The sequence below is a fragment of the Melghirimyces thermohalophilus genome, assembly GCF_900102685.1.
In the GTDB taxonomy this organism is placed as follows: Bacteria; Bacillota; Bacilli; order Thermoactinomycetales; family DSM-45169; genus Melghirimyces; species Melghirimyces thermohalophilus.
In genome coordinates this window covers 1-115,343 of record NZ_FMZA01000008.1, presented here as the reverse complement: position 1 = coordinate 115,343, position 115,343 = coordinate 1, and the positions used below count along the sequence as shown (strand labels likewise).

123 protein-coding genes, 3 tRNA genes, 1 pseudogene and 2 riboswitches (1 of these 129 running past the window's edge) are annotated in these 115,343 nt (G+C 52.8%); of the genes and pseudogenes, 12 read left to right on the top strand and 115 right to left on the bottom strand.

Translation table 11 applies throughout. The annotated features are described in order from the left end of the window. From BLP91_RS07815 to BLP91_RS07765, 11 genes are all read right to left on the bottom strand, one after another. Positions 1 to 1,162: the 5' portion of a tetratricopeptide repeat protein gene (locus BLP91_RS07815; RefSeq protein WP_091569238.1), read on the bottom strand. It extends 233 nt beyond the left edge of the window; only the first 1,162 of its 1,395 coding nucleotides appear in the window; it begins with the start codon at positions 1,160 to 1,162; its stop codon lies beyond the left edge, outside the window. 147 nt (positions 1,163 to 1,309) lie between these two features. Beyond that, entirely contained in the window at positions 1,310 to 1,693 is a 384-nt protein-coding gene (gene panD / locus BLP91_RS07810) for an aspartate 1-decarboxylase (protein ID WP_091569235.1), read from the bottom strand. Between the two features lie 2 nt (positions 1,694 to 1,695). Next, entirely contained in the window at positions 1,696 to 2,559 is an 864-nt protein-coding gene (gene panC, locus BLP91_RS07805; RefSeq protein ID WP_091569232.1) for a pantoate--beta-alanine ligase, read from the bottom strand. Further along, positions 2,556 to 3,416 (bottom strand): 3-methyl-2-oxobutanoate hydroxymethyltransferase, encoded by an 861-nt coding sequence (panB, locus tag BLP91_RS07800; protein WP_091569230.1) that lies wholly within the window; start codon positions 3,414 to 3,416, stop codon positions 2,556 to 2,558. The genes panC and panB overlap by 4 nt, the downstream gene beginning before the upstream one ends. A 261-nt stretch (positions 3,417 to 3,677) precedes the next feature. Next, positions 3,678 to 4,649 carry a biotin--[acetyl-CoA-carboxylase] ligase gene (locus BLP91_RS07795; RefSeq protein WP_091569227.1) on the bottom strand — a complete coding sequence of 324 codons (972 nt, stop codon included), beginning with the start codon at positions 4,647 to 4,649 and terminating at the stop codon, positions 3,678 to 3,680. Continuing rightward, a complete protein-coding gene (locus BLP91_RS07790; protein ID WP_091569225.1) occupies positions 4,630 to 5,865 on the bottom strand; it encodes a CCA tRNA nucleotidyltransferase in 1,236 nt (411 codons plus the stop codon). Before BLP91_RS07790 ends, BLP91_RS07795 begins: the two co-directional genes overlap by 20 nt. Next, a complete protein-coding gene (gene bshA, locus BLP91_RS07785; protein ID WP_091569222.1) occupies positions 5,862 to 6,995 on the bottom strand; it encodes an N-acetyl-alpha-D-glucosaminyl L-malate synthase BshA in 1,134 nt (377 codons plus the stop codon). Before bshA ends, BLP91_RS07790 begins: the two co-directional genes overlap by 4 nt. Positions 6,996 to 7,001: 6 nt before the next feature. Beyond that, a complete protein-coding gene (gene bshB1, locus BLP91_RS07780; protein WP_091569219.1) occupies positions 7,002 to 7,712 on the bottom strand; it encodes a bacillithiol biosynthesis deacetylase BshB1 in 711 nt (236 codons plus the stop codon). Then, positions 7,712 to 8,125 (bottom strand): methylglyoxal synthase, encoded by a 414-nt coding sequence (gene mgsA / locus BLP91_RS07775; protein WP_091569217.1) that lies wholly within the window; start codon positions 8,123 to 8,125, stop codon positions 7,712 to 7,714. Before mgsA ends, bshB1 begins: the two co-directional genes overlap by 1 nt. A 334-nt stretch (positions 8,126 to 8,459) precedes the next feature. Next, positions 8,460 to 9,263: a 4-hydroxy-tetrahydrodipicolinate reductase gene (dapB, locus tag BLP91_RS07770; protein WP_091569214.1), complete on the bottom strand. Its 804-nt coding sequence runs from the start codon at positions 9,261 to 9,263 to the stop codon at positions 8,460 to 8,462. 46 nt (positions 9,264 to 9,309) lie between these two features. Then, entirely contained in the window at positions 9,310 to 9,696 is a 387-nt protein-coding gene (locus tag BLP91_RS07765) for a nucleotide pyrophosphohydrolase (RefSeq protein ID WP_091569211.1), read from the bottom strand. Positions 9,697 to 9,867: 171 nt separating this feature from the next. Here BLP91_RS07765 and BLP91_RS07760 point away from each other — a divergent pair, with 171 nt between their 5' ends. After that, a complete protein-coding gene (locus BLP91_RS07760) occupies positions 9,868 to 10,713 on the top strand; it encodes a YitT family protein (RefSeq protein WP_091569208.1) in 846 nt (281 codons plus the stop codon). Here the strand turns inward: BLP91_RS07760 and BLP91_RS07755 are convergent. The 33 genes from BLP91_RS07755 to BLP91_RS07595 all read right to left on the bottom strand — a co-directional run bounded on the left by BLP91_RS07755 (position 10,694) and on the right by BLP91_RS07595 (position 38,710). Beyond that, positions 10,694 to 11,509, bottom strand: a complete 816-nt coding sequence (locus BLP91_RS07755) for a sporulation protein YpjB (RefSeq protein ID WP_091569205.1) — start codon at positions 11,507 to 11,509, stop codon at positions 10,694 to 10,696. The genes BLP91_RS07760 and BLP91_RS07755 overlap by 20 nt on opposite strands. Before the next feature lie 147 nt (positions 11,510 to 11,656). After that, positions 11,657 to 12,307 carry a DUF1405 domain-containing protein gene (locus tag BLP91_RS07750; protein ID WP_091569202.1) on the bottom strand — a complete coding sequence of 217 codons (651 nt, stop codon included), beginning with the start codon at positions 12,305 to 12,307 and terminating at the stop codon, positions 11,657 to 11,659. A gap of 68 nt (positions 12,308 to 12,375) precedes the next feature. Then, the gene (locus tag BLP91_RS07745) at positions 12,376 to 13,182 is read right to left on the bottom strand and encodes a menaquinol-cytochrome c reductase cytochrome b/c subunit (protein ID WP_091569199.1); all 807 of its coding nucleotides are present in this window, start codon (positions 13,180 to 13,182) and stop codon (positions 12,376 to 12,378) included. Between the two features lie 24 nt (positions 13,183 to 13,206). Then, on the bottom strand, positions 13,207 to 13,878 hold the full coding sequence (qcrB, locus tag BLP91_RS07740; RefSeq protein WP_091569196.1) for a menaquinol-cytochrome c reductase cytochrome b subunit: 672 nt from the start codon (positions 13,876 to 13,878) through the stop codon (positions 13,207 to 13,209). Positions 13,879 to 13,881: 3 nt separating this feature from the next. Next, positions 13,882 to 14,406: a Rieske (2Fe-2S) protein gene (locus BLP91_RS07735; RefSeq protein ID WP_091569194.1), complete on the bottom strand. Its 525-nt coding sequence runs from the start codon at positions 14,404 to 14,406 to the stop codon at positions 13,882 to 13,884. A gap of 171 nt (positions 14,407 to 14,577) precedes the next feature. Further along, positions 14,578 to 15,027 carry a DUF2487 family protein gene (locus BLP91_RS07730; RefSeq protein ID WP_091568550.1) on the bottom strand — a complete coding sequence of 150 codons (450 nt, stop codon included), beginning with the start codon at positions 15,025 to 15,027 and terminating at the stop codon, positions 14,578 to 14,580. A gap of 63 nt (positions 15,028 to 15,090) precedes the next feature. After that, positions 15,091 to 15,642, bottom strand: coding sequence for a ReoY family proteolytic degradation factor (locus tag BLP91_RS07725; RefSeq protein ID WP_091569383.1), 552 nt, complete (start codon positions 15,640 to 15,642; stop codon positions 15,091 to 15,093). 150 nt (positions 15,643 to 15,792) lie between these two features. Then, on the bottom strand, positions 15,793 to 16,920 hold the full coding sequence (locus tag BLP91_RS07720; protein ID WP_091568547.1) for a hypothetical protein: 1,128 nt from the start codon (positions 16,918 to 16,920) through the stop codon (positions 15,793 to 15,795). A 188-nt stretch (positions 16,921 to 17,108) separates the two neighbouring features. Beyond that, positions 17,109 to 17,627 carry a hypothetical protein gene (locus BLP91_RS07715; RefSeq protein ID WP_091568545.1) on the bottom strand — a complete coding sequence of 173 codons (519 nt, stop codon included), beginning with the start codon at positions 17,625 to 17,627 and terminating at the stop codon, positions 17,109 to 17,111. 190 nt (positions 17,628 to 17,817) lie between these two features. Further along, positions 17,818 to 19,095 (bottom strand): 3-phosphoshikimate 1-carboxyvinyltransferase, encoded by a 1,278-nt coding sequence (aroA, locus tag BLP91_RS07710; protein ID WP_091569381.1) that lies wholly within the window; start codon positions 19,093 to 19,095, stop codon positions 17,818 to 17,820. 25 nt (positions 19,096 to 19,120) lie between these two features. Further along, the gene (locus tag BLP91_RS07705) at positions 19,121 to 20,224 is read right to left on the bottom strand and encodes a prephenate dehydrogenase (protein WP_091568542.1); all 1,104 of its coding nucleotides are present in this window, start codon (positions 20,222 to 20,224) and stop codon (positions 19,121 to 19,123) included. A gap of 3 nt (positions 20,225 to 20,227) precedes the next feature. Beyond that, positions 20,228 to 21,334, bottom strand: a complete 1,107-nt coding sequence (hisC, locus tag BLP91_RS07700; protein WP_091568539.1) for a histidinol-phosphate transaminase — start codon at positions 21,332 to 21,334, stop codon at positions 20,228 to 20,230. Between the two features lie 111 nt (positions 21,335 to 21,445). Next, complete coding sequence (gene trpA, locus BLP91_RS07695; RefSeq protein WP_091568537.1) at positions 21,446 to 22,267, bottom strand: tryptophan synthase subunit alpha; 822 nt, start codon at positions 22,265 to 22,267, stop codon at positions 21,446 to 21,448. Next, a complete protein-coding gene (gene trpB, locus BLP91_RS07690) occupies positions 22,257 to 23,462 on the bottom strand; it encodes a tryptophan synthase subunit beta (RefSeq protein WP_091568534.1) in 1,206 nt (401 codons plus the stop codon). Before trpB ends, trpA begins: the two co-directional genes overlap by 11 nt. Continuing rightward, complete coding sequence (locus BLP91_RS07685; RefSeq protein WP_091568532.1) at positions 23,443 to 24,102, bottom strand: phosphoribosylanthranilate isomerase; 660 nt, start codon at positions 24,100 to 24,102, stop codon at positions 23,443 to 23,445. Before BLP91_RS07685 ends, trpB begins: the two co-directional genes overlap by 20 nt. Beyond that, a complete protein-coding gene (gene trpC, locus BLP91_RS07680; protein WP_091568529.1) occupies positions 24,099 to 24,884 on the bottom strand; it encodes an indole-3-glycerol phosphate synthase TrpC in 786 nt (261 codons plus the stop codon). The genes BLP91_RS07685 and trpC overlap by 4 nt, the downstream gene beginning before the upstream one ends. Continuing rightward, on the bottom strand, positions 24,874 to 25,899 hold the full coding sequence (gene trpD / locus BLP91_RS07675) for an anthranilate phosphoribosyltransferase (RefSeq protein ID WP_091568526.1): 1,026 nt from the start codon (positions 25,897 to 25,899) through the stop codon (positions 24,874 to 24,876). Before trpD ends, trpC begins: the two co-directional genes overlap by 11 nt. Positions 25,900 to 25,920: 21 nt before the next feature. Further along, complete coding sequence (gene trpE / locus BLP91_RS07670) at positions 25,921 to 27,435, bottom strand: anthranilate synthase component I (protein ID WP_091568523.1); 1,515 nt, start codon at positions 27,433 to 27,435, stop codon at positions 25,921 to 25,923. A 206-nt stretch (positions 27,436 to 27,641) separates the two neighbouring features. Then, on the bottom strand, positions 27,642 to 28,019 hold the full coding sequence (gene aroH, locus BLP91_RS07665; protein ID WP_091568520.1) for a chorismate mutase: 378 nt from the start codon (positions 28,017 to 28,019) through the stop codon (positions 27,642 to 27,644). Further along, the gene (aroB, locus tag BLP91_RS07660; protein ID WP_091569378.1) at positions 28,016 to 29,113 is read right to left on the bottom strand and encodes a 3-dehydroquinate synthase; all 1,098 of its coding nucleotides are present in this window, start codon (positions 29,111 to 29,113) and stop codon (positions 28,016 to 28,018) included. Before aroB ends, aroH begins: the two co-directional genes overlap by 4 nt. A 10-nt stretch (positions 29,114 to 29,123) precedes the next feature. Beyond that, positions 29,124 to 30,287: a chorismate synthase gene (aroC, locus tag BLP91_RS07655; protein ID WP_091568518.1), complete on the bottom strand. Its 1,164-nt coding sequence runs from the start codon at positions 30,285 to 30,287 to the stop codon at positions 29,124 to 29,126. Between the two features lie 178 nt (positions 30,288 to 30,465). Continuing rightward, positions 30,466 to 30,912, bottom strand: a complete 447-nt coding sequence (gene ndk, locus BLP91_RS07650) for a nucleoside-diphosphate kinase (RefSeq protein ID WP_091568515.1) — start codon at positions 30,910 to 30,912, stop codon at positions 30,466 to 30,468. Positions 30,913 to 31,014: 102 nt separating this feature from the next. Beyond that, the gene (locus BLP91_RS07645) at positions 31,015 to 32,007 is read right to left on the bottom strand and encodes a polyprenyl synthetase family protein (RefSeq protein WP_342670278.1); all 993 of its coding nucleotides are present in this window, start codon (positions 32,005 to 32,007) and stop codon (positions 31,015 to 31,017) included. A gap of 43 nt (positions 32,008 to 32,050) precedes the next feature. Further along, entirely contained in the window at positions 32,051 to 32,767 is a 717-nt protein-coding gene (locus tag BLP91_RS07640) for a demethylmenaquinone methyltransferase (protein ID WP_091568512.1), read from the bottom strand. Between the two features lie 3 nt (positions 32,768 to 32,770). Continuing rightward, positions 32,771 to 33,526, bottom strand: a complete 756-nt coding sequence (locus tag BLP91_RS07635; RefSeq protein WP_091568509.1) for a heptaprenyl diphosphate synthase component 1 — start codon at positions 33,524 to 33,526, stop codon at positions 32,771 to 32,773. A gap of 78 nt (positions 33,527 to 33,604) precedes the next feature. Then, positions 33,605 to 34,105 carry a hypothetical protein gene (locus BLP91_RS07630; RefSeq protein WP_091568507.1) on the bottom strand — a complete coding sequence of 167 codons (501 nt, stop codon included), beginning with the start codon at positions 34,103 to 34,105 and terminating at the stop codon, positions 33,605 to 33,607. 67 nt (positions 34,106 to 34,172) lie between these two features. Continuing rightward, positions 34,173 to 34,397 carry a trp RNA-binding attenuation protein MtrB gene (gene mtrB, locus BLP91_RS07625; RefSeq protein ID WP_091568502.1) on the bottom strand — a complete coding sequence of 75 codons (225 nt, stop codon included), beginning with the start codon at positions 34,395 to 34,397 and terminating at the stop codon, positions 34,173 to 34,175. 62 nt (positions 34,398 to 34,459) lie between these two features. After that, positions 34,460 to 34,536 (bottom strand) — tRNA-Pro (locus BLP91_RS07620). A 115-nt stretch (positions 34,537 to 34,651) separates the two neighbouring features. Continuing rightward, positions 34,652 to 35,221 carry a GTP cyclohydrolase I FolE gene (gene folE, locus BLP91_RS07615; protein ID WP_091569373.1) on the bottom strand — a complete coding sequence of 190 codons (570 nt, stop codon included), beginning with the start codon at positions 35,219 to 35,221 and terminating at the stop codon, positions 34,652 to 34,654. A gap of 180 nt (positions 35,222 to 35,401) precedes the next feature. Further along, positions 35,402 to 35,677 carry an HU family DNA-binding protein gene (locus BLP91_RS07610; protein ID WP_091568500.1) on the bottom strand — a complete coding sequence of 92 codons (276 nt, stop codon included), beginning with the start codon at positions 35,675 to 35,677 and terminating at the stop codon, positions 35,402 to 35,404. Positions 35,678 to 35,888: 211 nt separating this feature from the next. Continuing rightward, on the bottom strand, positions 35,889 to 37,367 hold the full coding sequence (gene spoIVA / locus BLP91_RS07605; RefSeq protein WP_091568497.1) for a stage IV sporulation protein A: 1,479 nt from the start codon (positions 37,365 to 37,367) through the stop codon (positions 35,889 to 35,891). A gap of 396 nt (positions 37,368 to 37,763) precedes the next feature. Then, positions 37,764 to 38,474, bottom strand: a complete 711-nt coding sequence (locus BLP91_RS07600; RefSeq protein WP_091568494.1) for a hypothetical protein — start codon at positions 38,472 to 38,474, stop codon at positions 37,764 to 37,766. Positions 38,475 to 38,506: 32 nt separating this feature from the next. Next, complete coding sequence (locus BLP91_RS07595) at positions 38,507 to 38,710, bottom strand: hypothetical protein (protein WP_143003498.1); 204 nt, start codon at positions 38,708 to 38,710, stop codon at positions 38,507 to 38,509. A 103-nt stretch (positions 38,711 to 38,813) separates the two neighbouring features. Between BLP91_RS07595 and BLP91_RS07590 the strand changes: the two genes are divergently transcribed. Beyond that, positions 38,814 to 39,320, top strand: coding sequence for a hypothetical protein (locus tag BLP91_RS07590; RefSeq protein ID WP_091568488.1), 507 nt, complete (start codon positions 38,814 to 38,816; stop codon positions 39,318 to 39,320). A 161-nt stretch (positions 39,321 to 39,481) separates the two neighbouring features. On the opposite strand, the gene BLP91_RS07585 is transcribed toward BLP91_RS07590, so the two are convergent. The 10 genes and pseudogenes from BLP91_RS07585 to BLP91_RS07540 form a co-directional block, all read right to left on the bottom strand. After that, positions 39,482 to 40,510, bottom strand: coding sequence for an NAD(P)H-dependent glycerol-3-phosphate dehydrogenase (locus BLP91_RS07585; RefSeq protein WP_091568485.1), 1,029 nt, complete (start codon positions 40,508 to 40,510; stop codon positions 39,482 to 39,484). 21 nt (positions 40,511 to 40,531) lie between these two features. Then, positions 40,532 to 41,131 carry a glycerol-3-phosphate 1-O-acyltransferase PlsY gene (gene plsY, locus BLP91_RS07580; protein WP_091568482.1) on the bottom strand — a complete coding sequence of 200 codons (600 nt, stop codon included), beginning with the start codon at positions 41,129 to 41,131 and terminating at the stop codon, positions 40,532 to 40,534. Positions 41,132 to 41,156: 25 nt separating this feature from the next. After that, the gene (gene der / locus BLP91_RS07575; protein WP_091568480.1) at positions 41,157 to 42,476 is read right to left on the bottom strand and encodes a ribosome biogenesis GTPase Der; all 1,320 of its coding nucleotides are present in this window, start codon (positions 42,474 to 42,476) and stop codon (positions 41,157 to 41,159) included. A 117-nt stretch (positions 42,477 to 42,593) separates the two neighbouring features. Beyond that, entirely contained in the window at positions 42,594 to 43,199 is a 606-nt protein-coding gene (locus tag BLP91_RS07570) for a YphA family membrane protein (RefSeq protein WP_091568477.1), read from the bottom strand. 107 nt (positions 43,200 to 43,306) lie between these two features. Continuing rightward, the gene (gene rpsA / locus BLP91_RS07565) at positions 43,307 to 44,455 is read right to left on the bottom strand and encodes a 30S ribosomal protein S1 (RefSeq protein WP_091568474.1); all 1,149 of its coding nucleotides are present in this window, start codon (positions 44,453 to 44,455) and stop codon (positions 43,307 to 43,309) included. Between the two features lie 80 nt (positions 44,456 to 44,535). After that, entirely contained in the window at positions 44,536 to 44,796 is a 261-nt protein-coding gene (locus BLP91_RS07560; protein WP_091568471.1) for a hypothetical protein, read from the bottom strand. After that, positions 44,793 to 45,386, bottom strand: a complete 594-nt coding sequence (locus BLP91_RS07555) for a lysophospholipid acyltransferase family protein (RefSeq protein WP_091568469.1) — start codon at positions 45,384 to 45,386, stop codon at positions 44,793 to 44,795. Before BLP91_RS07555 ends, BLP91_RS07560 begins: the two co-directional genes overlap by 4 nt. 3 nt (positions 45,387 to 45,389) lie before the next feature. After that, entirely contained in the window at positions 45,390 to 46,073 is a 684-nt protein-coding gene (gene cmk / locus BLP91_RS07550) for a (d)CMP kinase (RefSeq protein ID WP_091568466.1), read from the bottom strand. 287 nt (positions 46,074 to 46,360) lie between these two features. After that, positions 46,361 to 47,707, bottom strand: coding sequence for a germination protein YpeB (gene ypeB / locus BLP91_RS07545; protein WP_176757893.1), 1,347 nt, complete (start codon positions 47,705 to 47,707; stop codon positions 46,361 to 46,363). A gap of 14 nt (positions 47,708 to 47,721) precedes the next feature. Next, a pseudogene (locus tag BLP91_RS07540) lies at positions 47,722 to 48,078 on the bottom strand (cell wall hydrolase); the annotation flags it as partial. Positions 48,079 to 48,593: 515 nt separating this feature from the next. Between BLP91_RS07540 and BLP91_RS07535 the strand changes: the two are divergent. Next, positions 48,594 to 49,583: an asparaginase gene (locus BLP91_RS07535; protein WP_091568458.1), complete on the top strand. Its 990-nt coding sequence runs from the start codon at positions 48,594 to 48,596 to the stop codon at positions 49,581 to 49,583. Here the strand turns inward: BLP91_RS07535 and BLP91_RS07530 are convergent, their stop codons facing one another. Both BLP91_RS07530 and BLP91_RS07525 read right to left on the bottom strand, forming a co-directional pair. Beyond that, positions 49,584 to 50,561 carry a YpdA family putative bacillithiol disulfide reductase gene (locus BLP91_RS07530; protein ID WP_091568456.1) on the bottom strand — a complete coding sequence of 326 codons (978 nt, stop codon included), beginning with the start codon at positions 50,559 to 50,561 and terminating at the stop codon, positions 49,584 to 49,586. 79 nt (positions 50,562 to 50,640) lie between these two features. After that, complete coding sequence (locus BLP91_RS07525; protein WP_143003497.1) at positions 50,641 to 51,921, bottom strand: Glu/Leu/Phe/Val family dehydrogenase; 1,281 nt, start codon at positions 51,919 to 51,921, stop codon at positions 50,641 to 50,643. A 174-nt stretch (positions 51,922 to 52,095) separates the two neighbouring features. Between BLP91_RS07525 and BLP91_RS07520 the strand changes: the two genes are divergently transcribed. Continuing rightward, positions 52,096 to 52,782 (top strand): PIG-L deacetylase family protein, encoded by a 687-nt coding sequence (locus BLP91_RS07520; protein ID WP_091568453.1) that lies wholly within the window; start codon positions 52,096 to 52,098, stop codon positions 52,780 to 52,782. Between the two features lie 45 nt (positions 52,783 to 52,827). Here BLP91_RS07520 and BLP91_RS07515 read toward each other — a convergent pair whose 3' ends face one another. The 6 genes from BLP91_RS07515 to BLP91_RS07490 all read right to left on the bottom strand — a co-directional run bounded on the left by BLP91_RS07515 (position 52,828) and on the right by BLP91_RS07490 (position 55,362). Continuing rightward, positions 52,828 to 53,421, bottom strand: coding sequence for a genetic competence negative regulator (locus BLP91_RS07515; RefSeq protein WP_091568449.1), 594 nt, complete (start codon positions 53,419 to 53,421; stop codon positions 52,828 to 52,830). 265 nt (positions 53,422 to 53,686) lie between these two features. After that, a tRNA-Met gene (locus BLP91_RS07510) sits at positions 53,687 to 53,763 on the bottom strand. Positions 53,764 to 53,770: 7 nt separating this feature from the next. Then, positions 53,771 to 53,862, bottom strand: a tRNA-Ser gene (locus tag BLP91_RS07505). A gap of 43 nt (positions 53,863 to 53,905) precedes the next feature. Next, entirely contained in the window at positions 53,906 to 54,304 is a 399-nt protein-coding gene (locus BLP91_RS07500; RefSeq protein WP_091568447.1) for a hypothetical protein, read from the bottom strand. A 53-nt stretch (positions 54,305 to 54,357) separates the two neighbouring features. After that, positions 54,358 to 54,921 carry a CPBP family intramembrane glutamic endopeptidase gene (locus BLP91_RS07495; protein ID WP_091568444.1) on the bottom strand — a complete coding sequence of 188 codons (564 nt, stop codon included), beginning with the start codon at positions 54,919 to 54,921 and terminating at the stop codon, positions 54,358 to 54,360. A gap of 93 nt (positions 54,922 to 55,014) precedes the next feature. Further along, the gene (locus BLP91_RS07490) at positions 55,015 to 55,362 is read right to left on the bottom strand and encodes a rhodanese-like domain-containing protein (RefSeq protein WP_091568441.1); all 348 of its coding nucleotides are present in this window, start codon (positions 55,360 to 55,362) and stop codon (positions 55,015 to 55,017) included. Between the two features lie 163 nt (positions 55,363 to 55,525). Between BLP91_RS07490 and BLP91_RS07485 the strand changes: the two genes are divergently transcribed. Next, positions 55,526 to 56,017, top strand: a complete 492-nt coding sequence (locus BLP91_RS07485; protein WP_091568439.1) for an inorganic diphosphatase — start codon at positions 55,526 to 55,528, stop codon at positions 56,015 to 56,017. 41 nt (positions 56,018 to 56,058) lie between these two features. Here the strand turns inward: BLP91_RS07485 and BLP91_RS07480 are convergent, their stop codons facing one another. Continuing rightward, positions 56,059 to 58,170 (bottom strand): ATP-dependent helicase, encoded by a 2,112-nt coding sequence (locus BLP91_RS07480; RefSeq protein ID WP_091568436.1) that lies wholly within the window; start codon positions 58,168 to 58,170, stop codon positions 56,059 to 56,061. A gap of 452 nt (positions 58,171 to 58,622) precedes the next feature. On the opposite strand from BLP91_RS07480, the gene BLP91_RS07475 reads away from it, so the two are divergent. The 3 genes from BLP91_RS07475 to BLP91_RS07465 all read left to right on the top strand — a co-directional run bounded on the left by BLP91_RS07475 (position 58,623) and on the right by BLP91_RS07465 (position 62,150). Beyond that, positions 58,623 to 59,786, top strand: a complete 1,164-nt coding sequence (locus BLP91_RS07475; RefSeq protein WP_091568433.1) for a pyridoxal-phosphate-dependent aminotransferase family protein — start codon at positions 58,623 to 58,625, stop codon at positions 59,784 to 59,786. Next, positions 59,764 to 61,344, top strand: a complete 1,581-nt coding sequence (serA, locus tag BLP91_RS07470) for a phosphoglycerate dehydrogenase (RefSeq protein WP_091568431.1) — start codon at positions 59,764 to 59,766, stop codon at positions 61,342 to 61,344. Before BLP91_RS07475 ends, serA begins: the two co-directional genes overlap by 23 nt. A 104-nt stretch (positions 61,345 to 61,448) precedes the next feature. Further along, a complete protein-coding gene (locus BLP91_RS07465; RefSeq protein ID WP_091568429.1) occupies positions 61,449 to 62,150 on the top strand; it encodes an SDR family oxidoreductase in 702 nt (233 codons plus the stop codon). A 740-nt stretch (positions 62,151 to 62,890) separates the two neighbouring features. Here the strand turns inward: BLP91_RS07465 and BLP91_RS07460 are convergent. The 45 genes from BLP91_RS07460 to BLP91_RS07230 form a co-directional block, all read right to left on the bottom strand. Beyond that, on the bottom strand, positions 62,891 to 64,690 hold the full coding sequence (locus tag BLP91_RS07460; RefSeq protein WP_091568426.1) for an ATP-binding protein: 1,800 nt from the start codon (positions 64,688 to 64,690) through the stop codon (positions 62,891 to 62,893). Then, the gene (locus BLP91_RS07455; protein ID WP_245662195.1) at positions 64,687 to 65,403 is read right to left on the bottom strand and encodes a response regulator transcription factor; all 717 of its coding nucleotides are present in this window, start codon (positions 65,401 to 65,403) and stop codon (positions 64,687 to 64,689) included. Before BLP91_RS07455 ends, BLP91_RS07460 begins: the two co-directional genes overlap by 4 nt. Positions 65,404 to 65,479: 76 nt before the next feature. After that, complete coding sequence (gene ccsB, locus BLP91_RS07450; RefSeq protein WP_091568421.1) at positions 65,480 to 66,682, bottom strand: c-type cytochrome biogenesis protein CcsB; 1,203 nt, start codon at positions 66,680 to 66,682, stop codon at positions 65,480 to 65,482. An 11-nt stretch (positions 66,683 to 66,693) separates the two neighbouring features. Further along, the gene (resB, locus tag BLP91_RS07445) at positions 66,694 to 68,265 is read right to left on the bottom strand and encodes a cytochrome c biogenesis protein ResB (RefSeq protein WP_176757892.1); all 1,572 of its coding nucleotides are present in this window, start codon (positions 68,263 to 68,265) and stop codon (positions 66,694 to 66,696) included. A gap of 130 nt (positions 68,266 to 68,395) precedes the next feature. Further along, entirely contained in the window at positions 68,396 to 69,118 is a 723-nt protein-coding gene (locus tag BLP91_RS07440; protein ID WP_091568416.1) for a pseudouridine synthase, read from the bottom strand. A gap of 117 nt (positions 69,119 to 69,235) precedes the next feature. Next, entirely contained in the window at positions 69,236 to 69,772 is a 537-nt protein-coding gene (locus tag BLP91_RS07435; protein WP_245662194.1) for a spore maturation protein, read from the bottom strand. 39 nt (positions 69,773 to 69,811) lie between these two features. Continuing rightward, positions 69,812 to 70,399 carry a nucleoside recognition domain-containing protein gene (locus tag BLP91_RS07430; RefSeq protein WP_091568411.1) on the bottom strand — a complete coding sequence of 196 codons (588 nt, stop codon included), beginning with the start codon at positions 70,397 to 70,399 and terminating at the stop codon, positions 69,812 to 69,814. Between the two features lie 2 nt (positions 70,400 to 70,401). Further along, complete coding sequence (locus tag BLP91_RS07425) at positions 70,402 to 71,544, bottom strand: D-alanyl-D-alanine carboxypeptidase family protein (protein WP_091568408.1); 1,143 nt, start codon at positions 71,542 to 71,544, stop codon at positions 70,402 to 70,404. A gap of 109 nt (positions 71,545 to 71,653) precedes the next feature. Then, a complete protein-coding gene (gene ytfJ / locus BLP91_RS07420; protein WP_091568405.1) occupies positions 71,654 to 72,106 on the bottom strand; it encodes a GerW family sporulation protein in 453 nt (150 codons plus the stop codon). Continuing rightward, positions 72,079 to 72,774, bottom strand: a complete 696-nt coding sequence (locus BLP91_RS07415) for a DUF2953 domain-containing protein (protein ID WP_091568403.1) — start codon at positions 72,772 to 72,774, stop codon at positions 72,079 to 72,081. Before BLP91_RS07415 ends, ytfJ begins: the two co-directional genes overlap by 28 nt. 92 nt (positions 72,775 to 72,866) lie before the next feature. Beyond that, positions 72,867 to 73,463: an SMC-Scp complex subunit ScpB gene (gene scpB / locus BLP91_RS07410; RefSeq protein WP_245662193.1), complete on the bottom strand. Its 597-nt coding sequence runs from the start codon at positions 73,461 to 73,463 to the stop codon at positions 72,867 to 72,869. Continuing rightward, entirely contained in the window at positions 73,456 to 74,244 is a 789-nt protein-coding gene (locus BLP91_RS07405; RefSeq protein ID WP_091568400.1) for a segregation and condensation protein A, read from the bottom strand. Before BLP91_RS07405 ends, scpB begins: the two co-directional genes overlap by 8 nt. A 23-nt stretch (positions 74,245 to 74,267) precedes the next feature. Further along, positions 74,268 to 74,750, bottom strand: a complete 483-nt coding sequence (ribH, locus tag BLP91_RS07400) for a 6,7-dimethyl-8-ribityllumazine synthase (RefSeq protein WP_091568398.1) — start codon at positions 74,748 to 74,750, stop codon at positions 74,268 to 74,270. Between the two features lie 23 nt (positions 74,751 to 74,773). Further along, on the bottom strand, positions 74,774 to 75,973 hold the full coding sequence (locus tag BLP91_RS07395; RefSeq protein WP_091568395.1) for a bifunctional 3,4-dihydroxy-2-butanone-4-phosphate synthase/GTP cyclohydrolase II: 1,200 nt from the start codon (positions 75,971 to 75,973) through the stop codon (positions 74,774 to 74,776). Next, on the bottom strand, positions 75,960 to 76,586 hold the full coding sequence (gene ribE / locus BLP91_RS07390; protein WP_091568393.1) for a riboflavin synthase: 627 nt from the start codon (positions 76,584 to 76,586) through the stop codon (positions 75,960 to 75,962). The genes BLP91_RS07395 and ribE overlap by 14 nt, the downstream gene beginning before the upstream one ends. 4 nt (positions 76,587 to 76,590) lie before the next feature. Next, positions 76,591 to 77,709 carry a bifunctional diaminohydroxyphosphoribosylaminopyrimidine deaminase/5-amino-6-(5-phosphoribosylamino)uracil reductase RibD gene (gene ribD / locus BLP91_RS07385; RefSeq protein WP_281220475.1) on the bottom strand — a complete coding sequence of 373 codons (1,119 nt, stop codon included), beginning with the start codon at positions 77,707 to 77,709 and terminating at the stop codon, positions 76,591 to 76,593. A gap of 192 nt (positions 77,710 to 77,901) precedes the next feature. Then, a riboswitch (FMN riboswitch) is annotated at positions 77,902 to 78,038 on the bottom strand. A gap of 105 nt (positions 78,039 to 78,143) precedes the next feature. Beyond that, a complete protein-coding gene (locus tag BLP91_RS07380) occupies positions 78,144 to 79,097 on the bottom strand; it encodes a COX15/CtaA family protein (RefSeq protein WP_091568390.1) in 954 nt (317 codons plus the stop codon). Positions 79,098 to 79,240: 143 nt separating this feature from the next. Then, entirely contained in the window at positions 79,241 to 80,317 is a 1,077-nt protein-coding gene (locus tag BLP91_RS07375) for a murein hydrolase activator EnvC family protein (protein ID WP_143003496.1), read from the bottom strand. 258 nt (positions 80,318 to 80,575) lie between these two features. Next, on the bottom strand, positions 80,576 to 81,901 hold the full coding sequence (lysA, locus tag BLP91_RS07370; RefSeq protein ID WP_091568387.1) for a diaminopimelate decarboxylase: 1,326 nt from the start codon (positions 81,899 to 81,901) through the stop codon (positions 80,576 to 80,578). Between the two features lie 71 nt (positions 81,902 to 81,972). Then, positions 81,973 to 82,146: riboswitch (Lysine riboswitch) on the bottom strand. Between the two features lie 89 nt (positions 82,147 to 82,235). Next, entirely contained in the window at positions 82,236 to 82,811 is a 576-nt protein-coding gene (gene spoVAEA / locus BLP91_RS07360; protein WP_091568382.1) for a stage V sporulation protein SpoVABEA, read from the bottom strand. Positions 82,812 to 82,814: 3 nt separating this feature from the next. Then, positions 82,815 to 83,168: a stage V sporulation protein AE gene (spoVAE, locus tag BLP91_RS07355; RefSeq protein WP_091568379.1), complete on the bottom strand. Its 354-nt coding sequence runs from the start codon at positions 83,166 to 83,168 to the stop codon at positions 82,815 to 82,817. Positions 83,169 to 83,193: 25 nt separating this feature from the next. Further along, positions 83,194 to 83,610 carry a stage V sporulation protein AB gene (locus BLP91_RS07350; protein ID WP_091568374.1) on the bottom strand — a complete coding sequence of 139 codons (417 nt, stop codon included), beginning with the start codon at positions 83,608 to 83,610 and terminating at the stop codon, positions 83,194 to 83,196. After that, positions 83,594 to 84,217, bottom strand: coding sequence for a stage V sporulation protein AA (locus BLP91_RS07345; protein WP_091568371.1), 624 nt, complete (start codon positions 84,215 to 84,217; stop codon positions 83,594 to 83,596). The genes BLP91_RS07350 and BLP91_RS07345 overlap by 17 nt, the downstream gene beginning before the upstream one ends. Positions 84,218 to 84,298: 81 nt before the next feature. Further along, positions 84,299 to 85,066 carry an RNA polymerase sporulation sigma factor SigF gene (gene sigF / locus BLP91_RS07340; protein WP_091568368.1) on the bottom strand — a complete coding sequence of 256 codons (768 nt, stop codon included), beginning with the start codon at positions 85,064 to 85,066 and terminating at the stop codon, positions 84,299 to 84,301. A 9-nt stretch (positions 85,067 to 85,075) separates the two neighbouring features. Beyond that, positions 85,076 to 85,531: an anti-sigma F factor gene (spoIIAB, locus tag BLP91_RS07335; protein WP_091568365.1), complete on the bottom strand. Its 456-nt coding sequence runs from the start codon at positions 85,529 to 85,531 to the stop codon at positions 85,076 to 85,078. After that, complete coding sequence (gene spoIIAA, locus BLP91_RS07330; protein WP_091568363.1) at positions 85,528 to 85,881, bottom strand: anti-sigma F factor antagonist; 354 nt, start codon at positions 85,879 to 85,881, stop codon at positions 85,528 to 85,530. Before spoIIAA ends, spoIIAB begins: the two co-directional genes overlap by 4 nt. Before the next feature lie 149 nt (positions 85,882 to 86,030). Then, positions 86,031 to 86,744 carry an MOSC domain-containing protein gene (locus tag BLP91_RS07325; RefSeq protein ID WP_245662192.1) on the bottom strand — a complete coding sequence of 238 codons (714 nt, stop codon included), beginning with the start codon at positions 86,742 to 86,744 and terminating at the stop codon, positions 86,031 to 86,033. Positions 86,745 to 86,968: 224 nt separating this feature from the next. Continuing rightward, on the bottom strand, positions 86,969 to 88,153 hold the full coding sequence (locus BLP91_RS07320; protein WP_091568360.1) for a D-alanyl-D-alanine carboxypeptidase family protein: 1,185 nt from the start codon (positions 88,151 to 88,153) through the stop codon (positions 86,969 to 86,971). Positions 88,154 to 88,265: 112 nt separating this feature from the next. After that, complete coding sequence (locus BLP91_RS07315) at positions 88,266 to 89,591, bottom strand: pyrimidine-nucleoside phosphorylase (RefSeq protein ID WP_091568358.1); 1,326 nt, start codon at positions 89,589 to 89,591, stop codon at positions 88,266 to 88,268. Then, positions 89,591 to 90,418: a purine-nucleoside phosphorylase gene (locus BLP91_RS07310; RefSeq protein WP_091568355.1), complete on the bottom strand. Its 828-nt coding sequence runs from the start codon at positions 90,416 to 90,418 to the stop codon at positions 89,591 to 89,593. The genes BLP91_RS07315 and BLP91_RS07310 overlap by 1 nt, the downstream gene beginning before the upstream one ends. Positions 90,419 to 90,460: 42 nt before the next feature. Next, positions 90,461 to 91,291, bottom strand: coding sequence for a purine-nucleoside phosphorylase (locus BLP91_RS07305; protein ID WP_091568352.1), 831 nt, complete (start codon positions 91,289 to 91,291; stop codon positions 90,461 to 90,463). An 11-nt stretch (positions 91,292 to 91,302) separates the two neighbouring features. Next, on the bottom strand, positions 91,303 to 92,487 hold the full coding sequence (gene deoB / locus BLP91_RS07300; protein WP_091568349.1) for a phosphopentomutase: 1,185 nt from the start codon (positions 92,485 to 92,487) through the stop codon (positions 91,303 to 91,305). A 64-nt stretch (positions 92,488 to 92,551) separates the two neighbouring features. Next, the gene (locus BLP91_RS07295) at positions 92,552 to 92,794 is read right to left on the bottom strand and encodes a DUF4227 family protein (RefSeq protein ID WP_091568346.1); all 243 of its coding nucleotides are present in this window, start codon (positions 92,792 to 92,794) and stop codon (positions 92,552 to 92,554) included. Between the two features lie 83 nt (positions 92,795 to 92,877). Then, a complete protein-coding gene (gene ald / locus BLP91_RS07290) occupies positions 92,878 to 93,993 on the bottom strand; it encodes an alanine dehydrogenase (RefSeq protein WP_091568344.1) in 1,116 nt (371 codons plus the stop codon). Between the two features lie 95 nt (positions 93,994 to 94,088). After that, entirely contained in the window at positions 94,089 to 94,568 is a 480-nt protein-coding gene (fur, locus tag BLP91_RS07285; RefSeq protein ID WP_091568341.1) for a ferric iron uptake transcriptional regulator, read from the bottom strand. Positions 94,569 to 94,697: 129 nt separating this feature from the next. After that, the gene (gene spoIIM, locus BLP91_RS07280) at positions 94,698 to 95,333 is read right to left on the bottom strand and encodes a stage II sporulation protein M (RefSeq protein ID WP_091568338.1); all 636 of its coding nucleotides are present in this window, start codon (positions 95,331 to 95,333) and stop codon (positions 94,698 to 94,700) included. A 281-nt stretch (positions 95,334 to 95,614) separates the two neighbouring features. Then, a complete protein-coding gene (locus tag BLP91_RS07275; RefSeq protein ID WP_091568336.1) occupies positions 95,615 to 96,793 on the bottom strand; it encodes an endonuclease Q family protein in 1,179 nt (392 codons plus the stop codon). Continuing rightward, positions 96,790 to 97,350 (bottom strand): NUDIX hydrolase, encoded by a 561-nt coding sequence (locus tag BLP91_RS07270; RefSeq protein ID WP_091568333.1) that lies wholly within the window; start codon positions 97,348 to 97,350, stop codon positions 96,790 to 96,792. The genes BLP91_RS07275 and BLP91_RS07270 overlap by 4 nt, the downstream gene beginning before the upstream one ends. A gap of 50 nt (positions 97,351 to 97,400) precedes the next feature. Further along, positions 97,401 to 98,549, bottom strand: coding sequence for a DUF3866 family protein (locus BLP91_RS07265; RefSeq protein WP_091569357.1), 1,149 nt, complete (start codon positions 98,547 to 98,549; stop codon positions 97,401 to 97,403). A gap of 70 nt (positions 98,550 to 98,619) precedes the next feature. Next, positions 98,620 to 99,153, bottom strand: a complete 534-nt coding sequence (locus BLP91_RS07260; protein ID WP_245662199.1) for a GNAT family N-acetyltransferase — start codon at positions 99,151 to 99,153, stop codon at positions 98,620 to 98,622. Between the two features lie 75 nt (positions 99,154 to 99,228). After that, complete coding sequence (locus BLP91_RS07255) at positions 99,229 to 100,347, bottom strand: M20/M25/M40 family metallo-hydrolase (protein ID WP_091568328.1); 1,119 nt, start codon at positions 100,345 to 100,347, stop codon at positions 99,229 to 99,231. 322 nt (positions 100,348 to 100,669) lie between these two features. After that, on the bottom strand, positions 100,670 to 102,199 hold the full coding sequence (locus tag BLP91_RS07245) for an acyl-CoA carboxylase subunit beta (protein ID WP_091568323.1): 1,530 nt from the start codon (positions 102,197 to 102,199) through the stop codon (positions 100,670 to 100,672). Between the two features lie 34 nt (positions 102,200 to 102,233). Beyond that, complete coding sequence (gene mce, locus BLP91_RS07240) at positions 102,234 to 102,659, bottom strand: methylmalonyl-CoA epimerase (RefSeq protein ID WP_425412193.1); 426 nt, start codon at positions 102,657 to 102,659, stop codon at positions 102,234 to 102,236. After that, complete coding sequence (locus tag BLP91_RS07235; RefSeq protein WP_091568320.1) at positions 102,656 to 103,066, bottom strand: cobalamin B12-binding domain-containing protein; 411 nt, start codon at positions 103,064 to 103,066, stop codon at positions 102,656 to 102,658. Before BLP91_RS07235 ends, mce begins: the two co-directional genes overlap by 4 nt. A gap of 12 nt (positions 103,067 to 103,078) precedes the next feature. Continuing rightward, a complete protein-coding gene (locus BLP91_RS07230; RefSeq protein ID WP_091568318.1) occupies positions 103,079 to 104,728 on the bottom strand; it encodes an acyl-CoA mutase large subunit family protein in 1,650 nt (549 codons plus the stop codon). Positions 104,729 to 104,886: 158 nt separating this feature from the next. Between BLP91_RS07230 and prli42 the strand changes: the two genes are divergently transcribed. Both prli42 and BLP91_RS16730 read left to right on the top strand, forming a co-directional pair. After that, positions 104,887 to 104,982, top strand: coding sequence for a stressosome-associated protein Prli42 (prli42, locus tag BLP91_RS16735; protein WP_176757890.1), 96 nt, complete (start codon positions 104,887 to 104,889; stop codon positions 104,980 to 104,982). Between the two features lie 160 nt (positions 104,983 to 105,142). Then, positions 105,143 to 105,313, top strand: a complete 171-nt coding sequence (locus BLP91_RS16730) for a hypothetical protein (protein ID WP_176757889.1) — start codon at positions 105,143 to 105,145, stop codon at positions 105,311 to 105,313. A gap of 270 nt (positions 105,314 to 105,583) precedes the next feature. Here BLP91_RS16730 and BLP91_RS07225 read toward each other — a convergent pair whose 3' ends face one another. From BLP91_RS07225 to BLP91_RS07195, 7 genes are all read right to left on the bottom strand, one after another. After that, positions 105,584 to 106,057 (bottom strand): CarD family transcriptional regulator, encoded by a 474-nt coding sequence (locus tag BLP91_RS07225; protein ID WP_245662198.1) that lies wholly within the window; start codon positions 106,055 to 106,057, stop codon positions 105,584 to 105,586. A 174-nt stretch (positions 106,058 to 106,231) separates the two neighbouring features. Then, positions 106,232 to 107,491 (bottom strand): dihydrolipoamide acetyltransferase family protein, encoded by a 1,260-nt coding sequence (locus BLP91_RS07220; protein ID WP_091568311.1) that lies wholly within the window; start codon positions 107,489 to 107,491, stop codon positions 106,232 to 106,234. A 36-nt stretch (positions 107,492 to 107,527) separates the two neighbouring features. Next, positions 107,528 to 108,511, bottom strand: a complete 984-nt coding sequence (locus tag BLP91_RS07215) for an alpha-ketoacid dehydrogenase subunit beta (protein ID WP_091568308.1) — start codon at positions 108,509 to 108,511, stop codon at positions 107,528 to 107,530. 11 nt (positions 108,512 to 108,522) lie between these two features. Further along, a complete protein-coding gene (locus BLP91_RS07210; RefSeq protein WP_091568305.1) occupies positions 108,523 to 109,515 on the bottom strand; it encodes a thiamine pyrophosphate-dependent dehydrogenase E1 component subunit alpha in 993 nt (330 codons plus the stop codon). 58 nt (positions 109,516 to 109,573) lie between these two features. Next, the gene (gene lpdA, locus BLP91_RS07205; protein WP_091568303.1) at positions 109,574 to 110,998 is read right to left on the bottom strand and encodes a dihydrolipoyl dehydrogenase; all 1,425 of its coding nucleotides are present in this window, start codon (positions 110,996 to 110,998) and stop codon (positions 109,574 to 109,576) included. Between the two features lie 173 nt (positions 110,999 to 111,171). Continuing rightward, on the bottom strand, positions 111,172 to 112,272 hold the full coding sequence (locus BLP91_RS07200; RefSeq protein WP_091568300.1) for a Leu/Phe/Val dehydrogenase: 1,101 nt from the start codon (positions 112,270 to 112,272) through the stop codon (positions 111,172 to 111,174). Positions 112,273 to 112,515: 243 nt separating this feature from the next. Further along, positions 112,516 to 114,573, bottom strand: a complete 2,058-nt coding sequence (locus tag BLP91_RS07195; RefSeq protein ID WP_091568298.1) for a sigma-54 interaction domain-containing protein — start codon at positions 114,571 to 114,573, stop codon at positions 112,516 to 112,518. Positions 114,574 to 114,683: 110 nt separating this feature from the next. Between BLP91_RS07195 and BLP91_RS07190 the strand changes: the two genes are divergently transcribed. After that, positions 114,684 to 114,965, top strand: a complete 282-nt coding sequence (locus tag BLP91_RS07190) for a DUF2627 family protein (RefSeq protein ID WP_091568296.1) — start codon at positions 114,684 to 114,686, stop codon at positions 114,963 to 114,965. 139 nt (positions 114,966 to 115,104) lie between these two features. Next, positions 115,105 to 115,343: transposase (locus BLP91_RS07185; protein WP_143003494.1), on the top strand; the 239-nt coding region annotated here is incomplete at its 3' end.

The following is a 115,343-nucleotide window of genomic DNA, read 5'->3' as shown; positions in this document are numbered from 1 at the left end:
AATCGATCACCTGCCGCGCCACGGCTTCCGCGTGATCGTAATCCTCTAGGTTGAGGGAGAGGCGGGATTGTAATACGAGCCATAACGGGTGTTCCGCCAAATGCTGCGGTAATCGGATCAGAGCTTTTTGCACCTGTTTTTCATCCCCGGATTGCAATAAATACCAGACATAGGTGAACAAAAGATCCTCATGTTTCGGTTCCAGCGTCAGCCCTTTTTGCAGCACGGCATATGCCTCTTCCTTTCTCCCTTGCAGCCATAAGTTCCAACTGAGCCCGTGGTAACCCTTGGCTTTCTTCGGTTCGGCTGTCACCAATTTTCCGTACCAGAGAATCGCTTGGCCCGTATCGCCCATTTGCTCAAAATGGCGGGCAATAGCTTCCATCACGGCCGGGTGACGGGCTTTTTGGTATGCGGCCATTCTCCAGTAGAGGACGCTTTCCCGATGTCCCGCCTGTTCATAGCAAACCGAGAGATAATACATCGACTCCCAGTCTTCCTCGTCGTGGCGAAGTGCGTGGAAAAAGAGGGGAATCGCCTCGTGGTAACGTTCCAGACGGAAATAACAGGCGCCTAAGTTAAACCAGGTATCTCCGTCTCCACTTTCCTCATCTGTAGACAGACACCGTTCAAACTGTTTAATGGCCAGTTCGTCTTGGTTGCGCTGTACATGGATGCAACCCAACATATGATGGGCGAAAGCGCTGAAACGAGGGGAGTCGGAGGTGACGGCCACCAACTGAAATTGCCGGTAGGCCTCCATCCACTTCCCCTGTTGAAAATCGCTTAAAGCCAAGTACAGCCGTCCCAGTAGAAACTCCGGTTCTTTTTCAACCACATCGCGAAAATAAGGACGGGCTTCTGTAAACATCTGCAGTTGATAATACCCCTGACCCTGCCGGAAGGAACGAACCGCTTGTCTATCTAGGTAGAACTCCTCTCCCAGCTCCTCCTCTTCCTCTGCCAGATCCGGATGGATTTTCAAGATGGAGGCAACATGTTCCTCCAAAAGGATCCATCCCTCCAACAGATCGTGAACCTCTTGGTGGAGCTGGTGAAATTCCTCTCGCAACCGACAACGGTCATTGGGAGTGGCCTGTTCGTAATCGGCTTCGATATCGGATAACCGCTGCTTGATCTGCTGCAGCCACTGCTGGATCATTCTCCACCCTCCTTTTTACAGGGACTCTTTCAGAGTATCTCCCACGGGGGTGAATCCATGCGCAAGCAAAAACAAAAGGAACCCAAAGGGTTCCCGTGAAAAGATGGATAAAAGTTATTAGGGATTTGTGATACAAACTGGTCTTTATTACACCACCGTTCTGTGAGCTTCTCCCCTCCGCAATTCGAGAAGTCGATTCCGGTCATCCATGATGGCGATCCGGGGGCGGTGGCTTTGGGCTTCTTCCTCAGTCATCGTTGCGTAAGACATCACGATCACTTGGTCCCCAGGTTGAACCAGACGGGCTGCGGCACCATTTAAACAAAGGATACCGCTCCCTCTCTCCCCGGCAATCACATAGGTTTCCAAGCGAGCACCGTTTTGGTTGTTGACCACTTGTACTTTTTCATGGGGCAGAATATCCACCGCCTCCAACAAATCCGCATCGATGGTGATACTGCCTACATAGTTTAGGTTGGCCTCGGTTACCGTAGCCCGATGGATTTTAGCCTTCATCATGGTGCGAAACACGGTCACCGCCTCCCCTCTTTTGACCAGATCCGATTATCGATTAGACGCGTATGGCCCAACCGGACTGCCACCGCGGCAATCACTGATCGGTTTTCAATGGATGGAACGGGCTCCAGCTCGGGGTAACTTAATACATCCACATACTCGATCACCAGCTCCGGGATGGTTTCCATATGATCGCGAATCCGCTTGATAGCCTCTTGCGGGGTTTTTAGTCTGCCGGCTTCTCTTTCCCGGGTTGCGTCATCGAGGGCTTGAGGAATCACAGCAGCCAGCTTGCGTTCCTTCGGGGAAAGATACAGATTGCGGGAGCTCATCGCCAGCCCATCTTCCTCCCGGACGGTCGGGCAGGGGATCACCTGGACGGGAAAATTGAGATCGTCCACCATTTGGCGAATCACCGCTACCTGCTGGGCATCTTTCAGACCAAAATAAGCCTTATCTGGTTGGATGATATGGAACAATTTAGAGACCACAGTGGCGACTCCATCAAAATGACCCGGCCGATGGGCTCCGCACAGTCGTTCTGTCAGGCGAGAGACCTGGACGGTAGTGCGGATACCCGAGGGATACATTTCCTCCACCCTTGGTGCAAACACCCAGTCGGCCCCTGCCTCTTCCGCCAGGCGAACGTCCCGCTCCAAATCCCGAGGGTAGCGGTCCAAGTCTTCCCCGGGCCCAAATTGAAGCGGGTTGACGAAAACCGATACCACCACTCGGTCACACTCCTGTGCCGCCTGTTCGATCAGACTGAGGTGACCCTCGTGCAGAGAACCCATGGTAGGAACCAACCCCAAGCTCTTCTGTCTCCCTTCTTTTTGCAAGATCCTCCGCATCGTCGCGATCTGGTTCACGGTGGTGGTCATCGTTCTTCTCCCTCCTTGCTAAATAAACGTTCCTTCACCGCGGAGGGCAGCGAATAGATGTGATCTGTGCCGGGAAAGGTCCCTTGCCGTACCTCTTGTACATATTGGCGAATCCCCTGCTCCACTTCATCTCCGATCTTAGCGTAGGTTTTGACAAAGGAGGGACGGATTTCGCTGGCGTATTGCAACAGATCGTGGTAGACAAGGACTTGTCCGTCGCAGTGACGGCCCGCTCCAATGCCGATCACCGGAATCGGCAACCGTTGTTGGATTTGTGCGGCCACCTCTTCCGGAACGCATTCCAGAACCAGAGCAAACACCCCTGCGTCAGTCAATCGCTCCGCTTCTTCAACCAGTTTCTGTGCGGATGCCAGGTCTTTCCCCTGAACACGATAGCCCAGCTGGTGTACCGCTTGGGGCGTCAACCCGATATGTCCCATCACCGGGATCCCCGCTCCAACACAAGCGCGGATTCCTGCCAACACTTCTTCACAACCCTCTACCTTGATTGCACCCGCTCCTCCTTCCTGTATAATCCGCCCCGCCGCTTTCAGGACTTCATCCCGACTGAGGTGGGCGGTGAGGAAGGGAAGATCGGTGACCACTAGCGGACGATCGGCCCCTCGAACCACTGCCTGGGTATGGTGCAGCATATCCGACAGTGTCACCGGCACCGTCGACTCATAGCCGAGGACCACCATTCCCAGGGAATCCCCGACTAAAAGCAGGTCGGCACCGCCGGCATCCGCCAATTTGGCCGATGGGTAATCATAGGCGGTCACCATCGCGATTTTGGTTCCTTCTTTTTTCATCCGATCCAGTGTCCGAAGCGTCACGCGGGTTTTCTGGAGTGACACGACTCATAACCTCCTTGTGTGATGCGCTCCGGAGGCAGAGGGAGAAAAACAAAAACACCTTTCGGCCCATCAAAAGGAAGCCAGAAGGTGTCGGTTTTCCAACTTACCCCTGTCTCCGTCCCCGAGGGCTCAGAGCAGATTTTGTTTATACTTGGCCGAAAACTGAGAATAAACAGGTTGCAGCGTGCGGCTCTATATGATGCCGCCGCTTCCCTTTTCAGGTTAAACCATCTTCTCCCCTCTGACAACCCATTCCCCATGCTAATCGATATCGGCGGAATAGACGGGCTGAAGGTGGTCTTGATGACGGATCAATAATGCTCCCGAAGGGTCCAATCCGACGGCCATCCCAGCAATCGTTCCCTGGGACGTTTCGGTCCTTACCTCTCGTCCGATCGTCTCCGCATACTCCTCCCACAAAATCCGCACGGGCTCAAAGCCTTGTTTTAAATAAGCATCGTAAAATTCCTCCAGGGATTGAAGGATTGATGCGATCAGCGTCACCCGATGGTACGTTCGCCCTCCTTCGATCGCCAGCGAGGTCGCAACCTTCATCAGCTCATCGGGCAAGAAGTCCTCCAGGGTGTTCACATTGATGCCCATTCCCAGCACAACATACTGGACTTGATCCTGTTCACCCCGGGTTTCCGTCAGGATGCCGCAAAACTTGCGACCATTGATCAACAGATCATTGGGCCACTTAATTCGGATGTCCAATCCCGTTTCCCGCCGGAGTGCCCGGGTGAGGGCCACTGCCGCCATCAGGGTCAATTGGGGGGCCTGGGCTAGGGTAATCGTCGGTCGAAGAATCAGGCTCATCCAGATCCCTGAATGTGGCGGTGAGTGCCAAGCCCGATCCATGCGCCCCTTTCCTTTCGTCTGCTCCTCAGTCAGTACCAACGACCCTTCGTTCGCCCCTTTCCGAGCCCAGTCATGGGCTATAAGCTGAGTGGAGAGTACCTGGGAATGGTACTGGATGGACCATCCAAACCGTTGGGATCGCAAATGGGGTTTCAGTTCTTCCGGAGCCACCCGATCCGGACGGTGCACTAACCGATATCCTTTCTTGGGACGAGCTTCTACTTGATACCCTTCCTTCCGCAACTCTTCAATTTGTTTCCAGATCGCTGTCCGGCTGCATTGCAGGCGGCGGCTGATCTCTTCTCCCGATGTAAATGCATCTCCCTGCTCCAAGAGCAGGGATAACAACTGTTCACGAATCCGACTGGACAAGGCGACATCCCTCCTGTATCAGTGCATCCTGTCGATTTGGGATCTCTCCGAGAGCGACAGCTTCCGTCAGGCTTCGCAACACCCGTCCCGTCCATGGTCCAGGCGTGCGGCCGACAGCTTTGGACAGTTGCCGGCCATTGACGGCCAGTTCCCTCGAACTATGCACCGGCATTTCCTGGTACCACTTGCACAGCTCAGCAAGGCTTGTTTCCTCTTCCCGCCGACTCCACCCTCCGATCTTGGATGCCGTTGTCAGTGCGGCTTGGACCGGTTCCAACCCCATCCTCAACAGCTTCTTTTTTCCGGCTGTGGAATCCGTCCAAGGAAACCGCTCCGCCAACGCCAACTGATAAATCAAAGCGATTTTCCGTACCTCTTTCGATGGCAGGCGAAAGCCCGCTAGATAAGATTTCGCTTCCTCGGAGGGAACACGACATAAATACAGTAGCAGGCTCCAACGGACCCGACGATCACGGACCTGGTCCACTCGCTGCAGGGGAATCGAGGGCGGCGGAATCGGCTGTGGCCAGTTTAAAAATGGGGGCAGATGAGCAAATAGATCCAATTCCCACAACCATTGCAGCCCTCGGGAAGGTTCCTCAGCTTTCCACCATTTCTCCCATTCCTGGGTGATCCGTTCCACCGGCAGATATTGAAGCAAAGTTTTCTGTTGACAGAGGGCGGTGAGGGTCGACTCCGCTAACCGAAACTTCAACTGGGCGGAAAACCGAAGCGCTCGCACCATTCGCAAGGCATCTTCCGCGAATCGATCCGTTGCTGGCCCCACTGTGCGGATCACTTTTTCCGTAAGATCCTTCCTTCCGCCAAATGGATCGAAGATATTCCCCCTTCGATCCATTGCTATCGCATTAATAGTGAAATCACGACGGGCCAAATCCTGATTCAGATGGGAAACAAAGATGACCTGGTCCGGTCGCCGGTGGTCACTGTACCCCGTCTCCTTCCGAAACGTAGTCACCTCAACCGCCACCCGATCCTGCAAGACAGTCACTGTTCCGTGAGCGATACCGGTAGCAACCGTTTTGGGAAACAGAGATTGGATTTGCTCCGGACGGGCATCGGTGGTGACATCATAATCTTCCGGTTCCTTACCCAATAAGCGGTCCCGAACGCACCCGCCCACCTGGTAGGCTTGATATCCCGCCGCCTCCAACCGGGCCATCACCTGGTCGCAAGCGCGGGCCGAATGGTTCATTGATCAATCACCTGCCGATACAGCTCTTCATACTGATCAGCGATTTTCTCTGCGGAAAACTGAACCCGGGCCCGCTGAATACCTTGCTCAGAAAACCGGCGGTACAGCTCCGGGTTCGACAGCAAGCGGACCGCATAGTCCGCCATCGCTTCCACATCTCCGATCTCCGACAGATATCCCGTCTCCCCGTGCTCCACCACCTCCGGCAAACCGCCGGCATTGGAGCCGACTGTAGGCACACCACAAGCCATTGCTTCCAACGCCACCAGGCCGAAGCTCTCTTTAGCAGAGGGTAACAGCAACAAATCCGCCAGGGAGATCAAGCGGGCCACCTCATCCTGTTTTCCCAGAAAAGTGATCCGCTCTTCAAGGCCCAATTCCTTGGCCAACTCCAGGGAATGGGACCATTCTGGCCCCTCCCCGACCAGGAGCAAACGAGAAGGAAGCTGAGACGTCACTGTTGCGAAGATCCGGATTACATCGTCTGTCCGTTTGACAGCCCGGAAATTGGAAATATGTAATAAGAGCTTCTCGTCCGGGCCTGCGTACTGGGAACGGATATCCGAGACATCGATCGGTTGGTACACCCGTGGATCCACAAAATTATAGATTCGGTTCAACTTACGATCCACACAAAACAACTCTTGAGTCTGCCGAATCAGATCATCGGAGACGGCAGTTACCGCATCACTTTTATTGATTCCAAAACAGATGATATCCTTCAGGGACGGGTCCTCACCAAGTACTGTAATATCCGTCCCATGTAACGTGGTCACCACCTTCAATGAATCTCCTACCATCTGCTTGGCCAGATACGCGCACACTGCGTGAGGAACAGCATAATGAACATGGAGAACGTCCAGGTCATGCATTTTTGCCACCTGGGCCATCCGATTAGCCAACGCCAAATCGTAAGGGGGAAAACGGAACACCGCATAGCGGTTGGCTTCCACCTCGTGGTAATGGACATTATGGTAAAAACGACCCAGCCGAAATGGCATATCGTAGGAAATGAAGTGAACCTGGTGGCCCCGTTCCGCCATCAATTTCCCCAATTCCGTGGCTACCACCCCGGATCCACCGTGGCTAGGATAACAAGTGATTCCGATACGCATGAATTCTCCTCCCATCCCTACTTAAACTAATGAACTCATGGAAATCGGTTGGGCGCTAACCAATCCTTCCCCGTAGGTGACTCCGATCTGATGTCCCCAGATCTGATCTCGCCCTTCCACCATTGGGATGTAAGTCGGACGATTCAGCGGCGTATCCCGACGGTCCGGGCCCGGTACAAATTGGCTTTCAAAAGCCAGAATCGCCTCTTGTTTGTGTTTATAGACATCGCTGACATCCACAATCACATCGGCTTGTCCGGTATTGTTGATAAAATAGAAAAAAAGCTGCTCTACCCGGTGGGGAGCCTCTCCTTGCGCGGCTGCTTTTTTTCGGATCGCTGCATCAAACACCGCCTCTCGCACCATGCGACTGCAAGCAGTATGATCCGGATGCCGATCCTCCCAGTGCGGGGCCAGCACCACTCTCGGTTGCAGTCGCCGAATCAAACGAACCATCCATTCCAGCTGCTCGTCGGATCCCTTCAAGCCCCTGTCCGGAAAACCCGCACGATAGCGTCCGGACAAACCTAAAATCTCCGCGGCCCGGTCTGCTTCTTTCCTACGAGTGGCCACATCCCCGTTCGTAGATAGCTCCCCGTCGGTCAAATCACAGATGGCCGTTGAGATACCCATCGCCCCATGGCAAGCTAAAATGCCAGCGGCTCCGATCTCCACATCATCGGGATGGGCCCCGAAGGCGAGTAGCTCCACTTTAGCTGCCGAGCCTTCCATTATTCATCTCCCCTTTCCCCTCGGATCACATGTCTCCAATCTAAGTCCCCTTGCTTCATGGACCGTATAAAGATCTCAGCTGAAGCAAGATTGGTAGCCACCGGAATCTCATGGACATCAGCCAGGCGCAAAAGTGCTAAAATGTCTGGTTCATGAGGCTGTGCAGTCAATGGATCTCGTAAAAAAATGATACAGTCCAACCGGTTTTCGGCCAGTAAAGCTCCGATCTGTTGATCCCCTCCCAAGGGGCCGGACAAAAATCGATGAACGGATAGCCCTGTAGCTTCCGCTATACGGGACCCTGTCGTTCCCGTGGCGTACAATACATGGTCCGTTAATAGCTCCTGATAAGCGATTGCAAATCGAACCATCTCTTCCTTTTTCTCATCATGGGCGATCAGCGCGATCCTCATACCGTTCCTCCTCTGCCCTTTCTCGATCCATACTCTGTAAAAATAAATGGTCACGTACCATCGACCGATCACACGCACTGCAAACAATGCGCTAAAAAACCCACCCGGTACACCCTACCGCGCGGGAAGCGACCTGTGTCAAAGGTTGTCTTTTTGAATTGACTTCATTATATTCCATTTTAAAAACCGAAATCAAGAAACCCAAGGTGGAATCAGGCTTGTTGAGAAGCTTGATGCCCAACGATTTATAGGTCTGTGAAACAAACTTGTTTACATTTCAGTTTTTTTACTGACAAAAAACCCACCGTCGCGGTGCGACGGTGGGTTTTTTGTGTTAGAGATCCATCACATTTTCCAAACCGTAGATCAGGCCGGTTCGATTCATCACTTCCTCCACCGCCAGCTTGACTCCCGGCATAAACGATTCCCGGTTCATTGAATCATGCCGGAGGGTCAACAGCTGCCCTGGCCCTCCGAAGAGAACCTCCTGGTGGGCTACCAGGCCGGGAAGGCGGACACTGTGGATACGAAATCCATCCCGGTAACCCCCGCGGGCTCCTTCTAGAGTTTCCTTCTCCTCCGGGTGCCCTTGTTTTTTCTCTTCTCTCTCGCGGGAAATCAGCTCTGCTGTTTTCATCGCGGTACCGGAGGGGGCATCCAGTTTTTGATCATGGTGCATCTCGATCACCTCTACATCCGGCAAATATTTGGCCGCTTTGGAGGCAAACACCATCATCAGGACTGCACCCAGGGCAAAATTAGGAGCGATGATACCGCCAATCCCTTGTTCCCGGCAACGCTCGTCCAGTTGTTTGATCTCTTCTTCAGTCAAACCGGAAGTTCCCACAACAGGCCGTACACCGGCGTCAATCGCCAGCTCCACGTTTCGTTTGACTTGTTCGGGAGTAGTAAAGTCGATCCATACATCGGGTTGACCCTGTTCCAGGGCATCCTCTACTGAATCAGTCAAGGAAATGCCCCATTCACCGATCCGGTTCACTATCCCTACATCCTTCCCTGCTTGGGTACGGCTTAGGGCGGCTGTCAAGATCAATCCTTCCTCCCGGGCGATCATCTTTACTGTTTCACTGCCCATTCGACCGGTTGCGCCGGCCACAACTACACGAATCGGATTCATAGCATCGCATCGCCCGGTATCCGGGACCGGGCGTGCTCCCCTCCTTTTAATCTAGGTCCTCTTTCGTTTTATCTTCTGGCTCGATTCGAGTCCAACGATTCGCATCCCGGGTGTTATACTTGTCCATCACCAACTGAAACGCTTCATCTAAATCAATATGTAGTGAGTTGGCAAAGCAGATGATGATAAACAAGAGGTCACCCAATTCCATCTCCATGCTGCGGTCGGCTTCATCTGTTTTCTTGGGTTTTTCACCATAGCGATGATTCACTTCCCGGGCCAGCTCCCCCACTTCTTCCGTCATGCGGGCGAGCATGGACAGGGGGTGAAAATAACCCTCTTTAAATTGAGAAATGTATCGGTCCACTTCCTGCTGCATATCGCTCATTTTCTTGCTGTCCAACTTTCTCCCCCCTCTCCATCCCACTTTCATCGTAACGGATCCGCAGAATGAAGACAAACCTGTCTTTTCCCGGAGTGGAACGGAACCCGTTGACGGATAATAAGGAATCCGGGTGGAGTATTATCTCACCTCATTGCCGTCCCCCCTGAAGGTCATTATAATAAGGCATGCTGAACATCCTTTCATGGAGGAGGCAAAGCGATGAAAGCCTTGTTGAAACACGTGCGACCCATCTTGATGATACTCTTAGGGTCCCTGATTTTCGCCCTAGGTGTCAATTATTTCGCCATTCCCAATAAACTCTCCGAAGGCGGCTTCACTGGGATCTCCCTGATTTTTTTCTATTTGTACGGCTTTTCACCTGGCATGGTCATCCTGGTGCTTAATATTCCCCTTTTTATTTTGGGCTACAAGGTATTTGGCAAGCGCACCCTCATCTACACCATCATCGGTACCACCTTCGTCTCTGTAGCCCTCTGGTTGACCGAAGGTAACTACGAAACGGTAAATGACCCCCTGCTCGCTGCCTTGTACACCGGGGTGATGGTCGGCAGCGGCCTCGGGCTGATCTTCCGTACCGGGGGAACAACCGGCGGCGCAGACATCATCGCCCGCTTAGGCAATAAATATCTCGGTTGGAGCATCGGGCGAACGATGTTTCTGTTTGATTTGTTGGTGATCGTCGCTTCTGCCTTCTTCATCGGTCGCGAAAAAGCGATGTATACCGTAGTCGCTGTTTTTATCGGAGCGCGGGTGATCGATTTTGTAGTGGAGGGATTGGACACCGCCAAAGCCGCCACGATCATCTCCAGCTCCGCTGTCGACATTTCCGAACAAATCAATCGTCAAATGGGGCGAGGCGTCACCTTGCTCAAAGGTCGAGGAGGCTACACCGGAACGAACAAAGAGGTTCTCTATGTGGTAATCAGCCGCAACGAGCTGCCCCGGATGAAAAACCTGGTCCACTCCATCGACCCTTATGCCTTTGTCGTGGTCCATGATGTTCGGGATGTGCTAGGTGAAGGATTCACCTATGACCGGACATAACCCCCTCAGGAGTGTGGCGGTATTTTTGCCAACCGACATATAACAACGCACTGGCGATAATACCGCCCAGAATTACGGCTGACATCGGCCAGGCAGGACGGCCTGTGTGAGCTACCGCCAACACATTCTGATCCTTTCCCTTGATCAGGGGAGGGATCATTTGTTCCCATTGATCGAGAGGAGTGCGCAGGCGGCTCATTTGCATCGGCTCCCGCTTCACCGTTTGCTCCATGGAGTGAAGGATAGAACCCACGGCTCCCACCACCTCAGGTTTTCGGGAAACGAACAATGCCGGTTCCAACTGCTCATAGTGGCGAACCATGATCCGGATGCGGGAACGTACCGTCTCCGGTTGATTTTTTTTCATCGCCTGTCTCACCCTCGCGATGTCTTCCAACAGCTGCGGCTCATATTGGTGCCACAAGGGTTGATGAGGATGGGCCAAAGCATCAAAGGCCAGCCGCATCCGCTCCGAGGCAAATTGCAATCGATCGGGACGTGGCATCACCCTGACTAGCTCCCGATCCAACTCCACCAATGTATCTGAAAGCGACTCGATTCCCTCCACTTGCAAATCCTCCTGGGAAAAGTCCCCCTTGGAAAAGTTGTCGGCCAATCGGTTCAGTTCACCCTTCGCTTGTTCCCACTTCCCTTCATCCACCAACCGATCAATATTTTCCGCCTGACGGGACCAACTTCCCGGACCGTTCCCTTCTTCAGCCATCACTATCATCGGACCCACTAACACATGGAAGATCAGCCCGATCAGCATCCAACCCCATAACACCCGTGGCACAACATCCTCCTCCTCCGGACAAGACGATTTTCTATCATCTTATGCATGACCGACCCGGACATGAGGAGGGCATGAAACTTTCAATAAGCGGACCTTGTCAGGTTCGTTCCCAATATAATATTTGGTTTGCTGTACAAACTGGTTTTTTTAATGGAAATTCAACCAGAGGGTATATTCCCATTTCCGGTCTTCTTTTTCCGGCCAAGTCAGAATAGCAAAGAGCGTAAGGCTGATCAGACTGAGACCGATTGTAAAAATAGCCACCGCAGAATCCAACCCGATCATGGACAGGGGAAGCCAGGGATGAAGATCCAGGCCGTAATCGACCCCATCGTTTAATAGGGTCCAAACCCCGACAAGAATAAGCTCCTTTCTGCCGAAGGTGAAAAACCGGCTGTAGAGGACACCTTCCAAGGCCATACCCAGATGAGAACCCATCAACATCCAATCGGTCCAGGTGAGTGCTTGCAGAAAGGGACCCTCCGCCAGGGCCGCTCCCACCAGAATCATGGCCACCGCCCAGATCCCGTATTTAAACAGGGTTACACCGGCAAAGGCTTCCCAGAATGGACTCCGCCTGCGACAGAGATACAACAGCAAAACCCAGGAGAACGCCAGGCTGGCTGTCGGACTGTCAGGGACAAACAAGTTGAGCCAGTTTCCTGTGGCGATTAACTGGTTTTTATACCAGTAAAATCCGTATATCGAACCGACCAGATTGATCAGAAACAGCACCTGCAAAAACCACCGACGATCCAGCTCCGTTTTCCATCGATCCCACCACCACCGTAACTGCAATGAACATCCCTCATTTCCAATAGAAAACCCGGCCCGTAACGGGGCCGGGTGGTGCGGGGAAATCCCCGTCACTGCTGTTCTTTTTCTTCTTTCGGCGGATCTTGTTTAGCCAGCCACTCTGCGAGCTGACGCTTTTCTTCCTCAGTTCCCTGGAACATACCGGCAGGCATCTGACCTTTCCCTTCGTCCATGATCGTAATGATCTCTTCCGGGGTATACGCGTCACCGATGCCTCTCAGCGCGGGGCCCTGCAAGCCTTCCAGCTTCTGACCGTGACAGTTGACGCAAGCATTGTTCTTATAGATCTCATAAGCGGGATCTTCGGGATGAACAATTTTCGCATCTTCACTGGTACCCTTCGGTTGGGATGCCAATTGTTTTTCATGTTCGTCCCACGCAACCCAAGTCAATGTAACGATCGCCACCAGGGTCAGGAGTGCGATGCCGGTGGTGACCGGCCGCTTGAATGGACGGCGATCCTTGCCACGATCCAGCCACGGCGCCAAGAACAGCCCGCCAAACAGGAGGCCCGGAACCACGACGGTTCCCAGAACGACAAAGGGACCGGAGGCCCATTTAAATTTCAGTAGTTCATACAGGAACAAAAAGTACCAGTCCGGTACCGGAAGGAAGCTGGTGTTTGTCGGGTCGGCTTGTTGGCCCAAGGGCGGTTTTTCAGACAAGACCAAAGCCATGAAACCGACGAGTACCACAACACCAACCATCCATTCCTTCAGCAGGAAGTTCGGAAAAAACGCTTCCGTCTTACCGGGAAACTCAGAATAATCCTTAGGAACGGGTCGGTTTTTATTGACCTGAACCCTCGAGTCACCCACAAAGTGGACTTCTTGATCCTTACCCTCATTGTGTGCCATATGTTTTCCCCCCTAACCTTCGGCTTATAACGGCCCCGAGATCCCTTGCTTCCGAATCAGGAAGAAGTGAGCTCCCATCAGGCCAAGCAATGCGGCCGGGAGGAAGAAGACGTGCAAGGCAAAGAATCGCGCCAGCGTCTGCGCCCCGACAATCTCTCCCCCCTGCAGGAATGTGGCGATGAAGCTACCAACCACCGGAACGCTGGCCGCAATTTCAATCCCCACTTTGGTGGCAAAGTAAGCTTTATTGTCCCAGGGCAGAAGATACCCGGTAAAGCCGAGGCCGAGCATGGTGAAGAATAGCAACATTCCAATCACCCAGTTGAACTCACGGGGATGTTTGTAGGAACCCGTGAAGAAAACTCTCAGGGTGTGCAAAAACAGCATAACAATCGAAACGCTGGCTCCCCAGTGGTGCATTCCCCGTACAATATGTCCGAATGCGATTTCATTCTGGAGATAATCGACGCTCTTCCAGGCATTTTCAATATCCGGAACATAGTACATGGTCAGAAACATTCCCGACAGGATTTGAATGACCACGATAAAAAAAGTTAACCCACCGAAGCAGTAGATAAATGCCGAGAAATGGTGAGCGGGATTGACGTGTTCCGGTACTTCATGGTCGGCGATATCCCTCCACATCGGAGTGATATCCAGCCGCCGGTCTAACCACTCGTAAGCTGTTTTCAGCATAATTTAGGCACCTCCCCCGCGTGTTTCTAGAGGGCCCAGAAGGAGCCTCCCGCCTTCTACTTTGTAGGCGTAAGTATCGAGTGGGGCATTGGGCGGTGTTCCGGGGACATTCACCCCATCCTTTGTGTAAAGACCCCCGTGACAGGGACAGTAAAACTGATCCTGGAAACCGCCGCCCTCCCATTTCACCGTGCACCCTAAGTGCTTGCAGATCGGGGAAAGCGCCAAAATTTTGGAACCTTCCTTCAGTACCCAGGCAGTCGCTTTCTCACCGCCTTCTTTCTGGTACCAACCGTCTTTACGATGAATGCGGAATTCGACTTTTTTGGGTGATTCGCCGAATTCATCCACCGGCCCGACGTCCACAAACTTCGTATCCGTTCCCTTTTGTAAGAGCGGATCGACAGCGAATCGAATCATCGGGAACAACACACCAGACGCAAGAAAACCGCCGGTACTCGCTATCGTGTAGGTTAAAAACCGGCGGCGTGACATTCCCGGCTTCCGCTGATTTTCCTTTTCGCTCACGACTCTTCCGACCTCCCTCTATACGACAATAACGTCCAACCGGACCGGAACCATGAGGATTACTAGGACATACTCATGATAGCCAACGGGCCGAAGCAATGTCAAGAACGGGGACGAAGGCATCCGGCTGATTTCGGGAATCAGCTATACTTTGTCCCGAAACCCTTTTCATCATTCACCAAAGTTTTGGGTTTCCCAGGTGGCGACCACCTGTTGACAAATCGCCTCCACCTCATCCTCCAGTCGGCTTTCACTCTCTTCCCCTGAAACGGTCAACAGCTTCCAAGCATCCCCCGCATTTTCCGTGAGCAGCCCTTCATGAGAGCGGGGGGCGAGTAAGAACATATGGTGAAAACCGCTCTTCTTAAAGCCGCAAACGGTATGTTCTACATACTGTCGCAACAGGCTATCATCAGCTGAACCGTAGGGTATTCCCGGCAGCAAGAGAAGCCTGCCCGACAACTCCCGCTCCACACCGTCCGCTACTTCCCGCACTCTTTGCGCTTCGCCAAGATCCGGTTCTTTTCCAGGAATGCGCACCTCATAGACAGGGATCAGCAGAGTATCCACATAGGGAGCCCATTTGTGCCAATCCGAATCAAACAGACTGGAAAGCCTCAAAAGTCATCCCTCCCAGGCCACCAAATTAGAAAAGTCCGGCATATGCCGGACATTATATCGGAATTATCGCCTGTTTTGAATCAGTCCCAGCCATTGTTCGGTCAATTGTAAGAATTGCTGTTCGTCACCATTTTTGAGCGCCTCATCGATCCGTCGGTACAAATTCTTTTCCCGGAAATCACGCACCGCTTCATCGAGGATCATCTCCGCCAGCAGGTTGAATAAAGTATCCTGTACAACATCTTGTCTTTCCATGGGATTAACCTCCAATACAGCGGCATATTCGGGACAAGTGGACTTATCCTTGAAACAAAGACTGATATAAAGGTCCTCTTCCTTGTTGGAACGTATATCGTAAAAAGCTGTTTCTACGTCGGCGCTCACCCGCTTGTTCTTGGCGAACTTAAAGGGTGTCATGCGGACACACCGGGTTGATATCAGGATTGTTTTCGGCAGGTGGCGCAAACTATCCACAAAATGGGTGCGTCTGAGCAGTTGATCGTCGGAACACAAGTAATTGAGGAGCCAGGCTGCCTCCCTTTTTTGCAGCTCATAGCGGTTCAAAAACCATTGGATAAACTCCTTCTTTTCCGAGACCGTCACACATTCGCCCATCTTCATCCCCCCATCCTGGATAGATAGAGAATATTTAGACATTTACTAGCGACATCAGGTACTGCTCCAGATAGTGTATCTAATAACTATGACTGTTGCTTTTATGTTTATTCCACAGGATCAGGGGCTTTTCCTGCTTGATGGACAAAATTATTTCCTCGAAGAAATTTCCACGTAACGCTTCTCCAATCCCTTTTCCGTAAAACCCGAAATACCGGATACCCGGGCATGCCCCATCGGTGTCATTCTGATCAACCTTTCTCCCGCATCCGACTCACCGATACGCAAAAGACCCAGGTGCATCATCATCCGTAAAATACGTCGAAACAAATCTTGCTCCGACTCGTAGTAATATGGACGAAGCCAATCTCGGACCACATTCTCCCATCTATGTGTCGGTTGCCAGCGGTCCTGACAGAGAAGGTCGATCCACTTCACGACAATCGCTAATTGGGGGATTGGACGGCGGTAGAGGCGAAGCCAAAAACGGTACAGCTCCTCTCCCTCCCCTCGCTCCCGATCACGGAGACGCCTCACTCCCGCTTCACTCAAGTACAATCGTCCCTCCCATTCATCCTCTAGGATGTATCCCCGAAAATAGGCATAGTCATACAAAAGAGAAAAGCGCTCCGGATACTGGTGGTAGCGACGCCCAAATCCAAACCGCCATCCTTTCCCCGATACCGGCTTCTCCCCCACATGGAAACGGTTCATCAATTTCCGCTGCTGTTGTCTGTAGATGGCTCCATCGGTGGTTAATTGCAGCTCCTCCTGAGAAAGAAAATGGAGAAAAGCAAACAAGTCTTCTTCCAGCAACCCTTCCTCATCCCGATAAGCCGAAGGAAAGCATCGGCCTTCTTCTACCTGCATCGATTCCTTAAACAATCGGAGATAACGGCGCCGCAAATCTTCCGGAACTTCAAACAAGGCTCGTTTTTTCCCAGTGACACCAGGAAAAAGCCACCCCTTCCTCAACCCTAAGATCACCAGATCTCTAGGTGTGTTGCCTTTGTCACCGGCACAGACGCTTCCTTTCGCCAACAATTCTTCCATGCTGAATACACTTCGCGAATCAAAACAGAGCTGTTGCAAAAAGCGCGACTCCTCCGGGGACAACGCCTCAAGCTCTCCCTTCAGTTGACTCTGACCGCCTAAGTGAAACAAAATTTTTGAAATCAGCCCATTTTTGGAGTGATCCTCTTCCCCACATCCATAATGGAGTGCCATCCGTTTTAAATGATCAATATCCGCGTATGTGAGCAAGTCCGCAAATTTCATTCCAAAAGCCCCTTCACTCTTCGATTACATTCTCTCTATTTATCATGGCTTCTTCATAAGCCTTACATTCATAGGAGTTGGAGTTTGTTTCGCAAACTTGTTTACATAGATGAGATCCCATAAAAAAAGCCCGCAGGCTCTTTGTGTTCCTGATCGAGCTCGTCCCATGATTCCCGAGGAGAAGACGCTTAGGTATCCCCTTGACCTCGTGACATCCGAAAGTGTTTTGCCTCTTCTCTATTCTCTTCATCCACCACCCGAACCCATCGACCGAGCAAAAATAATCCACCGGCTAACAGAAAGATGGTGTAGGGATGGAACATCCACCGAGCCGGAACAAACAGTTCCACTCCCTCACCGATCAAGCCCCACCAGGAAACGGAGAGCTTCTGCCACCACAGCGCCGCAGACGGATTCCCCCCTGTTGGAGCAACCAACAACAAGGGAAGATGAATCGCTAGATAGACTCCCAAAGAAGAGACCGTTGTTAATCCGTAACTGTTTTTGGCCGAGGAGCCCAATGCGATATATATAAAGAGGGTCATCACTCCGACCACGATGAAAACCCACTCCAACATCTGTGAAGCGGTGTCCGCAGAGGGAAACCACTGCCAGATAAAGAAGGGGAAAACCCATTCTTTTAAACACCCCACCGCCGACAGCACAAATAGCATTTCCGTAGCTAAGCCGCCGATTCTGCCCCTCATCATCCTCCCCCCTGTTTTTACCTTTATGAGAAGTTGGACAAAAAAAGAACCGCCCGAAGGGCGGCTGCACGATTTGTGCCATTTATATGGATAGGAGTGGAGAGAAACCATACTATGCCTTTATTATAATCAGAAACTTCCACTTCGTCAACAGCATATTTCAAATTTTCTGATTGATGCTTCTTTTTCCTTATAACTCAGAGAGAAGAGCTTCAAATCCAGGGAAGGAGACATCGATGGCATCGGCCTGATCCACCGTAACTCCGCCTTCGGCCACCAGACCGGCTACAGCCGCAGCCATGCCAATTCGGTGGTCTCCGTGGCTGTTACAACGGTTTCCAGTAAGTTGAACGGGCCCTTCGATCACCATCCCGTCATCCGTCTCTTCCACTCGGGCACCCAGCTTGCGCAGCTCTTGTGCGGTTATATGAATCCGGTCCGTCTCTTTCACCTTCAATTCAGCCGCATCCCGGATTACCGTTTGACCTTCCGCTTGTGTGGCAGCGACGGCCAACACGGGAATCTCGTCGATCAAGCGGGGAATCATCTTCCCACCGATCTCCACCCCCTTGAGCCGGCTGTAGGTAACCGTGAGATCTCCCACCGGTTCTCCACACCACTCGCCTTTTGGCGTGACTTGGATGTCGCCACCCATTTCCCGCAACACGTCGACAATCCCGTCCCTCGTCGGGTTAAGCCCTACATTTCGGATGGTAATCTGACTTTCCGGCGTAATCAGTGCGGCCACCATTAAAAAGGCGGCGGAGGAGATATCTCCTGGTACGCGGACATCCCGCGCCTGTAGAGTTTGTCCTCCTTCCACCGACACCCCGTCCAGATCTCGATTCACACGTACACCAAAGGCGGTCAACATTCGCTCTGTATGATCTCGGGAAAGAGAGGGTTCCTCCACCCGTGTGCGTCCTTCCGCCTGCAGTCCTGCCAACAGCAGGCAGGATTTAACCTGAGCACTGGCCACGGGGCTTGGATAGGTTATCCCCTTTAATCCCCCGCCGCGGATCGACAGGGGTGTATAGGACCCCTCTGCACGCCCCTCTACCCGGGCTCCCATCCGGCGGAGGGGTTTGGCCACCCGATCCATGGGGCGACGGGCGATCGAATCATCACCCGTCACGATGGTGTGGAAGGGACGGCCGGCCAATATGCCGAGCATCAACCGGATGGTCGTCCCGGAATTGCCAACATCCAGTACCGCCTCCGGTTCCTTCATTCCCTCCCACCCGTTTCCTTCCACTTCGATCGATGTGGGGCCGTGTTGCCGAATCGGGACCCCCATTTTACGGAAACAATCGATTGTGCTTAAACAATCCGCCCCGGGAAGAAAGCCTTCCACCCGGGTGGTCCCCTGAGCGATGGCTCCAAACATCACCGCCCGGTGGGAAATCGATTTATCCCCCGGTACGCTGACATCTCCGGAAAGCCCCCGCCGTTCCTCTATTCGCAAGATTGCCATCCTCTGGCCCCCTTCCATTTTAAGATTCCATATCAAACACCTGATAGCCCGATTCTGTTAAATAGCGCTTCGCCTTCTCCAATTCGGCACCGGTATTAAAGACCAGCCGCAATACCCCGGCGCGGTCTTCCCGATTTTCCATCACGCCGATGTTGCGAAGATTGACCCCTTTATCACCCAATAGGCAGGCCACACGGCCAATCACTCCAGGGATATCGGGAACATCGACGTACAATTCGTAAGCGGGCAGAATCACCCCTTTGCGCCGTTCCGGCAAGCCTTCCCTCGCCTCTTTCGCCCGTCTGAAAAAGGATTCGATTTGGTCATGATCTCCGGCGGCGACTGCTTTTCGGATTTCGTCCATCTCATCTGACCAATCCTGCAACAGCCCCAATACCGCTTTCCGATTGCTCAGCAGGATATCCCGCCACATCAGCGGATGGCTGGCTGCCACCCGTGTGAGATCCCGAAATCCCCCAGCAGCCAACCGGTGAAACCACTCATTGGATGCATTGTACCCCGCTACCTGGTTAACGAGGGCAGCGGCGACAATATGGGGGAGATGGCTGATCGCCCCTACCACCCGATCATGGTGTTCCGGCGCCATAATCACCAGCCGGGCGCGAGTGGCCCGTTCCAGCAGACCACTCAGCCTCTGAACCTCGGCCAACGGTGTTTCCGGCAAGGGAGTCAGCACATAATACGCATTTTCAAAAAGGAGGGATTGAGCCGCCTGCACCCCTGAACGATGGGAGCCCGCCATCGGATGTCCGCCAATAAACGTTCCCCCGAGCTGGGAAAAGCCTTCGGCGTAGTTTACGATCTCCTCTTTGGTACTGCCCACATCACTGATGATGCAGCCAGTCTGAAGAGGGAGTTCCGCTAGCCGGTCCAATAGACGGGGGGCGGTCCCCACCGGAACCGCCAGAAAAATGTACTCTGCCCCCTGTACCGCCGACTCCAGCGACTGGTGACCGCGGTGGATCACTCCCGCCGCTTCGGCGAGGCGAATGGACTCTTCAGAGGTATCAAAACCGTGAACTTCCAGGCTTGTCCGTTCCTTCAGACAGAGAGCCAGGGAACCGCCGATCAGTCCGATTCCTAAAACCGCCGCTTTTGCCATCCTTCATCCCCGCTGTTCCTTTAAAGGCTTATCCAGGCAAACAGCCAGCGCTTCCAGGAAGCGGCGATTCTGTTTTTCATCACCGACAGTCACCCGCAGGTGGGTCGGATAACCCAGAGCTTCTCCGGAGCGGACGATCACACCTTTTTGCAGCAGGCATTGGAAAACTTCATCCGCAGGGCGGCCGGTATCTACCAAAACGAAATTCGCCTGGGAGGGATAAGAGGAGAGCCCCCATTCCTCCAATTGTTTTTGAATCTGCTCCCTGCCGGCCTGATTGGCCTTACGACAGTGATCGACAAACTCCTGGTCCTCCAGTGCGGCTCGTGCTGCTCGTTGGGCGATCCGGTTAGCGTTAAAGGGCTCTCGAACCTTGTTCAACTCCGTGATAATGCTCTCCGAAGCGACGCAATAGCCGATCCGGAAAGCGGCCAGGCCATAGATTTTGGAGAAGGTGCGCAATACCACCAATCGCGGATCCTGCTCCAAAAGGGACAGCGTGTCCGGGTAGGCGGGATCATCCACATATTCAAAATAAGCCTCATCCATCACCACCATCACATGCTCCGGCAACTTGGCTAAAAAGGCTTCCAATTGCTCTTGGGTGATGATGGTTCCGCTCGGATTATTGGGGTTGCAGATCCAGACGATCCGAGTTCGGTCTGTGACGGCTTGGGCCATCGCGTCCAGATCATGAACACCCTCTTTCAGGGGAACCTCGACGGGCTCTCCCCCTTCGATCACGATTTGGGTTTGGTAACGGGGAAAGGTGCGATCTGCCAACACCGCTTCCACACCCGGTTCCATAAACGCCCGGGCGATCATCTGAATCACTTCGTCCGCCCCGTTTCCAAACAAAATCTTCTCGGGATCCACCCCCAGGTGGGAGGAGAGCTTCTCCCGCAATTCAGGAGCCGACCCTTCCGGATACAATGCGGTTTGGGCTGCTTCCTCCTGCAGCGACTCCCAAATCCGCGGTGAGCAACCGAATGGATTTTCGTTGGATGCCAGCTTAATCACTTCAGAAAGTCCCAGCTCCCGTTTCACTTCCTCCAGGGGTTTTCCTGGCTGATAAACGGGAAGCCCGTTTAAGACGCTTTTGGGTTTCATTGGTTCGGTTCCTCCCCCTCAACTTTTCCCTCTATCTTACCACACACCGTCAAACCCCGATGATACGAAAAAATCCGCCCGAAAGGACGGACTTTAACCACTGTCATAGGATTACGTCCGATAGACTGAAACCGACCGCTCATCAGCCAACTCACGGACAAACTGACGGATCTCTTCCAGCGCATCCTCACGCCGGTCCGCATCGGTGAGGGCATCTTTCCGCTGTTCAGCCATTCGGATCAGGGCACTGCCCACTACAGCAGCGTCCGCATGTTCCAAGAAGCGATCCACATGTTTCCGGCGGGAGATACCGAACCCGACGGCTATCGGCACCGGACTCGCCTCTCGAACGGTGTCGAGAAAGGCATCCACCTTCTGGTCAAAGTCGCTCCGTACCCCGGTCGTTCCCAGGGAGGAGACACAGTAGACAAAGCCTTTCGCATCGGAGACGATTCGCTGGATCCGTTCACGGGAGGTGGGGGCCACCAAGGGGATCAAATCCACCCGCTGCTCGGCGGCCTGGCGGGATAGCTCCCTTCCCTCTTCCCATGGGAGATCCGGGATGATCATGCCGTCAATTCCCACTTGCGCAGCCCGAGTCATCAGGACTTCAGAGCCGTATCGCAGGATCGGGTTATAATAGGAAAACAGCACCAGCGGGGTTGTCACCCCGCGGTTGCGGGCCGCTTCGGCCAACTCCAACACCCGGGGCAGGTTCATTCCCTGTTCCAGAGCGCGGGCTGATGCCGCTTGGATCACTGGGCCATCCGCCAAGGGGTCAGAATAAGGAACCCCCAGCTCAATCGCCGTCACCCTTTCTTCATCCAACAAACCCACCAACTCCAGGGTGGTTTCAAAATCTGGGTCCCCCGCCGTAATAAAGGGGATCAGCCGGCGTCGAGCCTCTTCTTGAAATGCCTTTTTAATCCGCATCCTGCATCCCCTCCAATCCTTGGCGAATCGACTCTACATCCTTGTCGCCCCGGCCGGACAGACAGATAACCACGATGTCATCGTGACTTTTTTCTCCGGCAATTTTAACGGCTTCCGCCACCGCATGAGCCGATTCCAGGGCCGGCAGGATGCCTTCTGTACGACAAAGCAACCGAATCGCCTCCAAAGCCTCCCCATCTTCGGCGGTGGTGTAGCGGACACGGCCTCTCTCCTTCAAATGAGCGTGCTCCGGCCCCACCCCGGGATAATCGAGCCCCGCCGAAATGGAATGGGCCGGTGTCACCTGACCGAATTCATCCTGCAACAGGTAGGTGAGGGAACCGTGGATCACCCCGTGGCTTCCTTTGGTCAGTGTAGCGGCGTGTTTCCTCGTTTCCAGACCTTCTCCCGCCGCTTCCACACCATGCAACCGGACCGATTCATCTTCCAAAAAGGCGGTAAACATACCGATGGCGTTGGAACCTCCACCGACACAAGCCACCACATCATCGGGTAAACGTCCTTCTTTTTCCAGAAGCTGCGCTCGCGTCTCATCCCCGATCACCCGCTGAAAATTGCGTACCATCTCAGGGTAGGGATGGGGTCCCACCACCGATCCGATCAAGTAAAACGTATCCTCCACATGGGAAACCCAATGGCGTATCGCTTCATTGGTAGCATCTTTGAGGGTACGGCTGCCTGAGGTAACGGGAATCACCTCGGCTCCCAAAAGTTCCATCCGAAATACGTTTAATTTCTGCCGGCGGACATCCTCTTCCCCCATAAAAACTTTGCACTCCATACCCAAAAGCGCAGCCACGGTGGCAGAGGCCACTCCGTGTTGACCAGCCCCGGTTTCGGCGATTAACTTCTGTTTGCCCATCCGCTTGGCGAGCAACCCCTGTCCCAGGGTGTTATTGATTTTATGAGCCCCTGTATGGTTCAGATCTTCCCGTTTCAAATAGATACGAGCTCCGCCCGCCTCTTTCGTCAAACCTTCCGCCAGTGTTAAAGGCGTGGGCCGACCCGAATATTCTTGGAGCAGCTTGCGCAACTGAGCCTGGAATAAATCATCTGCTAACGCCTCGCGATAAGCCTCTTCCAATTCAGTCAGTGCCGCCATCAACGTTTCAGGGACAAACCGCCCGCCAAAGTGGCCAAAACGTCCCAACTCGTCAGCGGTGTTGACGGTCATACTTCCTCACCCTCTCCACAAATCGTCTCATCTTGCTGCGATCCTTGACCCCCTCGGATTCAACGCCGCTAGAGGTGTCAACCCCGTCAGGAGCATGTTCGGTCAAAAGCCCTTCCACATTATCTGCGGTAAGACCGCCGGCCACCCAGACAGGAAGCCCCAAGGCGCGCCAATGGGCCTGTTCCGTGCGCAGAAGATCCCAAGAAAAGACCTGCCCAGTGCCGCCTTTTTGCTTCCCTAATACGGAATCGACTAAGACCGCATCCACATGATCGGCGTAGGCTTCCGCCGGCGCCGGAGGCGCCTGACCGGCGTGAACCACCTTGATCACCGCTGTTCCCAGCTCCTCCTTCACCCATCGACAGAGTCGAGGTGATTCGGTGCCGTGCAACTGCACCCAGTCCAGTGGGATCCGGTTCGTCGCCTCCCGCAGGTCCTCCTCAGCAGGATCCATAAACACGCCTACCTTTTCAATGCCACGGGGAAGTTGCGCCGCAATCGCCGCCGCCTGTTTTCCTTTCACCGTCCGTCTCCGCCCGGGAACAAAGATCATACCAGCGGCGTCGGCATCGACTCCATTCAGCTTTTCCGCATCCTCCGGAGTTTGTAAGCCACACAGCTTCACAAAGGTGCGACTCATGCTCGAACACCTGTCGTCAAGCTTTCCGCCGCCTTCCGGGGGGAAGATTGCCGCATCAGATATTCCCCGACAAGAATTCCATCCACCTTGGCGCGGGTCAGTCGCTTATAATCTTTCCGGGACAAAACCCCGCTTTCACCGATAACGGGAATTCCAGCAGGAACACGAGGGCGAAGGCGTTCCGTGACAGCTAGATCCGTGACAAAGGTATGGAGGTTGCGGTTGTTGATCCCCAAGACGTCGGGTTTTGCGGCCAACGCCCGAGGCAGTTCCGATTCTTCATGCACCTCCAATAAAACCTCCAAGCCCAGCCAGTGGGCCTCCTCCACCAGGGAATGAAGCTTCTTCTCATTCAGCAGAGCGGCGATCAACAAGACAACATCTGCCCCGGCCAGCCGACTTTCCACCAGCTGCACCGGTTCTAAGATAAAATCTTTTCTCAAGACAGGAATGCCGACTCGCTCCTGAACCTGTTTTAAATTGGCCAGTTTCCCTTTAAACAACGTCCGTTCCGTCAATACCGAAACCGCCGAAGCTCCTCCCGCCTCATATTCCCTGGCTGTTTCCGCCGGGTTGACATCGGGACGGATATCTCCTTTGGAGGGAGAAGCCGGCTTCACTTCTGCAATCAATCCCGGTCGACTGGGGTCACTTGTCAGGGCAGAGACGAGGGACTTGACGGGAGGAAGACGGAGTGCCCGCTCCCGGTCCCCGTCCCCATAATCACGTTTCAGACCTTGAATCTCTTCTCGTTTCGCTTCCACCAATCGATCAAGATACATGGGAAATTTCCTCTCCAATCCGACTCATCTCTTCTAACTTAGCCTGAGCCAAACCGTTGTCAATCACATCCGATGCCATATGGATGCCTTCTTGGATGCAGGTGGAGGTTCCGGCGATGGTCAAAACGGCACCAGCGTTGGCCAAGACTACATCACGTCTAGGCCCTGTCTCTCCCTGGAAGATGGAACGAATGATGCGAGCATTCTCCTCCGCATCTCCACCGCTTAACTCTTCTATGGGAGCCCTTTGTAATCCCAATTCCTCTGGAGTGATCCGATAGGTATGAACTTGACCGTCCCTCACTTCGCCGATTTCTGTCTCGTCACTCAAAGTGATCTCGTCAATCCCGTCCCGACCGGCAACCACCATAGCCCGCTCCGCTCCAAGAGAGAGCAGGACTTGAGCCACCCGCTCCGTCAATCCGGGATCAAATACACCAACCAGTTGACGGGTCACCCCGGCTGGATTGGCCAAAGGTCCCAGCAGGTTGAAGCAGGTGCGAAAACCGAGTTCCTTCCGGGTCGGTGCTACATGCTTCATCGCTTGGTGAAACAGGGGGGCAAACAGAAAACAGAGATTGGTTTTCAATAGCGCTCGTTCCGCTTCATCAGTGGTCATCTGGGTAGGCACTCCGAGAGATTCCAATACATCAGCACTTCCGCTTTTTCCCGATACAGCCCGATTCCCATGTTTGGCGACAGGCACACCAGCCGCCGCAGCCACGATCGCAGCCGCCGTGGAAATATTAAATGTTTTACCGCCGTCACCACCCGTCCCGCAAGTGTCCACCGCGTGGGTCATCGGCCGGGGAAACCGGCGAGCTTTGGCTCGCATGGAAGCAGCCAGACCGGTCAGCTCCTCCACCGTCTCCCCCTTGATGCGAAAGGCCGTCAATGCGGCTGCGGTCTGCGCAACGGACATCTTTCCCTCCATCATCGCTCCCATCAAGGCTTCAGACTCCGTTTGGCTCAAGTCTTTCTGCTCAATCAACTTCGCTAAGCTCTGCTGAACCATGCTCCGCTCTCCTTTCTCATCTCAGCGATTCACCGAAGTAAACATCCGTTCGGCCAGGGTGAGCGCTCGCAACAAGCCCCGCGCTTTATTGCAGGACTCTTCGTATTCTCCTTCGGGTACCGAGTCGGCCACCACCCCGCCGCCGGCCTGAATATGAGCCGTTCCGTCTTTAAAATGAATCGTCCGGATCGTGATACAACTGTCCAGGTTTCCGGTAAAACCAAAATAACCGATCGCTCCAGCGTAAATTCCCCGGCTGTCCGGCTCCCATTGGGACAAAAGTTGCATCGCCCGCACCTTCGGGGCACCGGACACCGTTCCAGCGGGAAAGCAGGAGGCAAATCCCTTCAAGGGGGAGATTTCTTCCATCAGTTCACCCTTGACGTGGGAAACCATATGCATCACATGGGAATAACGCTCTACATTCATCTCTTCCGTCACCTGAACTGTGCCATATCGGCAGACGCGACCTAGATCGTTTCGTCCCAAGTCCAGTAACATCACATGTTCCGCCCGTTCCTTTTCGTCAGCCTTCAGCTCAGCGGCCAACGCTTCGTCCTCCGCCACTGTGCGCCCCCGGGGACGGGTACCGGCTATGGGACGGGTCTCAATCTCTTGGTCCGTTACGCGAACCAACAATTCCGGTGAAGCGCCCACCACCTCTTCGTCGCCTAAGGAGAGGTGGTACATGTAGGGCGAAGGATTTAACACCCGCAACACCCGGTACACATCCAGGGAAGGTGGAGGGCCTTCCCAAGCCCATCGCTGGGAGGGAACGATCTGAAACACATCCCCTTTTGCGATATGCTCCTTGGCGATTTCTACTTGCTCACAATAAGCCTCTTTGCTCATATTGGGAATCGCGCGACTGAAGTCGATCTCTCTTTCATCAGGCAGGACCGGAGGGAAGGTGGAGGGGAATGGATCTTCTGCGAGCAGCTCATCTGTCCAACGATCCAGCTCCCGAAGAACCTCCCGGTAGGCTAAGGTGACTGCTTTCTCCTCCATATCGAAAGGGACATGGAGGTTAGCCACCAACGTCCATTCCTGTTTCAGGTGATCCACGACGATCAGCCGATCGCAAAACATTAGATGCAGATCCTCGGATCGTGGGGGGCCGCCGCGGAGAACGGTGGGCTCCAGATGAGTAATGGCGTCAAAGCCCACATACCCGACGGCTCCGCCGAGAAAAGGGGGATAACCGGGATAACAAGGTGAATGGTAGCGAGCAAGAAGTTCATCTAAAACTGCAAAGGGATCATCTGTCTCCAGCTTGTGGCTGTCTCCCTTTTCTGTGATCTCCACTTGAGATCCCGTGGAACGGAAGATCAGAAAGGGATCCGTTCCGATAAAGGAATAACGTCCCCAACGCTCCCGACCTTCCGCACTTTCCAGGAGAAAAGAATAAGATTTCTTCCCCAACCGTTGATAAAGGCGGATCGGGGTTTCCGTATCGGCAAAAATCGTCTTCAAAACGGGGATGGTGGAATAGGTACGGGCGAGTTGCTGTACTTCTTCCAGCGGGGGATAATACATGAATCGTCTCCCTCCTCAAGAATTCCCTTGGGAGAAGAGAGAGAGGGACTAGAGGGGAAAACAAAAAAGACCAAAGCGCAAAGTGGCTTTGGTCGGGTCTCCGTTCGTTTCCGACTCCGCTCTCCTCTGCTCATCTGTCTCCACTCATCTCTTGTCTCTACTCAGCTCTCAATTTACGTATACTCTACTGAATAACCCTTTTCTTGTCAACCACCTGAATCCTCTGCCAAGTCCGGTCGCAACCTTCGGGCCTCACCCAGATAAACATGCTGAATCGCGGTGGACTCTCGATCCGTATTTACCAACACCATCAAGCGAATACAGCGGGCGAGTGACCCCGGCACATCCACCTCCGTGGAGCACATCAGCGGGACCGCCGCCCAACCCGGCAGCGTCCGGATCGCCTTGGCCGGAAAAGTCGCATTCAAATCGGGACTCATCGTGACGAAAACACTGGCCACATCCTCAGGCAAAATACTGTTTTGGGTCACCATCGTTTCTAACAGCTCCCGGGTCGCCCTGAGGATCGGGGCTTCCTCATTGACCGTGACGGTTATCGCGCCTCGGATCCCCCGTACACTCATCCGCTGTCCCCTCGCAATCGGTCCAAGGTTCGCTGAAGGGGTCCTTCTGGCACGCCGGTAACCCGTTCTACGCGTCCCACTTCCCGCGGAAGTGCAAAGGTGAAGGCACCCTGCTGTGCTTTTTTGTCTCGTCGCATCAACTCCAAAAGTTCCGCATCCCTCACATCCGCTCTCAAGCGGGTGGGCAGACCGAAAGCTTGTAAGAGGGCCTCCATCCGGTCGGCAAGAGGGGCACAGAGGCCCAGTTCCTCCCCGAGCATGGTCTCACCCACCATTCCTACGGCAACGGCCTCCCCGTGGGTATAAGTTCCATATCCGGCCGCCGCCTCCAGAGCGTGACCGATGGTATGCCCGTAGTTTAAAATGGCGCGCAGCCCCGCCTCTTCCTCATCCTGGGATACCACCTTGGCTTTGACAGCACACCCTCGCAAAATCGCCTCGGTCGTTAGATCCGGATCCAGATTGGTCAGTCCGTCCCTGTTTTCCTCCAACCAGCTTACAAAATCGGCATCCCCGATCCAGGCATGTTTCACCACCTCCGCATAACCGGAGGAAACTTGCCGGGCGGGCAGTGTATTTAATGTCTCTACGTCAAAAACCACCATGGACGGCTGATGGAAGGCGCCGATCATATTTTTCCCCAAGGGATGGTTCACCCCCACCTTCCCCCCGACACTGCTGTCATGAGCCAACAGTGTTGTCGGTAGCTGGATAAAGGAAATCCCCCGCATGTAGCTGGCGGCCAAAAAACCTGCTAAGTCCCCGACGACGCCACCGCCTAGGGCCAGGATACCCCCACTGCGGTCCATCCCCGCCTGAATACAGGCCGTGGTCAGCTCCTCCAGCTGGGACAGGGTTTTGGATTGCTCCGTGGCCGGTACGGAAACGGAGCCCACCCGGTAACCGTGATCGGTCAACACTCGTTGCACTTGATCCGCATACAGAGGGCCGACTCGATCATCGGTTACCAGCATGAGCGGACGCCCGCTGTCCCAACCTGCTTCCTCCAGCAAATCCGGCAACCGTTTAAACAGCCCAGCACCGACATAGATCGGATAAGAACGTGCACGGGTGTCTACCGTTAATGTTCTCATATTAGACATATTAGAAATGACGGGCCTCCTCCCGTCGCCGGTTCACCTCTCGCAGCAAATCCTCCGCCGTATCGGCTGTGAAGGTATCCAATAGAGCTTGGGCTACCTCCCAGGCGATCACATTTTCCGCCACGACGCTGGCGGCAGGAACCGCACAGCTGTCCGAACGCTCGATGCTGGCCTCAAAGGGTTCTTTCGTATCGATATCCACACTGCGAAGCGGTTTGTACAGCGTGGGAATCGGCTTCATCACACCCCGGACCACGATCGGCTCCCCGTTGGTCATACCTCCTTCAAAACCACCGAGGCGGTTGCTGGCCCGGTGAAATCCTTTTTCCTCCGCCCATAGGATCTCATCGTGGACCTGGGAACCCTTTCGTTCGCCTGCTTCAAAACCGATACCGATCTCCACACCTTTAAAGGCATTGATGCTGACCATAGCCTGGGCCAAGCGGGCATCCAACTTGCGGTCCCAGTGGACATGACTACCCAGTCCGATGGGAACGTTTTCGACCACCACTTCCACGACGCCACCCAGGCTGTCCCCTTCTTCTTTCGCCTGATCGATCAGTTGCATCATCGCTTTCTCCGCCTCCGGATCGAGGCAGCGAACTGGAGATTGTTCTGACTGCTCAGCGATCGCTTCCGCCGTCCACCCTTCCAGGCGACGGGTACCCACCGATCCGATCCGGACCACGTGTCCCGCCACGCGAATTCCGCAAAACTCCAACACTTGTCGAGCCACTGCGCCGACAGCGGTCCGAGCGGCTGTCTCCCGGGCGCTGGAACGTTCCAATACATCCCGCATATCCCGGTGGCCATACTTGATCGCTCCGTTCAGATCCGCATGACCCGGGCGAGGGCGAGAGACCCGCCGCTTGGTGGCCTTTTCCTCATCCGGATGAATGCTCATGATCTCCGTCCATTTTTTCCAATCCTTATTTTCAATGATCATGGACAAAGGAGCCCCCGTCGTTTGGCCAAAACGAACACCGGATACGATTTGAACTTGATCCGATTCGATCTGCATCCTGCGGCCGCGGCCGTGGCCTTTCTGCCGTCGTGCCAGCTGTTTATCCACTTCTTCTTTGGAAAAAGGCAACCGGCTGGGCAGCCCTTCTACAATCATCGTCAATTGGGGGCCATGGGACTCTCCGGCCGTCAAATAGCGCATGCGTTAATCCCGTCCTCTCCCTCATTGGGTGGTATGTCTACAGTTGCCTACTGTATTAGGGTAAAGTTAGCAGTATGATAACACAGGACCCGCACAGGAGAAAGAGTGATTTCTTTGTGCGATCCATTTATAATCCCTTTGAAAAAACCCCCTTCTCCTGTGAAAGGGGGTTTTTTGATCAATAAATCCAGGAATCGATGGTTTTTTCGTAAGAAGAAAGCTCCTCTTCGTTAAACCAGAGTTGGATTTCCCGCTCAGCGCTTTCCGGAGAGTCAGAGCCGTGAACGATGTTTTTGCCCACGGTGAGACCATAGTCGCCACGGATCGTACCGGGAGCGGCTTCCGAGGGGTTGGTTTTACCCATCATCTGACGGGCGGTGGCAATCACATCTTCACCGGCCCACACCATGGCGAACACCGGTCCGGAAGTGATAAAGTTGACCAACTCGCCGAAGAAGGGTTTCTCTTTATGTTCGGCATAATGTTTTTCCGCCAATTCGGTGGAAACCGTCATCAACTTGCCACTTTCCATCCGAAATCCTTTCCGTTCAAAACGGGAGATGATTTCCCCGATAAGACCCCGTTGGACACCATCGGGTTTAACCATGATAAAAGTTTTTTCCATGTCGGTTGCCTCCATCCCTGTTTCTTATGTAATCGATCCGGTTGCTACAACCGGAGAAATCAATCGAATTTTAACAGAACAATAGCGGCAAATCAAACGCTTTCAGTAGGAACGATGGGCCACGAAATGGGCGATGGAGCGGAGGGATTCCTTCGCCTCCCCCTGCGGCAAGTCCTCCAACACTGTCAACGCTTTATTTAGATAGCGGTCAGCCAGCTCTTGTGCACAGGGGATCCCCCTGGAGCGGCGAACTCGCTCGATAATGTCAGAAAGGGAGCCATCCTGTCCGCGGGAATGAAGATAGCGGATAATCCTCTCCCGATCCTCCTCAGGGCCTCGCTTTAATACTTCGATCACAGGCAAGGTCACATTTCCCTGGCGCAGATCGCTTCCCGCCGGTTTTCCCAGATTGGTCTGATCCCCGGTCAAATCCAACAAATCATCGGTAATCTGAAAAGCCATCCCCACGTAATAACCGTACAAGCGCAACTTCCGGACCACTGAGGGATCTGCATCGCTGACCAGTGCCCCCAACTCACAGCTGACGGACATCAACAGAGCTGTTTTCCGTTTGATCCGATGAAGATATCGGAGAACAGACTGGTCGGGATCATAAAAATCCCGAATCTGCTCGATCTCCCCCTTGCACATCTGGTAGATGGCGTTGGAAAGAACCCGGTGCGCCTCGGGGGATTGGATCTGCGTCACGATATCGAGAGAACGGGCCAGGATAAAATCCCCCGTGTACATCGCCACCCGGTTATCCCATTTCGCCTTTACCGTAGCCCGTCCCCGGCGGGTCGCTGCATCATCGATCACATCATCGTGAACCAGTGTCGCCATATGAATCAGTTCCAAGGGAGCCGCCACACGCTTCAGCCGCTCCACATCGTAACGGCCAAATTGCCCCGCCAGCAACACGAACACTGGCCGCATCCGTTTACCTCCGGCTTCCAACAAATGAGCGGCGGACCGGCTCAGATCCTGATGGTCCGCCTGAACGGATTCTTCCAGCTCCCGTTCGATTTCCCGCAAGTCTTTCCTCAGGTTTTTGTATATCTGCGCTAACTTCATGCCATTCACCCTGATTTGCAAAACTCATCCTCCATCCATACCGGAACGCCGTGATCCGAGGGATTTAATCGCCGACGGTCCCGATATGAAGCGCAGCGATCCCACCTGTCAGAGGATACACGCGAACGTGATCGAAACAGCCCTCGTCCTCCATGATGCGGGCCAGCTTTTGATAATCGGGAAATTCCACAAGGGATTCGGGAAGCCATCGGTACTGCTCATAACGGTCAGCAAACAGTTTTCCCAAAAAAGGGAGGATCCTTTGGAAATACAGGTAGTACACAGAACGGAACGGTGGCCAAGTGGGCTTGGACAATTCTAGGGAAACCACTTGGCCTCCGGGTTTGACCACCCTCGCCATCTCCCGGAGAACGTGCCGGTAATCCGGTACGTTTCTCAAGGCAAAACCGATGGTGGCGTGATCAAAGGTGTTATCGGGATAGGGAAGCTCCATAGCATTCCCGTAAACCAGCTCCACTTGCTTGTCCAAGCCTCGTTTACGAAGTTTCTCCTCGCCCACCTGCAGCATGTTTTGGCTGAAATCGAGGCCGACCACCCTCCCTGAACCGGAGGCCTCAGCCAATGAAATCGCCCAATCACAGGTGCCGGAACAGACATCGATCGCCGTGTCTCCGGCCTGGACATTCATCTTCTTCATAGCAAATTTTCGCCAACTCTTATGACGGCGAAAGCTTAATAGCGTGTTCATCCGGTCGTAATCCTTGGCAATGCTTTCAAACACCCGATGAACAAACTGTGTTTTTGATTCGTCGGTATGCAATTTTCAACCCTCCCGCACCAGGGATTCATCGAAGCGGGGCATCACCGATTCCCGAAGCCACTCCGTCAACGCATGGCGTACCTCCAGCGGACGAACCCGACGCACCTGCTGATAGGTATCCGCCGCCAATGAGCGGATCAGGTGGCTCGGAACACCAGCCATCATGTCAGAGGCAGGAGCGGGAAAGTTCTGCCATTCAGTGAGCACCAGGAGATTTTCTGCCAGCGGATCCCAGACGTTTTCTTCATCGGATTCATCCATAAAAAAATAGGATAACTGAGTCACCAACCCGCCTGAGATCTTTTTCGTCAGTCGAAGCACGTCAGGCCAGGAAAACGTCGACTGATTTCCCAGATTGTATAGTTCCATCTTCGCTTCGTTGATTTCACAAATCGCTTTGGAAAGATGAGCCACCCCGTCGACTTCACCACGGGTGGACAAGTTTTGATAAAAAAGACTGCTCATATAGTCGCCAGCCAAAACCGTCAACTGACGGGAACGTATACGGTCTCGGTGTGTTTCCCGACGGGTCGTGACGGTCTCGTGAATGGACAGACCCATTTGCATCAGAGTAGCCGTCACACAATACAAGTGAATCCGGTCCTGGGGGAGCGACCGGGAACGCAACATGAGATACAGAACCCGCAGAAACGATTGCGGTATATGCTGCAAGTGGATATATCGCTCCATAAAAGGATAGCGAACCTGTTCGATAATATCTTCTCGGATCCGGTCCAGCTCATTGGAAATCGAATTCATAACGGCGCCCCCCGAAAACTATCGGATTTAAACATTCTCGTTCAGTATAACATAATTTCCATAGAGCGACATGCCGTTCTATTCGGCACGTCCAGGATGACGAACCGTGTGGAAGGTCCGTTTCAAGTACGCCTGTGCGGACATACTTTCCGCCTGCTTCATCCCCGGATCCTGTGATATATCGCTCCGTTTGGCGTAAACAGTCACTTTGGTTCCATGGTTTGCTGCGACGGCATTCAATTCAACGCTCGCCACGTTGGATGTCCGAACTAAAAATCCCTTCAGCAAGGTGAGCAAATCCTGGTACAGAGCGGCTTCCGTTCCTTCACTCTGCTGCATGTCGAGTCGCACTCCCCCCTGATCCCACTCCACATGAACCACCCGCAATTGAATCGGTTGCTGCAGCAGAAAATCGGCCAGATTCTCATCAGTCACCACTCGTTCTTTCATCGGACCGAACACGGGGGTTTCCCCGCCTGCTCCACTTTGCCTGTCCAACGTGGGTAACAGCGAGAGAAGAGCAGCTGCCATCAAGGAGATAAAAACAGAGGCGAACAAGCGTCGGGCCAAACCTTCCACCCAAATCCCCTCCCTCGTCTATCCTGTCACCATTGTATGGCTGTGAGAGAGGGAAAGATGCCTGATTTCAGTCTTCCTCTGTCTCCATCGTTCCGAAAGGGGTCATGAGGGTAGCTTTCCCCCGTATTTTAACGGCCGATGTATGTTCCGTAAACTGAACCACCATCACTTCCCCTTCATCCAGCTTCTCCGAATGATGAAAGCGGGTATCTTTCCCTCGGGTCAACCCGATGACGTTGACACCGTTTTCTTTCGCTTTCACCACAAAATACGAATCAAATTTCGTGTCCATAGAGTACTCCCCCTTTTTCATTCAATAAAAAGAGGCTCTCCAAGCTTGGAGAGCCTCTACTCTGGTCGGGCTAGCCGGATTTGAACCGACGACCTCTTGCGCCCCATGCAAGCGCGCTACCAAGCTGCGCCATAGCCCGACATATCCCGTCGCGCCCTGTTGCTGGGCTGTTCATCGAAGCGACATCTTTCGAGTATACTCGGCTAACGGGGCGTTGTCAAGGGTTTATGTCGGATTTTATTTATTCGAATCAGTCACTTACCAATGCCGATAAGACTAAAGGCTTCTGCCCGCGCAGCAGGATCCGCAGCAAAGGTTCCCCGTACAGCAGAGGTCACTGTTTGAGAGCCCGGTTTTTTCACCCCGCGCATGGTCATACACATATGTTCCGCTTCCACTACCACAATAACCCCATGGGGTTGAAGTGTTTTTTCGATGGAATCAGCCACAGTATAGGTGATCCTCTCTTGCAGCTGAGGCCGGCGAGCGACTGCTTCCACGGCCCGGGCCAACTTGCTCAACCCCGTCACGCGACCGCTCTTTGGAATATACCCCACATGAGCTTTCCCGTAAAAAGGAACCAAGTGATGTTCACACAGAGAGTAGAAGGGGATATCTTTGACAAGAACCAGTTCCTCATGATCTTCGCTAAATACCGTGGAAAAATATTGTTCCGGATCCTCTCGCATACCGGAAAAAACTTCCTCGTACATGCGGGCCACACGAGACGGGGTCTCCTTCAGCCCTTCCCGGTCGGGATCTTCTCCTACTGCTTCCAGTATCATCCGCACAGCTTGTTCGATTTTTTCGTGATTCACTTCCATCGGTTTTTCGCCTCCATCCTTGGACGCTTCATTCATTCGCCATATCCTATTCTAACAAACCGTCAGGCTGAGAGGAAAAAACAAAGGCCCCGAAGGGCCTTATCGCACAATCCGGAATATGGACTGCACACCGTTCCGGGACAGAATCAGAGCCTCCCCCGAGTAAAGTATGTACTCGTCTTACTTATTGACGTCATCTTTCAACGCCTTACCCGGTTTGAAAGCCGGCACTTTGCTGGCGGGAATATCAATTTCCTTGCCGGTTTGCGGGTTGCGGCCTTTGCGTGCGGCACGCTCGCGCACCTCAAAGTTGCCAAACCCGATCAGTTGAACCTTTTCACCGTTTTTCAGCGCCTCGGTAATCGCTTCAAAAACAGCATCTACCGCTTGGGTCGCATCTTTTTTGGTCATCTGAGATTTCTCGGCTACTTGGGAAATCAGTTCCGTCTTGTTCACAACCCTCACCTCCTCTCCAAGCGATTCGGTTCTTTAAAACCATGGTTCACCGTTCCTGACGAACTTATACGCCCCAGCATCACGCCTTTAGGGACAAAACTATAGTAATACACCCCGTGCACGGATATCAAGTGTTTACGCAGGTTTGCGGCAAAAAAAAGCAAAAAAGCACTCTGTGTCAGAGCGCTTTATAGGATCGGGTTGGGAGGAGTTATAAAATGATGGCGATCAATCCGCCTGAGCCTTCGTTGATGATCCTCTCCAACGTCTCCTGCAACTTATAGCGGGCGTTCTCCGGCATCATCGACAATTTGGCCTGAATTCCTTCCCGAACGATGGAATGGAGCGACCGTCCGAAGATATCGGATTCCCATATTTTTAGCGGATCCGACTCAAAATCCCGCATCAAATAATTGACCAATTCTTCACTTTGCTTTTCAGATCCGATGATCGGAGCAAATTCCGATTGAACGTTGACCCGGATCATATGGATGGACGGCGCTGTCGCCTTGACGCGAACACCATAACGGGGTCCCTGTTTGATCAATTCAGGCTCTTCCAGAATCATCTCTTCCAGACTGGGCGTAGCCACCCCGTACCCGGTAGTTCGAACCATCTGGATCGCATCGGAAAACTTGTCGTATTCCCGCTTGGCGTTAGAAAATTCCTGCATCAATTGCAGCAGATGATCTTTTCCTCGGATGGACACACCCACCACTTCCGTCAATATACGGTCATACAACTCATCGGGGGCATACAAGTCGATCTCCGCGACACCCTGCCCCATATCCATCCCGGATAAGGCGGCCCGTTCGATAAACTCGTACCCGGAAAAATGTCCGACCACTTCGTCCACATCGCGCAGGCGGCGGATATCCTTCACCGTATCCCGGACGGAACTTTCAAACTCCTGTCGCAACCAGTGGTCTTCTTCCAACACCATCACCCAACTGGGCAGGTTGACATTGACTTCATGGACGGGGAATTCATACAAGACTTCTTTCAGGACCGAATAAACTTCTTCTTCCCCCATCGTCGCCACACTGATGGCTAACACTGGGGTATCGTACTTCTCCGCCAACTCCTGTTTCATGATCTGTACGTCTTCACTGTAGGGACGAGTAGAGTTCAGCACCAGGATGAAGGGTTTTCCGACTTCCTTCATCTCCTCCACGATGCGCTCTTCCACCTCTTCATACTCTTCTCGCGGAATATCCGTAATCGAACCGTCCGTCGACACCACCACACCCAGCGTGGAATGTTCTTGAATCACTTTGCGTGTACCGATTTCCGCCGCCTCCTGGAAGGGAATCGGTTCCTCAAACCAGGGGGTGTTGATCATGCGAGGACCGGCTTCGTCTTCATATCCCCGGGCTCCGGATATCGCATATCCGACACAATCGACCAGCCGGACATTGATATCGATGCCCTCGCTGACACTAAGCTGTACCGCCTGATTAGGCACAAACTTGGGTTCGATGGTGGTGATCGTTTTCCCTGCTCCGCTCTGGGGCAGTTCATCGGTGGTGCGAACGCGTTCGGCCTCCTCACTGATATTAGGGATTACCACCTGCTCCATAAACCGTTTGATAAAGGTGGACTTCCCGGTGCGCACCGCACCGACCACACCCAGATAAATATCTCCTCCTGTTCGTTCAGCAATATCTTTGAAGATATCGACTCTCTTCACGAATACCCCTCCCTCGAATGTTCCGCTTCACGTCTTTCGTCGTCGGTGCGAGGCGAACCGCCTCCTTTTATACGCTCCGATGGAATTTGGACACTATAAATATATGAGGAGGTTCGCCGGTTATGATTCCTGCCCATTAAAAATCAAAAAGGCTGTCCAAAGTGGACAGCCCAATCGGTCAAGTCTCCGTTTTTTCTTTCTCGGCATGCACGCTACGGTCATCGGCGCTCCGACTTCGGATCCGGAAACCGACGGTCTTGACAGCCGACAACCGCCCCATAAGAAAAAGACCAGGGACGGCCAACAAATGAATCAAGAAATTTTCCCAAGCCTCCAACTTGCCTCATCCCGCTTTCCTTCCACCTTTGTTCTTTCTCTATGTGCGGGCCGGCCGATTTATTCCTTGCTCAGTACCGGATCTCCGTCCTTAAGGTGCATCGGGGGTGAATAAGCCGGCACGAACAAGGAATCGGCATACAGGACTTTTCGTAGGTCGGATTTTGAATCCGGTTTTTTCTCGAGGGTTTCCAGTATCTGAACCACATCCATCCGATAATCGACATGAAGCGTACCGTCACTGTCGATTAAAAGGGGCAAAGACAATTCGCTATGATACGGGCTGGGGATCGTTACCGGTTCCGCATCCAACTTTTTGAAGTCGAGGCGATAAATCCCCTCACCCACCTTCTCTCCAGCAGGCCATGTCCCGTGATCATCCCGGTATCCCTGAACCCGGGTTTGTAACTTTCGCAGCGTTTCCGTCACCCGCAAGTCCATGACCTTCACCTTCGGCTTATCTCCGGGGTCGACGGCAACAAATACAAAGTTGCCCCCCTTCTGAAACGAATTGGACGGTGCTCCGCTTAGATAGGGTTCCAATTTGGCAAGGTCCAGAATGTATTTTTGATAGAGGGTATCCCCCTGGGGTGGTTTCAGAGGGAGCACATTGTTATGTTCTTTGCGGTACATGTCAACCGCATTCTGAACTTCCTGCACCTCCTGGGGCAAGTCCTCCGCAATCCGCTGGTTAAACTCTTCTGTGCGGACACAACCGCTCACTAGCACCAGGGTTACCGTCAACAAAACCGTTATGTTCCATGGTTTCATCTAGATCTCCCTCCCCATCTCACGATCCGCTCTCACATGATGGCCCGAATTCCAAAGAGAAAAGCGGGTAACAGGAGGAGAACGGCGATGATCGATAAGACAACCCGTACCCAACCGGTTGAGAGCTGACGGGTCCAAGCAATCATAAAATTGGCCGCTAATAAAAGAATGATACTGATCATGGCATCCATCGGCACATCAACATCCTTCGTTTCATACTGAATCCAGTATAGCAAATCCACATCCGCCCACCAATCATTCAGGGCGACTGTCCATATCGGAGCCGGGATAAGCGCATAGAATATGGAGACAACAGCCCGAAGTGGGAGGAGATCAGCCGTGGCAAAACATTTCGTGCGCACCAGCCGTCCTGGCGGGACCCGACGGCCGCAAAAACGAAGAAGACCCGCGCCCCCGGCCCGGGAAAACAAATCACAAGACCTTTCATCCCTCGACGTGTCCAAAATGATCAGCGGTTTTTACACCCTGCGTTCCACCTTGAAAGATTTAAGTTCATCACTGCAACGGTTGGAGAGTATCATGGATAATGCCTACTCCATGTTTGAGATCGCCAACCATCTGGTGGACAGACGCAGAACCGGACCGAGGTTTCGCCCCCCTCTTCGCCTGATTAAGCCGAGTCGAAAGACGGAGGAAGAGGAGGACATTCCCCAACTCAACCTACCGCCATTGGAAGACCCGCCAGGTGAAGGACCACAACCTTCCTTTGATCTGTCCCAGGTGATGAAAATCCTACAGTCCCCCTTTGTCAAACAGTTGATAAACGAATTGTTACAGGCAAAAACCTCGGATATTGACAGTCATGCGAAGCAAAAACAGGGATAACGCCGCTGGCGTTACCCCTGTTTTCCGGTTTGCCGCCCCGGCCTCACTGGTCCCTGATCCCCTTGCTGAAAGCCGGATTGGTGGTAAGGGCGGCACCGGATGTACTACAGCGTATGAGGAATCCCTCTCACTTGCAACGAGTGTGCGTTACAATAGGCGAATCATTCCAGGTCGCCGGTCATCATCTCCTCCATCTCGTCGGTCTTCCCCCGGGCCATCAGATCCTCCACCGCCTGACGGGGGGACTTCCCTTCAAACAGAACGTGATAGAGCTCACAGGCGATCGGCATATCTACATGATAGCGTCGAGAGAGTTCCCAGGCTGCTTGAGTTGTTTTCACACCTTCTACCACCATGCCCATTCGGTCTAATACCTCATCCAGCCCGGAGCCCTGGCTCAACAGATAACCCGCCTTCCAGTTGCGACTGTGTTGGCTGGTACAGGTCACGACCAAATCGCCCACTCCGGATAATCCGGCAAAGGTGATCGGTTTGGCCCCCATCGCCATCCCCAGGCGTGCGATCTCGGCCAATCCTCTGGTGATCAGGGCGGCCTTTGCGTTATCGCCAAAGCCGAGACCATCGGATAAACCCGCACCTAGCGCAATAATATTTTTGAGGGACCCCCCCACCTCCACACCGATGATGTCAGGATGGGTATAAACGCGAAAATGGGTATTGATCAAAAACGATTGTGCCTGTTCTGCGGAAGCAAACTGATGGGACGCCACAACCACCGTGGTGGGAGACTTCCGGACCACCTCTTCGGCGTGACTCGGTCCGGACAACACAGCGATCCCTTCAGTATGGGGCATCTCCTCGGCCAGAACTTCAGACATGCGCTTCATCGATCCCAATTCAAATCCCTTGGAGGCGTGAACGACTAAGGCATCTCCGTCAACATAAGGAGCTGCCTGAGCTGCCACCTCCCGCATCGAATGGGAAGGTACCACCAGCAATAGCAGATCTTTTCCCGCCACTGCCTCCTCGATAGAAGCAGTGGCTGTCAATGTTTCCGGGAGCTGAATACCCGGAAGATAACGGCTGTTGGTTCGATCCGCCATCACTTCTCGGGCCAGCTCAACACGACGTGCCCAAAGTGTGACATCATGACCGTTATCAGCCAGTACTGTAGCCAGCGCTGTCCCCCAGCTTCCAGCCCCTAAAACGGCTGCCTTCTTTTTTGTCATGCCATTGACCCTCCGTCTACACTATGTCCGTTGATTTGAGCCCAGTTTACTTTCCTTCCCCTGCAATAACCGCTTAATATTGGTGGCGTGACGGACAAAGGCCATCACCGTAATCGCCAAGCTCAAATATCCGTAAGACGTAGGATAATCCAGCAAAAAAATCATCAGTGGCAATCCGGCAGCAAAGATCAGGGATCCCAACGATACATAACGGGTGATTACGATAGCGAGAATCGCGAAGATCCCTGCGATCAAAGCGGCGAGAAAAGTGAGTGTTGCGGTCACTCCGATGGTTGTTGCAATGCCTTTGCCACCACGAAACCGAAGAAAAATCGGCCAATTATGTCCGATGATCGCCATAATTCCAGCCAACATCACGAGGAAGGGACTATTGGTAAACCAAGCGGCCAAACCGACGGCAACCATTCCTTTCAACATATCCAACAGAAACACCGCCGCCGCCGGACCCTTGCCGACCACCCGCAACATATTGGTTGCGCCGGCATTGCCGCTCCCGTGCATCCGAATATCATACCCTTTCAACAGGCGGGCGATTCCATAACTAAAACTGACAGAGCCGATCAGATAAGAAATCAGCGCTATCAAGACCGTAACACCCATTGATGTCTCCTCCTCTCCCCAAGCTTCAATCTCTCCGTTTTTTCCTGAACAAAATGCGGATCGGCGTCCCGACAAAACCAAAGGCTTCCCGCAATTGGTTATCCAAATAACGGCGATAACTAAAATGAATGGCGTCGGGATCGCTTACAAACAGAACAAATACCGGCGGTTTCACTGAAACCTGGGTGCCATATTGAATCTTCGGCCGTCTCCCCTTCACCGTGGGTGGTGGCGTCGATAAGGCGGCATCCTGAAGCACTTGGTTCAAGACTGAAGTGGAGATCCGTGTCGAGTGTTGATCCGCCACTTCCTTCACCACCGGAACCACCCGGCTGACCCGTTGTCCGGTTTTGGCGGAGATAAATAGGATGGGCGCATAATCCATGAAAGAAAAGGCATCCCGGATCTCCCGAACAAAACGCTGCATCGTTTGGTGATCCTTTTCCACCGCATCCCATTTATTTACCACAAAGATGGCCCCGCGCCCACCTTCATGGGCGATCCCCGCCACTCGCTTATCCTGTTCCGTGACGCCTTGGCTGGCGTCCAGCACCACCAGTACGACGTCGGAGCGTTCAATCGCTTTCAGCGCCCGCAGCACACTGTACTTTTCCGTAGATTCATACACTTTCCCACGTTTCCGCATTCCTGCCGTATCCACGATCACATAGTCCTGACCCTCGTGGGTAAAAGGCGTGTCCACCGCGTCCCGGGTGGTTCCGGCGACGGGGCTGACAATCACCCGCTCTTCGCCAAGAATGCGGTTGACCAAGGAAGATTTTCCCACGTTGGGACGGCCGATGATGGAAACCCGAATCGTATCCGGATCATAGGCCTCTACTGTGGAATCCGGCAGCTTTTGAACCACTTCATCCAACAGATCTCCGGTACCTGTTCCATGCAAAGAGGAGACTGGAATGGGCTCACCGATCCCCAACTGATAAAATTCATATGCATGTTTATGGTGATTCTGATGGTCCAGTTTATTCACAGCCAAGACCACCGGCTTACGGGACCGGCGCAGGTGTCGGGCCACCTCTTCATCGGTTGCTGTCACCCCGGTACGCCCGTCTACCACAAACAGAATCACATCCGCTTCTTCGATGGCCAGTTCGGCTTGTTGACGAACATACTCCACCATCTCGTCATCCCCACCGAACTCAAGACCCCCGGTGTCAATCAGGTGAAACGAGCGACCCGACCATTCCCCTTTACTGTATATTCGATCCCGAGTGATCCCCGGTTGGTCCTCCACGATGGCGATCCGTTCTCCTGCGATCCGATTGAAAAGCGTCGACTTGCCCACATTGGGGCGACCGACGATCGCAACAACTGGCAAACTCATGGTCTATTCCTCTCCTCGAAAATTTCAACCCTCATTCGCTATCGAAACCACACCGAATATCATGATTTTACCACATCGGCGGATGATCGCCTACTATCTCCTTCAATCCCTAAAGGGTTATATCAACCGACGCAGCCCCCGCACCCACTGGATCCCTTGTTGCAGAACAGCATGGGCTACCCACAGCAGGATCAATGAGAGCCAGAAGAAATCCAGAAATTGCACATCACCAAACAACAAAGGTTTCATCTCATGGCGATGGAGGCATAAAACAAGGAACTGCCCCAGCCACATCCCCAAGGATGCCACCAACAATCTCCCGGTCAGCAAACGAGAGGAGACCAGTGCTATGATTAACACTATCATCATTTCCAGGCTGCGAGAAATTCCCCATGAAAATGCGGGTTCTAACCAATACAATTCTCGAAGCAAGAATAAGGACGAGCCGATAAAAAACACGGAAGAGAAAAGAAAAGACCGGTCTTCCCTGTTTCCTTTACGCAGACAAAACAGAAAAGGGATGAACAGAAACATCCCCACCTGGAGACGGATCATCCCTCCGGGAGGGACTTGAACCCGCAATAAGAGAGCCTCCAATAACAAACCCACGGCCAACCACTCTTTACGGACTCCTACATCCCGCACCAACCCAGCAAACCAACCGCTCTGAATCAAAACGGCCATCGACAAGCAGGTGAGGAAGGCCAGGGTACCGGCAACCATTTTGATCCCTCCAGTAGATGATTGGACTCCTTTTTATTATGGATCAATGACACTTCCTTCAGCCATAAAAAAGCCTCCGGAACGACCGGAGGCTTTGAGTAGATCGCTTACTTCAGACGACGAAGCTGATCGCCAAATACGTCGCCGAGGGTCACATTCATGCCGTTGTTATTGCGATCCAGATTTTCCAATTCTTCACGTGTCTCTTCCTGTTCCACTTCTTTGATGCTGAGGCTGATGCGTTTTTGTTCAGGCTGCATATCCAACACTTTCACCTGAACCTCCTGCCCTTCTTCCAACACCTCGGAAGGAGAAGCGATATGTCGACGGGAGATTTGGGAAATGTGAACCAGGCCTTCCACCCCCTCATACACCTCCACAAAGGCACCGAAGGAGACGAGGCGCTTCACCGTTCCCTTCACAACATCCCCGGTCTGAATTACGTCGGAAACTTTGTCCCAGGGTCCCGGTTGTGTTTCTTTGATGCTGAGGCTGATACGTTCGTTTTCCTTATCCACCTTCAGCACTTTCACTGAAACCTGTTCCCCTTCAGAAAGAACTTCCGAGGGGTGCTCCACCCGGGTCCATGCCAATTCGGAAACGTGTACCAGACCATCCACGCCGCCGATGTCCACAAAGGCGCCGAAATCGGTCAGGCGCTGAACCGTTCCATCCAGCACTTGCCCCGCTTCCAGTCTGTCCAGGGTCTCCTGTTTCTTCCGTTCTGCCTCTTCTTCCAGGACGGCTTTCCGGGAGAGAATCAGCTTGTTTTTGTCCGGATCGATTTCGATCACTTTTAAGGGAAGGGTACGCCCTTTATAGTCGGAGAAATCTTCGACATAATGGCGTTCCACCAAGGAAGCCGGGATAAAACCACGAACCCCGAGATCTACCACCAATCCGCCTTTGACGACATCGGCCACTTCTGCTTCCAAGGTCTCATTTGCTTCAAATTTTTGCTGTAGCTCTTCCCAGGCTCGATCAGCATCCACCGCTTTTTTGGAAAGCACTAGTTTGTCTTCTTCATCATTCAACCGAATCACCTTCACTTCCACTTCCTCACCCTCGGACAGAACATCGGAAGCTTTATCCACGTGAAGGCTGGAGAGTTCCGAAATCGGGATCACTCCGTCAAACTTATAGTTGACATCCACCATGACCTGGTTATTTTCCACCTTGGTCACTTTTCCTTTAACGATGTCCCCCCGATTCAACGGAGTCACTTCCGCCATCTCGGATTTCATTTCTTCCACCATGAACGACAACCTCCTCATTTACCTGCAGGTAATCCGCCAAAATTTATAATCCCTCCGCAACAGAGAGATGAACAATGAAATTAAGAAAGCCAGTCCCTTAATTTCATTAATCCTGTAATCAACGCACCGGTCAGAAGCACCGCTCCTGCCAGAGCCATCATCCCGCCGACCCATCCGATCCGCATCCCGAAACTGAGGAGCATGATTCCAGCGAACATCGCTGAAATCCATAAGGTGATGAGTCGGGTCCGTTTTACACCGTCTGCATCCCCGTGATGGGATATGCGATGGTAGAAAAAAAGAGACGAGAAAAAGAGAAGAAGAATCATGAACCCTTTCATTTGGAATGATTTTCCGCCCGAAGCGTCCCAATCTCATTCATGATCCGATCGGTTACCTTCCGCAGGGATTGCGATGTCCACTTCTGGTCCCTGTAACCGGTCAGGTCCAAGGGGGGGCCAAATACAATTCGGACACTGCGGAAGGGACGGTACGGGCCGATCACAGCAGCTGGTACCACCTGCGCTTTACCCTTAAGGGCAATAAATGCGGCACCGGTGTGACCCGCGCCCAATTCACCCGTTCGGGAACGGGTCCCCTCCGGAAATACTCCCAGCACTTCTCCCTGTTTCAGAAACGTCAGCGCCTGCTTCACCGCCCGCTTATCGGCGGCACCACGGTTGACGGGGAAAGCGCCAAACCGGCGGATCAAAAAGGACAAAACAGGAATCTTAAACAGCTCTTCTTTAGCCATAAAGCGGATCGGGCGCTCGAGGGCCGATCCGAGAAGCGGGGGGTCCAAATTATTGATGTGGTTGCAACAGACCACCACCGCCCCTTCTGAAGGGACATGTTCCGCACCCCTGATCTCCCATCGGTAGACAAGACGGAATAAAAGACGAAAACCAAATCGAAACATCCGGTATAGCATATCTTACTCTCCACCGCCCACTTTGGTTCGGGAGAGATTTAGAATCTCCTCAACCACCTCCTCGATGGAAAGGCCGGTGGTATCGAGATGAACGGCATCTTCCGCTGGACGGAGAGGGGAGTGTTTACGGCGCTGATCCTTTTCATCCCGGAGACGAATCTCCTCCTTCAGCTGTTCCCAATCCATCTCAAAGCCGCGACGAATCGACTCTCGATACCGGCGTTGTGCCCTTTCTTCGATAGAGGCAGTGAGAAAAACCTTCACATCAGCGTCCGGAATCACATGGGTACCGATATCTCGGCCGTCCATCACGACTTCCCGACGACAAGCCATCTCCTGCTGTTTTTCCACCAAAACCTCCCGCACTTCCGGCTGACCGGCAATCAGGGATACCTTCGCGGTTACTTCCGGAGTACGAATCTCATCCGTCACTTTTTTTCCGTCCACCCAGATATCTGTACCGGTCTTCCCCGGAGCTAGCTGGATATCCGTTTCCCGGGCTAGCCGGGAGACCGTCTGTTCATCTTGGAGATCGATATTTTGTTGTAAGGCTTTCCATGTGATAGCCCGATACATCGCACCGGTATCCACATAGGTTAGCCCCAGCCTTTCGGCCACCTGACGGGCTACCGTACTTTTTCCGGCTCCAGCAGGGCCGTCGATGGCAATCGAAAAACGACTCTTCATCAAGCAGTTCCTCCCACAAAAAGAAGGGATAAAATACATAAAGAGCAGGCATGGCCTGCTCGAAGAGGATGAACGGTATTTGATTCATCTCGAGGTGGATATCAGATTTCCTGAGGAAACCTTTTTGGCCAGCTACAAACCGCGAATAGAAGGATTCGCTATGTATTCCCTTTTATGAATTCTTCTTTAGAATACCACAAAGGTTACCGAGTTGCAACGACTCAAACCATTTTTCCCGGTGATACAGCAATGTTCAGGCCGGCGTTTTGCCGGCCTGTATCCCTCTTTTATATCTCATTCGTATCCTGTTCTTTCACCTTCTCCACGAACTCCTCGTCTCCGTTGTCCGCATTGATAAACACCCGGTATTTGCTTTTGCCGAGTCTGCCGGTAAACTCGTGACACAAAACTTCTTTCCCTCTGTCTCCGAAAATGACAGCCAGCTGTGATTCCTCCAACTTCAAGCGGGGACTGACTGATTTTTTCGCCTCAGCTCGGCTCAATTTTGGTTTCATGTTCCGCTTTTCCTTATGATTGAAGACATAGTCGTCGCCTTGATAGCCGAAGATCTCCCCGTTGTCAAGAGCCACCTTAACCACGACAGTTTCCGGGTAAATCAGGACATCGTCCTGCTTTCGTACAAAGGTGAAGGAGGCAATATTGCCCACGTCGTCATACTTGATCGTCTCCATTTCCGGAAAGCCCAACCGGTCAAGATAGTTGACAGCTTCCCCTTGAGCCTGTTCCATGCTCAACTTGCGATCTTTTACATTCCGATCATAATTTAACCATAAAATATATCCGCCTTTTCTGCTGACATCGGCATTCACTTCGGTTCCATTCTTCTTTTCCACCCGCACACTGTAAGTAGCGGTGTCCCCTTTTGCGTTTCGAACCACGTGAATCCCGTTGGTGTTTTGCAGATCCAAAACGTCCGCAATCTTATCCTTCACTTCTCTTGCAGTGACCGGTTCGCCTTTCAACGCGTCCGCCTTCTTACGCTGCTCGGATTCCAGGTTATTGACCGAGGGGCCCCAGTCCACCTCCCGATACCCTTCAGACAGTTTGTCAACGTTTTTAAATCCGTTGATGATGGTGTTGTTGGTCGCCTTATCCTCCGATGCCATCGCCAACTCCGTATCCATCCATCGCAGATTATTATTTAACACTTGGGTTTGAACTTTTGACAGATCTCGCTGAATGGTATTGGACTTTTCGTACAGCGACCGCAACGTGTTATATTCTCGATCGGTCAAAGGCTCCTTATTCAGATCCCGGACGCCCACTCGGTAGGTAAAGTCACCGATTTTGGACAAGAAGGATTGCGTCTTGTCAAAGGGCATCATGGATAGAGGCAGTTGGCCCAGATCATTTTGGGAAGCGTAAGTAAGGCGCCAAACGTTGGTCATACAAGTGGACATCTGTTTACGCGTGTTCAAGGCCAAAGCTTTTCCCAACTCGTCCTGCAATTGGTCCATGTGGAAATTCAGATCGTGAAAGGCTCGTTGGTATTGGTTTTCGGCCTTGATCATCAAACTGTTTTTCTCCTGGTTTTCCTGGTAACCCCAGACGGCTGTGCCGATCAAGGCTAGCGCAGTCACGGGGAATAACACGGCGGCGATCCGTCTGTACACGACTGAATCACTCCTTATTTACAGAATATATGTTTACCGATTTTTTTAATCTGCGGTCGACCCCAGATCCAACCGGAAGTGGCCGTATCGGGATTGAAATAATAAATGGCTCCCCCTGCCGGATCGTTGCCGTTGATCGCGTCACGAACGGCTTTTTTGGACTCTTCTTCCGGCGTCAACCAGATCTGCCCGTCTGACACCGCCGTAAACGCACCAGGTTCAAAAATGACTCCGGAAACGGAATTGGGGAATTTCTCGCTTTCCACTCGGTTTAAAATGACCGCAGCTACTGCGACCATACCGATATAAGGTTCACCTCTCGCTTCACCATGGACAGCATTGGCCATCAATTTGATGTCGTTTTTTGAAAAGGAACCACTCCCTTTCCCCTCACCAGCCGCCCAGGTTGGGTTCGAAGCAGTGATTGGGGCGATCATCAATAGGATGACGCAAATCATTAGACACCTGCTGCGGATTCCAACCTCCTCCTTCCATTCTCAGCATCCTCCCCTAAGAGTCTTCACAGGTAGTTTGAACGCTCGCTTCTCCCTTTATGCACTTAAAAAGCCGGCCAAAGAGCCGGCTTTTACAACCTTTCCGAAGAAATTTCAAAGGCTGTTGGATTATCATTATCACATAGACACTTCTTAAAACCCGTGTTTACCCTCCCCTTCTTCAAACTACCTTTTAACATAAATCGCTCGCCGCATTGCTTACAACGAATCCAAACCATATACCGGTGATCGGCCATGTACTTCCTCCCACATATTATACTGGTTGTGCCTAGTATGGCCGAAAAGATCCTCTTTCATCCACAGCGCTTGGTCACCGGACAACGGTATAATAAAATAGAGGAGTATTCATTACGTTAAACCGGAGGCACGTTATGAAACGGATTGCAGTCGTCACTACTGGCGGAACCATCGCCATGGCCGAAGACGATCAAACCCACAGCGTCAAGCCGAAGGGTGAAACAGCCCTACTATCAATCCAACCGATTTTATCCCGATATGCGGCTGTTGAGATGGATCCCTTTGCCGACCTGCCCAGCCCGCATATGACACCGGAGTGGATGTACCGGGTGGCAAAAAGGGTGCGATCCCATCTCAGCCGCTCGGAAATCGACGGCGTGGTGGTTACCCACGGAACGGATACCCTGGAGGAGACCGCATACTATTTGGACCTGACCATCCCGGGGGATAAGCCTGTCATTGTCACCGGAGCCATGCGGAGTCAAAATGAATTGGGAGCGGATGGACCGCTCAACCTGGTCAACGCCGTGCGAACCGCCACCCACCCCGGGGCACAGAGAAAGGGAACCCTGGTGGTTTTTAACGACGAAATCCACGCCGCCCGTTGGGTCACCAAAACCCACACCAGCAACGTCGCCACCTTCCGTTCCCCCACTGGAGGTCTGGTCGGCACCATCACAAAGAAAGATGTCATCTTCCACCGATTCTTTCAGCGGGAACGGCACTATCCTTTGTTGCCCCCTGTGGAACCTATCACATTGATCAAAGCGGCGGCGGGCACCGATGACCTCTTTATCCGCGCCTCTTTGGAACAAGGGGCAAAGGGGATTGTGCTGGAGGCTCTCGGACAGGGAAATCTTCCCCCTGCCATGCTGCCCGGGCTAAAACAAGCCCTCAAGCAAGAGGTGCCGGTCGTGTTGGTCTCACGCTGTTACAATGGATATGTGGAAGATACTTACGGCTATGAGGGCGGCGGAGCGCAACTATTAGACTGGGGACTGATCTTTTCCAACGGCTTAAACGGACAAAAAGCGCGGATCCATTTGATGGCCGCGCTTCATGCCAGCCGGAATCCGGCTGATCTTCAAACTTATTTCAAGCAATCGCTCCATGGTCAGCGCTGATCAGGAAGTCGCCATCGCATCCCGTTGGATGTGATTGGCGATTTTTTCTCCGTGATACCTTCCGTTCTCAATAAAGATCGAATTGGCATCCCATCCCGCTGCAATCACTCCGGCGATATACAGACCAGGTACTTCCGTTTCCATCGTTTCCGGATTGTGAACAGGGGCACCGGTTTCAGGATCCACCTTCACCCCGAGTTTAGACAACATCTCGGTCTGTGGATGATATCCAATCATGGCAAATACAGCATCGTTAGCAACGGAAAATGTCTCTCCCGCCTTTTCCAAAACCACTTCATTCTCCCGGATTTCTTTTACTCGGGTATTCCAATGCATCTTGATCCACCCTTTGCGAAGGGCGCTTTCGATCACTGGTTTTACCCAGGGCTTCACACTATCTGAAAAGGCGTCCCGATGGTAAACCATCGTCACCCGGGCACCTGCCTCGTGTAAGTCCATGGCCGTATCGACAGCGGAGTTTTTCCCTCCGATCACCAGCACATCGAGACCGTTATAGGGATGACCTTCCTTGTAATAATGATGGACCTTGGGCAAGTCACCTCCGGGAACGTCTAAGCGATTGGGCGAATCATAGTAACCGGTGGACAGCACCAGCCTGGATGTCGTATAGGTTCGGGACTCTCCCTTTTTCTCCGTGTGAACCCGAAAGGTCTCCCCGTCCCGATCCACTCCGGTCACCCGCTCATAGGTGTGGATATTCAGATCGTAAGCTTCCGCCGTTGCCCGGTAATATTTGAGCGCCTCCATCCGAGACGGTTTACCAGAAGTGATGAAAGGCACCCCACCGATTTCCAGCAGCTCGGGGGTGCTGAAAAATTGCATATGGACGGGAAAATGGTATATCGAGTTGACGATACAACCCTTTTCAATCACCAACGGGCGAAGTCCCCGCTTTTTGGCCTCGATCGCTGCCGAAAGGCCACAAGGTCCCGCACCGATAATGATCAACTCTTCCATACTTCAACCTCCTCGGTAAAAACAGAAAAGCCACCCGGCTCAACCGGGTGCTCCTCATTGATTCATTCATTATATACCATTATACCCAACCGCGGAAACGGGAGGCCTCCGCCATTTTCCGAACACCGACCATATAGGCGGACAGCCGCATATCGACCCGTCGGGTAGCAGCGGTTCGGTATACATTCTCAAAGGAACGGACCAAGATTTCCTCCATTTTTTTCTCCACTTCTTCTTCGGACCAATAGTAACCCTGATTGTTCTGAACCCATTCGAAATAGGAAACAGTTACCCCACCGGCACTGGCCAGCACATCCGGGACCAAAAGAATACCGCGCTCACTCAGAATCCGGGTCGCATCTAATGTGGTCGGACCATTAGCCGCTTCCACCACGATATTGGCGTTGATTCGATCGGCATTGGCAGCAGTGATCTGGTTTTCCACCGCTGCGGGAACCAGAATATCACAGTCTAACTCCAGCAATTCCTTGTTGGTAATTGTATTCTTAAACAGGTTGGTAACCGTGCCGAAGGAATCCCGTCGATCCAGCAGGTAATCGATATCCAGACCGTCCTCGTCGTAAAGGGCACCATAGGCGTCCGATATCCCGATCACCTTTGCACCGGAGTCGTTCATAAATTTGGCGAGGAAACTGCCGGCATTCCCGAAGCCCTGAATCACCACCCGGGCGTCTTTGAGGGAGAGGTTCCGCTTTTTGGCCGCCTCCCGGATCATGATCGCCACCCCTTTAGCGGTGGCGGTCTCCCGACCATGGGATCCACCCAATACCAACGGTTTACCGGTGATAAATCCGGGTGAATCAAATTCGCGGATCCGACTGTACTCATCCATCATCCAAGCCATGATCTGAGAGTTGGTAAATACATCAGGGGCCGGAATATCTTTTGTCGGTCCAACAATCTGGCTGATCGCCTTCACATACCCACGGGAGAGGCGCTCCAATTCCCGAAAAGACATCTTGCGGGGATCGCATACAATCCCACCTTTTCCGCCACCATAGGGAAGATCGACAATGCCCGCCTTTAAACTCATCCAGATTGAAAGCGCCTTCACTTCATTCTCAGTAACATTGGGGTGAAAGCGAACACCACCTTTGGTCGGACCCAATGAATCATTATGCTGAGCCCGGTAACCGGTAAACACTTCGACCTTTCCATCATCCATCCGAACCGGAATCCGCACCCGCATCATTCGCATCGGATCCTTCAACAACTCATAAACCTGTTCCGGATAACCCAGTTTATCCAGAGCACGTTTGATCACAGTCTGCGTCGAGACAAGCACATCCATATTCTCTTCCATTTTTTCCTGGTCGGAAACGCCCGACTGTTGTTCCATCCCTGACCACCTCGAAAAGAATGATTCCCAGCAATTCATATCCAAGTATACACCAGTTATCTCAAGAAAGAGAACACTATATATCATGTCCGACTTTTCCCTCTTTAACAGAGCAACTGGTGTGATATCCCCTTCACCGATATAATAGACGAAAGCTGAAGGAGGTCATCTCAGTTGTCTAATAAAAAACTGATTTTTATATTTGCCCACCCTGATGATGAAACTTTTGCATCGGGAGGTACCATCCTCCGATACAGCCAGCGTCCGGATTGTGAGATCATCCTATACTGTGCCACACGCGGGGAGGCGGGCCGTCCTGGAACCCCGCCCCTCTGCCCCCAGGAACAATTGGGGGAGGTGCGCACACAGGAACTGGAAGAGGCGACGGCTGTACTCGGCATCGACCGCCTGATTTTACGGGATTTCGGTGATGGAAAACTGCAAATGTTTCCCTTCGAGCGCCTTGTCGCCGATATCGCAAACATCCTTGTCAAGGAAAAACCTAACGGGGTGATCACCTTCCCCCCTGACGGTATTTCCGGACACCCGGATCATCAGGTGATCCAACGGGCAACCGCTGCCGCCGTCGACAGCCTTTCCTTTTCCGTCCCCCTGTATTATGTTGCTGTACCTCCCACAGAAAATGATCCACCCCCTGAATGGGAGGCCACTCACCGAATCGAAGTGGGGCCCTGGCGCAAGGGGATCATGGAAGCGTTAAGTTGTCATCGGACCCAACACCTCTCCATCGAACGAGTTTTTCCTGGTGTTTTGCAGGGTGACTGGCCATCCCTGCGAACCGTTGAATACTACCGGGAAACGGGAAAAACAGTCGACATAACGGAGAAGGAACTGTTATAAATATAAAATGACCGCGGTCAGGGCCGCGATCATTTGCCAATGGGATCAGGCAAAGTAACGGACAATCTCTTCGACAGCTCCCTGGTCCCAAATCGTTTTTCCATATTCCTGCAAAACATGTTCGGTGACAGTGGCAACTTCTCCGAATTCAGACAGAACTGCAATCCCCTTTTGCAGGGTTTCATTTTCCATATCAGTGTCGAGGACCAGATAATACCGGTCATGATAAGCATACACCCTACCAAGTGGGCCAAGCAGAGAACGAACACTGCCTGCCGCCTGTACAAGGTGTTCAAAATCATCAAACTGAAAGATGACCTGGTCACTCTCCTCCAAAGTCACTTCCAATTCGTACATATCATCGCCATCCAACTCATCAAGGTCGCTGGGGGAAGGGACCCGGCCTCGCGTGACCACGACCACCATCCCCTGCGCCGGCAGGGCGAACACCTCAACAGCTACAGGACCGGAGATTTCAAAACCGAGTTCCTGGTATGCTTGATCCATCATATCGTTAAACAGCTCATGTACCTTCGGTATGTCCCGCCACATATCTTCCTTTTCAATTCCCCGATCCATCAAATCATCCATGGATAAAAAAAAGCGGATTTTATCTCGACTGAGTCGCTCGACACGCATGGTTTACCCTCCCTCGCTGGAGACCCGCACAATACAGCGTATGAGGGTGAGGCATCGTTCGTTACGCGTCAGGTCTCCTTTTTCCTTCTAGCTATACCCATCATACACAAAAATCCCTGTCCATGCACCTATTCAACATGGCGCCGATTGGATCAAAAATATAAAAAAAAGAACCCCGAGACTTTGTCAGCCGGATTCCCTCTTCAATTCAACGGATATACAGGGGCATCCGGATGGTACCATGCCCCTAAATCCTAGGATGGCGTGGTAGCGGCGGAGGGTCTCGAACCCCCAACCTTACGGGTATGAACCGTACGCTCTAGCCAGTTGAGCTACGCCGCCATAATAGTGGCGGAGAGGGAGGGATTCGAACCCTCGAGACGGTGTTCACCGCCTACACGATTTCCAATCGTGCTCCTTCGGCCGCTCGGACACCTCTCCGCAAACCGGTACTAAATTATTTTATAACGATCCACTCATATTGTCAAGAATACCGGATCGATTCCAGTGCTTTTCGTTTCTTCCACCAGGCCCGCGCTTCTCTGCCAGTAAAAAAAAGCACCGCAACTGCGCCCGGGACAGGCAGCTGAAAGGAAAGAAACGCGGTCCCCCCGATAATCGTGATAACCAACAGCAATAGATGAAGACGAACACGGGGATTCCGCAAAAAAGGTGGATACAACAGCCGGGAGAGAACCTTGCCTCCGCCTCGAGCCAATTGCCAGGCGGATAAGCATGACAATCCGCATGCGATCAAAAATTGGGAATCGATCACATACCACAAGCTTGCCTCGGCCATCGGGGAAGTGGGAAAAAAGAGAACTGCCAAAACCGATCCCACCCAACCGATCCCTCCGCGAAACCAGATGCCGGACAGCGCCAACCCCCCTCTCCGTCTCTTCTGTATAAATATATACTCCTCTTCCCCTTGTCATGCTATCCAACTTTGCCATAACGGATCAACAGCCCCATCAAAAAATCGATGACAAAGTGAGCACACATCGCGGGAACGAGGCTCCCGGAGAAATCCGTCATCCACCCGAAAACAAGGCTGATCCCAAAGAGCATCAACACAAGCAGCCATTTTTTAAGATAGCGGAAATGGATCAACGTAAAGAGCAGACTGCTCCCGACGATCCCCAACCAATACTGGAGCGCTCCCCGAAATAATAATTCCTCTGCCAACGCCGCACTCAGAGCAACGATCGCAATCCAACCGACGGGCATATGTTCAAATAACATCCGGTTCAGCCCCCCATCATCTGTCCAAGAGCGGGGTAAAAACCGGTACACAAGCCCATCCAATCCGACCACAGTGAGACCGATAAAAAGCCCAAGCACCCACATTTTCACCCCAGCCGGTGTCCACAGTCCCACCCCCAAACGCCCCTGTACCAGTAACAAACCCACCGCCAGCAAAACCACCAACACCTGGGTTAGGCACAGATTCAAAAGGAGCAGTCGTCCATCCCATGGTTGTTTGTCCCCGTTTCCTTCCATGCAACCTCTCCCTCCCTCTCTCCTGTTTTCGCCCTAGGAGGGGACGCCTTCATTAATGCTAAACGCCATTCCATTCCGGGCAAAGGGAAGCTTTTAAATTTCTCCCCTCCCCCCCCTTCCCTCCAGATAAAGCATCACTTCCGCCAAACCGCCGTCCACATGGAACACCTGCCGGTATCCGCACTCGTACAGCCATTGGACGGCCTGTAAGCTGCGGATCCCGTGGGCGCAAAAGACATAAACCGGCTGTTCCGGATCGAGGTGATCCAGCATGCCGGGAAGGATGTGCAGAGGAATCAGCGTCGTCCCGTCCAGATGATAAACCTCCCACTCCCTCGGCTCCCGAACATCCAGCAGCAAGGCATTTTCCAGCTTTCCGCGGCTGTATTTCTCCGCAAAGCTGTGGGCGCTGATCCGATGGATTCCCCCTTGTTCCGACATAAAATCCCACCTGACACAGAAGTTTCGATCTTATCCATCTTAACATGGAGCCGATAGAAATAGAGCAAGTGCAAATTGATTCTGGACGGAAAAGAGAATACAATAGGTTAGAGTCGGACCCTGACGGGTTTACATAAATGAAGCTGAGGAGGATTGTACTCGCATGGCACAAAACGAACTGACAGTAGACGCCTTTATTGAGATTCCCACAGGCAGCCAAAACAAATATGAGTACGACAAAGAGAAGGGTGTTTTCCGCCTGGACCGGGTTTTATATTCCCCCATGCATTATCCCACGGAATACGGGTATCTGGAAAACACCCTGGCGGAAGACGGGGATCCCTTGGATATTTTGGTCCTGACCACCTTCCCCACTTTTCCCGGGTGCGTCATCAAATCCCGAGTAATCGGGGCTCTGCTAATGAGCGACGACAAAGGGAAAGATGAAAAACTGCTGGGTGTTCCTGTGGAAGATCCGCGCTGGGATCACGTCAAATCCTTAAACGACGTTCCCTCCCACATCCTGAAAGAGATTGAACATTTCTTCCAGGTCTATAAAGATCTCGAAAACAAGGAAACCAAAATCGAGGGTTGGAAAGAAGCCGACACGGCGGAGGAACTGTATCAAGCCAGCCTGAAACGTTATCAAGGTTAACCATCAGAAAAGAGCAGCGAAATGAATTCCGCTGCTCTTTTTTATGTTGAAGGCCTATCTAAAATCCCCAGCTGTCGGGAAAGTTCATAATGAAGGCTGCGCGTCTCCCGCCCAAAACGCAAGGTGACTTTACGGCCCGGCGCCGTTCCCCCGAGGGTTTCCCACCCGATGACAAAACCTTCGCCCCAGCGGGAATGGAGCAACCGATCACCTTCGGCGATCGGTTCTCCACCATAACGCAACTGAGGCTGCTCCGCATCTTGCTCAGAAACGGGTTTTTCATCGCGAACAGGGGAAGACTTCGCCGCAACAGGTAAACCCAGCTCCTTTAAAAAAGGGGAAGGCCCCACTCGTTTTCCTTGCCGAGTGCGGCTGACCGCGAACACCAATTCCTCTTTGGCCCGGGTGATCCCCACATAGAGCAACCGCCTCTCTTCTTCCCAAGCCCACCCCTTCTGTTTCTCAGGTACCTGGAGGCTTCTGTGGTGTGGCAGCACCATCCCGTGAAGCCCGATCAAGATCACTCGCTCAAACTCCAGTCCCTTGGACTTATGTAGTGTCATCAGGTGGACCTGAGATGTAGAGGGCTGTTGTCGAATCCTTTGCTCCACTTTTTGAATGTGGGCTAAAAAATCAGGTGCATCAGTGTAGGATTCCGCCGCCACCGACAACTCCTCTACCGGTTCCAGAAGGGCAGCAAAGTCTTGCCCCAAGTCTTTGGCCATGGTTGAGAGGAAATGATCATAACCGATCTCCCGCCGCACACGACTTACCGCTTGCGATAAAGGAAGACCTCTCAGGGATAAAACTTGGCGGACCATTTCCTGCAAATACTTCTTTTGATAAGGTTTGAGCTCCTTTAGACGCGGGAGCGACTCCAGAAGAGAAGCGCCGCTTCTTTGGGACAACTGCCAGAGGGAATCGACCCACTCTTCCCCGTACAGATATCGTTTCGGACGATTGATCACCCGCATGAGAGCGTCTAAATCATCGGGGTTCTCAGCCAGCTTCAAGTAACTGAGTACATCGATAACCTGCCACCGCCGATAAAAGCCGGCATCCCCCGGTGACACGGAAAAAGGGATATCCTCCCGGACCAAACCGTCGATCAGCGCCCGTGCCTGGGTGGAGGTCCGATAGAGAATCGCGGTTTCTCGGCCATCTTGCAACAGGTTTAAGATCTGTCGGGCCTCATCCTCTTCATCGGCAGCTTCCAACCAGCGGGGAGCTTCCCCCTGTATGCCCGTCCCGTGTAAGCGTTTCGGTTCCCGGTGGCGGTTGTGGGCGATCAACTGTTGCCCGGTTTTGATGATACGCTCAGTGGAACGGTAATTCGTCGACAAGACCACCCGCCTGCATGCGGGGAAACGATCAGGCAGCTCGATCATGTATCGGGGATCGCTTCCCCGGAAGCCGTATATCGATTGGTCATCGTCCCCCACCGCAAACAGATGCCCTTCTTCTGATAAAAGCAAGCGCACCGCTTCAAACTGCACTCGGTTGATATCCTGAAATTCATCCACCAATATATGAGAAAAACGCCCGCGCAGAAAATTCCCGGGCGAGCCTTGAAGCTGTTGATAAAAACGGAGGAGAATATCGTCATAATCCCATACCCGTTGTTGTTCTTTCTTGTCTTCGTAGGCCAGGAACAGACGACGAAAGGCGATATTCTGCTCTTTTTTCACCTTCATCCGTTCCGGCATGATCAGGTTGCTCTTGCAAAAACCGATGCGACTCAGCTGATGGGCAACCGCCTCTTCATCGTCGGGCTGTTCCATCTCCGTCAACAGCCTTCGGATCATCGCTGTCTGCTCCCTGTCATCCAGCAACCGGGGAATCGCCACCCCCACCTCTCGTAACAGGCGGAGAAAGACCGAGTGGAAGGTGCCAATTGTAAGGCCCCGCACCGGTCCCAGCTGTTGTACCAATCGCTCCTCCATCTCCCGCGCTGCTGCCCGGGTAAACGTGACCACCAACATATTTTCTGCTGGTTCGCCCCGTTGGAGTAACCAGATGATCCTGTTCGTCAGCACGGTGGTTTTTCCGCTCCCCGGACCTGCATAAACTGCCACAGAACCATCTTCGACAGAAACCGCTTCCAGCTGCCGCTCGTTCAGTCCCGATCGATTTACAGCGTCATCTGTTTTCAATCACATTCCCTCCTCTCCCGGCAACCTGCGGCATAGCCATGGTATCACAACCGGACCCAGCCTGGGCATGAATTTGAGGGCTTCCTCCTGTTGACACCCCTGCTTTACCGTGTTAGAGTAAATACAACATTTTTTGAGGAAATCGTCATAGTCCATCGACAATGATGGAGCCAAGTTGCGAATGGCGGAACTCCAGAGAGCCGATGGTTGCTGTGAATCGGTGTTTCGTCCGCAGCGGAGCACTCCGGAGTCAACCGGCTGAAACCCGTATCTGGGGAATTAGGCTGGATTCGGCGGACCGTTATCCCAGGGTTAATAACCCGTTGAGACCTCGAGCTGTGAAGCCGGGGTGAATGAGGGTGGCAACACGGCCTTTCGTCCCTCACCTGTCACAACGACAGCGTGTGGATGAAAGGCTTTTCTTTTTACAGATAAGGAGGAGAGAAACCTTGATGCAAAAAGAAAAGTATCGACTACAACTTCCTGGACCGACTCCGGTCCCGCCACGGGTCCAACTGGCCATGTCGAGGCCGATGATCGGACACAGGGATCCGGACTGTGCCCAGTTAGTTCAAGACCTCAGCGAGCGGCTTCGTCCCATTTTCGGCACCCCGAACCCCGTCCTGCTGTTGACCGGCAGCGGAACATCAGCTTTGGAAGCAGCCGCGGCCAACACGGTATCTGAAGGAGAGGAAGCAGCCGTTGTCGTGTCCGGCGCCTTCGGGGACCGTTTCGCCCAAATCCTGGACTCGATGCAGGTTAAGGTTCATCGCCTGGATATCGAATGGGGCAAAGCTTGTCGACCGGAAGAATTGGCTGATTTTCTGAAACAGCATTCCCGTGTCAAAGCCGTCTTTCTCACCTTCTGCGAAACATCTACCGGAGTGCTCAATCCGATCCCGGAACTGGCCCGCGAGGTTCGGGAACACACGGAGGCTCTCACCATCGTGGACGGAGTAAGCTGTATCGGTGGAACGCCTGCCAAAGCGGAGGAATGGGGCGTCGATATTCTGGTCACCGGTTCCCAAAAAGCGCTGATGCTTCCCCCGGGACTCGCCTTTGCCGCGGTGAGCGACCGGGCGTGGAAGAGGGTGGAGGCGAACACCCATCCCCGTTACTACCTGGATTTTAGGCAATATCGCAAAAGCCTGGAAAAAGCTAACACACCGAACACACCGGCCGTCTCCCTCTTTTTTGGGCTGGAGGAAGTGCTCAATATGTTGGAGGAGGAAGGTTTGGAAAATGTGTACGCCCGCCATCGCCTCATGAGGGACATCCTGCGAAAGGGGATTGAGGCACTGGGACTGCCCTTGTTGACAGAAAACCGCGACGCCTCCCCTACTGTGACCGCGGTCAAAGGGGGAGCTGATTGGTCTGTCGAGGACCTGCGAAAAGAGCTACGTCAACTGGGCGTCCGCGTCGCTGGGGGACAGCAGCGCTTAAAAGGGAAGGTCTTCCGTATCGGTCATATGGGTTATGCCGATCCCTTGGATATGTTGAGCACCCTGTCCGCGCTAGAAGTTGCTCTCAAACGCATCGGAGCTCCCGTGGAGACAGGAGCCGGAATGAAAGCCGCAGAGGAGGAATGGATTCGTGTTTCGCGTGTTAATCACTGACCCGCTCAGCGAACAAGGAATTGAAAAGTTGCAAGAGGCCTCAGATGTCGAAGTGGTTCAAAAGACAAACCTGACCCCGGCGGAACTGCTGACGGAAGTCGCAGAGGCAGATGCCTTAATTGTCCGCAGCCAGACCCAAGTGACCGCGGAAGTGATTGAAGCAGGAAGCAGGCTGAAGGCGATCGGACGCGCCGGTGTCGGCGTGGACAACATCGATATCCCCGCCGCCACCGCTCGCGGGATCCTCGTGGTCAACGCTCCAGATGGAAATACCATCTCCACCGCCGAGCACACCTTCGCCATGCTGATCTCCTTGGCCCGCAATATTCCCCAAGGGTACAAATCGACCATTCAAGGGGAATGGAAACGTAAAGCCTTTGTTGGCGTGGAACTGAACAACAAAAAATTGGGGATTGTGGGTCTTGGCCGAATCGGATCGGAACTGGCCAGTCGCGCACAAGCTTTCCACATGAAGGTGATCGCCTTCGATCCATATTTGACCGAAGAGCGGGCGAAAAAGATGGGGGTGCATAAAGCATCCTTGGAAGAAGTGATCCAGGAAGCGGATTTTATTACCGTCCATACCCCCCTCACCAAGGAAACTCGTCATCTGATCGATGAAGCAGCTTTTGCCAAGATGAAAGAGGGCGTCCGTATCCTCAATTGTGCCCGGGGCGGGATCATCAGTGAACAGGCGTTATACGACGCCATCCAGAGCGGAAAAGTGGCCGGTGCGGCGCTAGATGTCTTTGAGACGGAACCCCCTGGCGAACACCCGCTTTTCACCCTGCCCCAGGTGATCGCCACGCCCCATCTGGGTGCTTCCACCCGGGAGGCCCAGGAAAATGTGGCCATCGATGTCTCTGAAGAGATTTTGCACATTTTACGGGATGAACCCTTTAAAAACGCCGTCAACCTGCCCTCGATTCCGGCGGAACTGCAAGAAAAGCTTCGTCCCTATCAAACCTTGGCGGAGAAACTGGGCAGCTTCGCTGTCCAGACCACAGAAGGTGCCCTGGAGGAGATTACAGTCACCTACTCTGGAGAGTTGGCCGAGCTGGACACAGCGCCGCTCACGCGGATCATTCTGAAGGGGGCGATTTCCCACTATCTTTCCGACGTAAACGATGTCAGTGCTCCCCATCTGGCTAAAGAACGCGGCATCCGGGTGACCGAGCAAAAAGTTTCCCGCAGCCACGGTTTCACCCATTTGATCCACGTGGGCATGAAAACCGACAACGGGGAAACCGCCGTCTCCGGCACCCTGCTCAACGGGCTGGGATCCCGGATCGTCAAAATCAACGATTACTCCGTCGATGTGCAACCAGAAGGTCATCTGCTCCTGGTACAGCACCACGATCGCCCAGGCGCTATCGGCCAGGTGGGAAGTATCCTTGGGGATCAGGGCGTCAACATCGCCACTATGCAGGTGGGGCGCAAAGACGTCGGCGGACACGCAATCATGATGCTACATGTGGATAAGCAGATGTCTGAAGAGCTGCTGAAGCGGCTGAAAGACCTGGAAGAAATTGATGATGTGAAGGCTATCGACCTGTGATCTACCGTACCGCCGGTATGCCGGCGGTATGGTTTATTGTTTTACCCCTATCATTAAGGTAGAGTGAAAAAGGTAGCATCAGCAAACAGAAGGAGGTTTTATCGATGTCCGACCTCAAGGGAAAAACGGCAATCGTCACCGGCGCCAGCAAAGGGCTCGGCGCTGCTGTGGCCCGTCGATTCGCTGAAGGTGGTGCTCAAGTCACCATCGCTGCCCGCAGCAAGGAGCAACTGGAACAACTGGCACAAGAATATCCCGATCAAATGCTGGCGGTCACCTGTGATGTCACCCAAGGGGATCGAGTGGAAGCGATGGTGGACCAAACCGTAAAACATTTTGGCAAGCTCGATATTTTGGTCAATAACGCCGGTGTGGGCCGTTTTGGCCAAATCCATGAACTGTCGGAAGCGGATTGGGATCTGATGATGGATGTCAACTTGAAGGGGGCTTTTCTCACTTCAAAAGCAGCCATCCCCCACCTGAAAGATACCAAAGGACATATCGTCAACGTCTCCAGTGTCGCCGGGACCGTCACTTTTCCCGGAGGCGGAGGCTACTGCGCGTCCAAATTTGGGCTGATGGCTTTGTCTGATGTCCTCACTCAAGAATTGAAAAAAGATGAGGTCAAGGTTAACACCATTTGTCCCGGTTCGATTCAAACCGAATTTTTCCGGAACCCCAAGTCCTACGCCCTTACAGCGGAACAGGTGACAGAGGCCATCTGGACCATGGTGACCGCACCGGCCGGAGTGATTTACAATCAAGTGATTATGCGACCACAGGTACCGCCGGACATGCAAAAGTAACAGAAGGAACCCCTTTTAATCAAAAGCGTGGAGAAAGCCCCCTTCATCCTTTCTCCACGCTTTTTTACGGCACAAAACCACTCTTGGCCTTTCCATATCAAAAAATCTAACAACTTTAAGCAGATGGTTCGATCTTTTTCCTGTCGCTGTCAGCAGCTTCTTCCCAGCCCTTCCCCTCAGCCGGCCGTAAGGAAGCCCAAACGGCTTTCCGGCGTCTGCCAAGCTTGCTCGATAGTCTCTTTCCACTTCACTAAAAAAGCCTACTGAAAAGTTTTTTAGGACAATGAAAAACGCCCTCCTCCCGTGTTGGAGGCTGGCGTTTTAAATTTTACTCAGGAACGAGTGGCCTGATCGACGGCTTTCATATCCACCTGGATCCTGTTGTTCAGGGCTTTGATTTTATCGTTCAGTTGTTGTTTCAAAGACTCGAAGCTTCCTTGAGAGCATGGGTACAGTTACGGACCCCTTGTGAGTGTGAATATGTATCCCGTCCTGAGGCGACGGGTCTCCAACCCAGTTTGAAGCCTGTCCCCTTTACTGTCCATGACACCCCCGAATCAAGGGAGCCAAAGATGTGTTGATATGGACGATATAAAACATCCTCACCAACGAGAATGTAGACGAACCGAGCGCGGAGATATGGAACCAAAGGGCTCAACGTAGCGATTCCAATAAAAATTGGGCTGTCGAACAATCTCGACAGCCTGAAGCCCTTCCGATACTCAGGAGACGATGGTTATCTATGATGAACCGTTGCGCGTGCCCTCCCAGGGAAGGTGAATCAAAAATTGGGTTCCTTCTCCTTCGGTACTTTTCACGGACACACTACCTTGGTGGGACTCCACAATATGTTTTACAATCGCCAATCCTAAACCAGTTCCACTTTGGCCGCGGGTTCGTGCTTTATCCGCCTTGTAGAAACGTTCAAAGATAAAGGGTAGATCCTCCTCCGGGATTCCGCTTCCCGTATCTTTTACGGTTAACTGTACTCCCTGTTCATTAGGGGTGACCGACACGGTCACCTGTCCTTCTTCCGGCGTGTGTCGGATGGCATTATCCGTCAGATTGATCAGCACTTGTTCCACTTTATCTTCGTCCCACCGAGCCGTACCGGCGTCATCAGGGATCTCCGTCTTCAGTTGTACACCCTGCTCCCGGGCAATCGTCTGAAACTTGCGGATCACCCGTCGGGTCAGTTCGGAAACATCAACCTCCGAGATCTCCAGCTGGATATGACCCGCTTCCATTCGGGCCAGATCCAGTAATTCCCGGACTAGTCGCCCCATCCGAAGGGATTCGTCATGGATCACTTCGGCGATCTCTTTTTGATCCTCAGGACTAGCAGCAACCCCGTCCACCAATGCTTCAGAGTACCCTTGTAACATCGACAGCGGCGTCCGCAATTCATGGGAGACATTGGCGACAAAATCCTTGCGTAACTTATCCAACCGACGCTCTTCCGTCACATCACGCAGGACAGTGACCGCTCCCCGCACCTGATTCCGGGCATAGAGCGGAGCCATCACCAAAGCCCAGGTACGGCCGTGCACTCGAACATCACCAAATACCTCTTTTTCCTCGTCCAATACTTGTTGAAAAAACCGGACCAAGGGAGCGGGTAACTCTGTTCCACCCTCTTCTTCCCGCCATTCTTTCAACAACTCATCCGCTGGGGGATTGGTGACGATCACATCTCCTTGCGCATTGATACTGATCACGCCATCTGCCATGCTCCGCAGAATGCTGGCCAACTGTTCTTTTTCCTGGGACAGCGCGTGAACCGACTCCTCCAATTGGGCAGCCATCCGGTTAAAGGAGAGGGAGAGATCCCCGATTTCGTCCCGTTCATGGGAACGAACCGGAACTCGGGCGGTAAACTGCCCCTGCGCCATCCGTTCCGCGGCTCGTTTAATCTGAATCAAGGGCTGGGTGATCCGTGTCGACAAGAAGAAGGCAAAAATGGTGGTCAAAAAAATGCCGATCAAAGCGGAATAAAAGATCACCTTTTTAATCTGATTTTCGGACAGCTGCCCCTCCGTGCGGTACATGACGACTGCTCCGGTCACTTGGTCCCCGTTTTTCATGGGCAGCGCCACCATCAATACCTCGTCTTTAAACAAGGGAAAAGGAGACTCCCCGTTTTCATCCACGATCACCCGCGTCCGCAGCGATTGCGGCTTCCCTTGTAACACTTGGTCGATCTCGGTCTGCTCCAAGATATCTTGCCACGGGATGTCCGGAACATTAGGGGAAGCACCCACCGGCTTGACCGATCCGTCCGGCCCGAGCACGATGGTGTAGGTTTCATACAGTTCCGCCACATCTAAAACCGGACGGAGATATTCCGCCCGGTCTCCATCGTCCGACTGTTTCAGCGTATCCCGGACTTTGTCGGCCAGCTGTCGCATATTGTCCAACTCCGCCTGATAATAAGTGGAGATGATCTGCTCCGTTAAAAACAGGCTTAATACGACCAGCACCAGCGTCACCAATCCGATAATTGTCAACCATAGCTTTCCGACGACACTTCTCCAGATCAATCTTTCGGCACCTCGAGTTTATAGCCGACTCCCCAAACGGTATTGATCATCTCCGCCGCTTTCGGTGAAGCGCGGTTCAACTTTTCGCGCAACCGTTTGATATGGGTGTCCACTGTCCGAAGATCGCCGAAGAACTCGTAGTTCCACACATCCTTCAACAGCTGCTCCCGCGTAAACACTTTATCTGGTGAAGTGGCCAGATAGTAGAGAAGCTCATACTCCTTCGGCGTCAGAGAGACTTCCACACCATCGGCACGGACTTCATGGGCATCATGGTCGATCGTCAAGTTGGGAAAGACGATCACATTATGGGTTTCCGTCTCCGTTGACAAGAAGGCCGTCACCGAAGATCGGCGGAGAACTGCCTTCACCCGGTGAACCAGTTCCCGAGGACTGAAAGGTTTTACAACATAATCGTCCGTGCCTGCCTCGAAGCCCTCCACTCGATTGCCCTCTTCTCCCCGGGCGGTCAACATTACCACCGGAGTCGCTTTTTTTTCGCGAATCTCCCGACAGACGTCCAAGCCATCCATACCCGGTAACATCAAATCAAGCAAGATCAGATCATAATCCGTCTCCATCGCTTTGCTAAGGGCGGTTTCACCGTCCTGCGCCTCATCGATCAGATACCCTTCCCGCTCCAGATACATGCGGAGAAGACGGCGGATTCGGTCTTCGTCATCTACGACCAAAATTCGTTCCTGTTTACCCACCTGATTCACTCCTCCTCTGGCAACACCACGGTTTCATTGCTCACCTATATTATACCCTATCCGTTTTGCCGACGAATCACGCATAGGAATGTAGGCCAGCAAACACGAAGTTGACTACGATCAGGTTGATCATGATGATCAAAAACCCACCCACAGCCATCCATGCTGATTTCAAACCGTGCCAACCGCGGGACAATCGGAAATGGAGATACGCGCTGTAATACAACCAGGTAATCAATGCCCATGTTTCTTTCGGATCCCATCCCCAGAAACGACCCCAAGCTTCATGAGCCCAAATCATGGCGAAGACCAGCGCACCCAGTGTAAAGATAGGATAGCCGATCGCGATCGCCCGATAACTGACTTCATCTACATTTTCCAGATTCATCTTCCTTACCACCGGATACAGCATCTCGTAGACCCGTTTACGGAACAGCAGACGCAGCAATCCGTAAAGAATCAAACCAGCAATGATCGACCACAAAACCGAATTAAATTTGCTGGCGGCGTTTTCCCCTTTCATCCACTCCGGAACCTCAAAGAAAGGCTGAGTCCAACCGAAGGGGGTTTGCGATTCCAGCAACTCCCCATCAAAGGGACCGGCGATAGGTGGCATATCGTATTCCTGTGCCATCAGTTGGCCATCTACCACATGCTTGTAAGTGACTTGGTAATCCAGAGCACCGAAGGTGAAGGAAGCCGCTACGAAACCGACAAACATGAGAATCACCGCCATCACCACTTCAAGCCAGGCAGCGGTTCGTGTACTGTGATCTTCCCCCACCCAACGGATTAGATAAACCAATCCGGCGACAAAACCTACGGACAGCGCTCCTTCACCTAGAGCAGCCGTCGTCACATGAATGTGCAGCCAGTAGCTCTGCAGTGCCGGAATCAACGGTTCCACCTCGGTCGGGAAATTGATGGCGTAAGCCAACAGAATGACGACCAGAGGCATTGCAAAGGCGCCCATACTGATCGCCCGGTAGATAAAAAAGATCACGACAAAGGCGACCGCAATGGCAAAGGCTAGAAACGAAGTAAACTCAAACATATTGCTGGTAAAGTGGCCGCCAATCATCAGGCGGGAGGCGATAAATATGATATTGGAAATGATCCCGATTAGGGCCAAAATAATGCCGCGGCGACCCCAACGCCGGGTGTGAACCTCTTTTCCCACACGGGACCCCTTACCGGTCACAGCCATCACAAAGGCGATAGCGGACAGGAGATAGAGGAAAAACATCGCCCCCAGGGAAACTTGCATCAGTTGTTCCATAACCGCTCCTCCTACTTTTGTTGAGGTGTAAATTGAAGGGGCATGTCGGCCTCTTCTGTCACTTGTTCCAATTCACGACGCAATCCGAACCAGTTCTTGTTGGTATGGGCTCCTAAGTAAAGGGTTCCTTCTTTCCAGCGGAGCCAGACGCGCCGGTGATACCAGAAGAATCCCATAGCCAGGCCGATCACCGAGATTCCCGCCCCGATAAAAATGATCGGCAAGCTTTTATCGATGCGAACCATCAAACCGGAAACATGGACTGTTTCCAGGTTCTTCAGATCGATTTCGTACCGGTTGTTCTGATGAATCCCGTCCAGGTCGGTCCCGGAAATCAACCAGGAACGCTCCGGCTTATCCAACTTTGGTGAATCAACAGCAAAAACAAAGGCCGGACGATTCGGATTTTCGGATTTGGTGGTCGGCTGATTACCTTCCATGACAAAATCCGGGAAATAATTGAGAATGTTGATCTCGACTCCGTTATCCAGCCGATATTTTTCTTGGGGATTATTGAGATCGACCTTAAAGTTCCCCACCGTTTCCTTTGTTTTCTTGTCCTTTACATCCAGTACAATGGCATCTGTCACCGTGTTAAAGTCCGCCTGATATAACAGAAGGTCTCCATATTTCATCGGGTGATTGACCACAATCGACCCCTCATTCACCTTCTGCAATTTATCGGTCTGCGGATCTTTTTCATATAACACGGCCTCCGTTTTCCATTCTTTCACCATCGATTGCTCGGAACCCTCGGGCATCTCATCTTGGTCGTAAAATTCAACCTTTGCTTGTTCATTTTTGAGGTAGTAATCCACTCCCGGGAGCTTTTTCACTTCCCCTTCCCGGATAGAAACGGTCTCATCCAGGTACCAACCCGGCACAAGAAAACGCAGCAACACGCCGAGCAGAAACAGGATCAGACCGATATGGTTGATGTAAGGACCCCAGCGGCTGAATCGTCCCTTTTCCGCCAGAATCGAATCCCCTTCCCGGCTCACCCGATAACGTTTTCGACTCAGTTTTTCCGCCAAGCGATCCAACATCACGCTTTTCTCCGCTTCCGTCATCGGTTGCGAGCAACTCACCCGTTGTCGTTGGATAAATTGAATATTTTTTGTGGTCTGTTGATTTTTCAGGGCTTTATACAGGGGGATCACCCGGTCCAAACTGCAAACCACCAGCGAAATACCGATCATCGATAACAATGCGATAAACAAAGGAGATTCATAGACATTGGATAAACCCAGTCTATAGTAAAGATCCCCGAATGCCCCATACTCTTGGGCATAAAAAACCTCTGGCCTTGCCACCATGTTCTCCTGGGGCAGAAAAGTACCTGGGACCGCCAGTAACAGCGTAATTACAATCAGCCAGACAGCCACCTTGACAGAGGAAAAAAACCTCCACACCCGATCCACCAGCGAGGTGGTACGTGTCTGAGAGCGTCTGGCCTTCCCCTCATAACGCATCTCCAACGGCCGATTCTTTTGGCCGCCTTCGTCCAAGGGTTTACCGCAGTACTCGCACAATGCTGTACCGACGGGGTTGTTATGTCCGCATTCGCATTTTGTATTTTCCATCATTCCACCCCCGTTTCGGTAACCTAGCCGGACTTCCCCATGTTAAAGCAAAGGGCGTAAATCCTCCATCCTATTATAACGTTTGATCCCCTCTCCATCGGAAACATGGTTATGAAGATTATTTGAAAGGTTAGGGCATAAGACCGATTCGCTTTTTTAACCGATGCTGCTCGGTCCGGGTAAGCTCCCGCCAATGCCCCGTCTTTAAACCGTCCAGTGTCAAAAAATCCAAACGAATTCGCTGAAGATGGAGAACCGGGTGTCCTACCGCTTCACACATGCGCCGAACTTGTCGGTTGCGCCCTTCGTGGAGCGTCATTTCAAGGAGCGATTCCCTCTTACCAGATTGCACGAGGCGCACGCGGGCCGGTGCCGTCCAACCATCGGAAAGTTCAACCCCCGATTGAAGGTGACGGAGAGCATCGGCTCCCGGAATCCCTTTCACCTTGGCCCGATACACCTTATCCACTTCATGACGAGGGTGGGTCAGCCGATGGGCCAATTCACCGTCATTGGTCAACAGGAGCAAACCCTCGGTGTCAAAGTCGAGTCGCCCCACAGGGTAGACCCGCTCATCCAGATCACGGACAAAATCAGCTACCACTGGGCGATTCTGGGGATCGGACATGCTCGTAATCACACCGGTCGGTTTATGGAAGAGAATATACCTTTTCTGCTCCGGTTTAATCGGACGCCCCTCCACTTCGATCCGATCCTTGTTCGCGTCCACCTTAACCCCCAGTTCCGTCACGACCTCTCCGTTCACCTGGACCTTGCCGTCCCGGATCATTTGTTCGCTCTTTCGCCTGGACGCCACTCCCGCCCGGGCCATCACTTTTTGTAACCGATCCATGATTTCACCTCATCCTCCATCTTATCCATAGAGAAGATGGTTTAACAAGCAGAGGGAGCCGGTAGACACAAAAAAGACCCACATTTTTGCGTGGGTCGAGTGTTTCTTGTGCAACTGTCAACTGCCGAAAATCTGGCTTACGATAAACCAGGATGCGATCACACCGGTCAGATCCGCCATCAATCCTACTTTTACCGCATAGAGGGAACGTCGGATTCCCACAGCTCCGAAATAGACGGTCAGCACATACAAGGTGGTGTCAGTGCTTCCCTGCATCGTGGAGGCCAGCCGTCCCAGGTAGGAATCGGGACCATCGCTGCGAAAAATGCTTTCCGCAAATGCCAGCGCACCTGTTCCCGAAATGGGCCGAAGCAGGCCCAACGGTAATACCTCTTCGGGGAAATGAACCCAAGCGAGCAAGGGTTTAAACAGCGCTAGATAAAACTGAAGCGCACCGGTCTCACGGAAAATAGAAACCGCCACCATCATTGCCACCAAATGGGGAATGAGTTGAACGGCGGTGGGAAAGCCTTCCTTGGCTCCTTCCACAAAACTCTCATAGACGGGAATTTTTCGAGAAGCGGCATAGAGCGGAATAAATGCGAGGAGCGCTGGTATGATGATTTTGGACAGAAAGGAGATCGCCTCAAACACGTGAACCACCCCCATACCGCTTTTTTCGGAAATATTCCCCTATCCCGCATCTAGGGAGCGCTGTCGGAACCAACGGTCCAACAGAACTGCAGCCACTGTGGAGCAACAGGTTGCGAAGAGTGTGGTTCCGATGATCTCCGTCGGATTGGCGGACCCATACTCCATCCGAATACCGATGATCGTCGTCGGAATCAGGGTCAGACCCGAGGTGTTGAGAGCGAGTAAGGTACACATGGCTGGGGTGGCTGTCTTTTTGTTCGGATTTAACTTTTGCAGCTCCTCCATCGCCTTCAAGCCCATTGGAGTAGCCGCATTTCCCAGACCGAACAGATTGGCGCTCATGTTGGACAAAATATAACCCATCGCCGGATGATCCCTCGGAACACCTGGAAAAAGGAGACGGGCTAGGGGGCCCAACAGCCCGGCCAGTTTCTCCAATAAGCCGGCATCCTGTGCGATACGCATCATGCCCAACCAAAAGACAAGAATACTGATCAATCCGATACAGACGGCGACCCCTTCCTTGGCCCCTTTCAGCGCGGCTTGGGTTACCAGATCCAACTCCCCCTGTACGGCACCAGCCACCACCCCGCTCACAATCATAAAGAGCCAGATATAATTGACCATCTTTACCCTCCTCTCCCGAAAAGGGTTGCGACAACGTGAATCCACTCCTCTGCCCACGTTTCTTTCTGCTGTGGAACAGCACGAGTTTCTAAGGGGACGGATCCCACCGGTTTTCCGTCAACATAAACACGAGCACTGCCTACCCGGATCCCCTCCCGGTTCGCCTTAGCCAAGGGATAAGTCATCATCGTCTCCACCTTCACCTGTTCCCGCTCTTCCTCAGTGAGGGGATAAGTGAAACTGCGGACAGCGACAACGGATAACTGCGGATCCTTGCTTTTGGGCACTGGCGCCAACTCTTCCCCTTTTTGCACCAGTTTCACTGGCTCAAAATACCGAAAACCAAACTCCAACATCTTCATGGAGTCGTCCCAATCATCCGGAGCATTCAGGGTTACCGTCGCAATTTGCCGTCCATCCCGAGTGGCCGATGCAACCAGGGTGCGTTTGGATCGTTTGGTATACCCGGTCTTTACACCATCGGCTCCCGGATAGAGTCGGAGCATCTTATTTTTGTTGTACCATTTCCGATGCCACTTTTCCTCCGGCCAGGGAACGGTTTTAACCTGAGTGGAAACGATTTTATTAAAAACGGGATTTTTCAAGGCATAGGCAGTCAATCGGGCCATATCGGCGGCGGTGGAGTAATGCTCAGCTGCATCCAGCCCATGGGGGTTTTCAAAGTGGGTGTTTTGCATCCCTAAATATTGGGCCTTTTCATTCATTTTAAACACAAACCCCTCTACGGAGCCTCCGATATGCTCCGCAATGGCAACGGCTGCATCATTTCCGGAACGCAGCATCAATCCGTACAGGAGGTGTTCCAAGGGGATCTTCTCCCCTTGCTTCAGATAGATCGAGGAACCTTCCACTCCCACTGCTTGCGGACCTATGGTTACTTTTTCCTCCAGATCACCGTTCTCAATGGCGATAATCGCCGTCATAATTTTGGTGATGCTGGCAATCCGCATCTGTTGGTCCGCTTTTTTCTCATATAACAAACGACCGGAATTCACATCGATGATCGCCGCGGCACGAGCACTCAACTCGAGGTCCGAGGGGCGAGGATTCGCCCGCGCCTCTAGAGGGGACCACCCAAAGACGACAAGGAGACTAACCACCAGTAGCAGACGTGTCCACCGCATATCTTCTCCACCTTAAGGGCTTGTATTTGTACAAATTATATGCCGGGAGGACAGGGTTATGAAAAAGAGAAAAAGACCGCCTCCTCACCGGAAGACGGTTGTGCAGCGTTTAAAGACCCGCATTGGATTCATCTGAGCAAGATTTTTTTCCTTTCCCTTTAGTCAGTTGCTGGAGTCGATCCATCATATGGGGGGCCATATCCAGCAACCGATCAAATAAGTGGGTGTTTCCGTCGATGTTCAACATGCGGATTCCTTTGTCGTTGACGACCAGAAATCCAATGGGGGTAATGGAGACCCCGCCTCCGCTTCCTCCTCCGAAGGGCAATTCTTTGGGATCTCCATCTTCGTTGTTTCCCCCGACGCCTCCGGGACTGCCTTGTTCAGTTCCTTTAAATTCACTGCCGCCGGCAGCGAATCCGAAGCCCACCTTGGACACAGGTATAATCACACTGCCATCAGGGGATTCCACCGGATCACCCACGATGGTGTTGACGTCCACCATCTCTTTAATGTTTTCCATTGCCGTCGTCATTAAGCCTTGAATCGGGTGCTCTGCCAATTCCCTTCACCCCCTTTGCTGTTCCTGATCATTCGGATGAGCAGGTGAATGACAGCAAGGATAGCATGCCCGACACGAAAACGGATTATACTGTCCAGGGTCGTCTCGATTTTCTCCGAATGAAATAGAGGCTCGATATCCAAGCGGGGCGCTTCTTGCCAACGGATGTATGATCCAGCAAATCCGATCAAAGTGGATTTGATTCCCCAGAAGATTCCCGTCACCACTCCGGTGGAGGCAGCATCTCCGGTTCCGACGGCTGACTTCCAGATCAACTGTTCACAAACCACATGCTTCAAAAATCTGCGGTTCACCTCAGACACGATCTCCTGAAAAGAGACGATCTGGCGCCGAAATTGGTTGATCTTAGCCAGATACCGGCGGATTTTTTGTAAATTGAAACGTTGTTTTTTCCCTGGTTTCTCCGTGTCTTTCGTTTTCAATTCCGGCTGAAATAAGATCCCGTTCTGATCAAAATGAAAAGAAGGGATCACCGTCCGAAACCGAATCATTCCAAAAAAGAGTCGAAACCCGATTTCCAGATGGTCTTTCTCCTCTTTTCTCCGGTAGACGAGATGGATCCGGACCGATGTAAAGGGAAAAATCACCAGAATGACCAAAATAGCCGTCAACAGTATTTTCCAGATCAGTGCCAGCAACGCATCCACCCGCCGATCCACTTTCCAATATACGGTATTATCGACAGGTTTCCGTCAAATCATACGAAAAACCCACGGGTTTTTCCCGCGGGTTACGTTTCCTACTCTTCCGTTTCCGTACTTCTTTGTGTCGCCTCTTCTTGTTGCGGGCTGACTCCCAGGCGTTCATACAGTTCCTGCCGTTCTTGTTCCCATTCGGCCCACTGAAAAATGGAATCCGCCGGCGGAAGCTCTTCCAGCCGGGACAATCCGAAGTATTGCAGAAATTCCGGCGTTGTGCCGTACAAGATGGGACGGCCTACCGTTTCCGCCCGACCCATTTCCCGAATCAAACCTCTTCTTTTTAAGTACGCCAGGGCTTTTTCACTCTTCACCCCGCGGATCTCCTCGATATCCGCGCGGATGATCGGTTGACGATAAGCAACGATCGCCAATGTCTCCAGCGCCGCACGGGAAAGTTGCGAGCGGGAAGGAGCAGCAGCCAGCTGTTCAAAATAGGCGTGGTGTTCCGGCAGCGTGGTCAGTTGATAAACCCGGCCCACTTTTACGATTTGAATACCACGACCCGCCTCTTTCCACTCAGTTTGCATCTCCTGTAACAGCTGACGAACCACCTTCTTCTCTTCTCCAATGATATCGGCAATCTCCGCTAAGCGAAGTCCATCTTCACCGGCTGCAAACAACAACCCTTCAATCACGGGCTTCCATTGCTGGGTTTTCAGACCTTCCTCCCTCCTCTGGCCATACACGTCTCATTTGAATCTCTTCAAACAGCTCATTCTGTCTGATTTGAATCCTGTGTAATTTCAACAATTCGAGAATAGCTAAGAAGGTGGTCACCACTCGCTCCCGGGTCATTCGTTTTCCTTGAAATAGCTCGGAGAAGCGGAGCTCCTCTTTTCGTTCCAGCATCCGATCGATCTCTTCCATCCGGTCACTCACCGAGATCTCCTCCCGGGTCATCCGGGTGAGGGGCTCTTCTTCCTCCTCTTCCACCCGGGCGGTGATCAGATCGGCAAACAGTTGCAGGAGGTCGTCGGGGGTAATCCCTTTCAATGGATTTTCTTTGGGGGCATAAGCGGATAAATCAGCTGGCATCCGGGTAAATACCCGGCTTCGCTCCTCTTCCCGCTCCCTGAGAACGTTGGACAGCCGTTTATACCGTTTATATTCCAACAACCGTTGGATCAGTTCCTCCCTGGGATCCACTCCTTCTTCTTCCAACACATCGGTCAAATCAACCGGTTCCGCCCGCGGTAATAACATCCTGCTTTTGATGGAGAGCAGAGTGGCCGCCATGACAAGGAACTCACTGGCCACCTCCAGTTCAAACTGCTGCATGGCCATTACATACTCCATATACTGATCGGTAATCCGGGAAATCGGGATGTCGCATACGTCCACTTCGGATGTATCGATCAGGTGAAGCAGGAGATCCAAGGGACCTTCAAACATCTCCAGCTTGATATTCAAATCCACGACGTCCCGCCCCTTTCCCGTGCTCAGTCCTGCCAGGCTTTTTTCAACGCTTGTTGCAGGTTGGCAGTTTCAATGGCGGAGACGGCCGCATCCCAACCCTTGTTTCCCGCTTTGGTTCCGGCCCGCTCGATCGCCTGCTCGATGGTATCGACGGTGATCACTCCGAAAATAACCGGCAGGGAACGCTTCAGGGATACAGCGCCCACTCCTTTGGCTGCCTCTCCGCAAACATAATCGAAGTGAGGCGTCGATCCGCGGATGACCGCCCCTAGGGCCAGCACAGCGTCGTATTTCCCTGAGGCGGCCATTTGATCGGCAATCAAGGGAATTTCAAACGCCCCCGGAACCCAGGCGACATCAACGGCATCCTCCCTGGCTCCGTGGCGGTGCAAGGCGCTTGTCGCCCCTTCCAGAAGCTTACTCGTAATCAGTTCGTTAAAACGGCTGACCACAATGCCGAAACGCAGTCCGTCAGCAGTCAGTTGTCCCTCAAAGGTTCTCGTCATTTGCCGCATCTCCTTTGTCTGATTTAAAAATGAAGCATGTGTCCCAACTTGCTCTTCTTGGTTTTAAGATATTTTTCATTATCCGGCAACACCGGCATTTGGATGGGAACTACTTCAGTAACTTCCAATCCATACCCCTTCAATCCGGTGATCTTACGCGGGTTGTTGGTCAAAAGTCGCATTTTACGGACACCGAGGTCCCGCAAAATCTGAGCACCGATCCCGTACTCCCTCAGATCCGGCCGGAAGCCCAGCTCTAAATTGGCCTCGACCGTATCCAATCCCTCTTCCTGCAGCTTGTAGGCCTTCAATTTATTTAACAATCCAATGCCTCGGCCTTCCTGCCGCATATAGAGAAGAACGCCGCTCCCTTCCTGCTCGATTTGGCTGAGGGCTGCATGGAGTTGGGGACCGCAGTCACAACGGTGGGAACCAAACACATCCCCTGTCAAGCATTCGGAGTGGACCCTAACCATCACCGGTTGTTCCGGATCGATCGTTCCTTTGACCAAAGCGACATGTTCTTGTTCATCCACTTCGTTTTGATACCCGTAGGCGGTAAAGTCGCCAAATTCCGTGGGCAATCGGGTCGATACCACCCGCTCCACCAACTTCTCCTTCCGATTGCGATAACGAATCAAATCCTGGATGGTGATCATCTTGAGATCATGTTCCCGAGCGATCTCCACCAGATCGGGAACCCGGGCCATGTTGCCGTCTTCCTTGATCACTTCACAAATCACCGCTGCAGGATAAGCGCCGCACAACCGGGCCAGATCCACTCCCGCTTCTGTATGGCCGGCTCGGCGAAGGACGCCGCCTTTTTTGGCGATCAGGGGAAAGATGTGGCCGGGACGACGAAAATCGCTGCCCTTGGTAGCGGGATCGATTAGAGCTTTCACCGTTGCCGAACGTTCATGGGCGGATATACCAGTAGTGCTGCTCATATGATCCACCGAGACGGTGAAAGCCGTTTCGTGGGTATCCGTATTGTGTTGAACCATCAGCGGCAATTCCAGTTCCTCCGCCCGTTCTTCCGTAATAGGGGCACAGACCAGCCCCCGACCGTGGGTGATCATGAAATTAATCACTTCTGGGGAGGCCTTTTCGGCCAGAGCGATAAAATCCCCTTCGTTTTCTCGGTCTTCATCATCAACCACGATCACGACTCCGCCTTGCATCAGTTCATAAATCGCTTCTTCGATGGTATCAAAATGACTCATCCCGTCCATCTCCTTTTCCTTCGATCCAACCCGCCGACAATTTGGCCACATACTTACCGATCATGTCACATTCAATATTGACTCGATCTCCGGGGCGCGCCTCCTGCAACTGAGTCATCTCCAGAGTGTGGGGGATGATGGAGACAGTAAACGCCTCGGGTTCCGCTTTCACGATGGTCAGGCTGATGCCGTTTACCGCCACGGAACCTTTGTCCACCATCCAACGCGTCAGCTCTTCGGGGACCTGGATCCGAAACAGCACCGCATTCTCATCCGGTGTGCGGGAGAGAATGTGGCCGACACCGTCCACATGTCCCTGGACAAAATGGCCACCCAACCGGTCACCGGCTGCCAGCGCCCGTTCCAGGTTGACCGATGAGCCGACGACCAGATCACCCAGGTTGGATTTATCCATCGTTTCCGGCATCACATCGGTAGAAAAATAGTCTGAACCAAAATCAGTAACCGTTAGACACACACCATTGACGGCGATGCTGTCGCCTGTGGCCACACCTTCCAACACCTTGCGGCAGGAGACCGTCAACCGCATCGCGTTGCCTGCCCGGTCCATCGACCCGATGCGCCCTGTCTCTTCCACGAGTCCCGTAAACATGTCATTACCTCCTTCTTTCTCGCTGCGGATATCCCGTCAGACAAAAGTCTTCCCCGACTCGGCTGAGAGACACATCCGTCAGGTTCAGGGCTTCACTCATCCGTTCAGGTCCGACACCATCGACAGCAGTGGGGCTCTCCTTGCCGCCTAAAATTTTGGGTGCGATGAAGAAGGCTACTTTATTCACCCAACCTTCCCGAAGGAGCGAGGCATTCAATTCCCCTCCGCTCTCCGCCAAGACGGAAACGATCCCTTCTTCGCCCAGGATCCCGAACATAGAAGTGAGATCCACCCGTGGTCCTTTTCCCGTACGAAAGACCCGAAGGCCGCGCTCTTTCAGCAACTCTTCCTTCTTCCGATCAGCGGCATCGGTAGTAAAAACCCAGGTAGGTCCTTCCTTGACATCAATCAAGGGGGAATCCACAGGCATCCGGAGGCGGCTGTCCACGACTAAGCGCAACGGCTGCTTTCCGCCGCCAGCGAGGCGAACGGTCAACCGCGGCCGATCGGCGAGGGCTGTTCCGGCTCCAACCAGGACTGCATCGTGTTGGTGGCGAAGACGGTGCACCTCGATCCGGGCTTCTTCCCCAGTGACCCACTGGCTGTCTCCTGTGGGGGCTGCCGTTTTCCCATCCAGGGTGATCGCTGTCTTTAACGTGACAAAAGGAAAACCGGTTCGGCGATGGTGAAAATACGCTTCATTGAGTCGATGACAAGGCCCCGACAAAATTCCGGTGGAAACATGGATACCCGCTTCCCGGAGGCGCCGAATCCCACCTCCGGACACCCGGGGATCGGGGTCGGTACTTCCGATCACCACCCGTACAATCCCCGATTGAATTGTTTTTTCCGTGCAGGGCGGGGTTTTTCCATAATGGTCGCATGGCTCCAGAGTCACATAGAGAGTAGCCCCCTTCGCCTCGTCACCGGCCATATCGAGCGCGTGCACTTCCGCATGGGGAGTTCCCGCTTTCAGATGAGCGCCGGAACCTATTAACTGGCCATCTTTCACCACCACCGCACCGACCAGAGGATTGGGAGACGTCTGTCCCTGGGCGGACGCCGCCAACCGCAAAGCCAGATCCATCCAACGCTCATCCTCCGTACGGATTTCATCCGTCACAGCCCTCTCCCCCTTTCCTTCACTTATCGGAAATCAAAAAAAGCCCTTAATCCCAGGGCTTTTCATTGGATGACGGATATACAGGGACGCCACACGGAATTTCAGGCACAGGGCATATACCCTGAACTGTATGCCGAAAAAAAGCATACAAAGCCCAGGACCTGTTGGGTTCCGCGTACGTCCAGGTTCCGTTTTATCCTTCTCCCATCCAGACTTTGACTGTCGGCTCCGGAGTTGCACCGGATCCACCGCTGATGCGGGTCACGGACTGAGGAGGATGAACCTCCATCACCGCCGGTCGGGATTTTCACCCAGCCCCGAAGGATCTTTTAGGAAACATGGAAATGAAATTTTTTGTCCGCCAAGGGCGGGAACATCACAGGATCGAAAAAGTGACGGCAATCTAGCCGTCATTATTATCATACCACAAATTCTTATTTTTGGGGCAGCGTCTTTGTCGTTGGGGTCGAAGTCCAATCCGGTTTCCAGGGAGGGCCGATCTGCATGCAAAGATAGCAGATGACTGAGAAAAAGATGGATATCAATGTGGTATGAACAAGCGCGATGGTCAACTCCAATTTGGTGAGAACGATCGCCCCTCCGGTCACGACTTGCAGGGCCGTCAGCATGAAGGACCACCAAGCTCCCCGAACCAAGTCTTTACGTTCGGGGTATTGTTTTTTTACCGCCCACAGCAGCCAGATCGTAATCAGAAATAAAAGACCGGCCATCCAACGGTGGGTCAATTGGATGCCCATCTGATCCGTCAGACCGGGTAGCCATTGTCCCCCACACAGGGGCCAATCGGCACAACCCAAACTGGAACCGGTATGGCGAACATAAGCCCCCGTATAGACCACGATATAGGTGTAGACCGCCAGCCCCCAAATCGATGTCTTCATTCCTTTGGAGATCGGGGGGCCCGCTGTAGGTTGAGCCGGTTCTACATTGCGGCCGAGCTGGAACAACACCACAGACAGCAAAGCCACACTGGCAAAAGAAAGCAGAGAAAGCCCGAAATGAAGCGCCAAAATAGCGTCGGACTGTCCCCAGACAACGGCGGCAGCTCCCATCAATCCTTGCAGCACGATGAAAAAGATGCTGTTAAATGCGAGGAATTTGACCGTCCATTGATTGCGGTAGGCCAGCCAAGCCCAAACCGACACAATCACGACGACTAGACCGACCAACCCGGATACGATCCGGTGACTATATTCGATCCACAATTCCAAGGTATGATAACTGGGAAGCACTTCTCCGTGGCAAAAAGGCCAGGTATTTCCGCACCCATCTTCGGACCCGGTTTTCGTCACCAAGGCTCCCATCAAGAGGATCAGGAAGGTACCCGCTACCCCCAGCACGGAAAACCCTCGAAGAAAACGATTCATGATCTAAAACCCCCTCTCTCATTTCTCAGGGTTGTCGCAAACCATTTTAACACAGAAGGATTCCGCCTAACCCTTCCGGAGCTAAAGAGGCACAAATTCTCCACAGAAAAAGCTTCTCCCCTGTTGGGAAGAAGCTTTTTCTATCATTCCAAGTAGGGCCATGGATTGGTATAGTTCCCGGGCGACCCTTTATGAACTTCAAAGTGAAGGTGGGAACCAGTGGAACGGCCGTTGTTGCCAACCGAAGCGATCTGCTGGCCTTTCTTTACTACATCTCCCACGGAGACCCTGGATTGCCAGGACCACATATGGGCATATAGCGAAAACACGCCGCCGCCGTGGTCGATCATGATGTAATAGCCATAACCGCAGCTACAACTTTGGGCTCGGATCACCCGACCGTTGGCCGCAGCGTAGATCGGAGTGGAGGTGTTGCCGTCAAAATCGATTCCCGTGTGGAACTCCCCACCCCTGGGTCCATAACCAGAGGTCACCGCACCATTTACCGGTTTCTGCAGGGGACCTTGGTATGGGAAATTGCCAGCTTTTAAATGCTCCAGGTTTAACTGGGATAAGGTTTTGCGGTAGTCCATCTCTTTTTCTTTCAGCTGGGATAGGGTGGATTCATGTTTCTCCAACAAAGCGGTCATCTTTTCATATTTCTTGCGAGCCTTCTTGGTCTTTTCCTCCACTTTTTTCCTTGCTTGACGGATCTCGTTTCGGGCCTTTTCCGCTTTTTCTTTTTGTTCATAGTACTCCTTGACCACCTCGAAATCTTGCTTGATGATCAAACGGAGCACCTCAAAGCGAGCCAGGAACTGCTCGAAGGAACTAGCTGTCAAAAGCGACTGCATCTGATTGGAGCCGCCATGGATGTACATCGATCGAACGCTGGACTTGTATTGATCATCTACTTTATCCAGCTCTTCTTTTGCATCCTTCAGCTTTTCCTTGGCTTTCTCTTCCTTCTTTTTCGCCTTTTCAAGATCCTCTTCCAGCGGCTTCAGTTCCTTTTTGTATTTGTCGACGGTCTTTTTCACTTTCTCGATCTCAGCTTTGGTTGCCTTCTGTTCCTTCTGGTTGTCCTTTAAATCCTGCTTTACCTCATCCTCTTTATCTGCATAGACGAGATTCGTCGGCCAGATGGAGAAGGCTAATGCCAGTGATGCCGTGATCGAGATCGCCGACCGTTTCCACCCGCCCTCTCCCTGAGATTTCAAAACCTTATCACCCTTTCCGTTGCGGAATCACCGGTTGTCCTTCTCATAAGACGACAAAAAATGCAAAACTGTTCGCTATGTACGAAAAAGACATCCGGTCAAACATTCTTCCTGCTAGGAAGAGGCCTAGTTGATAGTATACTAGAGGTGGTTCAATTCCTTCAATATGGAAAAGTGCAGGGTGAAAACACAACCAATGATCGACCCCCTCTACCTTTCGATATAGAAAAAAGCGCCCTAAAAAAGGCGCTCTCTTTTTTATTCCACCGGTTCTACCGCCATCATCCGTTCAGGAATCCGATCGTTTTGCAAAAGATCATCTAACCGTTCCCGCTGCACCACGAGATCCGCTTGACCATCTCGTACGAACACCACAGCGGGGCGGCGGAGACGATTGTAATTATTGGCCATGGAATAATTGTAGGCACCGGTGGACAGCACCGCCAACACATCCCCGGTCTCCACTTTGGGCACATCTAAATCCCAGATTAACATATCCCCGGATTCGCATAGTTTACCAGCGACAGATATACGTTCTTGCGGTGTTTCTGCCGCCCGATTAGCCACGATCGCTTCATAGGTGGCTTGATAGAGAGCAGGGCGAGGATTATCGTTCATTCCGCCGTCTACCGCAACATATTTCCGAATCCCGGGTACTTCCTTAGTCGAGCCTACGCGATAGAGGGTGGTTCCGGCCTCTCCCACGATACTCCGGCCCGGCTCCAACCATATTTCCGGACACGTTTCACCGGAAAAACCGGCCCGAATCTCTTCAGCAATCGCAGAAACATATTCTTCTATCGGAATCGGCCGATCGCTCGCCTGATAACGGATGCCAAATCCTCCGCCGAGATTGAGAATCCGGGGATGAAACCCAAAGACCGCCCGACTCTCCCGGGTTAACGCAGCCATTTTTTGCACTGCCAGGCGAAAACCTTCCGCTCCAAAAATTTGCGAACCAATGTGACAATGAAATCCATCCAATTGAAGCCTTTCCGATTGAAGCGATTGTTGGATCGCCCGTTTTACCTGACCATTACCCAGATCGAAACCAAACTTGGAGTCTTCTTGACCGGTCTGAATGTAATCATGGGTATGGGCTTCCACTCCGGGGGTGGTTCGAAGCAAGATGCGCACGGTAATCCCTTCACGTTGAGCCAGGGAGTTCAGCAGGGAAAGTTCGGTGAAATTATCCACCACAAACCAACCGATCCCCGCTTTTAAGCCCATCTCCAGTTCTTCCGGTGTCTTGTTGTTTCCGTGAAAATAGATCCGTTCCGGGGGAAAGTTAGCTTTTAAGGCAGTATACAATTCACCGTCGGAAACCACATCCAGGTACAGTCCTTCTTCCTCCACTAGACGGCACATGGCCAAGGTGCTGAAGGCTTTGCTGGCATAGGCCACTTGGAAAGAGAGTCCTGTTTTGCGGAAGGCATTGATAAAGGCACGCATCCGCTCCCGGATCATCTGTTCATCCATCACATATAGCGGCGTCCCAAAGCGCCTGCTCAAATCGACGCTGTCCACCCCGCCGATCTCGAGATGCCCCTGTTCGTTGATACGGCTGGTTCCCCTCAGCTGCATGAAAAGCTCTCCTCTCCTATCAAATAAAAAAAGCAACGGACGAAGACGTCTGTCGCTTTTTGAACAGTCTTCCTCACGGTAGCGCTCCGCGGCTCGACCGCGGCAGCCGACTCCTTTTTCAGCAAGCCGACCAGCGAGGGCGGTTGCGGCAGCCACCCACACTTCGGCAGAACGCCCTTTTCCGCCCTTTCCTCGATGCCCTTCTCCGGGACGGTACTGATGCGTTCCGCGCCTCTACTCATAGGAGATGAATCCATGTAATGAGTACCGAGCATTTTGTTTTTAATAAGACTACCATAATCGATTCCCGCTGCCAAGAGACATTTCACCCAACTTATTCCGTCGGGCTGTCCTTGTGATAATCGAGTATCATTCGCACAGCTTTAGTGGTTACAGGGGCCCCCCACAGAGGGTCATCATAGTGATCCATTTTACCCACATCTCCCACTCCGATGATAATCGGCACTTGATGTGCGTTGAGTACATCAAGCGTATCACCGAAGATATGCAAAGGAGCATCGATCATTTCCAACCCGTCTTTATCCACACTGCTTTCCACGATCCGTCCTTCTCGGTCCAAAGCGATATCCACCGGTGTCCCTTGTACCGGATAACAATTGGAAGCGACTGCTACCACCCCCAGCACTTCCACTTCAGGATGCCTCATCACGTACTCCAGGGCTTGTTCCCCGCGTCCTTTTCCCGCTGATCCGCTGTCATCAAACATCACCAATACCGGATCATGTGCAGCCATTTGGATCTGTTCCACCAACTCCAGCCCAGTCAGGGGAGTGGGATTGCCGGCGGAAGCAGAAATACAGCGACCTCCCACCTGACGAGCCACCTCTTCCACAGTCTCCTTGGCCACCCGATCTCCATCAGTGATCAAAATTACCTGTCTCGGAGCCACCGCTTATCCCCTCGGTCGAAAGATCAGAGCGGTTAAAAAGCCGAAAAGTACGGCGGCGGAAATCCCCGCGCTGGTAATTTCAAATATCCCCGACAACACACCGATAAATCCGCTGGTTTTCGCTTCGGACAGGGCACCGTGAACCAAGGAGTTCCCAAAACTGGTGATTGGAACCGTCGCTCCGGCACCGGCAAATTTGATCAGAGGTTCATACCAACCCAATCCGTCTAACACCGCACCGCCTACCACCAATGTGCTCAATACATGGGCCGGTGTCATCTCCGTGAGATCAAGCAACAATTGGCCGATCACACAGATCAGACCACCGACTAGAAATGCAGACCAAAAAGAACCCATCTGACATACCTCCCTTACGTCATCCTTAGAAGATCAACCACTGGAACAGAGACCCGGCCACCTTCCCCAGCACCATCGCCATCAACAGCCAGAAAATCCTGGATTCCATACGGATTCGTTTGGCCAGAATCGGTAACACATTGACCACTTCCGTAAGGGCGCCGGTTAGAAAGCCGACGAAAGTACCGCATAACAACCCGATGAACCCGGTTGCAACAGGCAGCAGGGAAAAAATCCATCCCCGAAAGTCAGCCAGTGTGAACAGGAGCGCCCCCATCACCAAAGCTGTTTCATACCATGGCACCCGTTTTCGGGTTCGGGTCATAGCCGTTAATCGGGGGACGATATCCAACACTGTCAAAAAGGCGACAAAACCACTGCCTACAGCCACTCCTCCCGCTAATCCAATAAAGGCTAACAGGAAGCTATCCAAAAGGGACACGAGGACCTCTCCGTTTTTGTGATTTCTCGTGATCAATCACATACTGGTCGATATTTTCCTGATACAGAAAAACTTCCAATTCCAGTGGACTGGGCTCATCATTCAATTTTCGCTTAAACACATGGTTGAAAAAGAGCACCATCCCTAAACCGATACCTAAGGAGTAAGGGATTTGCAGGATGAGCGGCCGATCGTTGTACGCTCCGGTAACCAGATAATAGATTCGCTGGTGGACTTGCTCCATACTGACATCTGTATGGAAATTCATGATCGCCAATCCGGAACCCACAAATAACAGCGCCCACACCCCCGCCAAGGCAAACCAACGAGGCACAGGTTCTGGTGTCTTAAATTCCACCAGTGTTTGGGGAGGACCGATGGTGTGGATGTCCAAGGCCGGTTCTTTTTCGCGGATCACTTGAAGCACCTCCATCAGTTCCACCACGGCCATATTCCCCTCTGTCTTCCCGAACCGGGCGACCGGGATCCCTTCGAACGCTTCCTTGCCTTCAGCCAAGATATCAGCCACGTCACCCACCCGCAGCAGCTGGCCGGGGAGTGCCTGAACTCGCTTTTTCATCTGAAGAAAAGCCTGTTCGGAGGCCATCGGCGTTCCCTCCCATCACCGGTCGCCTATAGTATGCGATATCTGTAAACCGGCCATACAAAAAAGCCCCCTAGGGGGCTGTCATCCACTTTCCGTGTCGTCGATCGATTCCCTCATCCGATGGATAATCTTCTTTTCTAAGCGGGAAACCTGCACTTGCGAGATCCCGAGACGGTCCGCCACCTCGCTTTGCGTCTGATCTTTGAAAAAGCGGAGAAAAACGATCAAACGCTCCCGTTCGTTCAAGCGGTTAATCGCTTGCTTGAGTGCGATTTTGTCAAACCAGCTTTCCTCCGACTCGTCGGCTATTTGATCCATCAACGTGATCGGATCCCCATCATTCTCAAACACCGTTTCATGGATCGACGCGGGGGAACGGTTGGCTTCCTGAGCGAAGACGATCTCCTCCGCCGCCACCCCCATCTCTTCTGCCAACTCGTGGACTGTCGGAGCGCGGCCCAGTTTTTTGGCCAATTCATCCTTATGTTTTCGCACCCGGTTGGATAACTCTTTCAAAGAACGACTAACCTTCACCATGCCATCGTCACGTAGAAACCGCTGAATCTCCCCGATAATCATCGGGACCGCGTAGGTGGAAAACTTGACATCGTAATTCAGGTCAAATTTGTCCACCGCCTTTAACAGGCCGATACACCCGATTTGGAACAAATCTTCCGCCTCATAACCCCGGTTGAGAAAGCGTTGTACCACCGACCAGACCAGACGAATATTGTGCTTGATCAACCGGTCCCGGGCATCCGTATCCCCCTGTTGGCTCTTGTCGATCAGCGATTTCACTTCACGATCGGACAAATGCTTATGCCGCGAATTACGCACATCGGAATCCATGGGCAACCCTCAGTTTCCTATGGCCTGGCGGTGGGTTTTCAGCTTTTTGACGAGGCGGATCCGGGTCCCTTTTCCCACAGAAGAGGCAATTTCCACTTGATCCATAAAATTTTCCATAATGGTGAATCCCATCCCGGAACGTTCCAGTTCCGGTTTTGAGGTGTAAAGGGGTTGTCGGGCTTGCTCCACGTCGTCGATCCCCACCCCTTGATCCTCGATCAAAATACTGACCTGGTCATTCTCAATATCCGTGCGGATGGTGATCACCCCGTCTGTTCTTTCTTCGTAGCCGTGGATCACCGCATTGGTCACCGCTTCCGACACGACGGTTTTGATATCCGTCAACTCCTCCATAGTTGGATCCAACTGTGAAACAAAGGAGGCCACCGCCACTCGGGCGAAGGATTCGTTTTCCGAACGACTGGCAAACTTCAGTTCCATATGGTTGGTATGTACATCAGTCATGACGCCACCCCGCAAACGTTGAGGGCTGTCTTCTCATCATCACACAATGGCAGAATTTTAAACATTCCCGACAGATCAAACAACCGATGAATGGAAGGTTGAATCGAGCAGATGACCATTTTGCCACCCATTTCTGAGACACGGCGATAGCGGCCCAAGATCACCCCGAGTCCCGAGCTGTCCATAAAGAAGAGATCGGACAGATTAAATATCAGGTGGGCATAAATTCCCTTGGACAGCTCTAAGTCAATCCGTTCCCTGAGGCTGGCGGAGGTATGATGATCCAGCTCACCTGACAGACGGACCAGGAGAACGTGGTGATAATGAGAGACATCCACATGTAAGCTCATCTTTTTTTATTCACTCCTGTTCGACAGTGAAATCCGGTGTTGCTTTCCCTTTCTACAAGGTCTTAAATAGTCCCTCCTCTTTGACAAAACAAGAAAAAAGTCGGGAAAACCCGACATAAGAGGCTGGACACGTCTTCTCCCAGTAGAATTTATCCTTCATTTGGGCCGATTACGCGGTTGCGAATATCTGATTGATCCTCGCCCTGTGCTCGTTTGTATAACCTGTTCCGCCAGTTTGGAGCCAGAAGTTCACATTGAGCCAGTCTAGCTGCTGCTTGCAAATCTTGTTTTTGATGGTGCATCACATCGTTACATTTGGCAACCGTCCATTGGGGATACGGTCTCTCTAGCAGTTGAAGGGTGTGCCCTTCTTGAATCCAGCCTTCCTTAAGGACACGAAAATACCAGCCTGTCAAACCTTCCTGCTGAATTTGCAGGGCTAGATCTTTTATCTTCCAACGCCGTGCGGGTTTCCAACAAGGTTGCCTTGGTTGTGAAACTTGTACCATGATTTCTCCGATACGAAAAATATCTCCGATACATATGTCAGCCTCTGTCAGGTGTTGGACCGCTAAGTTTTCACCAAAGGCACCGATGCTAAAATCCGTTCGGTTCAACTTTTGTTGCCAATAAGAATAATGAGAAACAGGATAAGCAAATATTGCTTTTTCCGCTCCGCCATGGTGCTTTTTATCAGCTTGCCCATCCCCTTCAAGATTCGTTTTTCCCGCCCATATTTTTCCTTTTACGACATCCTTCACAATTCCACTTCTCCACTCGCGATCCATCGGCTCTGTTGACCCTTTTTGTCCAAATGTTTGTGGCTTTCCAACCATGATCCGTTGAATAACGGGTTGATTCAAACATATCGACTCCCAAATACTTGATGTTGCGCAATCGCCGCAGAACCATGCAAACAAGCCATTCTAGTGGCAACCAACACGGGCCCAAAATCAGAGGGCAGATGCTATCATCATTCTTCCCTGATCATATCCCCGTTAACACGTCGGTGTCCACAGCCATCACTGGTAAGCAGAAAAAATAAAGCTGTCGAGGTTCTCCGCCCCGACAGCCACGATCCGATCGTTTATGTTCCCGGTTCCGCTGGTGCCACCTCCGGTATAAAAAGCATGGCGCCCATGGTCCGCTTCAACGTTTTCCACAACCCTGCCCGGGGGATCTCCCGAGCCGACAGCAGTTTCAGCTCCGATAAAGTTTTTCCGTCCTTGATCACCTTAACCGTCCCGAGCACTTGTCCCTGACGAACCGGGGCATGGACATTTTTCCACTCCACCCTCGTTTGATAATCGTCAGGAGATTCTCCTTTTCGCATCAAGACGCTGAACTGACGTGGAGCCCGAACCTCGATCCGATTTTTCTCCCCTTTATCGACCCGTAAGTGACCGATCCACTCTCCTCGTTTATAAACCACCCGGTTGGTAAATTGGTTGAAGGCATAATCCAACATCCGGGTGATCTCCTGATTCCGAGCTTTTGCATCGGGTTCACCCATCACTACCGCGACCACCCGAAAATCTTTGCGTTTGGCGGTGGCAGACAGGCAGTATTTCGCTTTGTCCGTAAATCCTGTCTTCAGCCCGTCCATCCCCTCATAAAATTTCACCAGCCGATTGGTATTGACCAACCAGAAGGGATTTTTGGTTCCTTTACGGAGGTGATCGTCATAGATTCGCGTATATCGGGTCACTTGCTCGTGTTTCAACAATTCCCGCGACATGATAGCCACATCTTTGGCAGTGGTGTAGTGATCGTCCGCCGGCAGTCCGTTGGGATTTTGAAAGCGAGTATCCTTCATCCCCAATTCTTTGGCTCGCTTGTTCATCATGTCAACAAACGCATCCTCGGTGCCGGCGATATGCTCCGCTAAGGCGACGGAGGCATCATTGGCGCTGGCCACTGCCACTGCCTTTAGCAGATCTTTTAACTCCATCTGCTCGCCGGTCTCCAGATAAATCTGCGATCCACCCATCGACGAGGCATATTCACTGACACGTACCTTATCGCTGTAGGAGATCTTCCCCTTTTCCAGCGCTTCCATCACCAAAAGCAGGGTCATAATCTTGGTGATACTAGCGGGAGGGAGCTTCTCTCCACTGTTTTTCTCATATAAAACCGTTCCTGTATCCGCATCCAGCAGGATGGCCGATTTGGCCTTGGGAGCCAGACCCTTCTCCGAAGCCCAAGCATGCTTGGGAAGTACCGTTAAAGGCAGGCATAACAAAAGTGCCCAAACACACACACGTGATCGCATGAGGCTTCCCTCCTATTCATCGTACGCTTATTTTGAACAGGGAAAAGGAATTTATTCCAATTACGAGACAGAAAAACAGGCCGCAGAAATCGGCCTGTAAGGGAGAAGCGTTTTATCGTTTTTGAATCCCTGACTCCGTCACCAGAGCGCGGATCAGCGGGGGGGATTCCACAGGTTGATCTCCAAGGGAGATGGCCTGCAACAGCCGTTTCTCAACTTTTTCCGCCTGTTGGCGATCTGCAGCGTGCAACTCAGCTAAGAGTTCCCCCTGTTGGACCCGGTCTCCTACCTTTTTGTGGAGAACAATCCCCACCCCATGATCGATCGAAGCATCCTTCGTCGCCCGTCCAGCACCTAACTGCATGGCGCATAAGCCGATCGCTTCCGCATCCAGAGCGTCGACAACACCCGCGGCCGGAGCCGTCACCTCGATTTTGACCTCGGCGGCAGGCAGCTGCCCGGGGTCATCCAACACAGAGGCGTCACCCCCCTGTGCTTCCACAAAACGGCGTAAATAATCGAGAGCGGTGCCATCTGCCATCTTCTCACGCAACAGCTCCCGTGCTCCCTCTTCATCTGTGGCTCCCCCGGCAAGGGTGACCATCTGTGCGCCAAGCACCAGACACAATTCTGTCAAATCTGGCGGACCCTGTCCACGAAGCGTATCGATCGCTTCCTTCACTTCCAGGGCATTGCCCACCGCCCGTCCTAAGGGCTGGTTCATATCGCTAATCACTGCCATCGTTCGCCGCCCGACCCGAGTCCCGATCTCCACCATCGCCTGAGCCAGTTGAACCGCTTGCTCTTCTTCTTTCATAAATGCCCCGCTGCCGGTTTTCACATCTAAAACGATGCCGTCAGCACCGGCGGCAATTTTTTTACTCATGATGGAACTGGCGATCAACGGGATAGATTCAACTGATGCCGTCACATCCCGCAGAGCATACAGCTGTTTATCCGCCGGAGTCAGATCGGCGGTCTGTCCCATCACGGCCACCCCGAGATCGTTCACCTGGCGAATGAAGGCTTCTGTCGTCAGGGAGGTGTCAAATCCCGGGAAGGATTCCAGCTTATCGATGGTGCCTCCGGTATGTCCCAGGCCCCGCCCTGACAGTTTGGCCACCGGAACCCCAGCTGCCGCCACCAGCGGCGCCAGCACAAGCGTAGTGGTATCGCCCACGCCGCCAGTGCTATGTTTATCCACTTTGACGCCGCGGATCGGGGAAAGGTCCACCTGGTCACCGGATCGAACCATCTCCATGGTCAAATCTGCCGTTTCCCGGGGGGTCATTCCCTGAAAATATACCGCCATCGTCCAGGCGGACATCTGATAGTCGGGAATCTCCCCTTTAGCGTAGCCCCGGATCAAAAATTGGATCTCCTCCGATGTTAGTTCGTCGCCCTCCCGTTTTTTTCGGATGATTTCCACTGTGTTCATTATGGTGTCACCTCAGCAACTATTCCTTTTACCAAGCGGATAAAACGCGGTTTGATCCGGTTGGCCACCTCGACCACCTGCTCGTGGCTAAGCGCCTCCAACTCTTCGCCGATCGCCATATCCGTGACACAGGAGATGCCTAAGACGCGCAATCCGGCATGGTTAGCAGCCACCACTTCCGGAGCGGTCGACATACCCACAGCATCTCCACCCAGTTCCCGCAGCATGATCAACTCCGCCGGGGTCATATAAGCGGGTCCACTGATCGCCGCATATACGCCCTGTTGAAGGCGGATCCCCTGTTCCTCGGCTACTCGGCGGCAAAGCGCAGCCAGTTCCCGGTCATATGCCTGGGACATATCGGGGAAACGAGGACCCAAATGGGAATCATTGGGTCCGATCAAAGGATTGCTTCCGGTGAAATTGATATGATCTTGTATCAACATCAGATCCCCCGGACGAAAGGAAGGGTTCATCCCTCCACAAGCATTGGTGGCAATCAACATCCGGACGCCTAAGGCTTTCATCACATATACGGGAAAAACCACTTCCTGTTGGCTATAACCCTCATAAAAATGAAAGCGACCCCGCATCACCACCACCGTCTGACCGGAAAGACGACCGATCACCAACTGCCCGGCGTGCCCCTGCACGGTGGACTCTGGGAAGTGGGGGATCTGGGAATACTCGATCACCTCCGCCTCTTCAATATCATCCGCCAAATCCCCCAAACCGGAGCCGAGGATCATTCCGATCACCGGTTGATGGTTGGTCTTCTCTTGAATAAAACGGCAGGCTTCCTCAATCCGCTGCAACTGCTGCGCCATAGAGACTCTCCCCCTTTCCTTTTACCCCCTGTTCACCTTCTTTTAAAGGGAGCGAATATCCCCCACAATCCCTTTCACCAGTTGGATAAATCGGGGTTTTACCCGTTCAGCAGTCTCCACCACTTCGTCATGGCTGAGCGGTTGAGGCAAGATCCCCGCCGCCATATTGGAAATGCAGGAGATGCCCAAAACTCGGATCCCTGCATGTCGAGCAACCAACACCTCTGGAACCGTAGACATGCCGACAGCATCAGCCCCCATGCGCCGCAACATCCGAATTTCCGCCGGAGTCTCGTAGGACGGACCCGTCATCCCCGCATAAACCCCTTCCTTGAGCGGAATGTCTAGGGCTTCTGCCACTCGGTTGGCCAAGCGGCGGTAAACTGGATTGTAAGCTTCAGACATATCAGGGAAACGCTCTCCCCATTCCTGGTAATTGGGCCCGATCAACGGATTGGTAAACATCAGGTTGAGGTGATCGCGAATCAGCATCAGATCGCCCGCTTTAAAATGCGTGTTGATCCCTCCGGCAGCGTTGGTTACCAGCAAGGTTTCCACACCGAGCGCTTTCATGACGCGGACAGGAAAGGTGACCTCTTTCATCGAATACCCTTCGTAAAAATGAAAGCGTCCCTGCATCGCTACCACCGGTTGCGACTCCAGATCACCGATCACCAGTTGACCTGCGTGCCCCTGAACAGTGGAAACCGGAAAATGGGGAATCTCTCCGTAGGGAATGGTTACCGGGTTCGCAATTTCCTCAGCCAACACCCCCAGACCGGAACCCAACACCAGTCCGATCTTGGGGGTCTGTTTCATTTTTTTACGGATCGCTTCGGCTGCTCGCTCGGTTTGTTCAATCGGTGATTCCATGTCGGTCCCCCTCATTTCCTTCGTAATTCGGACAAAAAGCTGTTCCCATGATTTGGCGCTGTCACATTGAAGTTGTCGGCCACCGTCGCACCCACATCGGAAAAGGTGTCCCGCACACCGAGGGAAATACCCTCGTCGCTCAAAGCAGGACTGTAAACCAACAAGGGGACGTACTCACGGGTGTGATCGGTACCGGTGTGTGTAGGGTCATTTCCGTGATCCGCGGTGATGATCAACAGATCCCGCGAATCAAGCGCATCCAGGATTTCGGGAATTCTGCGGTCAAAGGCTTCCAGCGCTTGGCCATAGCCCTCCGGATCTCGGCGGTGACCGTATTTGGAATCAAAATCGACCAGGTTGACGAAGGCCAACCCGTGGAAGTTGCCCTTTAAGACCTCCAATAAACGGTCCACGCCCTCCATATTGTTTTCGGTCTTATAGGAGCGGGTCACCCCTTCACCAGCATAAATATCGGAAATTTTTCCGATAGCGATGGAATCCAGCCCCCCTGCTTGCAGGGCGTTCATCACCGTCGGCTCCGGCGGTTTGACGGAATAATCCCGCCGATTGCCTGTCCGTGTAAAGTTCCCCGGTTCTCCGACAAAGGGACGGGCGATCACTCGAACCACGGCATACCGATCATCCAGGGTCAGCTCCCGGGCCACTTCGCAGATATGATAGAGCTCCTCCAGGGGGACCACCTCTTCGTGAGCGGCAATCTGAAACACACTATCAGCGGAGGTGTAAACGATTACATTCCCCGTCTCCATGTGCTCTTTCCCCAGCTCTTCAATGATGGCGGTCCCCGAAGCGGGCTTATTTCCCAGCACCTTGCGAGAAATTCGTTCTTCAAAGGCGTGGATCAACGCAGCGGGAAAGCCTTCCGGGTACGTCTTGAAGGGCTTGGACGTATGGATCCCCATCAACTCCCAATGGCCGGTTGTCGTATCCTTCCCGGCGGAGACCTCCATCATCTTACCGTAATGGGCTTTGGGATGATCCGCCGGCTCGACCCCGGGGACCGGTTCGATATTGGACAAGCCCAGCCGGGCTAAATGCGGCACGTTCAGCCCCCTCGTCTCGGCAATGTGTCCTAAGGTGTGGACCCCTCGGTCACCAAACTGTTCAGCATCAGGCAACGCACCGATCCCCACACTATCCAATACAATTAACGCAATCCGATCAAATCGCTTCAACCCCCATCACCTCACATCGTCGTCTCCAACAAAAAAGCCCACAAGAGAGCGGGAACAAGGTAAACTACTCACCCAGCCAATAAAACAGGAGGAGGCGCTGCTTGATATCGGTCAGTCCCCCTCCCGCTCCCGCATCTCCATGGGAAGCGAACACTTTGACCGCCGGTCCCTTTGGCTCACCATATCGGTGGACCGGCTCCAGCCAATGGGACACCCAGGCAATCAATTGATATAAAACCAGCGTCAGGATCACAAACTTCGTCAGGAACTTGGCCCAACCCGCCATGCGACGGAGTGAAAAAATCATATAAAACCTCCTGTTCCTGTCTGCTTGTGATCATTGTATGGTACAACCTGCATCCATATGTTGAGGCGTTAACCTTGGAACGGTTACCCCAGTATATCGTTAAGGGATTTGTACTGCAGGTTGAGGTCTTCGGCGACCGCCTTATAGGTCACGTGTCCATCCATCACATTTACCCCGCGTGCCAAGGCTGGGTCGTTTTTCACCGCTTCCTCCAACCCTTTAGCGATTTTCAGGGCATAAGGAATAGTTACATTGGTAAGAGCATAGGTGGAAGTGCGTGCAACCGCTCCAGGGATATTGGCCACAGCATAATGAACCACTCCGTGCTTGACGTAGGTCGGATTGCTGTGAGTCGTCACATGATCACTCGTCTCGATCGCCCCTCCCTGGTCGATGGCTACATCCACAATCACGGAACCTTCCGGCATCGTCTTTACCATTTCTTCCGTCACCAACTTGGGAGCACGGCTTCCCGGAATGAGTACAGCACCGATCACCAGATCCGCTTTTTTCACAGCTTGTCCGATATTGTATGGGTTGGACATCAAGGTTTTAACTTGGCCGCGGAAAATGTCCTCCAATTCACGCATCCGTCCCGCATTCACATCGAGGATGGTCACATTGGCTCCCAGTCCCAATGCCATTTTGGCTGCGTTGGTGCCGACAACTCCACCACCGATAATAACGACTTCCCCAGGAAGAACGCCTGGAACACCGCCTAACAGGACACCTCTGCCGCCGTTGTGATTTTCCAGGAACTGAGCTCCCAGCTGAACGGACATCCTCCCCGCCACTTCAGACATCGGGGTGAGCAACGGCAGGGAACCATCCTCGGCCTGGATGGTTTCATAAGCGATCGCTGTCACCTTTTTATCCATCAATGCCCGCGTCAATTCCGGTTCCGGCGCTAGATGCAGATAGGTAAACAAGATCAGTCCCTCACGAAAATACTCGTATTCCGAGGGCTGGGGTTCCTTTACCTTAAGGATCATCTCCGACGAATCCCACACCTCTTTAGCTGAATCAATGATCTTGGCGCCATGTTCGGAAAATGCCTCGTCAGGAAATCCGCTTCCTTGGCCGGCTCCTTTTTCAATCCGCACTTCATGCCCCGCCCCGACCAATGCATCGACACCTGCAGGGGAAATGGCAATCCGATTTTCATTGTTTTTAATCTCTTTGGGAACACCGATAATCATGTTAGCACTCCTCCTTTTTCATTCTATATAATACCACTTAACAACCTATCTTCATACTGGCCTGGAGCAATAAAAAAACGCGAGACCTTTCGGACTCACGTCACTTTGGATCCAATCAATTTTTCGGGATCTTTTACTTGGTCCTTACACCGGTGACAGATCCCGTGAAAGGTCAACCGGTGGTCAATGATCCGAAAATCAAATTCCTTTTCTACCCGTCGCTCAATCGGTCCCAACCAATCGTCGATTATCTCATCCACAGCTCCGCAGTTTAAACAGATCAAGTGATGATGATGGTGTTCCGCCCCTTCAGCGCGAAACTCGTATCGGGTCACCCCGTCGCCAAAGTTCAATTTGTGGATGATCGAAAGGTCGCTCAGGAGCTCCAACGTGCGGTAAACCGTAGCCAGACCGATCTCCGGTGCTTTTTCCTTCACCAACAGGTAGACATCTTCCGCGCTCAGATGATCCTCTTCGTTCTCAAGCAAGACGCGGACGGTCGCTTCCCGTTGGGGGGTTAGTTTGTAGTTATGGGTAGACAATTGTTGCTTGATCTGTTTTACTCTTTCTTCCATCGCCACTCCCCCCTGCGCTCCTTTTTTCATTATATGGGAGGCCATACGTGCAGTCAATCCTATTTATAAACAATATCATATAATAAACGTTATAAAAAGATCCGACTTCGGGGAGAGGCCTTCGCGAGATCAGACTTGCGGGATAACCATACGCATCAAAACCGGGGAGAGATAGGCTTCAAACAGCGAAGCAAATACCATGATACAAGCCATAGCCGTAACCAGAATCGAATAGGATAAAAATTGTGGATAAATGGTTCCTCGGCGTTGAATCAACCGATTTTTAACCAACAGGATCGAGAAGGCGATCCCGCTGACCGCCACGATGATCAAGGACGGAACCAGCAGCAGATTGTGAGGCACCACGGCCAAAAAGGAGAACCACAGCCCTTCCCAAGAAAGTTGATTGACCAAAAAACCGACCGTAAAACCGATCACTAACCCTTTAAAAAAAATCAGCACGAAGATAAAAGGCATGCCGACCACGGATACTCCCAACAACCACATCAATCCGAGGGTTTTAATATGACTGCCGAGAGAGTGTTGAAAGGCAATTTTAGGATCGGCGATCGCCTTTTGGTCTAACCCCTGAAAAAAATGACCGAGATAGTTGAGCAGATTTTCCTTCTGCACCGAAGACAGCGCATTGACAATCACCGCGCCAAAAATCACCCCCATCATAAACAAAACTCCGACGAAAAGATAGAGAGACAGTTGATTTTCCACATGAACCCGCAGTGCTTGCCGGAGCGTTTTCTTCTTCAACAAAACCCCCCCTTGTCCACTTAATCTATCTTTATGAGGGGCATCCGGAAGATATACTAGAAACGTTGTGTAACTAAAACTCCCCGCTGGAAAAGACCTGGTATCACTGTGGCGGCACGCATATACGGGTGCGATACTTTCCTTTCGCATGTTCGTTCTGTTGGTGTTTACCCTTTTGATCGTGCGGCTCGGAGCACATCCTGAGCCTAAGCCTTTCAAACCGTTTCCAATCGGTTGCCGCCACAAAAAAGCACCCCGTGCAGGGTGCTTGGTATTTTGATTTACCTGGTTTTCCGTGTCTTAACCCGTCCGTAGGTACCCCCGCCGCCCTCTTCGATTTCCAGACGTTGTTCCCGGGCCAATCGGATATGGTGGGCGATGCCTTCCCCGGCCAGTTCGGAGATGGCGGAGAGGGGAGCCCGGTGGAGAATCTCCATCTCCGTACCAAACCGCCCCAACAGACATTCCAGGGTTTTCGGCCCCAGTTTAGGGATGAACTCCAGCGGCACTTGGTAGACATAGGGAGGACGATGCGCCGGATGGCGGGATGGCTGATCGGCGATCTGTTCGATCCGGTCCATCACACCGCGCACCACTTTGGTGCTTCCGCAGAAACGGCATCGAATCTCAGCGGAAGGGAGCAGCTCTTCACAATTTAAACAACGGGTGCGATGGTACTTGCCCAATTTAGGGCTCAATCCGTAATTTGCCGTCACCTGTCGGCCTTCTTGCCGATGCAAGGCTTTAACCAGTTCCTCAAACGAGGGTTCCGCCACCATCAGTTCATTGTACTCCCGGGCGATTTTGGGCAAAGAGTGGGCATCGGAATTGGTCAAAAAGGAGAATCGCTCCAATTCGGAGATCTGATCCGCCATCTCCGAATCGGCGGACAACCCCAATTCCACCGCCGACAGCCGCTCCAGGTTCAAGATGTCGGACATGCGATCCGCCGCCGTCCCATAAATGCTCTTAAAGGGGGTAAACACGTGGGCAGGGATGAGGATCCCTCCCAACTCCGCCACCTTATCCTCCAAGGCGGGGATGGGACCGTGGAACCGCTGCGTGGACAGCTGCATGTTTTTCACATAACGGGCCATCCATCCGCTGAACCTCCGCATCACATCTAAGGTGGGAAAATAGGCCAGCAGATGGGCAACCCCTTTACCATCCCCTCTGACTTCGATTTCCGTACCGGGAATCACTGTCGTCTCTCGAAACCGGAAACCGCCCTGGGAAAGTTCCACATACCGCCCCCGATCCAGGTTGCGAGCGATCTCATCCTGAACCGGAGGCGAATGGGCGTCGATGATCCCGATGAGATCGATCCCCTTCCGGTCCGAGGCCTCCTGAAGGATATTGTCAAAGGTGAGCTGACGGGCGCCCGTAATTTTAACCGGCAGACCGCTTTCGGTTCGCCCGATATGGATATGGAGATCGGCGAACACCTGCTTTAGGGTCATTTTCCGCCGAGCTCCCAATTTTTCCAGATATAGAGGGCGGTTATCGTTTTGGCATCACAAATTTCCCCAGCCTCCATCCGCGCGAAGGCTTCCTCCAGGCTTAGCTCCACCGGCTCCACAAATTCATCGTTGTCGGGCTGCAAGTCTCCCTTCCCCAATCCATGGGCTTTGTAGATATGGAGTAATTCATCGGCAAAACCCGGTGATGTGTACATGGACACCACATGGAATAATCGTTCTACCCGATAACCGGTCTCTTCCTCCATCTCCCGGATCGCACATGCTGCTGGATCCTCCCCCGGCTCCAACTTACCGGCAGGCAGTTCTAGGGTTTCCTGTTCCAGGGGCTTCCGATATTGACGAACAAAGATCATTTTATGTTCTTCTGTGAGCGCCATGACCGAGACTGCTCCGGGATGCTTCACCAACTCCCTGGTGGACGTGCTGCCGTTGGGCAGTTCCACCTCATCCAATTGGACGCGAAAGACGCGCCCTTCAAATATATGATGGCTGCGAAGCGTTTTTTCCTCGAGACGGTTTGACTGGTTCTCCAACATGATTCCTCCTCTTGTTTACCCGCCTCCTATTATACAATTGAACGCAAGGGCTACACACCTGTGCGGGTTAGACGGGCCACGGCCTCATCGGCTGTCCGGCCGGCTCGGATTCCCTCCCACAACGCAAAGGCGACCCGGGCCGATCCAGCCACCGTACGGTAATAAAGAGGATCCTCCCTGATGCCCTTTCCCATACTTCGGAGAGTTTCCGGATAGAATTCCAACCAATCGGTCATCTCATCCACGGTAACGGTGACCGGAATCCAGGAGTGGTTGACCCGGCTGTTTTCCTTCACCTCCACCAGCTGCCTGTAAACCGGACTGGGCAGTGAGCGCGGTACAGGTAATACCGCCGGCGCCAGGGCGACCGATGTGAGATTGGTGATGGTATGATGGCTCAATCCCTGATGACGCTGACGGGGATCCTTCCCCTGAATGCGGGGAATCGCTACCCCTACCCCGTTCAGACTGTGAACGGCGTTGACCGCTTGCCCCTGTTCCACCCCGGAAAAACCGTAGGGGGTCCCGGTTCCAGCTATGCCTGGACCCATGGAAACAAAGATCAAGTCTGCTTTTAGGGCATAGCGTGCCAACAGCAGGCCGGAATACAAGTTGACCGCTTCCAAATCGCCGCCGAAGGCGTGACCGCAGGTGACTGTTCCCTTCAGCCATCCGAGGGCTTTCAACTGTCTCAGGTGGCGGCTGAAAGGGGCTGGAAGCGCTCCTCCGTCGGTCATCACATAGACGGCGCGAACCGGATCCCCTTGGGACAAATGGTGCCAGACGGTTGCTGCTACCGGCAGCATGCTGTGAAGCTCTCCAATCAGAACCGGCGTCCCCTCCAGAGAGCGCGCCCTTTGCATTTGTTCATGCCATACACTTCCCTGTTCTTCTCCGGTAGCGACAGCCACCTGCCACGGCGTATAACGCAGTTTCATCAGGTGTCCTTCTACCGGGATCGGTTCCGGTTTTCGTCCGATCAACCCGGCGACAAAATGAACGCCGCCGGTTCCCAGCCCGAGACGAACCGCCGTCGTATTCAGCCACACCGAATCCCCCGGCCGGCAACGGCCAAACAGCGGAGGATAGTGCACCGCCCGTTCTTCTCTCGTATCCCCTTCCCTACGGATGGCCAGCCATTGAATTCCCTCCCCTTCCTCCAACACCTGGAGCACCGTACCCCGTTTCCACTCAATCACCGCCACTCCCCCTTTCTCCTCTCGGAAAGGGGGTATGCCGGTGGAGAGATAAATATGCTCGCTAAAAACTTTAGAGGAAGCGGCCCATCTGAATCAGATCCGTGTAGCTCCCATCTTCCCGTCGCACCTGTTTCAACAGGCGCCCCTCTTCGCTAAAACCCACCTTCCGGTACAACCGGATCGCCCTGTGGTTGGCTGCCAGTACCTCCAGACAAAGTTTTTCAAGCTCAGGGTGGAGGGCTGCCCAGTTGATCAACTGATTGAATAAGAGACTCCCGACACCCTGTCCTCTCCAATCCTTCCGTACGCTCATTCCAAAGGTGCCGGTGTGACGAAGGCGCTTCTTTTTCCCTCCGTGAACATCCAGCATCCCAATGATCTCCCCTCCAACATCGGCCACGAGGATCAAACTGTTCGATTCCCCAGCCATGTAACGGATCCATGTTTTCTCTTCCTCCAGGGTAATTTGAAATTCATCGATCGCCGTCAATTGAAAGCGGCCTTCGGCCGTCAGCTCCAACAACGGTGCGGCATCTTTTTCCTCGGCACTGCGGATGGTGACGATGGAACGGTTTGCCAAGGAGACAGTGTAAGAATCGATCACAGCCAATATACACACCTCCTAAATAAAAAACCCACGGGATCTCGTCTAGGTCCGTGGGTTTGATGCGTCTATCGATTACTTTTGGCTCTCCTCGATCAGGGCAATCACCAATTCCGCCGCTTTGTTCAGCTCTTCAATCGGCATCCGCTCCTGGGTGGTGTGGATCTCCTCATAACCGATCCCCAGGTTGACGGTGGGAATGCCGTGACCGGCGATCACATTGGCATCGCTGCCGCCACCGCTGGCCAGCAAATTCGGTGTGCGGCCCACTTTTTTCACCGCGGCTAACGCCGTTTGTACAACCGCATCGGATTCACCGTATTTGTAGGAGGGATACATCGTGGTCACTTCCACTTCCGCCGTAGCCCCCAGCTCCTGGGCCGCTTCTTTAAAACCTTGGACCATTTTGTCCACCTGGGCTTTCAATTTCGCCTCATCCCGGCTGCGGGCTTCCGCTAAGATCTCAACCACTTGGGGGATCACATTGGAGGCGGAGCCACCCTGAAATTTCCCGATGTTGGCGGTGGTCTCTTCATCGATCCGACCCAGAGGCATCTTGGAGATGGCCCGGCTGGCCACCTGGATAGCGCTGATGCCGTCTTCCGGGTTCACACCCGCGTGGGCCGCTTTCCCTTCGATGCGCACATCCAGCCTTACCTGGGAAGGGGCTTCGGTAATGATATCCCCTACCGGGCCATTGGAATCGAGGGCAAAGCCGAAATCCGCTTTCAGCACTTCGGGATCGAGGGACTTGGATCCAACCAAGCCCGACTCCTCACCAGCTGTAATGATCAGCTGGATCGGTCCATGGGGCATCCCTTTTTCCCTGAGGGATCGAATCCCTTCCAGCAGGGCAGCCAAACCGGCTTTGTCATCGGCGCCCAGTACCGTCGTTCCGTCGGTCACTACCCAACCATCTTCCACCCGAGGGCGAACCCCGTTGCCCGGAGCCACTGTATCCATGTGACTGGTGAAGTAGATGGTGGGCGCCTCGGGCTTCGTTCCTTCCAAATAAGCGATCAGATTGCCCGCTTGATGGCCCGTTGTTTCGGCCGTTTGATCTTCCGTCACCTGAAAACCGAGGTCGACCAATTTTTTTGTCAACAGATCACAGATGTTCCGTTCTTCCCCAGTTGGACTATCTGTCTTAACCAACTCCAGAAATTCATCCAACAGCCGTTTTTTATCGATCATCACCATTCCTCCAGCGGTTACAAGTTCCTGAGCGGTCTGGGGAGGTCCTCATCATGGTCATCCGGTCATTCCAGCATGGTCGATCCGTTTCCTGCAAATTGCCGATTAAGTACCTCCTGCCAGCTTCCCGCCAAGGGGAACGGTCCTGAGGGCCCCGGATAAAGCGGGCTTGGCACGCCCGCAGCATCCGCAATTTGCACTGTGGTTTCAACACCATCGCTTGTGGAAGCCGTCCTGACACCCTGTGAGGGGGACGCTCCCGCCGTAAACCCTGAATCCATTGAACCATGATCGGACGCGTTTTGTCCATCTGCGCCCCTCCCTACAGCGGAATGTTCCCGTGTTTTTTTGAGGGACGGTGTTCCCGCTTTCCTTTTAACATCTCCAGGGATTGTTTCAATTTGAGCCTCGTCTCCCGCGGATCGATCACGTCATCCACCATCCCTTTGGAAGCCGCCACATAGGGATTGGCAAACTTCTCCCGATACTCCTCGATTTTTTCCGTCCGGGTTGCCTGGGGATCGGGGCTGTTAGCGATCTCCCGGCTATAAATGATATTGGCCGCCCCTTCCGGCCCCATCACTGCCACCTCGGCTCCCGGCCACGCATACACCATGTCGGCTCCGATCGCTTTACTGTTCAGGGCCACGTATGCGCCTCCGTATGCTTTGCGGGTGATGACCGAGATTTTGGGAACCGTCGCCTCGGAATAAGCATACAAGATTTTCGCTCCATGACGGATAATCCCTCGGTGTTCCTGATTGACCCCCGGGAAAAACCCGGTCACATCTACAAAGGTGATCAGCGGAATATTAAAACTGTCACAAAACCGAATAAAACGGCTCAATTTATCGGAGGAATCGATGTCCAATCCCCCAGCCATCACCTTCGGCTGATTGGCGGCTACTCCCACGGTCTGGCCGTCAATCCGGCCGAAACCGACGACGATATTTTTGGCAAAGTTCTGCTGGACCTCCATAAAGTCACCACGATCGACGACGCGTTCAATCACCTGCCGCACGTCATATACCTTGGTTCCCTCCGCGGGAACTACTTCGATCATATCATCCACCCAACCATCGTCAGCTTTTTCATAGACGCGCGGCGGATCTTCCACGTTATTTTGCGGCAGAAAACTAAGCAGCCGCCGCACCTCATCCAGCACTTCCGGTTCCGATGGGGAGGTAAAGTGGGCATTGCCGCTGACGCTGGAGTGGACCCCAGCCCCGCCGAGATCCTCTGTGGAGATCTGTTCCCCGGTAACCGTTTTAATCACCTTGGGACCGGTGATAAACATCTGGCTGGTCTTTTCCACCATAAATACAAAGTCGGTAATCGCCGGCGAATAAACGGCACCGCCGGCACAGGGGCCCATGATCACAGAGATCTGCGGGATCACACCGGAATAGATGGAATTTCGATAAAAAATGTGGCCATACCCGTCAAGGGAGATCACTCCCTCTTGAATCCTCGCCCCGCCGGAGTCATTGAGACCGATGATCGGCGCGCCGTTTTTGGCCGCAAGATCCATCAGGCGTGCAATTTTCAGCGCATGCATTTCACCCAGCGCACCACCAAACACCGTGAAGTCCTGGGCGAACACATACACCGCCCGGCCGTGGATTTTGCCGTATCCCGTCACCACCCCTTCCCCAGGGGCCTCGCCAAAATCCGCCGCCGTATTTTCCACAAAGGGATTGAGCTCCACAAAGGTATCCTCATCCAACAGGAGGTCAATCCGCTCCCTGGCAGTCAGTTTGCCCTTATCGTGCTGTGAACGTATTTTCTTATCACCGCCGCCCAGTTCCACCCGACGGCGACGATCAGCCAGCTCATCGATTTTTTTGTACATGATGATGAAGCCCTCCGTACAAACCTATTTTGGATCATTTGAATTGAGGTTCAACTAGTTCATACAGGACACCCAGGGTGGATTTCGGATGAATAAAAGCCACCTTCGCCCCATTGGCGCCTGACTTCGGTTTTTGGTTGATCAGACGAATCCCGGCCTTGGACAGTTGTTGCAGTTCATTTTCGATCCCCTCTACCTTAAGGGCCACGTGATGAATCCCTTCACCCTTCTTTTCGATAAACCGGGCGATGGGACTGTTGGAGGACAAGGGTTCCAACAGCTCCACCTTCACTTCACCCAAGCGGAAAAAGGCGACGCGTACCTGTTCGCTGTCCACCTCCTCCTGCCCTAGATACGCCAATCCCAACAGGTCCCGATAAAAAGGAATCGCTTGATCTAAACTGGCTACGGCGATACCCAAATGATCGATGCGCTGAGGCGTGATCACACCCTCGCTCATTTAGCACCCTTCCTTTCTTTCACCGCCGAGCGAATAAAATCCGCCGTTTCCTGGGTGGAGGTGCCAGAGGTAAAAATCTTATGAATCCCTTGCTCCTTGAGATAAGAAAAATCCGTCTGTGGAATCACACCGCCGCCAACTACGACCACATCTTCCGCTCCTTCTTCTTTTAACAAGCGGGTAACCTGGGGAAAAAGTTCATTATGTGCACCAGACAGGCAGGAAAGTCCGATCACATCCACATCTTCTTGGATTGCTGTCGCTACGATCTGTGCGGGTGTCTGCCTCAGTCCCGTATAGATCACTTCCATCCCTTCATCCCGCAAGGCCTGTGCGATAATCAAGGCCCCCCGATCATGCCCGTCGAGTCCAGGTTTTGCCACCAGTACACGGATGGGTCGGTCCATACCATTCACTCCTTATACGCTGGGTTGATATTCTCCAAAAACATCCCGCAAGGCATGACAGATTTCGCCAACAGTGGCATAAGACCGAACAGCATCCAGGATCAGGGGCATCAAATTGGCTTTTCCTTCCGCTCCCCGCTTCAGCGCTGCCAGCCGCCGCTTTACCTCCTCACCGTTCCGCTTTTCTCTAAGCGCTTGCAAACGGTTCACCTGCTCCCGGGAGAGCTGCGGATCTACCTGATACAATTCTGGCTGCTGCTCATTTTCCAAACGGAAGCGGTTGACCCCGACGAGTACTTCTTCTCCTGACTCAATCTTCCGTTGGGTTTCCAGGGCGGCCCGGTGTATCTCCCGTTGCATATAACCTTGCTCCACAGCTGACACTGCTCCGCCCATCTCTTCGATCCGATCGATATAGTTGAGCGCTTGTTGTTCAATCTCATCAGTCAAGGCCTCCACATACCAGGATCCCCCCAAAGGATCAACAGTATGGGTGACACCGCTTTCATAGGCGATAATCTGTTGCGTACGTAGTGCCACCCGAGCCGACTCCTCCGTCGGCAAAGCCAGGGCTTCATCCCGCGCATTGGTATGCAAGCTTTGCGTTCCCCCCAGCACTGCCGACAACGCCTGCAAGGTCACCCGGACCACATTATTTTCCGGTTGTTGAGCGGTCAGTGTGGAGCCGCCGGTCTGGGTGTGGAAACGAAGCTGTAATGAGCGGGGATTTTCTGCACCAAACCGTTCCTTCATGATCTTGGCCCACAGCCGGCGAGCCGCTCGAAATTTGGCCACCTCTTCAAAAAAATGATTGTGAGCGTTAAAGAAAAAGGAGAGCCGAGGGGCAAACTGATCCACTTCCAACCCCGCTTCAATGGCGGCTTTGACATAAGCGATGCCGTCGGCCAGAGTAAAGGCGACTTCCTGCACGGCGGTGGAGCCAGCTTCCCGGATATGATAGCCGCTGATGCTGATCGTGTTCCACTTGGGCACCCGCTCAGCACAATAGGCAAAAATGTCGGTGATCAGCCGCATCGACGACTGAGGTGGGAAAATATAAGTTCCACGTGCGATATACTCCTTCAGGATATCATTTTGAATCGTTCCAGTTAACTGATCCGCCGGCACCCCCTGCTTCTCCCCTACCGCGATATACATTGCCAGCAGGACCGAGGCGGGGGCGTTAATAGTCATCGAGGTACTGACACGATCCAGGGGAATCCCGTCCAACAGCCGCTCCATATCGGCTAGGGAATCGATTGCCACCCCCACTTTCCCCACTTCGCCCGCCGCCATCGGATCGTCGGAGTCATATCCGATCTGGGTCGGGAGATCAAAGGCGACGGAAAGGCCGGTCTGCCCCTGGTCCAGCAGATAACGAAACCGTTTATTTGTCTCCGTAGCCGATCCAAAACCCGCATATTGCCGCATGGTCCAGTTACGGGAACGATACATGGTGGGACGGATGCCCCGGGTATAGGGGTATTGCCCGGGAAATCCGATTTTTTCCACATCATCCTCACTCTGCGATGTGTAAAGCCGGTCAACCTCAATCCCAGACAGCGTTTCAAACCGCTCCCGCTGTTCCGGATATTTCTTGAGAAGCTGCCGCGTGTTCTCTTCCCATTCTCGGTACATCTCGTCAAAGGTTTTCACTGTCATTCGGTCTCCCTCCTGTCCGGTCCAACTCAAAGTAAACGCTGTCACTTCTTAATATAACAAAAATAATAAGATTTTGCGGGCTTCTCCCTTCTAAGAAGAGTAAATATGGACAACCCATATCGATCTTGGATAAAATAACGAACTAGAGGTGAACGATGATGCAGCCAACTTGGATTCGAATGATCGTCTATGTCATTATTATTGCGATGGTTGTAACCACGTTGATCACCGGTACGCTGATCACCTTCTTTTAAAAGCAGATAGTACCGGTACGCCGAAGAGACTTGCCGATCCACAGGGTCGGAAGTATACTGAATAAGGAGAACGGATACCCTATACGGGGAAAACTATCCTTTGTTCCCTCGGGAAAATCGCAATTATAAAGTAGAATGTGAAAGCGGGTGAAAGTTCAAAATGTATATGACGGTTATTCTGATTTTCATCAGCATACTCGCTGTCATGGGCACCCTGAAAAACCGGCGGACAGGGAACAAACCGGGCTTTTTGATCGGCGGTCTGTTCACTGTAGCCACTATCGGCATCACCCTGCTGGCAGTTTATGATGAAATCGTAGGAATTCAGTGAACCAAGCCAAAAAGAGCGGCTGACCGTGTAAGGTCAGCCGCTCTTTTTGGCGAGGAAGAGACTCCTTTCCCCGCCTGCCGGCATCCATTGAGACAATGACCCCCGGTACTTCCTCAAATTCGTGGTCATCCATCCTCCGAGCATTAATGATCGCCCGTGCCAGTACCTCTCATCATCAAATCACCTTCGCATAATAAAAAGCCGGCCCTAGCGGGCTTCGTTTCACCTCGTCTATATAAACTTGACGGACAACACAGAATGCTCTCAACTTTACCCTTGAAGAACAACATCCTGGAACAAATCAGCGGCCTGTTCCTGTTCGATCCCCTTCACCAGCGCCAGTTCACTGATCAAAATCTTCGTTGCGTCATCCAACATTTTTTTCTCGCCGGTTCCCAGCGATCGGCTCTTACTGATACGAGTTAGATCCCGAATGACTTCTGTTTCTTGATAAAGATCTCCCGATTTCATTTTATCCATATTGATCCGATAACGTTGGTTCCAGGGAATCGTTAGATCGGATTCTCCTTCGTAAAGGTGCTGCAAAGCCGACTCCATAGTCGCTACGTCCACAACTTTACGAATGCCCCGCTTTTCCATTTGGTTGACCGGAATCATCATGTTCATCTCTCCGAGGAGCATGTTTAAAACGCAGTACAGTTGTTCCTCGCCTAGCACCTCTTTTTCCTCAATATCTTTGATCACCCCCGCACCGAACAGCGGATACATAATTTTATCCCCCACCTGGAACAAAAGATTCCACCCCCATCCAAGATCCTATCTCAAGGATATCATAAGACAGAGGATTTGTTAATTAAAATTTAATATTATACCACGGTAAACCTTTTGACATCAATCATTTGTTTTTGGTTAACATAAAAAAGATACCGCTTTCATCCGAGCGGTATCTTTTCGCCTTTAGATTTGCGTGTCGGGTCCGTAAGCTTCCACCCGCTCCTTCACTCGATTGAGGAATCGACCTGCGATCAGACCGTCTAAAATACGATGGTCCAGTGAGAGACAGAGATTGACGAGATCCCGAACAGCGATCATGTCATCTTTGATCACCGGCTGCTTCACAATCGATTCTACTGAGATGATCGCGGCTTGGGGGTGATTGATAATCGGTTGGGAAGCGACAGAGCCGAAGGAACCGGTATTATTTACGGTAAAGGTTCCACCGGAAAGATCATCCATCGTCAGCTTTCCGGCCCGGGTCTTTTCCGCCAAGTGATGGACCGCCTTGGCCAACCCCAGGATACTTTTCTCGTCAGCGTCTTTAATCACCGGTACGTAGAGAGCATCCTCGGTGGCGACAGCGATGGAGATATTGATTCGCTTTTTCAAAATGATCCGGTCCCCACCCCAGACGGAATTGAGCCGGGGAAACTCTTTCAAGGAATCGACTACCGCTTTTATAAAAAAGGGCATGTAGGTGAGAGGGATACCTTCCCTCTTCTTAAAGTCGTCTTTCAGCTTATTTCTCAGCTTCACCAATCCGGTCACATCCGCCTGCAACATGGTCCAGGCGTGGGGGGCTTCCTGTTTGCTAGTCACCATCCGCTGGGCGATCGTTTTGCGCACACGGGTTAAAGGAATCTCCTCATCCCCCGATTCCTCCTCGGGAGCTGGGGTCGACGGCTGCTGTTCGGCTCCCTTGGATTCCGCTTTTCCAGTCACGGTCATAGGAATCGGAGCCTCTGTCTTTTCTTTTCCAGAATCGATCAACTCTTGAATATCCTTGCGGGTAATGCGGCCGCCACGCCCGCTTCCTTCCACCTGTTCCAGGTCGATGTTGTGTTCCTGGGCCAATCGCAGCACCGCCGGGGAGTAGCGGTGTTTCATGGAACCGGTCGCTGGCTTCGGACTCTCCGCCTTTACCTGTACCTTTTCAGCTTTCTGCGACTCCTTGTTTTCGTCTACAGCATCAACGCCCTCACTCACCTCCTCCACTCGGCAAATCACATGGCCGACTTCCACTGTTTCTCCTTCCCCCGTTACAATCTCTGCCAAGGTCCCACTGATCGTAGCGGGAACTTCCGCGTTCACTTTGTCGGTGGCCACTTCACATAGCGGCTCATATTTGGAAATCGAATCTCCCGGCTGCTTCAACCAACGGCTAATGGTCCCTTCCGTGACACTTTCTCCCAATTGAGGCATCGTGATATCTATCGCCATCATAACCCTCCTCGCTGATCCGGACGGATCCATCTTTTAAAACTCCGCCAGTTCACGGATGGCATGGGTGACTTTTTCCTGATTCAACATAAACTCTTTTTCCAAGGGCGGACTGTAGGGCATAGCCGGAACATCGGGACCGGCCAGCCGCCGGATGGGGGCATCCAGTTCAAAGAAGGCTTCTTCCGCAATGAGCGCAGACACTTCCCCTCCAAAACCGCCGGTCAGGTTATCCTCGTGAATAATCATCACTTTCCCTGTCTTGGCTACCGCTTGGAGCACCGCTTCCTTATCCAATGGAATCAATGTCCGCAAATCGAGAACGTGGACGCTGATCCCTTCTTTCTGCAATTCTTCCGCCGCCTGTAAGGCGAAGTGCAGGGTCAATCCGTAGGAGATCACCGTCACATCGGTCCCCTCCCGTTTCACCTCAGCCTGACCGATGGGAAGGGTGTAATCTTCCTCCGGCACCTCTCCTTTAATCAGACGGTAACAACGTTTATGTTCAAAAAAGAGAACCGGGTCTTCATCCTGTATCGCACTTTTCAAAAGCCCTTTCACATCATAAGGAGTCGACGGAGTAACAATTTTTAGCCCTGGGATCCCGGTAAACAGTTTTTCCACACTCTGTGAGTGGTACAGCCCTCCGTGAACCCCGCCTCCATATGGGGCACGGATCACCAAGGGACAGTGCCAGCTGTTGTTGGAGCGATATCGCATCTTGGCTGCTTCGCTGATGATCTGATTGACCGCCGGCATGATAAAATCGGCAAACTGCATTTCCGCCACCGGTCGCATCCCATAGACAGATGCCCCGATCGAGACACCAGCGATAGCCGATTCCGTCAGGGGGGTATCCAACACCCGTTCAGGGCCAAATTCATCGATCAAACCGTGGGTCGCCCGAAACACCCCTCCGCGAACGCCCACATCCTCGCCCAGCACAAACACGCGCGGGTTTTTCTGCATCTCTTCTCGCAATGCCAGGGTTACCGCATCAATATAAGATAATATCGGCATGATTTTCCCTCCTATTCCCTGTAAACATGGGTGTAGGTTTGTTCCGGATCCGGATAGGCGGCCTGTTCGGCGTATTCCGTCGCCTCATCCACCTCCCGGGCGATTTCCCTGTTGACGGCATTTTCTCTCTCTTCATCGAGAAGGCCGGCGCCATAAAGGTAATTTTTAAACTGATTGAGGGAATCTTTTTTCTTGGCATCCTCCACCTCTTCCGCCTTGCGGTAAGTACGGTCGTCGTCATCGCTGGAGTGGGGAGCCAGCCGATAGGATGTCGCTTCGATCAGAGTGGGCCCTTCTCCCCGCCGGGCTCGGTCGGCGGCTGTTTTCACTGCTTCGAACACCTGAAGGGGGTCATTGCCGTCCACCTGGACGCCAGGCATACCGTAACCCTGGGCCCTGGCGGCCACACTTCCCCCCGCCAGCTGTTTTTCCACCGGCACCGAAATGGCGTATTGATTGTTTTCGCACATAAAAATCACCGGGAGGTTGTGCACCCCAGCAAAATTTAAACCTTCATGGAAATCACCTTGATTGCTGGAGCCTTCTCCAAAAGTGGTCAGCGTCACAAAATCCTTTTTTTCCATCTTGCCCGCCAAAGCCACCCCGACGGCATGCAACAACTGGGTGGTCACCGGGCTGGAACCGGAGACGATGCGGAAACGGGCATCTCCGTAATGTCCCGGCATCTGCCGTCCCCCGCTGTTGGGATCCTCCGCTTTGGCGAAGGCGGAGAGCATCTGATCGCGGGCGGTTTGGCCGAACACCAGCATCATTCCGAGGTCGCGATAATAAGGGCAAAGCCAGTCCTTTTCCCGATCCAGCGCAAAAGCAGCGCCCACCTGGATCGCTTCCTGTCCTTGACAGGAGATGACGAAGGGAATCTTCCCCGCACGATTCAACAGCCACATCCGCTCATCGATTTTTCGTGCCAGCAACATGGTTCGGTACATTTGGAGCACCTGATCATCCGTCAAACCCAACTCTCTATGTCGCTCATTACCCATGGAGAACCCTCCAATCTTTTTCGGATAGATCCGAATGTTTTGCGCGCTCGGATCCGCCTCAGGCGTGTACAGGCAAACCTTCCAGACCCATTGCCACTTCTCCGTACACTTCCGACAAGGTAGGATGGGGGTGAATCGCTTGGGTGATCTCCCACGGGGTGGCATCCAGCACCTTGGCCAACCCCGCCTCGGAGATCAACTCTGTCGCATGAGGCCCGATGATATGGACCCCCAAGAGATCATCGGTCTGTTTGTCAGCGATTAATTTGATAAACCCGTCCCCCTCTCCGGCCACTAGGGATTTTCCCGCGCCCCGGAAGGGAAAACGGCCCACCTTCACCTCATAACCTCTCTGCTTGGCCTCCTTCTCCGACAGTCCGAGACTGCCGATCTCCGGCCGTGTATATGTACAGCGAGGCACCTGTTCCGGCTCCAGGGGGTGTGGATTTTTCCCTGCGATGTGGTCGACGGCCACCATTCCCTCGTGGGAGGCGACGTGGGCCAATTGATAATTTCCCGTCACATCACCTATCGCATAGATATGGGATTCATTCGTCTGCATAAAGGAATTGACGGAGATAAAACCCCGATCCAAGCGGATCGACGTGTTTTGCAGTCCGATATCCTCGGTGTTGGGCTGTCTGCCCACGGCGACCAGCATTTTTTCTGCGTCCAGGGACCGCTGACGTCCCCCTTGATCCACCTGAAAAGCGACGCGGCCGTTTTCGACAGAGACCAATTCCGGTATCAATCGGGCTTCGGTCAAAACCTCAACGTTCCGCTTTTTAAGCAGTCGGGTCATTTCCTTGTTCACATCCGGATCTTCCTGGGGCAGAATCCGATCCATCGCTTCCACCACCGTAACCTCTACCCCGAAATCATTCAGCATCGATGCCCATTCGAGTCCGATGACACCTCCCCCTAAAATCACCATCGACTCGGGAAGTTGTTCCATCTCCAACACATGATCGGAGTGGAGAATATACTCCCCATCTATCGTTAATCCCGGCAGCGACCGAGGTCGGGATCCGGTTGCGATAATAATGTTTTGGGGGACCAACATCTCCGCTTCGCTCTCCTCCGCCTTTTCTACCGAGATCGTCCCCGGCTGCGGAGAGAAGATGGATGGACCCAGAATGCGCCCGGTCCCTTTCACCACCCTCACCCCGTTTTTTTTGAGGAGATGCTGAACCCCTTGGTGCAGTTGCTCACGAATGCGGTTTTTCCGTTTCTGAACCCCTTCCATGTCCAGCCGAACCCCTTCCGCTCGAATCCCGAAATCTTCGCTCTGTTTCATTTGGTGGAAAAGTTCGGCACTTCGAAGGAGCGACTTGGAGGGGATACATCCTTTGTGAAGACAAACTCCCCCCACTTTTTCTTTCTCCACCACCACCGTTTTTAAGCCCAGCTGGGATGCACGAATAGCGGCCACATAACCACCTGGCCCGGCACCCAGGATCACTAGATCCACATTTTCCGCCACCGGTACTCACTCCTTTTCCCAATCAAATGAATTTTGTCTCTAACCTCTGTCCCATGGCATCACACAGGTTCATCAGGATGAACCTTCCCCTGCGTCCATGCCAAAATTGATTCATAGTATTTCCAGAAAAGGAAAACGGATTCTATCGCAGGCAGGTTTCTATACCGTTCTCTTTAGCGTTGGGTGCGGTTCAGAAGATTTCTTTCGTTGAGGAGGAAATTGCTGCGAGCGTGGCGAATTGAATGAATTCGCTCTTCCGCCATCCGATCCGCTGCCTGGTTGCTGGGAATGCCGTCCCGTTTTGAGATTTCGAAAACCCGGAGAATGGTGTGATAAATCGTTTCTACCTTTTTCATCGCCCGTTCCCGGTTATAACCCAAGAGCTCATCCGCCACATTGATCAGACCCCCGGCGTTAATGACATAATCGGGGGCATATACGATTCCCTTTTCGTGGAGAATCTTTCCGTGTTCTTCCGCCTTCAGCTGGTTGTTGGCGGAACCGGCGATCACCTGACACTTCAGACGGTTAATCGTATCGTCATTGATAATAGCCCCCAAGGCACAGGGAGAAAAGATGTCGCAGTCCACATCATAAATCCCATCCGGATCGACGGTTTCCGCCTCAAAATCCTGAACTGCCCGTTCCATGTTCTCCTTATTGATATCCGTGACGATCAACCGGACCCCTTCGTCGTGTAAATATTTGCAGAGATGATAAGCCACACTGCCTACCCCTTGCACAGCCACCGTCTTGCCCTCGAGGGAATCGTCACCAAAAGCCTCTTTGGCTGATGCTTTCATCCCTTGGTAAACACCGAAGGCCGTTACCGGGGAGGGGTTACCGCTGGAGCCAAAGGCCGGGGAGACACCGGTGACAAACCGGGTCTCTTCGTGAATCAGATCCATATCCTCCACCGTGGTGCCCACATCCTCGGCTGTGATATAGCGGCCGTTCAATCCCTCAATATACCGGCCAAAGGCACGAAACATGGCTTCGTTTTTATCTTTTTTCGGATCGCCGATAATCACCGCTTTCCCTCCGCCGAGGTTTAACCCGGAAGCAGCCGCTTTATAAGTCATCCCCCGGGCTAAGCGCAACGCATCCACGATCGCATCCTCTTCCGAATCATAGGTCCAGAACCGAGTTCCGCCCAGGGCGGGGCCCAAAGTGGTGTCGTGAATGGCGATGATCGCTTTCAGTCCCGACTTTTCGTCATGACAAAACACCAACTGCTCGTAATCATATTTCCCGAGATAATCAAAGACCTTCATGACGCCTCTCCTCCTTAGGTAAATAAGGACCACCGGATCTACCCAGGTCCGTACAGACGCTGTCCATCAATAACCGAAGTATTCTTGGATCAATATCTATTTTTCTCTAGTCAGTAGGCCCTCATACAATATTCGCAAGATCCGTGCCAAAACAAAATAAGAAATCAACGGGGATAAACCGCTGATTTCTGCAATTTTTTGCAGATGTATGCTCTTTTTTTCCTGCAATTTTTTGCACGTTCTTTACGAGTCGATGCCATGCCGCTTCAATTTATAATACAGATTGCGCACGGAAATTCCCAAACGGCGGGCTGTTTCTGTTTTGTTTCCGCCAGCCTCCTCGAAGACACGCCGAATATGCGCCCGTTCCGCCCGGGAAACGACCTCCGCCAGTTTTTCCGATCCATGGGAAACGATTCCGTCTCGCTCCGCTTCCGACCGGTGTGGAGCCGCATGTTCCAACATCAGGTGTTCCTTTTTGATTTCCTGTTGATGGTAAGGCATATGAATCATCGCACGGCCCAACACATTTTCCAGCTCGCGCACATTCCCCGGCCAGGAATAGGATTCCAATACCCTTAAGGCCTCGGGGTCGATCCCGGTGACATGGCGTCCGTATTCCTGGTTAAATTTTTTCACCAGATGCAGCGAGAGATCTTCCAGATCTTCAATCCGATGACGAAGCGGGGGAATATAGATAGGCAATACATTGAGCCGGTAATACAGGTCTTCCCGAAACCGCTTCTCCCGGATCGCCTGTTCCAGATCCACGTGGGTGGCAGCGATCACCCTCACGTCCACGGGAATGGCTTTGGTCCCCCCTACCCGGGTTACTTCCTTTTCCTGGAGGACTCGTAGAAATTTAGCCTGCGTAGAAGGGGAAAGCTCTCCGATTTCGTCGAGGAATACCGTCCCTCCGTTGGCTTCTTCAAATAACCCTTTTTTACCGCCACGACGGGCTCCTGTAAATGCACCTTCTGTATAGCCAAACAATTCGCTCTCCAGTAACGATTCCGGGATGGATGCGCAATTGACCCGAACAAACTGTTTGTATTTCCGGGTACTGGCATTGTGAATCGCGTGAGCAAACAGCTCTTTTCCGGTACCCGACTCCCCACGGAGAAGGATGGTGGCCCGGGTGCGAGCCCCTTGACGCGCTTCCCTCAATGCGGTTTTCATGGCGTCGCTTCTGACGATAATGTCATCGAAGGTGTATTTGGCCTCCAATTTGCGAATGATGCTCCGGGCTCGTTCCAACTCCCGGTACAGCTCCTTGATCTCTGACATATCTTGAATGATGGCGACACTCCCTTTCAGCTCGCCATCGACGGTGATCGGTGCCGCATTCACCACCACATCTTTCCGGGCCGGACCCACCTTCATCGGCACCCCTCGCACCGCCTCGCCGGTTTTCAGCACCTTCATATGCATGCTTTCCCCTTCTGAGATGTCGGTCTCCGCCGGTTTTCCGATTACATCGGCCGGAGTGAGACCCGTCAGGCGCGTGTAAGCCGGGTTGATCAAGACGCCTCGCCCCTCCGTATCCACTACGGAAATCGCGTCATCGGAAGAATCGATAATAGCGGAAAGCTGACTTTTCATACTCTTTAAATCCGTCACTTGCCGAGCAAGAGCGGTCACTTCTGTAATATCCCGGAAAACGGATACAGCTCCGATCACGTTTCCGCTGCGGTCGGTCACCGGTTTTCGATTGGCGACCACCTGATTTCCCTCGGCCAGTGTCAAGGAACGATTGAGATCGGGACGTCCCGTTTTTAACACCTGATCCAAACCCGCATGGGGTAACACTTGTTCCAGGAGCTCCCCCATCACCCGTTCCCCATTGACACCGCTCAATCGTTCCGCCGCCCGATTGAATAATGTGATCCGTCCCTCTCGATTCACGGCGATCATCCCATCATGGGTGGAATTGACGATGGCATCCAACTCCCGCTGCCGAAGCCGCCACGCCTCAAACCATTGTTCTTTCTCGTCGATCAACTGCATGATCAAATTGGCCACTTCTCCGGAAACCACCAGTGTCCCTCTTTCTTTAATCTCACAGAGGTGCCGATACACTTTTGAGTTTCCGGTCACTTCTAAAATCACATCGGGCCGCTCCCTTAAAAAGGGACGGACCGTTATCCCTGTAGGGATATCATGGCGGGCTGCTTCCCGGACCGCAGGTGCTTCCCTGTTAACATCGACCACGCCGATCACCTTTACGCGATCCATTTGCAGTAGGGTTTTCAACAGGGCAGTACCACCCTTTCCCCCTCCCACAATCAGAAACCTCTTCATAGCTGCCCCCCTCCGTTTCCAATCTACAGTTTTATTCTAACATAAGGGCAGGGCATGGTATCTTTCAGGGTTTTGCGGTACCATGGAAAACAGACAAGGGGGTGGGGGTTGTGATCTATCAACGGCTCTTAGCCATTCTGCTGTTGTGCATCCCAGGTGCCGCTGGAATTTACGGATGGAAACTGATGAAAAACGCCATTTTTGACACATTGGCAGGCGAAAGCTTCAACTGGCTGGTCTTCGTCGGCGGGTTGATCCTGTTTTGTGGCGGCCTGTTTTTCCTGGGTGGGTTTCTCTTTTATCGGGACGCCAAGAACAATGATGTTCAGCCGATGCTCCTTCCCAAAAAGAGAAAGCAACAGGTGAAAGCCTCCGGAAAAGGAACCCGGTAATATAAACAAGAAAAACGGTTTCCCTCTGATGGGAAACCGTTTTTCTACAGGCTGTCGAGAAAGTCTCGACAGCCTATTTTTTTGCCGAATCCTTTTCACTGCTTCCCACCGTTTATTAGGTTGAAGAAGAATGGGAGGGATGGGTGTGTTACGTTCCAATAAAGAGAAACAACATGAGCTGGAGTTTGTCTGTATTGAAGAATTAGTTCCGGAAGATCACTTGCTCCGCAAAGTGGACAAGCATATCGACTTTTCTTTTATCACGGACAAGGTGCGGCCTTTGTATTGTGAGAACAATGGAAGGCCCTCCATTGATCCGGTCGTTCTCTTTAAAATGATGTTTATCGGGTATTTGTTCGGGATTCGTTCTGAACGTCA

Excerpts from the sequence above, each read along its gene's own strand:
- BLP91_RS07600 (WP_091568494.1), bottom strand. The coding sequence starts at position 38,474 with ATGAAACCATGGAACATAACGGTTTTGTTGACGGTAACCCTGGTGCTA.
- spoIIAB (WP_091568365.1), bottom strand. The coding sequence starts at position 85,531 with ATGACTGATGTACATACCAACCATATGGAACTGAAGTTTGCCAGTCGT.
- BLP91_RS07275 (WP_091568336.1), bottom strand. The coding sequence starts at position 96,793 with ATGACCCTAAAGCAGGTGTTCGCCGATCTCCATATCCATATCGGGCGA.
- BLP91_RS07515 (WP_091568449.1), bottom strand. The coding sequence starts at position 53,421 with ATGCGTGTCGAGCGACTCAGTCGAGATAAAATCCGCTTTTTTTTATCC.
- BLP91_RS07745 (WP_091569199.1), bottom strand. The coding sequence starts at position 13,182 with ATGGCACACAATGAGGGTAAGGATCAAGAAGTCCACTTTGTGGGTGAC.
- BLP91_RS07790 (WP_091569225.1), bottom strand. The coding sequence starts at position 5,865 with ATGAACCATTCGGCCCGCGCTTGCGACCAGGTGATGGCCCGGTTGGAG.
- BLP91_RS07475 (WP_091568433.1), top strand. The coding sequence starts at position 58,623 with ATGCAAAAAGAAAAGTATCGACTACAACTTCCTGGACCGACTCCGGTC.
- BLP91_RS07715 (WP_091568545.1), bottom strand. The coding sequence starts at position 17,627 with ATGAGGGGCAGAATCGGCGGCTTAGCTACGGAAATGCTATTTGTGCTG.
- aroB (WP_091569378.1), bottom strand. The coding sequence starts at position 29,113 with ATGAGAACATTAACGGTAGACACCCGTGCACGTTCTTATCCGATCTAT.
- bshA (WP_091569222.1), bottom strand. The coding sequence starts at position 6,995 with ATGGGAGGAGAATTCATGCGTATCGGAATCACTTGTTATCCTAGCCAC.
- BLP91_RS07725 (WP_091569383.1), bottom strand. The coding sequence starts at position 15,642 with ATGGGCGAATGTGTGACGGTCTCGGAAAAGAAGGAGTTTATCCAATGG.
- BLP91_RS07530 (WP_091568456.1), bottom strand. The coding sequence starts at position 50,561 with ATGGAAGAGTTGATCATTATCGGTGCGGGACCTTGTGGCCTTTCGGCA.
- ndk (WP_091568515.1), bottom strand. The coding sequence starts at position 30,912 with ATGGAAAAAACTTTTATCATGGTTAAACCCGATGGTGTCCAACGGGGT.
- ccsB (WP_091568421.1), bottom strand. The coding sequence starts at position 66,682 with ATGGAACAACTGATGCAAGTTTCCCTGGGGGCGATGTTTTTCCTCTAT.
- folE (WP_091569373.1), bottom strand. The coding sequence starts at position 35,221 with ATGGAAGTGAATCACGAAAAAATCGAACAAGCTGTGCGGATGATACTG.
- BLP91_RS07465 (WP_091568429.1), top strand. The coding sequence starts at position 61,449 with ATGTCCGACCTCAAGGGAAAAACGGCAATCGTCACCGGCGCCAGCAAA.
- BLP91_RS07315 (WP_091568358.1), bottom strand. The coding sequence starts at position 89,591 with ATGAACACAGTGGAAATCATCCGAAAAAAACGGGAGGGCGACGAACTA.
- cmk (WP_091568466.1), bottom strand. The coding sequence starts at position 46,073 with ATGAAGAGTCGTTTTTCGATTGCCATCGACGGCCCTGCTGGAGCCGGA.
- BLP91_RS07215 (WP_091568308.1), bottom strand. The coding sequence starts at position 108,511 with ATGCCGATATTATCTTATATTGATGCGGTAACCCTGGCATTGCGAGAA.
- BLP91_RS16730 (WP_176757889.1), top strand. The coding sequence starts at position 105,143 with ATGTATATGACGGTTATTCTGATTTTCATCAGCATACTCGCTGTCATG.
- BLP91_RS07235 (WP_091568320.1), bottom strand. The coding sequence starts at position 103,066 with ATGGACCGACCCATCCGTGTACTGGTGGCAAAACCTGGACTCGACGGG.
- hisC (WP_091568539.1), bottom strand. The coding sequence starts at position 21,334 with ATGAAACCCAAAAGCGTCTTAAACGGGCTTCCCGTTTATCAGCCAGGA.
- prli42 (WP_176757890.1), top strand. The coding sequence starts at position 104,887 with ATGCAGCCAACTTGGATTCGAATGATCGTCTATGTCATTATTATTGCG.
- BLP91_RS07765 (WP_091569211.1), bottom strand. The coding sequence starts at position 9,696 with ATGAAAGTGGGATGGAGAGGGGGGAGAAAGTTGGACAGCAAGAAAATG.
- BLP91_RS07320 (WP_091568360.1), bottom strand. The coding sequence starts at position 88,153 with ATGCGATCACGTGTGTGTGTTTGGGCACTTTTGTTATGCCTGCCTTTA.
- BLP91_RS07345 (WP_091568371.1), bottom strand. The coding sequence starts at position 84,217 with ATGGCCTCCGAACAGGCTTTTCTTCAGATGAAAAAGCGAGTTCAGGCA.
- BLP91_RS07705 (WP_091568542.1), bottom strand. The coding sequence starts at position 20,224 with ATGGCAAAAGCGGCGGTTTTAGGAATCGGACTGATCGGCGGTTCCCTG.
- BLP91_RS07585 (WP_091568485.1), bottom strand. The coding sequence starts at position 40,510 with ATGACAAAAAAGAAGGCAGCCGTTTTAGGGGCTGGAAGCTGGGGGACA.
- trpC (WP_091568529.1), bottom strand. The coding sequence starts at position 24,884 with ATGTATCTTGATCGATTGGTGGAAGCGAAACGAGAAGAGATTCAAGGT.
- BLP91_RS07535 (WP_091568458.1), top strand. The coding sequence starts at position 48,594 with ATGAAACGGATTGCAGTCGTCACTACTGGCGGAACCATCGCCATGGCC.
- ald (WP_091568344.1), bottom strand. The coding sequence starts at position 93,993 with ATGATTATCGGTGTTCCCAAAGAGATTAAAAACAATGAAAATCGGATT.
- BLP91_RS07395 (WP_091568395.1), bottom strand. The coding sequence starts at position 75,973 with ATGAGTCATTTTGATACCATCGAAGAAGCGATTTATGAACTGATGCAA.
- BLP91_RS07635 (WP_091568509.1), bottom strand. The coding sequence starts at position 33,526 with ATGAATTCGATTTCCAATGAGCTGGACCGGATCCGAGAAGATATTATC.
- ribE (WP_091568393.1), bottom strand. The coding sequence starts at position 76,586 with ATGTTTACGGGACTCGTGGAAGAGACAGGGCGCATCGGGTCGATGGAC.
- BLP91_RS07425 (WP_091568408.1), bottom strand. The coding sequence starts at position 71,544 with ATGCGGTGGACACGTCTGCTACTGGTGGTTAGTCTCCTTGTCGTCTTT.
- aroC (WP_091568518.1), bottom strand. The coding sequence starts at position 30,287 with ATGCGCTATTTGACGGCCGGAGAGTCCCATGGCCCCCAATTGACGATG.
- BLP91_RS07255 (WP_091568328.1), bottom strand. The coding sequence starts at position 100,347 with ATGATCGATAAAAAACGGCTGTTGGATGAATTTCTGGAGTTGGTTAAG.
- BLP91_RS07200 (WP_091568300.1), bottom strand. The coding sequence starts at position 112,272 with ATGAAGGTCTTTGATTATCTCGGGAAATATGATTACGAGCAGTTGGTG.
- BLP91_RS07430 (WP_091568411.1), bottom strand. The coding sequence starts at position 70,399 with ATGGTCAATTATATCTGGCTCTTTATGATTGTGAGCGGGGTGGTGGCT.
- BLP91_RS07380 (WP_091568390.1), bottom strand. The coding sequence starts at position 79,097 with ATGAATCGTTTTCTTCGAGGGTTTTCCGTGCTGGGGGTAGCGGGTACC.
- qcrB (WP_091569196.1), bottom strand. The coding sequence starts at position 13,878 with ATGCTGAAAACAGCTTACGAGTGGTTAGACCGGCGGCTGGATATCACT.
- trpE (WP_091568523.1), bottom strand. The coding sequence starts at position 27,435 with ATGTATTATCCCCCGCTGGAAGAAGTACAGCAACTCGCCCGTACCTAT.
- BLP91_RS07440 (WP_091568416.1), bottom strand. The coding sequence starts at position 69,118 with ATGGATCGGTTACAAAAAGTGATGGCCCGGGCGGGAGTGGCGTCCAGG.
- lysA (WP_091568387.1), bottom strand. The coding sequence starts at position 81,901 with ATGCAGCTGAGGGGAACCAGCCGTATCAACGAACAGGGGCATCTCGAG.
- BLP91_RS07555 (WP_091568469.1), bottom strand. The coding sequence starts at position 45,386 with ATGCTATACCGGATGTTTCGATTTGGTTTTCGTCTTTTATTCCGTCTT.
- trpB (WP_091568534.1), bottom strand. The coding sequence starts at position 23,462 with ATGACCGTCAACACCGCTGACGAGTTGGGACGTTTTGGCCACTTTGGC.
- der (WP_091568480.1), bottom strand. The coding sequence starts at position 42,476 with ATGAGTTTGCCAGTTGTTGCGATCGTCGGTCGCCCCAATGTGGGCAAG.
- trpD (WP_091568526.1), bottom strand. The coding sequence starts at position 25,899 with ATGGTTCAGCAGAGCTTAGCGAAGTTGATTGAGCAGAAAGACTTGAGC.
- ribH (WP_091568398.1), bottom strand. The coding sequence starts at position 74,750 with ATGACGAGAACCTTTGAGGGACAACTGACTGCTGACGGACTGCGTTTC.
- mtrB (WP_091568502.1), bottom strand. The coding sequence starts at position 34,397 with ATGGACACGAAATTTGATTCGTATTTTGTGGTGAAAGCGAAAGAAAAC.
- bshB1 (WP_091569219.1), bottom strand. The coding sequence starts at position 7,712 with ATGGAAGGCTCGGCAGCTAAAGTGGAGCTACTCGCCTTCGGGGCCCAT.
- sigF (WP_091568368.1), bottom strand. The coding sequence starts at position 85,066 with ATGGATTCCGATGTGCGTAATTCGCGGCATAAGCATTTGTCCGATCGT.
- BLP91_RS07560 (WP_091568471.1), bottom strand. The coding sequence starts at position 44,796 with ATGAAAGGGTTCATGATTCTTCTTCTCTTTTTCTCGTCTCTTTTTTTC.
- plsY (WP_091568482.1), bottom strand. The coding sequence starts at position 41,131 with ATGGGTGTTACGGTCTTGATAGCGCTGATTTCTTATCTGATCGGCTCT.
- resB (WP_176757892.1), bottom strand. The coding sequence starts at position 68,265 with ATGGAAAATACAAAATGCGAATGCGGACATAACAACCCCGTCGGTACA.
- aroH (WP_091568520.1), bottom strand. The coding sequence starts at position 28,019 with ATGAGTGTACGGGGGATCCGAGGCGCGATAACCGTCACGGTCAATGAG.
- mce (WP_425412193.1), bottom strand. The coding sequence starts at position 102,659 with ATGAGCGAGGGTGTGATCACGCCTCAGCGCATCGATCATTTGGGTATC.
- mgsA (WP_091569217.1), bottom strand. The coding sequence starts at position 8,125 with ATGAGGATCGCGCTGATCGCCCATGATGAGAAAAAGGAAGAGATGGTT.
- BLP91_RS07245 (WP_091568323.1), bottom strand. The coding sequence starts at position 102,199 with ATGTACAAAAAAATCGATGAGCTGGCTGATCGTCGCCGTCGGGTGGAA.
- BLP91_RS07295 (WP_091568346.1), bottom strand. The coding sequence starts at position 92,794 with ATGATTTTTTCACTCCGTCGCATGGCGGGTTGGGCCAAGTTCCTGACG.
- BLP91_RS07210 (WP_091568305.1), bottom strand. The coding sequence starts at position 109,515 with ATGGGTAATGAGCGACATAGAGAGTTGGGTTTGACGGATGATCAGGTG.
- BLP91_RS07305 (WP_091568352.1), bottom strand. The coding sequence starts at position 91,291 with ATGGAATCACCGATTGAACAAACCGAGCGAGCAGCCGAAGCGATCCGT.
- fur (WP_091568341.1), bottom strand. The coding sequence starts at position 94,568 with ATGGAAGAAAGAGTAAAACAGATCAAGCAACAATTGTCTACCCATAAC.
- BLP91_RS07525 (WP_143003497.1), bottom strand. The coding sequence starts at position 51,921 with ATGGAACAACAGTCGGGCGTTTCCGACCAGGAAAAAATGGAAGAGAAT.
- BLP91_RS07570 (WP_091568477.1), bottom strand. The coding sequence starts at position 43,199 with ATGGTTGCCGGTACCCTGGCCTTCCTCACCTGCTTGTCGATGGCCGTT.
- BLP91_RS07220 (WP_091568311.1), bottom strand. The coding sequence starts at position 107,491 with ATGGCGATAGATATCACGATGCCTCAATTGGGAGAAAGTGTCACGGAA.
- BLP91_RS07685 (WP_091568532.1), bottom strand. The coding sequence starts at position 24,102 with ATGAGTCGCACCTTTGTGAAGCTGTGTGGCTTACAAACTCCGGAGGAT.
- BLP91_RS07760 (WP_091569208.1), top strand. The coding sequence starts at position 9,868 with ATGAAAGCCTTGTTGAAACACGTGCGACCCATCTTGATGATACTCTTA.
- rpsA (WP_091568474.1), bottom strand. The coding sequence starts at position 44,455 with ATGGTGGAAGAAATGAAATCCGAGATGGCGGAAGTGACTCCGTTGAAT.
- BLP91_RS07230 (WP_091568318.1), bottom strand. The coding sequence starts at position 104,728 with ATGACAGTGAAAACCTTTGACGAGATGTACCGAGAATGGGAAGAGAAC.
- dapB (WP_091569214.1), bottom strand. The coding sequence starts at position 9,263 with ATGAATCCGATTCGTGTAGTTGTGGCCGGCGCAACCGGTCGAATGGGC.
- panC (WP_091569232.1), bottom strand. The coding sequence starts at position 2,559 with ATGACCACCACCGTGAACCAGATCGCGACGATGCGGAGGATCTTGCAA.
- BLP91_RS07495 (WP_091568444.1), bottom strand. The coding sequence starts at position 54,921 with ATGGAAGGAAACGGGGACAAACAACCATGGGATGGACGACTGCTCCTT.
- BLP91_RS07720 (WP_091568547.1), bottom strand. The coding sequence starts at position 16,920 with ATGAAATTTGCGGACTTGCTCACATACGCGGATATTGATCATTTAAAA.
- trpA (WP_091568537.1), bottom strand. The coding sequence starts at position 22,267 with ATGCGGATTAAAAAGGCATTTCAAGAAGAGGCTCGACGCCGGCTGATC.
- BLP91_RS07270 (WP_091568333.1), bottom strand. The coding sequence starts at position 97,350 with ATGTTGGAGAACCAGTCAAACCGTCTCGAGGAAAAAACGCTTCGCAGC.
- BLP91_RS07310 (WP_091568355.1), bottom strand. The coding sequence starts at position 90,418 with ATGGCGCAGCAGTTGCAGCGGATTGAGGAAGCCTGCCGTTTTATTCAA.
- BLP91_RS07485 (WP_091568439.1), top strand. The coding sequence starts at position 55,526 with ATGGCACAAAACGAACTGACAGTAGACGCCTTTATTGAGATTCCCACA.
- BLP91_RS07195 (WP_091568298.1), bottom strand. The coding sequence starts at position 114,573 with ATGAAGAGGTTTCTGATTGTGGGAGGGGGAAAGGGTGGTACTGCCCTG.
- spoIIAA (WP_091568363.1), bottom strand. The coding sequence starts at position 85,881 with ATGAGCTTACATGTGGATGTCTCTCATTATCACCACGTTCTCCTGGTC.
- spoVAE (WP_091568379.1), bottom strand. The coding sequence starts at position 83,168 with ATGGGTTCTTTTTGGTCTGCATTTCTAGTCGGTGGTCTGATCTGTGTG.
- BLP91_RS07490 (WP_091568441.1), bottom strand. The coding sequence starts at position 55,362 with ATGTCGGAACAAGGGGGAATCCATCGGATCAGCGCCCACAGCTTTGCG.